At 66.7% G+C, this 110,956-nt stretch carries 115 protein-coding genes and 1 riboswitch (1 of these 116 cut by a window edge); of the genes, 38 read left to right on the top strand and 77 right to left on the bottom strand.

Annotated features, from left to right (window positions below; translation table 11 throughout):
* The first annotated feature begins 20 nt into the window (after positions 1-20).
* Positions 21-149, top strand: coding sequence for an entericidin A/B family lipoprotein (locus tag EGM87_RS10850; protein WP_025546951.1), 129 nt, complete (start codon positions 21-23; stop codon positions 147-149).
* A gap of 36 nt (positions 150-185) precedes the next feature.
* Here the strand turns inward: EGM87_RS10850 and tatC are convergent, their stop codons facing one another.
* From tatC to EGM87_RS10895, 9 genes are all read right to left on the bottom strand, one after another.
* Complete coding sequence (gene tatC / locus EGM87_RS10855; protein WP_025546953.1) at positions 186-971, bottom strand: twin-arginine translocase subunit TatC; 786 nt, start codon at positions 969-971, stop codon at positions 186-188.
* Entirely contained in the window at positions 968-1,405 is a 438-nt protein-coding gene (gene tatB, locus EGM87_RS10860; protein ID WP_044660142.1) for a Sec-independent protein translocase protein TatB, read from the bottom strand. The genes tatC and tatB overlap by 4 nt, the downstream gene beginning before the upstream one ends.
* A 30-nt stretch (positions 1,406-1,435) precedes the next feature.
* On the bottom strand, positions 1,436-1,666 hold the full coding sequence (locus EGM87_RS10865; protein WP_007685564.1) for a twin-arginine translocase TatA/TatE family subunit: 231 nt from the start codon (positions 1,664-1,666) through the stop codon (positions 1,436-1,438).
* 130 nt (positions 1,667-1,796) lie between these two features.
* Positions 1,797-2,390 (bottom strand): SMC-Scp complex subunit ScpB, encoded by a 594-nt coding sequence (scpB, locus tag EGM87_RS10870; protein WP_025546958.1) that lies wholly within the window; start codon positions 2,388-2,390, stop codon positions 1,797-1,799.
* Positions 2,387-3,169: a segregation and condensation protein A gene (locus tag EGM87_RS10875; RefSeq protein WP_044660143.1), complete on the bottom strand. Its 783-nt coding sequence runs from the start codon at positions 3,167-3,169 to the stop codon at positions 2,387-2,389. Before EGM87_RS10875 ends, scpB begins: the two co-directional genes overlap by 4 nt.
* Positions 3,170-3,206: 37 nt before the next feature.
* Complete coding sequence (nagZ, locus tag EGM87_RS10880) at positions 3,207-4,220, bottom strand: beta-N-acetylhexosaminidase (protein ID WP_044660144.1); 1,014 nt, start codon at positions 4,218-4,220, stop codon at positions 3,207-3,209.
* Positions 4,221-4,395: 175 nt separating this feature from the next.
* Positions 4,396-5,112, bottom strand: coding sequence for an SPOR domain-containing protein (locus tag EGM87_RS10885; RefSeq protein ID WP_044662763.1), 717 nt, complete (start codon positions 5,110-5,112; stop codon positions 4,396-4,398).
* A 19-nt stretch (positions 5,113-5,131) separates the two neighbouring features.
* Positions 5,132-6,859 (bottom strand): arginine--tRNA ligase, encoded by a 1,728-nt coding sequence (argS, locus tag EGM87_RS10890; protein ID WP_044660145.1) that lies wholly within the window; start codon positions 6,857-6,859, stop codon positions 5,132-5,134.
* Between the two features lie 119 nt (positions 6,860-6,978).
* Complete coding sequence (locus EGM87_RS10895) at positions 6,979-7,587, bottom strand: hypothetical protein (protein ID WP_037481428.1); 609 nt, start codon at positions 7,585-7,587, stop codon at positions 6,979-6,981.
* 154 nt (positions 7,588-7,741) lie between these two features.
* Between EGM87_RS10895 and ispH the strand changes: the two genes are divergently transcribed.
* The 3 genes from ispH to rnhA are packed head-to-tail and all read left to right on the top strand — an operon-like array spanning position 7,742 to position 10,114.
* Positions 7,742-8,689 carry a 4-hydroxy-3-methylbut-2-enyl diphosphate reductase gene (ispH, locus tag EGM87_RS10900; protein ID WP_044660146.1) on the top strand — a complete coding sequence of 316 codons (948 nt, stop codon included), beginning with the start codon at positions 7,742-7,744 and terminating at the stop codon, positions 8,687-8,689.
* Positions 8,690-8,693: 4 nt separating this feature from the next.
* On the top strand, positions 8,694-9,671 hold the full coding sequence (gene thrB, locus EGM87_RS10905) for a homoserine kinase (protein ID WP_044660147.1): 978 nt from the start codon (positions 8,694-8,696) through the stop codon (positions 9,669-9,671).
* Positions 9,668-10,114: a ribonuclease HI gene (gene rnhA, locus EGM87_RS10910; RefSeq protein ID WP_025546973.1), complete on the top strand. Its 447-nt coding sequence runs from the start codon at positions 9,668-9,670 to the stop codon at positions 10,112-10,114. The genes thrB and rnhA overlap by 4 nt, the downstream gene beginning before the upstream one ends.
* A gap of 58 nt (positions 10,115-10,172) precedes the next feature.
* On the opposite strand, the gene EGM87_RS10915 is transcribed toward rnhA, so the two are convergent.
* Entirely contained in the window at positions 10,173-10,808 is a 636-nt protein-coding gene (locus tag EGM87_RS10915; protein WP_025546975.1) for a CAP domain-containing protein, read from the bottom strand.
* Between EGM87_RS10915 and hemW the strand changes: the two genes are divergently transcribed.
* Complete coding sequence (gene hemW, locus EGM87_RS10920; protein ID WP_044660148.1) at positions 10,807-11,982, top strand: radical SAM family heme chaperone HemW; 1,176 nt, start codon at positions 10,807-10,809, stop codon at positions 11,980-11,982. The two genes, EGM87_RS10915 and hemW, sit on opposite strands and share 2 nt — an antisense overlap.
* A 162-nt stretch (positions 11,983-12,144) precedes the next feature.
* Here hemW and EGM87_RS10925 read toward each other — a convergent pair whose 3' ends face one another.
* The 9 genes from EGM87_RS10925 to EGM87_RS10965 form a co-directional block, all read right to left on the bottom strand.
* The gene (locus EGM87_RS10925; protein WP_044660149.1) at positions 12,145-13,656 is read right to left on the bottom strand and encodes a M56 family metallopeptidase; all 1,512 of its coding nucleotides are present in this window, start codon (positions 13,654-13,656) and stop codon (positions 12,145-12,147) included.
* Positions 13,653-14,021, bottom strand: a complete 369-nt coding sequence (locus tag EGM87_RS10930) for a BlaI/MecI/CopY family transcriptional regulator (protein ID WP_025546982.1) — start codon at positions 14,019-14,021, stop codon at positions 13,653-13,655. The genes EGM87_RS10925 and EGM87_RS10930 overlap by 4 nt, the downstream gene beginning before the upstream one ends.
* 479 nt (positions 14,022-14,500) lie before the next feature.
* Positions 14,501-14,833, bottom strand: a complete 333-nt coding sequence (gene grxD / locus EGM87_RS10935) for a Grx4 family monothiol glutaredoxin (RefSeq protein WP_025546984.1) — start codon at positions 14,831-14,833, stop codon at positions 14,501-14,503.
* 57 nt (positions 14,834-14,890) lie between these two features.
* Positions 14,891-15,124 carry a BolA/IbaG family iron-sulfur metabolism protein gene (locus EGM87_RS10940; protein ID WP_025546986.1) on the bottom strand — a complete coding sequence of 78 codons (234 nt, stop codon included), beginning with the start codon at positions 15,122-15,124 and terminating at the stop codon, positions 14,891-14,893.
* Between the two features lie 19 nt (positions 15,125-15,143).
* The gene (locus tag EGM87_RS10945) at positions 15,144-15,467 is read right to left on the bottom strand and encodes a DUF1476 domain-containing protein (protein ID WP_025546988.1); all 324 of its coding nucleotides are present in this window, start codon (positions 15,465-15,467) and stop codon (positions 15,144-15,146) included.
* Between the two features lie 60 nt (positions 15,468-15,527).
* Positions 15,528-16,121, bottom strand: coding sequence for a 3-isopropylmalate dehydratase small subunit (leuD, locus tag EGM87_RS10950; protein WP_044660150.1), 594 nt, complete (start codon positions 16,119-16,121; stop codon positions 15,528-15,530).
* 109 nt (positions 16,122-16,230) lie between these two features.
* Positions 16,231-17,685, bottom strand: coding sequence for a 3-isopropylmalate dehydratase large subunit (gene leuC / locus EGM87_RS10955; RefSeq protein ID WP_044660151.1), 1,455 nt, complete (start codon positions 17,683-17,685; stop codon positions 16,231-16,233).
* 139 nt (positions 17,686-17,824) lie between these two features.
* Positions 17,825-18,511, bottom strand: coding sequence for a glutathione S-transferase family protein (locus tag EGM87_RS10960; RefSeq protein ID WP_025546990.1), 687 nt, complete (start codon positions 18,509-18,511; stop codon positions 17,825-17,827).
* A gap of 222 nt (positions 18,512-18,733) precedes the next feature.
* Positions 18,734-20,326, bottom strand: a complete 1,593-nt coding sequence (locus EGM87_RS10965; protein WP_025546991.1) for an isocitrate lyase — start codon at positions 20,324-20,326, stop codon at positions 18,734-18,736.
* A gap of 149 nt (positions 20,327-20,475) precedes the next feature.
* Here EGM87_RS10965 and EGM87_RS10970 point away from each other — a divergent pair, with 149 nt between their 5' ends.
* On the top strand, positions 20,476-21,873 hold the full coding sequence (locus EGM87_RS10970; protein ID WP_044660152.1) for a helix-turn-helix domain-containing protein: 1,398 nt from the start codon (positions 20,476-20,478) through the stop codon (positions 21,871-21,873).
* 67 nt (positions 21,874-21,940) lie between these two features.
* Here EGM87_RS10970 and EGM87_RS10975 read toward each other — a convergent pair whose 3' ends face one another.
* From EGM87_RS10975 to EGM87_RS10990, 4 genes are all read right to left on the bottom strand, one after another.
* Positions 21,941-22,549 carry a hypothetical protein gene (locus EGM87_RS10975; RefSeq protein ID WP_044662765.1) on the bottom strand — a complete coding sequence of 203 codons (609 nt, stop codon included), beginning with the start codon at positions 22,547-22,549 and terminating at the stop codon, positions 21,941-21,943.
* Between the two features lie 121 nt (positions 22,550-22,670).
* The gene (locus tag EGM87_RS10980; protein ID WP_025546994.1) at positions 22,671-22,874 is read right to left on the bottom strand and encodes a hypothetical protein; all 204 of its coding nucleotides are present in this window, start codon (positions 22,872-22,874) and stop codon (positions 22,671-22,673) included.
* Positions 22,875-22,954: 80 nt separating this feature from the next.
* Positions 22,955-23,371, bottom strand: coding sequence for a DUF5990 family protein (locus EGM87_RS10985; protein ID WP_044660153.1), 417 nt, complete (start codon positions 23,369-23,371; stop codon positions 22,955-22,957).
* Positions 23,372-23,448: 77 nt separating this feature from the next.
* Positions 23,449-24,387, bottom strand: coding sequence for a polysaccharide lyase domain-containing protein (locus EGM87_RS10990; RefSeq protein WP_044660154.1), 939 nt, complete (start codon positions 24,385-24,387; stop codon positions 23,449-23,451).
* A 201-nt stretch (positions 24,388-24,588) separates the two neighbouring features.
* Between EGM87_RS10990 and EGM87_RS10995 the strand changes: the two genes are divergently transcribed.
* Both EGM87_RS10995 and EGM87_RS11000 read left to right on the top strand, forming a co-directional pair.
* Positions 24,589-26,103, top strand: coding sequence for an ABC transporter substrate-binding protein (locus EGM87_RS10995; protein ID WP_044660155.1), 1,515 nt, complete (start codon positions 24,589-24,591; stop codon positions 26,101-26,103).
* 32 nt (positions 26,104-26,135) lie between these two features.
* Positions 26,136-26,558 (top strand): DUF4112 domain-containing protein, encoded by a 423-nt coding sequence (locus tag EGM87_RS11000; protein WP_025547000.1) that lies wholly within the window; start codon positions 26,136-26,138, stop codon positions 26,556-26,558.
* Positions 26,559-26,633: 75 nt separating this feature from the next.
* Here EGM87_RS11000 and nadC read toward each other — a convergent pair whose 3' ends face one another.
* Genes nadC through EGM87_RS11025 form a run of 5 tightly spaced genes read right to left on the bottom strand, consistent with a single transcriptional unit; the run spans position 26,634 to position 30,274 of the window.
* Positions 26,634-27,482: a carboxylating nicotinate-nucleotide diphosphorylase gene (gene nadC / locus EGM87_RS11005; RefSeq protein WP_025547002.1), complete on the bottom strand. Its 849-nt coding sequence runs from the start codon at positions 27,480-27,482 to the stop codon at positions 26,634-26,636.
* On the bottom strand, positions 27,479-27,664 hold the full coding sequence (locus EGM87_RS11010) for a hypothetical protein (protein WP_044660156.1): 186 nt from the start codon (positions 27,662-27,664) through the stop codon (positions 27,479-27,481). Before EGM87_RS11010 ends, nadC begins: the two co-directional genes overlap by 4 nt.
* On the bottom strand, positions 27,664-28,650 hold the full coding sequence (nadA, locus tag EGM87_RS11015) for a quinolinate synthase NadA (RefSeq protein ID WP_044660157.1): 987 nt from the start codon (positions 28,648-28,650) through the stop codon (positions 27,664-27,666). The genes EGM87_RS11010 and nadA overlap by 1 nt, the downstream gene beginning before the upstream one ends.
* A 41-nt stretch (positions 28,651-28,691) precedes the next feature.
* Complete coding sequence (locus EGM87_RS11020; protein WP_044660158.1) at positions 28,692-29,411, bottom strand: DUF4230 domain-containing protein; 720 nt, start codon at positions 29,409-29,411, stop codon at positions 28,692-28,694.
* Positions 29,396-30,274, bottom strand: a complete 879-nt coding sequence (locus EGM87_RS11025; protein ID WP_044660159.1) for an MBL fold metallo-hydrolase — start codon at positions 30,272-30,274, stop codon at positions 29,396-29,398. The genes EGM87_RS11020 and EGM87_RS11025 overlap by 16 nt, the downstream gene beginning before the upstream one ends.
* 65 nt (positions 30,275-30,339) lie before the next feature.
* On the opposite strand from EGM87_RS11025, the gene EGM87_RS11030 reads away from it, so the two are divergent.
* A complete protein-coding gene (locus EGM87_RS11030) occupies positions 30,340-31,236 on the top strand; it encodes a tyrosine recombinase XerC (protein WP_044662766.1) in 897 nt (298 codons plus the stop codon).
* 57 nt (positions 31,237-31,293) lie between these two features.
* Here the strand turns inward: EGM87_RS11030 and EGM87_RS11035 are convergent, their stop codons facing one another.
* The 4 genes from EGM87_RS11035 to rsmI form a co-directional block, all read right to left on the bottom strand.
* The gene (locus EGM87_RS11035; protein WP_044662767.1) at positions 31,294-31,893 is read right to left on the bottom strand and encodes a DedA family protein; all 600 of its coding nucleotides are present in this window, start codon (positions 31,891-31,893) and stop codon (positions 31,294-31,296) included.
* Positions 31,894-31,969: 76 nt separating this feature from the next.
* On the bottom strand, positions 31,970-32,947 hold the full coding sequence (gene gshB / locus EGM87_RS11040) for a glutathione synthase (protein WP_044662768.1): 978 nt from the start codon (positions 32,945-32,947) through the stop codon (positions 31,970-31,972).
* A 135-nt stretch (positions 32,948-33,082) separates the two neighbouring features.
* Complete coding sequence (locus EGM87_RS11045; RefSeq protein WP_025547016.1) at positions 33,083-33,436, bottom strand: YraN family protein; 354 nt, start codon at positions 33,434-33,436, stop codon at positions 33,083-33,085.
* A gap of 14 nt (positions 33,437-33,450) precedes the next feature.
* The gene (gene rsmI / locus EGM87_RS11050) at positions 33,451-34,293 is read right to left on the bottom strand and encodes a 16S rRNA (cytidine(1402)-2'-O)-methyltransferase (RefSeq protein WP_025547019.1); all 843 of its coding nucleotides are present in this window, start codon (positions 34,291-34,293) and stop codon (positions 33,451-33,453) included.
* A gap of 11 nt (positions 34,294-34,304) precedes the next feature.
* On the opposite strand from rsmI, the gene EGM87_RS11055 reads away from it, so the two are divergent.
* Positions 34,305-35,507, top strand: a complete 1,203-nt coding sequence (locus EGM87_RS11055; protein WP_044660160.1) for a penicillin-binding protein activator — start codon at positions 34,305-34,307, stop codon at positions 35,505-35,507.
* 46 nt (positions 35,508-35,553) lie between these two features.
* Here the strand turns inward: EGM87_RS11055 and EGM87_RS11060 are convergent, their stop codons facing one another.
* Entirely contained in the window at positions 35,554-36,333 is a 780-nt protein-coding gene (locus tag EGM87_RS11060; protein WP_044660161.1) for an ABC transporter ATP-binding protein, read from the bottom strand.
* Entirely contained in the window at positions 36,327-37,322 is a 996-nt protein-coding gene (locus EGM87_RS11065; protein ID WP_044660162.1) for a FecCD family ABC transporter permease, read from the bottom strand. Before EGM87_RS11065 ends, EGM87_RS11060 begins: the two co-directional genes overlap by 7 nt.
* A 107-nt stretch (positions 37,323-37,429) precedes the next feature.
* Between EGM87_RS11065 and EGM87_RS11070 the strand changes: the two genes are divergently transcribed.
* Entirely contained in the window at positions 37,430-38,260 is an 831-nt protein-coding gene (locus EGM87_RS11070) for an ABC transporter substrate-binding protein (protein ID WP_371873057.1), read from the top strand.
* 7 nt (positions 38,261-38,267) lie between these two features.
* Here EGM87_RS11070 and EGM87_RS11075 read toward each other — a convergent pair whose 3' ends face one another.
* The gene (locus tag EGM87_RS11075) at positions 38,268-40,082 is read right to left on the bottom strand and encodes a TonB-dependent receptor plug domain-containing protein (protein ID WP_044660164.1); all 1,815 of its coding nucleotides are present in this window, start codon (positions 40,080-40,082) and stop codon (positions 38,268-38,270) included.
* Between the two features lie 170 nt (positions 40,083-40,252).
* A riboswitch (cobalamin riboswitch) is annotated at positions 40,253-40,467 on the bottom strand.
* An 85-nt stretch (positions 40,468-40,552) separates the two neighbouring features.
* On the opposite strand from EGM87_RS11075, the gene EGM87_RS11080 reads away from it, so the two are divergent.
* Together EGM87_RS11080 and mobA are read left to right on the top strand one after the other, a co-directional pair.
* Positions 40,553-41,536: a threonine ammonia-lyase gene (locus EGM87_RS11080; RefSeq protein WP_044660165.1), complete on the top strand. Its 984-nt coding sequence runs from the start codon at positions 40,553-40,555 to the stop codon at positions 41,534-41,536.
* Entirely contained in the window at positions 41,536-42,087 is a 552-nt protein-coding gene (gene mobA / locus EGM87_RS11085; RefSeq protein WP_082718793.1) for a molybdenum cofactor guanylyltransferase, read from the top strand. The genes EGM87_RS11080 and mobA overlap by 1 nt, the downstream gene beginning before the upstream one ends.
* Here mobA and cobA read toward each other — a convergent pair.
* The 7 genes from cobA to EGM87_RS11120 form a co-directional block, all read right to left on the bottom strand.
* Complete coding sequence (cobA, locus tag EGM87_RS11090; protein ID WP_044660167.1) at positions 42,078-42,860, bottom strand: uroporphyrinogen-III C-methyltransferase; 783 nt, start codon at positions 42,858-42,860, stop codon at positions 42,078-42,080. The two genes, mobA and cobA, sit on opposite strands and share 10 nt — an antisense overlap.
* Complete coding sequence (locus tag EGM87_RS11095) at positions 42,847-45,468, bottom strand: nitrate reductase (protein WP_044660168.1); 2,622 nt, start codon at positions 45,466-45,468, stop codon at positions 42,847-42,849. Before EGM87_RS11095 ends, cobA begins: the two co-directional genes overlap by 14 nt.
* A gap of 80 nt (positions 45,469-45,548) precedes the next feature.
* Positions 45,549-45,884: a nitrite reductase small subunit NirD gene (nirD, locus tag EGM87_RS11100; RefSeq protein WP_044662769.1), complete on the bottom strand. Its 336-nt coding sequence runs from the start codon at positions 45,882-45,884 to the stop codon at positions 45,549-45,551.
* A gap of 5 nt (positions 45,885-45,889) precedes the next feature.
* Positions 45,890-48,421 (bottom strand): nitrite reductase large subunit NirB, encoded by a 2,532-nt coding sequence (gene nirB, locus EGM87_RS11105; protein ID WP_044662770.1) that lies wholly within the window; start codon positions 48,419-48,421, stop codon positions 45,890-45,892.
* 297 nt (positions 48,422-48,718) lie between these two features.
* A complete protein-coding gene (locus EGM87_RS11110) occupies positions 48,719-49,975 on the bottom strand; it encodes a nitrate/nitrite transporter (protein ID WP_025547037.1) in 1,257 nt (418 codons plus the stop codon).
* A 226-nt stretch (positions 49,976-50,201) separates the two neighbouring features.
* A complete protein-coding gene (locus EGM87_RS11115) occupies positions 50,202-51,404 on the bottom strand; it encodes an ABC transporter substrate-binding protein (protein ID WP_044660169.1) in 1,203 nt (400 codons plus the stop codon).
* On the bottom strand, positions 51,404-51,982 hold the full coding sequence (locus EGM87_RS11120) for an ANTAR domain-containing response regulator (RefSeq protein WP_025547041.1): 579 nt from the start codon (positions 51,980-51,982) through the stop codon (positions 51,404-51,406). Before EGM87_RS11120 ends, EGM87_RS11115 begins: the two co-directional genes overlap by 1 nt.
* Before the next feature lie 187 nt (positions 51,983-52,169).
* Between EGM87_RS11120 and EGM87_RS11125 the strand changes: the two genes are divergently transcribed.
* Positions 52,170-53,747 carry an ABC-F family ATP-binding cassette domain-containing protein gene (locus tag EGM87_RS11125; RefSeq protein WP_044660170.1) on the top strand — a complete coding sequence of 526 codons (1,578 nt, stop codon included), beginning with the start codon at positions 52,170-52,172 and terminating at the stop codon, positions 53,745-53,747.
* Between the two features lie 9 nt (positions 53,748-53,756).
* Here the strand turns inward: EGM87_RS11125 and EGM87_RS11130 are convergent, their stop codons facing one another.
* The 3 genes from EGM87_RS11130 to EGM87_RS11140 are packed head-to-tail and all read right to left on the bottom strand — an operon-like array spanning position 53,757 to position 57,998.
* On the bottom strand, positions 53,757-55,286 hold the full coding sequence (locus EGM87_RS11130; protein ID WP_025547043.1) for a DHA2 family efflux MFS transporter permease subunit: 1,530 nt from the start codon (positions 55,284-55,286) through the stop codon (positions 53,757-53,759).
* 11 nt (positions 55,287-55,297) lie between these two features.
* A complete protein-coding gene (locus EGM87_RS11135; protein ID WP_044660171.1) occupies positions 55,298-56,461 on the bottom strand; it encodes an EmrA/EmrK family multidrug efflux transporter periplasmic adaptor subunit in 1,164 nt (387 codons plus the stop codon).
* On the bottom strand, positions 56,454-57,998 hold the full coding sequence (locus tag EGM87_RS11140; protein ID WP_044660172.1) for an efflux transporter outer membrane subunit: 1,545 nt from the start codon (positions 57,996-57,998) through the stop codon (positions 56,454-56,456). The genes EGM87_RS11135 and EGM87_RS11140 overlap by 8 nt, the downstream gene beginning before the upstream one ends.
* A gap of 87 nt (positions 57,999-58,085) precedes the next feature.
* Here EGM87_RS11140 and EGM87_RS11145 point away from each other — a divergent pair, with 87 nt between their 5' ends.
* Positions 58,086-58,727 carry a TetR/AcrR family transcriptional regulator gene (locus EGM87_RS11145; RefSeq protein WP_025547049.1) on the top strand — a complete coding sequence of 214 codons (642 nt, stop codon included), beginning with the start codon at positions 58,086-58,088 and terminating at the stop codon, positions 58,725-58,727.
* 53 nt (positions 58,728-58,780) lie between these two features.
* The gene (locus tag EGM87_RS11150) at positions 58,781-59,404 is read left to right on the top strand and encodes a response regulator transcription factor (RefSeq protein WP_044660173.1); all 624 of its coding nucleotides are present in this window, start codon (positions 58,781-58,783) and stop codon (positions 59,402-59,404) included.
* Positions 59,405-59,450: 46 nt separating this feature from the next.
* On the opposite strand, the gene EGM87_RS11155 is transcribed toward EGM87_RS11150, so the two are convergent.
* The 5 genes from EGM87_RS11155 to argH are packed head-to-tail and all read right to left on the bottom strand — an operon-like array spanning position 59,451 to position 64,121.
* Positions 59,451-60,404, bottom strand: coding sequence for a zinc transporter ZntB (locus EGM87_RS11155; protein WP_044662771.1), 954 nt, complete (start codon positions 60,402-60,404; stop codon positions 59,451-59,453).
* Positions 60,401-61,165: a precorrin-2 dehydrogenase/sirohydrochlorin ferrochelatase family protein gene (locus EGM87_RS11160; RefSeq protein WP_044660174.1), complete on the bottom strand. Its 765-nt coding sequence runs from the start codon at positions 61,163-61,165 to the stop codon at positions 60,401-60,403. The genes EGM87_RS11155 and EGM87_RS11160 overlap by 4 nt, the downstream gene beginning before the upstream one ends.
* Positions 61,165-62,445 carry a diaminopimelate decarboxylase gene (gene lysA, locus EGM87_RS11165; RefSeq protein ID WP_044660175.1) on the bottom strand — a complete coding sequence of 427 codons (1,281 nt, stop codon included), beginning with the start codon at positions 62,443-62,445 and terminating at the stop codon, positions 61,165-61,167. Before lysA ends, EGM87_RS11160 begins: the two co-directional genes overlap by 1 nt.
* Before the next feature lie 33 nt (positions 62,446-62,478).
* Positions 62,479-62,742 (bottom strand): hypothetical protein, encoded by a 264-nt coding sequence (locus EGM87_RS11170; protein WP_025547053.1) that lies wholly within the window; start codon positions 62,740-62,742, stop codon positions 62,479-62,481.
* Positions 62,742-64,121 carry an argininosuccinate lyase gene (argH, locus tag EGM87_RS11175; RefSeq protein WP_044660176.1) on the bottom strand — a complete coding sequence of 460 codons (1,380 nt, stop codon included), beginning with the start codon at positions 64,119-64,121 and terminating at the stop codon, positions 62,742-62,744. The genes EGM87_RS11170 and argH overlap by 1 nt, the downstream gene beginning before the upstream one ends.
* Before the next feature lie 43 nt (positions 64,122-64,164).
* On the opposite strand from argH, the gene EGM87_RS11180 reads away from it, so the two are divergent.
* The 3 genes from EGM87_RS11180 to EGM87_RS11190 all read left to right on the top strand — a co-directional run bounded on the left by EGM87_RS11180 (position 64,165) and on the right by EGM87_RS11190 (position 68,135).
* Positions 64,165-64,740 (top strand): TlpA family protein disulfide reductase, encoded by a 576-nt coding sequence (locus EGM87_RS11180; RefSeq protein ID WP_044660177.1) that lies wholly within the window; start codon positions 64,165-64,167, stop codon positions 64,738-64,740.
* Between the two features lie 304 nt (positions 64,741-65,044).
* The gene (locus EGM87_RS11185) at positions 65,045-67,669 is read left to right on the top strand and encodes a TonB-dependent receptor plug domain-containing protein (RefSeq protein ID WP_044660178.1); all 2,625 of its coding nucleotides are present in this window, start codon (positions 65,045-65,047) and stop codon (positions 67,667-67,669) included.
* 64 nt (positions 67,670-67,733) lie between these two features.
* Positions 67,734-68,135, top strand: a complete 402-nt coding sequence (locus tag EGM87_RS11190) for a RidA family protein (protein ID WP_025547061.1) — start codon at positions 67,734-67,736, stop codon at positions 68,133-68,135.
* Positions 68,136-68,410: 275 nt separating this feature from the next.
* On the opposite strand, the gene EGM87_RS11195 is transcribed toward EGM87_RS11190, so the two are convergent.
* From EGM87_RS11195 to EGM87_RS11240, 10 genes are all read right to left on the bottom strand, one after another.
* Entirely contained in the window at positions 68,411-68,806 is a 396-nt protein-coding gene (locus EGM87_RS11195; protein WP_044662772.1) for a hypothetical protein, read from the bottom strand.
* A 93-nt stretch (positions 68,807-68,899) separates the two neighbouring features.
* Complete coding sequence (locus EGM87_RS11200; RefSeq protein WP_044660179.1) at positions 68,900-69,484, bottom strand: hypothetical protein; 585 nt, start codon at positions 69,482-69,484, stop codon at positions 68,900-68,902.
* Positions 69,485-69,508: 24 nt separating this feature from the next.
* Positions 69,509-70,075 carry a demethoxyubiquinone hydroxylase family protein gene (locus EGM87_RS11205; protein WP_044660180.1) on the bottom strand — a complete coding sequence of 189 codons (567 nt, stop codon included), beginning with the start codon at positions 70,073-70,075 and terminating at the stop codon, positions 69,509-69,511.
* On the bottom strand, positions 70,072-70,557 hold the full coding sequence (locus EGM87_RS11210) for a disulfide bond formation protein B (protein WP_044660181.1): 486 nt from the start codon (positions 70,555-70,557) through the stop codon (positions 70,072-70,074). Before EGM87_RS11210 ends, EGM87_RS11205 begins: the two co-directional genes overlap by 4 nt.
* Positions 70,558-70,796: 239 nt before the next feature.
* The gene (locus EGM87_RS11215) at positions 70,797-72,146 is read right to left on the bottom strand and encodes a S41 family peptidase (RefSeq protein WP_025548614.1); all 1,350 of its coding nucleotides are present in this window, start codon (positions 72,144-72,146) and stop codon (positions 70,797-70,799) included.
* A gap of 80 nt (positions 72,147-72,226) precedes the next feature.
* Positions 72,227-73,228, bottom strand: a complete 1,002-nt coding sequence (locus EGM87_RS11220) for a nucleotidyltransferase domain-containing protein (protein ID WP_044660182.1) — start codon at positions 73,226-73,228, stop codon at positions 72,227-72,229.
* The gene (locus EGM87_RS11225; protein ID WP_044660183.1) at positions 73,225-74,088 is read right to left on the bottom strand and encodes an HprK-related kinase A; all 864 of its coding nucleotides are present in this window, start codon (positions 74,086-74,088) and stop codon (positions 73,225-73,227) included. The genes EGM87_RS11220 and EGM87_RS11225 overlap by 4 nt, the downstream gene beginning before the upstream one ends.
* Positions 74,085-74,366, bottom strand: a complete 282-nt coding sequence (locus EGM87_RS11230) for an HPr-rel-A system PqqD family peptide chaperone (protein ID WP_044660184.1) — start codon at positions 74,364-74,366, stop codon at positions 74,085-74,087. The genes EGM87_RS11225 and EGM87_RS11230 overlap by 4 nt, the downstream gene beginning before the upstream one ends.
* A gap of 67 nt (positions 74,367-74,433) precedes the next feature.
* Positions 74,434-75,618: a glycosyltransferase gene (locus EGM87_RS11235; RefSeq protein WP_044660185.1), complete on the bottom strand. Its 1,185-nt coding sequence runs from the start codon at positions 75,616-75,618 to the stop codon at positions 74,434-74,436.
* Positions 75,619-75,714: 96 nt separating this feature from the next.
* Entirely contained in the window at positions 75,715-76,131 is a 417-nt protein-coding gene (locus tag EGM87_RS11240) for a hypothetical protein (RefSeq protein WP_025548622.1), read from the bottom strand.
* Between the two features lie 98 nt (positions 76,132-76,229).
* On the opposite strand from EGM87_RS11240, the gene EGM87_RS11245 reads away from it, so the two are divergent.
* The 7 genes from EGM87_RS11245 (at position 76,230) to phoB (ending at position 83,595) form a co-directional block, all read left to right on the top strand.
* A complete protein-coding gene (locus EGM87_RS11245) occupies positions 76,230-77,486 on the top strand; it encodes an ATP-binding protein (protein WP_044660186.1) in 1,257 nt (418 codons plus the stop codon).
* A 154-nt stretch (positions 77,487-77,640) separates the two neighbouring features.
* On the top strand, positions 77,641-78,696 hold the full coding sequence (locus EGM87_RS11250) for a substrate-binding domain-containing protein (protein WP_025548626.1): 1,056 nt from the start codon (positions 77,641-77,643) through the stop codon (positions 78,694-78,696).
* 10 nt (positions 78,697-78,706) lie between these two features.
* A complete protein-coding gene (pstC, locus tag EGM87_RS11255; protein WP_044660187.1) occupies positions 78,707-80,101 on the top strand; it encodes a phosphate ABC transporter permease subunit PstC in 1,395 nt (464 codons plus the stop codon).
* Complete coding sequence (gene pstA, locus EGM87_RS11260; protein ID WP_044660188.1) at positions 80,101-81,345, top strand: phosphate ABC transporter permease PstA; 1,245 nt, start codon at positions 80,101-80,103, stop codon at positions 81,343-81,345. The genes pstC and pstA overlap by 1 nt, the downstream gene beginning before the upstream one ends.
* A 74-nt stretch (positions 81,346-81,419) precedes the next feature.
* On the top strand, positions 81,420-82,181 hold the full coding sequence (gene pstB, locus EGM87_RS11265) for a phosphate ABC transporter ATP-binding protein PstB (RefSeq protein WP_044662773.1): 762 nt from the start codon (positions 81,420-81,422) through the stop codon (positions 82,179-82,181).
* 17 nt (positions 82,182-82,198) lie between these two features.
* A complete protein-coding gene (gene phoU / locus EGM87_RS11270; protein WP_025548630.1) occupies positions 82,199-82,891 on the top strand; it encodes a phosphate signaling complex protein PhoU in 693 nt (230 codons plus the stop codon).
* A gap of 2 nt (positions 82,892-82,893) precedes the next feature.
* Positions 82,894-83,595 (top strand): phosphate regulon transcriptional regulator PhoB, encoded by a 702-nt coding sequence (gene phoB / locus EGM87_RS11275; RefSeq protein ID WP_044660189.1) that lies wholly within the window; start codon positions 82,894-82,896, stop codon positions 83,593-83,595.
* A gap of 37 nt (positions 83,596-83,632) precedes the next feature.
* On the opposite strand, the gene EGM87_RS11280 is transcribed toward phoB, so the two are convergent.
* The 7 genes from EGM87_RS11280 to EGM87_RS11310 form a co-directional block, all read right to left on the bottom strand.
* A complete protein-coding gene (locus EGM87_RS11280; RefSeq protein ID WP_044660190.1) occupies positions 83,633-83,812 on the bottom strand; it encodes a Trm112 family protein in 180 nt (59 codons plus the stop codon).
* Positions 83,809-84,417 carry an LON peptidase substrate-binding domain-containing protein gene (locus EGM87_RS11285; protein WP_025548636.1) on the bottom strand — a complete coding sequence of 203 codons (609 nt, stop codon included), beginning with the start codon at positions 84,415-84,417 and terminating at the stop codon, positions 83,809-83,811. The genes EGM87_RS11280 and EGM87_RS11285 overlap by 4 nt, the downstream gene beginning before the upstream one ends.
* Positions 84,418-84,431: 14 nt before the next feature.
* On the bottom strand, positions 84,432-85,343 hold the full coding sequence (locus tag EGM87_RS11290) for a tetratricopeptide repeat protein (protein ID WP_044660191.1): 912 nt from the start codon (positions 85,341-85,343) through the stop codon (positions 84,432-84,434).
* A 110-nt stretch (positions 85,344-85,453) separates the two neighbouring features.
* On the bottom strand, positions 85,454-86,299 hold the full coding sequence (locus EGM87_RS11295; RefSeq protein ID WP_044660192.1) for a MipA/OmpV family protein: 846 nt from the start codon (positions 86,297-86,299) through the stop codon (positions 85,454-85,456).
* A gap of 71 nt (positions 86,300-86,370) precedes the next feature.
* Positions 86,371-86,784 carry a DUF2141 domain-containing protein gene (locus EGM87_RS11300; protein ID WP_371873074.1) on the bottom strand — a complete coding sequence of 138 codons (414 nt, stop codon included), beginning with the start codon at positions 86,782-86,784 and terminating at the stop codon, positions 86,371-86,373.
* 33 nt (positions 86,785-86,817) lie between these two features.
* Entirely contained in the window at positions 86,818-87,531 is a 714-nt protein-coding gene (locus tag EGM87_RS11305) for a sterol desaturase family protein (protein ID WP_037482224.1), read from the bottom strand.
* Positions 87,532-87,577: 46 nt separating this feature from the next.
* Positions 87,578-88,468 (bottom strand): prephenate dehydratase, encoded by an 891-nt coding sequence (locus EGM87_RS11310; protein WP_025548642.1) that lies wholly within the window; start codon positions 88,466-88,468, stop codon positions 87,578-87,580.
* A 186-nt stretch (positions 88,469-88,654) separates the two neighbouring features.
* Between EGM87_RS11310 and EGM87_RS11315 the strand changes: the two genes are divergently transcribed.
* Together EGM87_RS11315 and EGM87_RS11320 are read left to right on the top strand one after the other, a co-directional pair.
* On the top strand, positions 88,655-89,284 hold the full coding sequence (locus tag EGM87_RS11315; RefSeq protein WP_044660194.1) for a c-type cytochrome: 630 nt from the start codon (positions 88,655-88,657) through the stop codon (positions 89,282-89,284).
* A gap of 33 nt (positions 89,285-89,317) precedes the next feature.
* Entirely contained in the window at positions 89,318-89,902 is a 585-nt protein-coding gene (locus EGM87_RS11320) for a GNAT family N-acetyltransferase (protein WP_083198987.1), read from the top strand.
* Positions 89,903-90,050: 148 nt separating this feature from the next.
* Here EGM87_RS11320 and EGM87_RS11325 read toward each other — a convergent pair whose 3' ends face one another.
* Together EGM87_RS11325 and EGM87_RS11330 are read right to left on the bottom strand one after the other, a co-directional pair.
* Positions 90,051-90,854 carry a kinase gene (locus EGM87_RS11325; RefSeq protein ID WP_044660196.1) on the bottom strand — a complete coding sequence of 268 codons (804 nt, stop codon included), beginning with the start codon at positions 90,852-90,854 and terminating at the stop codon, positions 90,051-90,053.
* A gap of 1 nt (position 90,855) precedes the next feature.
* Complete coding sequence (locus tag EGM87_RS11330) at positions 90,856-92,172, bottom strand: hemolysin family protein (RefSeq protein WP_025548648.1); 1,317 nt, start codon at positions 92,170-92,172, stop codon at positions 90,856-90,858.
* A 151-nt stretch (positions 92,173-92,323) separates the two neighbouring features.
* Here EGM87_RS11330 and EGM87_RS11335 point away from each other — a divergent pair, with 151 nt between their 5' ends.
* Positions 92,324-93,004 (top strand): YiaD family glycine zipper/OmpA-like lipoprotein, encoded by a 681-nt coding sequence (locus EGM87_RS11335; RefSeq protein ID WP_044660197.1) that lies wholly within the window; start codon positions 92,324-92,326, stop codon positions 93,002-93,004.
* 55 nt (positions 93,005-93,059) lie between these two features.
* Here the strand turns inward: EGM87_RS11335 and EGM87_RS11340 are convergent, their stop codons facing one another.
* Positions 93,060-94,052 carry an esterase-like activity of phytase family protein gene (locus tag EGM87_RS11340; RefSeq protein WP_025548651.1) on the bottom strand — a complete coding sequence of 331 codons (993 nt, stop codon included), beginning with the start codon at positions 94,050-94,052 and terminating at the stop codon, positions 93,060-93,062.
* A 227-nt stretch (positions 94,053-94,279) separates the two neighbouring features.
* Between EGM87_RS11340 and EGM87_RS11345 the strand changes: the two genes are divergently transcribed.
* Positions 94,280-94,699, top strand: a complete 420-nt coding sequence (locus EGM87_RS11345; protein ID WP_025548652.1) for a glycine zipper 2TM domain-containing protein — start codon at positions 94,280-94,282, stop codon at positions 94,697-94,699.
* 186 nt (positions 94,700-94,885) lie between these two features.
* Here the strand turns inward: EGM87_RS11345 and EGM87_RS11350 are convergent, their stop codons facing one another.
* Positions 94,886-95,113 (bottom strand): hypothetical protein, encoded by a 228-nt coding sequence (locus EGM87_RS11350; RefSeq protein ID WP_025548654.1) that lies wholly within the window; start codon positions 95,111-95,113, stop codon positions 94,886-94,888.
* Positions 95,114-95,327: 214 nt separating this feature from the next.
* Between EGM87_RS11350 and EGM87_RS11355 the strand changes: the two genes are divergently transcribed.
* The 4 genes from EGM87_RS11355 (at position 95,328) to metH (ending at position 100,990) form a co-directional block, all read left to right on the top strand.
* On the top strand, positions 95,328-96,299 hold the full coding sequence (locus EGM87_RS11355; protein ID WP_044660198.1) for an ArsR/SmtB family transcription factor: 972 nt from the start codon (positions 95,328-95,330) through the stop codon (positions 96,297-96,299).
* Positions 96,296-97,231 (top strand): methylenetetrahydrofolate reductase, encoded by a 936-nt coding sequence (metF, locus tag EGM87_RS11360; protein ID WP_044660199.1) that lies wholly within the window; start codon positions 96,296-96,298, stop codon positions 97,229-97,231. The genes EGM87_RS11355 and metF overlap by 4 nt, the downstream gene beginning before the upstream one ends.
* Positions 97,228-98,274 carry a homocysteine S-methyltransferase family protein gene (locus tag EGM87_RS11365; protein ID WP_044660200.1) on the top strand — a complete coding sequence of 349 codons (1,047 nt, stop codon included), beginning with the start codon at positions 97,228-97,230 and terminating at the stop codon, positions 98,272-98,274. The genes metF and EGM87_RS11365 overlap by 4 nt, the downstream gene beginning before the upstream one ends.
* 118 nt (positions 98,275-98,392) lie before the next feature.
* Positions 98,393-100,990, top strand: coding sequence for a methionine synthase (gene metH / locus EGM87_RS11370; protein ID WP_044660201.1), 2,598 nt, complete (start codon positions 98,393-98,395; stop codon positions 100,988-100,990).
* Between the two features lie 46 nt (positions 100,991-101,036).
* Here the strand turns inward: metH and EGM87_RS11375 are convergent, their stop codons facing one another.
* On the bottom strand, positions 101,037-102,194 hold the full coding sequence (locus EGM87_RS11375; RefSeq protein WP_137710328.1) for a serine hydrolase: 1,158 nt from the start codon (positions 102,192-102,194) through the stop codon (positions 101,037-101,039).
* A gap of 447 nt (positions 102,195-102,641) precedes the next feature.
* Between EGM87_RS11375 and EGM87_RS11380 the strand changes: the two genes are divergently transcribed.
* Complete coding sequence (locus tag EGM87_RS11380; protein WP_137710478.1) at positions 102,642-103,478, top strand: alpha/beta fold hydrolase; 837 nt, start codon at positions 102,642-102,644, stop codon at positions 103,476-103,478.
* 120 nt (positions 103,479-103,598) lie between these two features.
* Here the strand turns inward: EGM87_RS11380 and nadB are convergent, their stop codons facing one another.
* The 5 genes from nadB to purM form a co-directional block, all read right to left on the bottom strand.
* Positions 103,599-105,203 (bottom strand): L-aspartate oxidase, encoded by a 1,605-nt coding sequence (gene nadB, locus EGM87_RS11385; protein ID WP_025548663.1) that lies wholly within the window; start codon positions 105,201-105,203, stop codon positions 103,599-103,601.
* 9 nt (positions 105,204-105,212) lie between these two features.
* Entirely contained in the window at positions 105,213-105,656 is a 444-nt protein-coding gene (locus EGM87_RS11390; RefSeq protein ID WP_253719062.1) for an endonuclease domain-containing protein, read from the bottom strand.
* Positions 105,653-106,582, bottom strand: coding sequence for an ABC transporter ATP-binding protein (locus EGM87_RS11395; protein WP_048577206.1), 930 nt, complete (start codon positions 106,580-106,582; stop codon positions 105,653-105,655). The genes EGM87_RS11390 and EGM87_RS11395 overlap by 4 nt, the downstream gene beginning before the upstream one ends.
* A 45-nt stretch (positions 106,583-106,627) precedes the next feature.
* On the bottom strand, positions 106,628-107,575 hold the full coding sequence (gene purN, locus EGM87_RS11400; protein ID WP_137710327.1) for a phosphoribosylglycinamide formyltransferase: 948 nt from the start codon (positions 107,573-107,575) through the stop codon (positions 106,628-106,630).
* An 87-nt stretch (positions 107,576-107,662) separates the two neighbouring features.
* Positions 107,663-108,757 (bottom strand): phosphoribosylformylglycinamidine cyclo-ligase, encoded by a 1,095-nt coding sequence (gene purM, locus EGM87_RS11405; protein ID WP_137710326.1) that lies wholly within the window; start codon positions 108,755-108,757, stop codon positions 107,663-107,665.
* 152 nt (positions 108,758-108,909) lie between these two features.
* On the opposite strand from purM, the gene EGM87_RS11410 reads away from it, so the two are divergent.
* The 3 genes in view from EGM87_RS11410 to EGM87_RS11420 are tightly spaced (at most 28 nt apart) and all read left to right on the top strand, a layout consistent with a single transcriptional unit that may run on beyond the window.
* Positions 108,910-110,193, top strand: coding sequence for a heavy-metal-associated domain-containing protein (locus EGM87_RS11410; RefSeq protein ID WP_137710325.1), 1,284 nt, complete (start codon positions 108,910-108,912; stop codon positions 110,191-110,193).
* 8 nt (positions 110,194-110,201) lie between these two features.
* Positions 110,202-110,816 (top strand): P-loop NTPase family protein, encoded by a 615-nt coding sequence (locus EGM87_RS11415; protein ID WP_137710324.1) that lies wholly within the window; start codon positions 110,202-110,204, stop codon positions 110,814-110,816.
* A 28-nt stretch (positions 110,817-110,844) separates the two neighbouring features.
* Positions 110,845-110,956, top strand: the start of a protein-coding gene (locus EGM87_RS11420) for an RNA degradosome polyphosphate kinase (protein WP_025548671.1). Its footprint extends 2,027 nt past the window's final position; 112 of the gene's 2,139 nt are visible here — the first part of the coding sequence; the start codon lies at positions 110,845-110,847; its stop codon lies off the right edge, out of view.

A 110,956-nucleotide genomic window follows, 5' to 3' on the forward strand; every position in this document is an offset into this window, starting at 1 on the left:
GCTCTGAAAAGGAGACGATGATGACCAGGAAGATATTGGCCGCCCTTCTATTGACCGGTTCGTTGATGGTCGCGGCCTGCAATACGGTCGAAGGCGCCGGCAAGGACGTGCAAAGCGCCGGCCAGGCGGTCGAAAACGCCGCCAACTGATCCGATGGAAAGGCTCGCTTCACAGCGAGCCTTTTTTCAACCCGCAGCGTCCGCCGCTTCGCTGGTGGCCAGATCCTTGGCCTGCTTCCGGTCGGTGAACCAGATAGCGACGATGGTGATTTCATAAAGCGCCAGCAGCGGAATCGCCAGCATGAGCTGCGAGACCACGTCCGGCGGCGTCAGCACCGCCGCCAGCACGAAGGCGGCCACGATCATGTAGCGGCGCAGGCCAATCAACTGCGCCCGGCTCACAAAACCGGCGCGGTTGAGCAGCATCAGCAGCACCGGCATCAGGAAGCTGATGCCGAAGGCGAGGATGAACTGCATCACCAGCCCCAGATAACTGTCCGCGCTCGGCAACGCCTCCACCTGAAGGCCGCTGCTGTTGCCCTGAAATTCCAGGAAGAAGTGGAAGGCCGTGGGCATCACCACGAAATAGGCCAGCGATGCGCCCATGGCGAAGAGGAAGGGCGTGGCGATGAGGAACGGCAGCAGCGCCTTCTTTTCCTTCGCATAGAGCCCCGGCGCGACAAAGGCCCAGAGCTGGTTCGCGATGATCGGAAAGGACAGGCAGAAAGCGCCGAAGACCGCGATCTTCACCTGAACGAAAAAGGCTTCATACAGCTTGGTGTAGACCAGCCGCCCGCCATCGTCGCCAAAGGCTTCCTTCAGCGGATGGACCAGAATCGCGAACAACTGCTCGGAGAAATAGAAACAGATCGCGCCCGTTATGAACAGCGCATAGACGCATTTGAGCAGCCGTCCGCGCAGTTCGATCAGATGGTCTAGCAAAGGCGCCTTGCTGTCGTCGATGTCCTTCATGCCGCCGCGTCGTCCTTCCGCACCGGTTCCTGCGCCACATAGGGCGGTCCGTCCGTCGCTGGCGGGGCGACATAGGGGCGCGCTTCGCTCGCCGGGGCCGATTCAGCGACGAAGGGCGGGACCTCCCCGGCTGCCGCTGCGGCGGCGGGTGCTGGCAAGGCTCCGGTTTCACCGGCGGTTTCAGGCGCAAGCGTCTCCGGCGGATGCTCTTCCATGATCCGCTTGTTCTGCGCGGCCCATTTCTTCTCCAGCTCCTCCAGTTCCACCTCGCGAACCATCGCATCGATGCCGGTGCGGAAATGGCGCGCCATGGACTGCGCCTTGCCCACGATCTGCCCCACCTTGTAGAGCGCGCGCGGCAGGTCCTTCGGGCCGATGACGATCACCGCGATGATGACGATCACCAGAAGTTCAGACGAATCGATACCAAACATGCGTGCCTACCGCCCCGGCCGAAGGAAAAATCAGGCCTTGGTCTTTTCTTCCGTCGCGGTGGGCGCGTCCTGTTCGGGCACGCGATGGCCCTCGATGCGCGTGGCGGGCTTGGTGGGCACGTCGTCGTCCTCCATGCCCTTCTTGAAGCTCTTGATGCCCTTGGCGACGTCGCCCATCAACCCGGAGATGCGGCCGCCGCCGAACAGCAGCATGACCACCAGGAGAACGATGACCCAGTGCATCAGCGAAAAGGAACCCATTTGAACACACTCCTGAAACTGCGTCTTATCTAGAGTGATTTCGCGTGAAATGGAAATATTTCACGGCCCGGAAATCACGGCGAACAAACCCGCAGATCATGTTTCGGCCCGACAGAGGCCCAAGCATGATCTAGGCGTCTTCCTCATCATTTTCCACAACGGATTGGGCGCCCAGACCCTCAAGCGCCAAATCGACGGGATCGAGCAGGCCGGCGGCCCGCAAGTCGTCGATACCCGGCAGGTCCCTGCGGCTGCTAAGGCCGAAATGTGACAGAAATTCTACCGTGGTGGCGTAGATCAGCGGCCTTCCCGGCACCTCCCGGCGCCCGGCGGGCCTGACCCAGCCCGCCTCCATCAGCACGTCCAGCGTGCCTTTCGCCACCTGAACGCCGCGAATGGCCTCTATCTCGGCGCGGCTGACGGGTTCATGATAGGCGATGATCGCCAGCGTCTCCATGGCGGCGCGCGACAGCTTGCGTGTCTCGTCCTTCTCCCGGCGAAGGATATGGGAAAGGTCCGCAGCCGTCTGGAAATGCCAGCGCCCGCCCCGCTCGACCAGATTGACGCCGCGCCCCGCATAATGACCGCTGATCGTCGCCAGCGCGGCGGCAAGATCGCCCGCCTCCCCCACATGCAGCTTGATTTCGCCAAGGGTCAGCGGCTGTTCCGATACGAACAGCACGGCCTCCACCGCACGAAGGAAATCGTCCTGTTCCTCGATCACAATAGGCGCCCCGCATTCGGTTCCGGCACGGCGGCCCGCAGGAAAATGGGTTCGAAAATCCCGTCCTGCTGGATTTCCAGCCGCCCCTGCCGCGCCAGTTCCAGCGCGGCGACGAAACTGCTGGCCAATGCCGATCGTGCCATCGGCCCATCCTGCCCGCTCGGCAGGAAGGCTTCAAGCGCGGTCCAGTCGATCGCCGCCCCCACCAGCGTGCCTACGCGCTGTATCGCCTCGTCCAGGGTCATGACCGGCCGCACCGCGACCATATGCACCACCGGCTGCGTCCGCGCACGGACCTGGCCGTAGGACTGGATCAGGTCGAACAGGCTGGCCGCCCATTTCGCCTTGCGGACGAGGCGCAGGCCTTCGGGCCTTTCGCGGACGAACACGTCGCGGCCGATGCGGTCGCGCGCCATCAGCCGGGCGCCCGCCTCCCGCATCGCCTGAAGCCGCTGGAGCCGCAATTGCAGACGCAGCGCCAGTTCCTCGGGGCTGGGTTCGGGCTGCGCCTCCCTCGGCAGCAGCAGCGAGGATTTGAGATAGGCCAGCCACGCCGCCATCACCAGATAGTCGGCCGCCAGTTCCAGCTTCAGCTTCCGCGCGCCCTCTATATAGGCGAGATATTGTTCGACCAGCGCGAGGATGGAGATTTCGCGCAGGTCGACCTTCTGCGTCCGCGCCAGCGCCAGCAGCAGGTCGAGCGGCCCCTCCCAGCTTTCGAAACTGACGGTCAGCATGTCGGGCCGGGCCGCGGCGGCAGGGGCGAAGAGGTCGTCCATCGCTAGCAGGGCGCTTTCCGGCAATCGGCGCCCCGCCTCACGCCGGCACCATCGCCAGCAAGGCGTCGCGGGTGGCGAGCAGTTCCTCCAGCGGCGGCCCCTCGGGCGACGCGCCGCTCGACGCCATCGCCCGGTCCAGCCTTGCCTTCGCCTCGGTCCCGATGTCCGGCAGCAGGTCGGCAATGCCGACCATATCGTCCATCCGCCCCCAGCAATTGAGCGCCAGATCGCAGCCCGCCGCCACCGTTGCCGCCGCCAGTTCCGGGATGCTGCCCTTCAACGCCTTCATGTCCAGATCGTCGGACATCAGCAGCCCGGCAAAGCCGATCCGCCCACGGATGATCGTGTCGATCACGGAACGGGAGAGGCTGGCCGGCAGGTCGGGGTCCCAGGCCGTATAGACGACATGCGCCGTCATCCCCATGGGCGCATCCTTCAACGCCTGGAACGGTGCCAGATCGATCGCCAGGGCATCCTCGTCGGCGGTGACGATGGGCAGTTCATGATGGCTGTCGACCATCGCCCGGCCATGCCCGGGCATATGCTTGACGATGCCGACCACGCCGCCATCGGCCAGCCCCTCGATCACCGCCCGCCCCAGGGCGGCGACCCGCATCGGCTCCGCGCCAAGGGTGCGGTCGCCCATGATGTCGCTTGCCCCTTCCTGCCGCACGTCGAGCAACGGCAGCGCATCGACGGTAATGCCGACTTCCGCCAATGTGGTGGCAATGGCCCGCGCATTGGCATGGGCCGCCGCGATGGCGCTGGACGGAGCGATTTCGTAGAGCTTGTCGAACACCGCGCCAGGAGGAAAGCTGGGCCAGACCGGCGCCTGCATCCGCGCGACCCGGCCGCCTTCCTGATCGATCATGATGAGCAGATCGTCCCGGCCATGCAACGCGCGCAGATCGTCGGTCAATGCGCGAAGTTGCCCCCGATCCACGATATTGCGGCGGAAGAGGATGTAACCCGCCGGATCGGCCTCCGCGAAGAAGGCGCGTTCATCGGAAGTCAGTGTCTCGCCGGAAAGGCCGAAGATAACGGGTTTCATGCGGAGCGATGGTAGCGGCTGAAAGCGGCTCTGTCGAAGGGGTTGTTCCGGCCTTGCCGCAGGATCGGTGGGATTTGGCCGAGGGACATAAATGGGCGGGTCCAAGACATTCCCCCTCCCGCCTGCGGGAGGAGGAATGCCTCAGGACGGCCATTCCCGGCCAAGTCCCATTCCCCTAATTCACCACCATGCAGCTTTCGCCCGCGACCTTGAGCTTGCCGCAGAGCGTACTCGCCTGCCCGCCCGCCGCCGCGCGCAGGCGGTAGACGGTGCTGCCGCCCACCTCGGCCTGCTCGATCGACATGGGCAACGGCTCCAGATAGGTGAAGCGCTTGGACAGCCGCTTCCATGCATCCTTGGCGAAAGCCTGGTTGCCATAGGCGCCAAGCTGGATCATGCCGCCGCCCGCCGGCCGGGCCGCCGCCGTCGCCGGCCGGGCGCTGGTCTCGTCCGCCACGCGCGCCGTGACGCTCTGCGACGGCTTGCCTTGCACAGCGGGGCGCGCATTATCCGCTGTCCCGGTCGGCGTGATCGGCGCCTCCGGCACGCGGGTCGGATCGATTCGCCCGTCACGCGCCACGCCCTCGCTCGCGGCATAGCTGGCATCGCCCTCACCATCGAACTTCTTGGCGTCGGCTTCCTTGGCCGGAATCTTATAGTTGCCGGCAGGCGCGGCGATCAGCTTACCCTCGCCCCCGGCGCCGCCCGTCCGGTTCTGGATCAGCCAGACCCCCGCGACGACCGCGCCGATCAGCACCAGGCCAAAGAGAATGAAGCCCAGCAGCCGCAGCGGCGACAGCCCCGGCTCCTCCTCATCCTCGATGGCGGGTTCCAGCCAGGGCAGACGCTCCTCATCGTCCAGGTCCAGCCTTCCCCGCGCATAATCGCCCATCTCGATCAAACTCCGCCGGTCATTGCATCTCGTTCAGGGCCGCAACGCCCATCAGCGCCAACCCGTTGCGGATGATCTGCCCGATTCCCCGGCTCAAGAAAAGCCGCGCGGAAGTGGTGGCCGGGTCGTCCGTCAGGATGACCCGCGCCCGCGGATTGTCGTTGCCCAGATTCCACCAGCTATGGAAGGCCGAAGCCAAGTCATTGAGATAGAAGGCAATGCGATGCGGTTCACGGGCCGAAGCCGCCCCCTCCACCACACGCGGAAACTGCGCGGCGAGCTTCACCAGCCCCAACTCCTCCGTCCCAAGGCGGGACAGGTCGGGCGCGGGCAGGTCGATCCCCGCCTCCTCCGCCCGCCGTCCGAGCGAGGAAATGCGGGCATGGGCATATTGCACATAGAAGACCGGATTGTCCTTCGACGCCTCCACCACCTTGGCGAAGTCGAAGTCCATCTGCGCGTCGGCCTTGCGCGTCAGCATGGTGAAGCGGACCACATCCTTGCCTACTTCGCGAACCACATCGGCCAGCGTCACGAAATTGCCGGCGCGCTTGGACATCTTCACCGGCTCGCCGTCGCGCAGCAGGCGGACCATCTGGATCAGCTTGACGTCGAAGCGCGCCTTGCCCTCCGTCAGCGCGGCGACGGCGGCCTGGATGCGCTTCACCGTGCCGCCATGGTCCGCGCCCCAGATGTCGATCAACTGGTCGGCCGTCTGCGCCTTCTGGAAATGATAGGCCATGTCGGCGCCGAAATAGGTCCAGCTTCCGTTCGACTTCCTGATCGGCCGGTCCTGATCGTCTCCGAATTTCGTCGAGCGGAACAGCGGCAGTTCGACCGGCTCCCAATCCTCCGGCGTCTCGCCCTTGGGCGCTTCCAGCACGCCGTCATAGACGAGGTCGTGCGCGCGCAGCCATTTTTCGGCCGCTTCGGGCTTGCCTGCCGCCTGCAACTCGGCCTCGGAAGAGAATATGTCATGATGGATGCCCAGCAGCGCCAGATCGCTGCGGATCATCTCCATCATCGCCGCGACCGCTCTGGTGCGGAACGGCACCAGCCATTCGCTCTCCGGCGCACCGACATATTTGTCGCCATATTCGGCGGCCAGCGCCTGCCCCACCGGCACCAGATAATCACCGGGATAAAGACCCTCGGGAATCTCTCCTACCGCCTCGCCCAATGCCTCGCGATAGCGCACATGCGCCGACCGGGCGAGCACGTCCACCTGCCCGCCGGCATCGTTGATATAATATTCGCGGATCACCTTGTGCCCGACATGCTCCAGCAGCGTGGCGAGCGCGTCGCCCACCACCGCGCCCCGGCAATGGCCCATATGCATGGGGCCGGTCGGATTGGCGGAGACATATTCGACGTTGACCGTCACGCCCTCGCCCGTCGAGGAGCGGCCATATTCCTCCGCCTCCGCATGGATCGCGGCGAGTTCCGCCCGCCAGGTGGCGTCGGTCAGCTTCAGGTTGATGAAGCCTGGGCCGGCAATCGATGCGCTCTCTACCTCGTCCAGCCTTTCCAGGCCCGCGACGATCTTCTCCGCCAGCGCGCGCGGATTGCTGCCGGCGGGCTTGGCCAGCACCATGGCGGCGTTGGTGGCAAGATCGCCATGGCCTGGATCGCGCGGCGGTTCGACCGTCACCGGCTTGCGGTTGAGGCCGGCGGGCAGCGTGCCGTCAGCCTCCAGCGCGTCGAGCACGGCATCGAGATGGGCGGTGAAGCGGTTGTAAAGAGACACTGGGCGAACTTTCTACCAGGACCCGTTCACCCTGAGCCTGTCGAAGGGTCGCCCTTTTTCTTCAAGAAACAAGGGCTTCGACAAGCTCGGCCCGAACGGGGAAATGAACTGAGCTAAGCTTAGCGGGTCGCGTTGTAACGGAGCTGATCCTGGGTCAGGTTGAAACCCACGAGCAGCTCGAAGCTGGTTCGCTGCAAGGCCGCCTTGACGTCCGGCTGCGCGAAGGGGTCGATCGCCGCGTCGGCATCCCCCGCCTTGCGCTTCTCCGTGATCTTGCGCTGGATGTCGGCCGGCAGCGTCGCGGCAGCCCTGTTCACATAGGAGCCGGCCTTGGCGGTCGTGGTGGCGCGATATTGCCCGGCCGGAAAGTCGAGCACCACCTGGCCCACACGCTTGGCGACGACGGCGTTGCCGCCCCGCACCACGGCGGAATAATAAGGCAGCGTCACCTGCCGCGCCGCGCCCGCATCGCTGCGGCGGGCGTTCACGGTGAAGGTCGCCTCCGTGTAAAGCTGGTCCCCTTCCGAGCAGGTGGAGCGCAGGTTGGTGATCTCCGCCACCACGTCGATCGCACGGGCATCCGTGCTGCCCGCCGGATTGAACAGGGTGACGTCGCCGGTCTGCGCCGGGATCGCCGCGACGGGACAGGCCGATCGCACGGCCACGATGCCGCCGGTGGGATCGATTTCGCCCCGCTGGGAACAGCCCGCAAGGGCCATGGCGATCATTCCGGTCAGCGCAAATCGAGAAAAGGTCACAGGCAATCCCTTGGGAACAGGCGTTGGGCTTCTTATCCATAGCCCGTCCCCCACGCAACTCAAACTGCACAGGGCGGCAAGGAAGCGGCTTTCCTCCAAAGCCACATTGGCCTAAGCGGCAGGCATGACCGATCTTCCGCCCATGAAGCTGCTGATCGCCGCCCCGCGCGGCTTTTGCGCCGGTGTCGACCGCGCCATCGTCATCGTCGAAAGGGCGATCGAGAAATATGGCACGCCTGTCTATGTCCGGCACGAGATCGTCCACAACAAATATGTGGTCGACGGGCTGAAGGCGAAGGGCGCGATCTTCGTCGAGGAACTGGACCAGGTTCCCGACGGCTTGCCCGTGGTCTTTTCCGCCCACGGCGTTCCCAAGACGGTCCCGGCCAAGGCGGAGGAGCGCGGGCTCGACTATCTGGACGCCACCTGCCCGCTGGTCAGCAAGGTCCACCGCCAGGCCGAACGGCAGGTCGAAGCGGGGCGCCATATCCTCTTCATCGGCCATAAGGGCCATCCGGAGGTGATCGGCACCTTCGGTCAGGTCGAGGCGGGGCATATGACCCTTGTCGAAACGGTGGAGGATGCAGAGGCCTTTACCCCTGCCGATCCCGACAATCTCGCCTTCCTGACGCAGACGACGCTGTCCGTCGACGACACTGCCGCGATCGTCGCCACGCTCCAGCGCCGCTTCCCCACCATTCATGCGCCCAAGGGGGAGGATATCTGCTACGCCACCTCCAACCGGCAGGCGGCGGTGAAGGCCATCGCCGCCCGGTGCGACGCCGTCTATGTGATCGGCGCGCCCAACAGCTCCAACTCGCTGCGGCTGGTCGAGGTGGCGGAGCGCGAAGGCACGCCCGCTCGCCTGATCCAGCGCGCGGACGAGATCGACTTCACCTGGCTGGAGGGTGTGAACACGCTGGGCCTTACCGCCGGCGCATCCGCCCCCGAAGTGCTGGTGCGGGAAGTGGTGGACCGGATCGGCGAAAGATTTTCCGTGGCCGAGGAACAGGTCGAAACCGCGCGGGAAAGCATTGCGTTCAAACTCCCCCGCGGACTGGAGGCCGCATAACTCCATGGCCGTCTATACCCAGGTCCCCGCCGAAGAGATCGACGCTTTCCTCACCCGCTACGACGCCGGACGCCTCGTTTCCGCCAAGGGCATTGCGGAGGGGGTGGAGAACAGCAATTATCTGCTGGAGACCACCGGCCCGGACGGCAATGGTCATCGCTATATCCTCACCCTCTACGAAAGGCGGGTGAATGAGGCGGACCTGCCCTTTTTCATGGACCTGCTCGACCATCTGGGCGCACGCGGTTGCCTCGTCCCCCGTTTCATCGCGGACCGGGAAGGCAGGCGGCTTCAACAGCTTGCCGGTCGCCCCGCCTGCCTGATCGAATTCCTGACCGGCATCTCCGTGACCGAACCGACCGCGGGCCAGGCCCGGGCCGCGGGCGCGGCGCTGGGCGCGATGCACCGGGCGGCGGAGGGCTTTGCCGGCACGCGCCGCAATGCCCTCGATCTCCCCGGCTGGCATGATCTGGCCGCCAGATGCGGCGCGGACTTCGACCGGATCGCGCCGGGCCTCAAGGCCCGCGTGGCGGAGGAACTTACTTTCCTCGACACCCATTGGCCCGCCGAGCTGCCTCGCTCCGTGATCCATGCCGACCTCTTCCCGGACAATGTGCTGATGCTGGGCGATCGGGTGACGGGCCTCATCGACTTCTATTTCAGTTGCACCGACATCCGCGCCTATGATCTGGCCGTCACCCACAGCGCCTGGGTGTTCAGCAATGACGGCGCGACATGGCACGGCGATCGGGCGGCGGCGCTGGGTGCCGGCTATCGGGAAACGCACGGCCTGACCGAAGCCGAACGGGCCGCCTTTCCCGTCCTCTGCCGGGGTGCGGCGCTCCGCTTCCTGCTGACGCGCGCCTATGACTGGATCAATACGCCCGCCGATGCGCTGGTGACGCGCAAGGACCCGCTGGCCTATCTGCGCCGCCTGGAATTCTACGCCGCTGCCGATCCGGCCATGCTGCTCGGCGCATGAGCACCCTTCCCCAGGTCGAGATCTTCACCGACGGCGCGTGCAAGGGCAATCCCGGCCCCGGCGGCTGGGGCGCCGTGCTGCGCTTTGGCGAGACGGAGAAGGAGATCTCCGGCGGTGAAGCGCAGACGACCAACAATCGCATGGAGATGATGGCCGCCATGCAGGCGTTGGAGACGTTGAAACGTCCATGCCAGGTGACGCTCTATACCGACAGCAAATATGTGATGGACGGCATCACCAAATGGGTGTTCGGCTGGCAGAAGAATGGATGGAAGACGGCCGACAGGAAGCCGGTGAAGAATGCGGAACTCTGGCAGGAGCTGGTCAGGGCCGCGGCCCGCCACAAGGTGACATGGCAATGGGTGAAAGGCCATGCCGGCCACCCCGAAAATGAGCGGGCCGATCAACTCGCCTGCGCGGCGGCGGAGCAATTCCGCAAGTAGATGGGTTGACCCAGCCGGTGATCGGCGGCGCTGGGGCCCCTCGACTGGCTCCATCCCGTCAGGATTGGACGCCATCCTCCCCATCCAGGGGGTTGCGGCCGAATATATTGCCCGCCGGATAATAGCGGCAGACGAGATAGTCGTAGCTCTGCCCCTCCGCCAGGGCGCAGCCGACCTTGCGGGTGCCGCGCCAGATGATCTGGGTATAATGGCCGACATCTTCCCATCGGCCGGTGACGCTGAGGTCGGGCAGCTTGCCGCTCCGCCGGAACAGCCGCTTCTCATCGATGAAGGAGCCCACCATCAGCTGATAATCATAGAGGCCGCGCGATCCCATCCAGAGATTCTCGCCGCTGGGAACGGCGCGGCTGGCGCGGGCGGAATGGCGGAAGATGTTGGTCTGCGCCATCTGCCGGGCATAGCGGGCCGCATCGGCGGCCAGGGCGCTATCCCAGGCCAAGGGCGAAAGCCCCAGCGATTCCCGTTCCTCATTGTGCATGCCCAGCACGACGTCGCGCATCAGACCCTCGTCCCGATCCGCTTCCTCAAGACCATAATAGGAAGCGGGCCTGGCCGGAGGCAATTGCCGCGCCCCGGGCGACGGCTCCGCGCCGCCCTGCCCCGGCGCTGCCGCCAACAGGCCGAGCAGCGCTAGCCGCGCAGGCCAAAGCCGTTTAAGAAGGCCCCCATTCATGCCGCCCGACCCCTTTATCCCCGCTGCCGCGCCCGATGAGCCCCTGGCCTTATATGTGCATTGGCCATTTTGCGTTTCCAAATGTCCTTATTGCGATTTTAACAGTCATGTTCGGGCCGAGATCGACAGCGATGCCTGGCGCGCGGCGCTGCTGAGCGACCTTGCCCATGAAGCGTCGCTGAGCGGCGGCCGGCCGCTCTCCTCGATCTTCTTCGGCGGCGGCACGCCGTCGCTGATGCCGCCCGACATCGTGGAGGCGCTGATCGACGCGGCCACGCGCCATTGGCGGCCGACGAGCGACATCGAGATCACGCTGGAGGCCAATCCCAGTTCGGTCGAGGCCGCCCGCTTCGCGGACCTGGCGGCCGCCGGGGTGAACCGTGTGTCTCTGGGCCTTCAGGCGCTGGAGGATGAGGCGCTGCATTTCCTCGGCCGCGCCCATGACGTGCGGGAAGGGCTGGCCGCGCTAGACGTGGCGCAATCGGTGTTCGGCCGGGTGAATTTCGACCTGATCTATGCCCGTCCCGGCCAGAGTCTGGCGGATTGGGAAAGCGAACTGGCGCGCGGACTGTCCTTCGGCACCGATCATCTCTCGCTCTATCAGCTCACCATCGAACCGGGCACCCGCTTTGCGACGCTGGTGGCGCGGGGCGAGTTGAATCCCGCCGATCCGGACCATGCCGCCGACCTTTACGAACGGACGCAGGCGATGACGGCGGCCGCCGGCATTCCCGCCTATGAGATCAGCAACCACGCCCGGCCGGGGCAGGAAAGCCGGCATAACCTTACCTATTGGCGCTATGGCGACTATGTCGGCATAGGCCCCGGCGCCCATGGCCGGCGCGATGGGCTGGCGACGCTGCGGCACAGGAAACCGGAAAACTGGATGAACGCCGTCGCGCGCAATGGCCATGGCCTGCAAAGCGAAGACCCGCTCGACGGGCACGACAGGGCCAGGGAAGCGCTGCTGATGGGGCTGCGGCTGGGCGAAGGCGTAGAGCTGGAGAGGATTGCGCGGATGTCGAGGATGGCGATCGAGGCTCTGGTGGATGCCGAGGCGGTGGCGCGGCTGGCCGGCCATGGGCTCGTGCGGCGAGAGGGTCAGCGGCTCCGCATCGAGCCTGCCGGGATGCTGCTGCTCGACGCCATCCTGCCGGAGATCGTGGCGGTCTGAACGACGGCGCGGCATCCGCTACAAAGGCGTCATGCTGAACCCGTTTTCAGCATCCATCCTGCCTTCAGGCAGCTTATGCCTGCGGAGAGAAATGGATGCCGGAACAATCCGAGGAGGCCGGCGCATGGGATAGTGGCGGCGGCGCCCTCCGGATCTCGCCCGTCAATCCTCGCCATCCATATGCGCGATCTCCTTGTCCAGATCGCGCAACACCTCGGCCCGGACCTTGTCCGACATCCGGGCTGCCGCAGCGATCTGGGCGCGGGCGGCCATCAGTCCGGCGCGGGCGGCGCGATGGGCCTGCGCCTCGATCTGGTCCTGGCAGATGCGGACGCGGATACGGCGGCGGCCATCGGCATCCACCGTCTCCCGCTGGCTTACGCTCTTGCCGTTCTCGCAGCCATTCGCAACGTCGACATGCGGCACCATGCGGCGGATTTCAGCCTCGCTCGGCATGGCGTGGCTCAAGGCGCGGTCGCCCTCGTCGCGCAGGCCGACGGGCGGCGCGGGGGGAACCGGCGGCGCCGGCAGCGCCATGTCGGCAACAGGCGCCGGAGGAGCAGGCGGAGCGGGAGGCGCCGGCGGCAGGACCGCCATCTCCTCAGCGTCTCTCGCATCGGACGAGGACGGGGACGGGGGCGTGGCCGCGGCTTTCGGCGCTTCGGTCAGGGCGATCTCGCTGGCGGAGGCAGGCTGGGCGACCAGATCGGCCAGCCTGCCGAAGTTCATCGAATCCACCTTGTCGGTGATCGCGGCGACCTGCTGCGCCGCCCGGCTGCCGGACGCGGTCAGCGCCAGGCCGGACGCGGTCACCAGGGCGACCGCCGCCATGCCCCAGCTGATGCGGCGCAGCGACACTTCATGGGCAGAGAGCATTTTCAGCCTCCCTTTGAGTGCGGTTATGCGATTGAGATGACAGGCGCCGGCAAACTGGCGGCCGCCCGCAGCCTTCAAGATGGCGCGGCCATAGGCATGCGCCTGATCCCGGCCGTAGAGCGACAGGACCCGGGCATCGCAGGCCTGTTCCTGATCCGCCCGATAGGCGCGATACGCGATCCACGCGACGGGATTGCACCAGTGCAGGCCCAGCAGCAACAGCGCGACCATATTGGCGACCAGGTCGCCGCCCTGATGATGGGCGCGCTCATGGGCGATGGCCATGGCCTGTTCCTGGGGATCGAAACGCAACGCGAAATCAACGGGCAGCACGATGACGGGACGGAACACCCCGAAGGCGAGCGGTCCGCCTGCCTGTGGGCTGCTGACGATGCGGATGCGGCCTTCTTCCCCGATCGGCGCCGCGTCCTTCAGGATGAAACGCCGGAAGCGGACATAGCCGACCGCCTGGACGACCAGAAAAAGGACCACGCCCAGCAGCCAGATCGACACCGCGATCTCCAGCCAGGGAATGCTCCAGTCCGACCTGACCGGGAGCGCCACCGGCGCCGCATCCAGCAAGGTCGGCAAGCCCGCCTGGTCAACCGCCCGTTGCAGGGGCGAAGGGCTGGCGACCTCTCGCGGCAGGGCCGGCAAGGCCATGCGAGCGAAGGGCAGCAGCCATAGCCAATAGGCCGCACCTGCACCCAGCCAGCGCGCCACAGGCTGCCGCAGCAGCATGACCAGCGCCATCAGCAGGGTCATGGCGATCAGCGTTTCCGCGATCCAGACGCTCATGATTTCAACCCCTTCAGGATTTCCTCAAGCTGGGCAATATCTTCCGCCGTCAACTGGTCCTGGCTGGCGAGCTGGGCCACCAGCGGCGACACCCGCCCGCCGAACAGCCGGTTCACCAACCGCCCCGACTCGCTGGCAACATACTCCTCCCGCGCGACGAGCGGGCGATATAAAAAGCGGCGGCCATCCTGATCGGCGGCGATGACGTCCTTGGCCATCAGCCGGGACAGCAGCGTCTTGACGGTCTGGACGCTCCAGTCGCGCCCGGCGGCGACGCGGTCCGCGACATCAGCGGCGGTCTGCGGCGCACGTTCCCACAGCGCCTCCATCACCACCAGTTCCGCTTCGCTGATCTTCTCGCTCAAGGGACTCGTCCGCATCAGAATCGACTACAGACGTAATCGCATTGATTACATCTGTAGTCAAGTGTATGTCATGAACTGTCGGTGCGGTTTACAGCGCCGGGATCGGCCGGACCGGCATTAACCTTTTTAAGGCGCGGGAACGGGTTATTCCCGATGGTTGGCACAGGCTTTGCGTCGTTTCAGACATACCCGATCGTTCGACTACCCGGGAGGATGCGGCACCAGTCTCCGCCGCATCCTCCCACCCGGGTCCCCGTGCAGCGCCGGGCCTTAAACCAGACCTGTCGACTGGCTTGCCTCGATGGCGGCCGAACTCGCCGAAGAAGGACCGGTCTCGACGGCCATTTTCCATGCGGGCTTCGACAAGCTCCGTCCCCACTCAGCATCCCGTCATCCGAAGGGCCGCATCAGGACCCGACAGGCATGAAAAAGGCGGCCCGGATGACCGAACCGCCCGCTCCATTCGCTTTAGCCAGCGCTCAATTGGCCGCGGCGACGCCCTGATCGGCCATCAACTGCTGCAACTCGCCGGCCTCGTACATTTCCATCATGATGTCGCTGCCGCCGACGAATTCGCCCTTCACATAGAGCTGGGGAATGGTCGGCCAGTCGGAAAATGCCTTGATCCCCTGGCGAACCGCCTGATCCTGCAAGACGTCGACGCTTTCATAGGCGACGCCCAGATGTTCCAGGATCGCAATGGCGCGGCTGGAAAAGCCGCATTGCGGGAATAGTGGCGTGCCCTTCATGAAAAGCACGACATCATTGCCGTTGACGATCTCCGCAATCCGCTGCTGCACGGCGTCGGTCATTATCTGGGTCCATTCCTGTCAGGCGCCGCTATCAAGGCGCATTTCGTCCAATGGCCGTTAATTGGGAACGGCGGTGGTCAGTTGCAAGGCGTGGAGCACGCCGCCCATGCGGCCGCCCAGCGCGGCATAGACCGCCCGCTGCTGCGCAATGCGGCTCATGCCCCGGAAACTCTCCGCCACGACACGCGCCGCATAATGATCGCCATCACCGGCAAGGTCGGTGATCTCGACCTCCGCATCGGGGATCGCGGCGCGGATCATGTCCGCTATTTCCTCGGCTGCCATCGGCATGGCGAAAGGGTCCTGATGCTTATTGGGCTTCGATGAACATGCGGCGGGCGATGACCTGCTGCTCGTCCAACGCGGCGCGAACGCCTGCCTCGTCGATGTCGATGCCCGCCTGCGTCATGTCGCCCAGCAGCTTGCGGATCACATCCTCGTCGCCCGCTTCCTCGAAATCGGCCTGCACGACCGCCTTGGCATAGGCGTCCGTTTCCTCGGGGGTCAGGCCCATCTTCGCCGCCGCCCATTCACCGAGAAGGCGGTTGCGCCGCGCCTGGATGCGGAACTGCATCTCCTGATCGTGCGCGAACATATTTTCAAAGGCCTTTTCGCGGTCGTCGAAGGTTGTCATGCCTGTGCCCTGTAAAAGGTGAAATGGATCGTCCGATCCGAAATAGGAAGATCGGGACGCTTACGCAACGGCGGGGACGAGCCAGGGACGCGTTCCGGCGTCCTTCGCCTCGAACGCGCCGATCGCGTCCGCCTGCCCCAATGTCAGCCCGATCTCGTCCAGACCGCCGAGCAGGCAACGCTTGCGGAAGGGATCGATCTCGAACTGAAAGCGGTCCTGAAACTGTGTCGTGACGGTCTGATGCTCCAGATCGACATGGATGGGGTCCGTCCTGGCCACCTCCATCAGCCGGTCTATCGCCTCCTGCGGCAGGACGACCGTCAATATGCCGTTCTTGAAGGCATTGCCGGAGAAAATGTCCGAGAAGCTGGGCGCGATCACCACCTTGATGCCAAGGTCGGCCAGCGCCCAGGCGGCATGCTCGCGGCTGGACCCGCACCCGAAATTGTCGCCCGCGATCAGGATCGGGCTGCCCGCATAATCGGGATCGTCGAAGACATTGCCCGGTTCCTTGCGCAGCACTTCGAAGGCGCCCTTGCCCAAGCCCGCACGGGAAATGGTCTTGAGCCAATGCGCCGGGATGACGATGTCGGTGTCGACATTCTTCATCCCGAACGGATAGGCCCGGCCGTCGACGATATTCAGCTTTTCCATCAATGCGCCTGCTTGCTCGCCGGGCGCGGCGTGTCTTCCGCGCGCCCCAGGGTCGCCGCCATGGCGGCACTTGCCAGCGCGCCCAGCGCCAGCAGCCAGAATACCTTCTTCATGCGACCGCCTCTCCCCTTTTTTCACCCATCAGTTCGCGTACGTCCGTGAGATGTCCGGTGATCGCGGCAGCGGCAGCCATGACGGGCGAGACGAGATGCGTCCGCGACCCCGGCCCCTGCCGGCCCATGAAATTGCGGTTGCTGGTGGATGCGCAGCGCTCGCCGGCGGGCACCTTGTCCGGGTTCATGCCCAGGCAGGCGGAGCAGCCCGGCTCCCGCCATTCGAAACCGGCTTCGGTGAAAATGCGGTCCAGGCCTTCGGCTTCCGCCTGGCGCTTGACCAGCCCGGAACCGGGCACGACCATGGCATGCTTGATGCCGCTGGCGATCCGGCGGCCCTTCAGCAGGCCAGCGGCGGCGCGCAGATCCTCGATCCGGCTGTTGGTGCAACTGCCGATGAAGACATGTTCGATCGCCACATCCTCCATCCGCTGTCCGGCGGAGAGGCCCATATAGTCGAGCGACTTCTGCGCGGCCGCGCGCTTGGAGGCGTCGGCAAAGCTTTCCGGATCGGGCACCACGCCAGTGACCGGCACGACATCTTCGGGGCTGGTGCCCCAGGTGACGCTCGGCACGATGTCAGCGGCGTCGATGACCACGCTCTTGTCGAACACCGCGCCTTCGTCCGTCGCCAGCGTCTTCCAATAGGCGACGGCGGCATCCCACTCCGCGCCCCTGGGGGCCATCGGGCGGCCTTCCAGATAAGCGAAAGTCTTTTCGTCAGGCGCGAACAGGCCGGAGCGCGCGCCGGCCTCGATCGACATGTTGGCGACGGTCAGCCGTCCCTCGATCGACATGTCGCGGAACACCGACCCGCGATATTCCATGACATAGCCGGTGCCGCCCGCCGTGCCGATCCGCCCGCAGATCGCCAGCGCGACATCCTTGGGCGTGACGCCATAGCCCAATTCGCCCTCGACCACGACTTCCATGGTCTTGGACTGCTTCAGGAGCAGCGTCTGGGTGGCGAGCACATGCTCGACCTCCGACGTGCCGATGCCGAAGGCCAACGCCCCCAGCGCGCCGTGCGAGCTGGTATGGCTGTCGCCGCAGACCAAAGTCGTCCCCGGCAGGGTGAAGCCCTGCTCCGGCCCGACGACATGCACGATGCCCTGTTCGGGGTCCGCATCCCCGATCAGGCGGACGCCGAATTCCGGCGCGTTCCGCTCCAGCGCCGCAAGCTGCTGCGCGCTTTCCGGATCGGCAATGGGAATGCGGCGGCCCGCGGCGTCGCGCCGCGCCGTGGTCGGCAGGTTATGATCCGGCACCGCCAGCGTCAGTTCGGGACGGCGCACCTTGCGCCCGGCGATCCGCAGCCCCTCGAACGCCTGGGGACTCGTCACCTCATGCACGAGATGGCGATCGATGTAGATCAGGCAGGTTCCATCGGGACGGCGCTCGACGACATGCGCGTCCCAGATCTTCTCATAGAGTGTGCGGGGCTTGACCATAGTGATTTCCCCCTAGACCCAGACAGGACAGGGGAAAAGGGGAAAAGCGGCCATTTTTTGCTGACGCTGGAGATAGCCCGACCGCAGGACGCCGCGCCGACGGGTTAGCCGGACGCGGCGTGCACGCTGGACATCGGGCTCAAATCGCCCGGTCGTCCCGCACGATGCGCCCCGCGGCGCCGAGTTCCGCTTCATGGCTTTCCTCGCGCCAGGTTTCGGCCAGCGCCGCGCTTTCCCATTCGCGCATCGCGGGCAGCGCCAGCATATGATCGACCCAGCCAAGCGCCACCGGACCGACATCGAGGCCATAGGTGCGCACCCGGAAAACGACCGGTGCATAGAAGGCGTCGGCGGCAGTGAAGGCGGGCCCGGCCAGGAACGGCCCCCCGAAGCGGGACAACCCCTCCCCCCATAATTCGGTGAGCCGGGCGATGTTGCGGTTCAGGGAGGGAGAAGGCAGGTGCGGTTCCACCCGCACGCCGACATTCATGGGACAATCATTGCGCAGGGCGGCGAAACCGCTGTGCATTTCCGCCACGGCCGATTGCGCCCACGCCCGCGCGGCTTCTTCCTTCGGCCAGACTTCCGCATGCCTGTCCGCCAGATAGAGCGTGATGCCCAGCGAATCCCAGACGGTCCGGTCCCCGTCGATCAGGGCAGGCACCTGGCCCGTTGGCGAAAATTCGCGGAAGGCAGCGTAGTTTTCAGCGGCGGCGAATGGCGCCATCCGGTCTTCGAAGGCTATGCCCAGCGCCTTCATCAGCACCCAGGGGCGCAGCGACCAGCTCGAATAATTCCGGTTGGCGGTGACGAGGGTGTAGGACATCGGCTTCTCCCGGTAGAACGGAGCGTCCGGAATAGACCTGCCTGCCGCCCTGCGAAAGCCGGAACGGGACAAGGGTTTCACAGCTGGCCTTATGCAAAAAAACGGCCCGGAGCGCGAGGCTCCGGGCCGCCAAGTCCTTCCACCCTGATCACGGGAACTGCACTCCCGCGATCCGGACCGTTCGGCAGCCTTCGGGCTGCAAACTGGTTCCCGCCGCAGCCCTTAGGCTGCGAACTGATTCATCGTGTTGTGTGCGCCGCCGGCCTTCAGCGCCGCTTCACCCGCGAAATATTCCTTATGGTCGTCGCCAATGTCCGAACCGGCCATGTTCTGATGCTTGACGCAGGCGATACCCTGGCGGATTTCCTTGCGCTGAACACCCTCGACATAGCCGAGCATGCCTGCCTCACCGAAATATTCCCTGGCAAGATTGTCGGTCGACAGAGCGGCAGTGTGATAGGTCGGCAGGGTGATGAGGTGATGGAAGATGCCGGCCCGCGCCGCCGCATCCTTCTGGAAGGTGCGGATCTTCTCATCGGCCTCACGGCCGAGGTCCGTCGCGTCGTAATCGGCGCTCATCAGCTTCGCCCGGTCATAGGCGCTGACATCCTTGCCCTCGGCGGTCCAGGCGTCGAAGACCTGCTGGCGGAAGTTCAGCGTCCAGTTGAACGAGGGCGAGTTGTTGTAGACCAGCTTCGCATTGGGCACGACTTCGCGGATGCGGTCGACCATGCCGGCGATCTGCTCGACATGCGGCTTTTCGGTTTCGATCCACAGCAGGTCCGCGCCGTTCTGGAGCGAGGTGATGCAGTCGAGCACGACGCGGTCCTCGCCGGTTCCGGTGCGGAACTGGAAGAGGTTCGACGGCAGGCGCTTGGGACGGAACAGCTTGCCGCCGCGGGCCAGCACGACATCGCCCCGCAGGCTGCCCAAGTCGGTGACCTCCTCGACGTCGAGGAAGCTGTTATACTGGTCGCCCAGGTCGCCATCTTCCTTGCTGTAGGCGATCTGCTTGGTGAGGCCGGCGCCCAGCGAGTCGGTGCGGGCGACGATGATGCCGTCGTCGACGCCCAGCTCCAGGAAGGCGTAGCGGACCGCGCGGATCTTCGCGAGGAAGTCCTCATGCGGCACGGTGACCTTGCCGTCCTGGTGGCCGCACTGCTTTTCGTCCGAAACCTGATTCTCGATCTGGATGCAGCAGGCGCCCGCCTCGATGAACTTCCTGGCCAGCAGGTAGGTCGCCTCGGCATTGCCGAAGCCCGCGTCGATGTCCGCGATGATCGGGACGACATGGGTTTCGTAATTGTCGATGTCATGGCTGATCTTCTGCGCCTTGACTTCGTCGCCGGCTTCACGGGCGGCGTCGAGGTCGCGGAACATCATGCCCAGTTCGCGGGCGTCGGCCTGGCGGAGGAAGGTGTAGAGTTCCTCGATCAGCGCGGGGACGCTGGTCTTCTCATGCATCGACTGGTCGGGCAGCGGGCCGAATTCGCTGCGCAGCGCGGCGACCATCCAGCCGGAGAGGTAGAGGTAGCGGCCCTTGGTCGTGCCGAAATGCTTCTTGATGCTGATCATCTTCTGCTGGCCGATGAAGCCGTGCCAGCAGCCCAGCGACTGGGTGTAGTTGGCCGGATCGGCGTCATAGGCGGCCATGTCGCGGCGCATGATGCCGGCGGTGTAGCGCGCGATGTCGAGGCCGGTGTGGAAACGGTTCTGGAGACGCATGCGGGCGACCGATTCGGCCGCGATGCCGTCCCAATGGCCCTGACCCCCGATGGTGGCGCCAGCCTTCGTGATTTCCTGTTGGTAGGTCATGACAGCTCGATCCCATGAACGATGTGGTGAATGAATGGCGTTTTTCTAATCGGGCTTTCGCGGGTGCGGCAGGGGGCGTGAAGTTCAGTTGTAGAACTTTACAAGAATTGCGTGTAAAGTTGTAAAGGCTGCACAGGAGCGCTTGACGAATGGCCAAGGATCGACCGGTTTACATGGGGCCGCGGCTGCGCAGGCTGCGGCGCGAACTGGGTCTGACGCAGGCGGACATGGCGGCGGATCTGGAGATTTCCGCCAGCTATGTGGCGTTGCTGGAGCGCAACCAGCGGCCGCTGACCGCCGACATGCTGTTGCGCCTTGCCCGCACCTACAAGATGGACATGAGCGAGCTGGCGGGCGACGGCGGCGCCGAGCAGACCGCGCGATTGCAGGCGGTGCTGAGGGACCCGATGTTCGCGGACATCGACCTGCCGGTGCTGGCGACCGGGGATGTCGCGGTCAATTATCCGGGGATCACAGAGGCTTTGCTGCGGCTGCACACCGCCTATCGCGAGGAGCAACTGGCGCTGGCGGACCGGGGCGTGGAGCGGGAAGATGCCGCCGAGGCGCCCGATCCGGTGGCCGAATCGCGGCGATTCCTGGGCGCGCGGCGCAACAGCTTTCCGCTGCTGGACGATGCGGGGGAAAAGCTGGCGCAGGAGGTGGAGGCGGCGGGGAGCCTGTCGGCATGGCTGAAGGCGAAGCATAATCTGCGGGTACGGCGCCTGCCGCCCGACGTCATGGCGGGATCGATGCGGCGGCTGGACCGGCACCGCGACGCGGTGCTGCTGGACGACGCGCTGGACGGGGCGAGCACCCAGTTCCAACTGGCGTTGCAGATCGCCTATCTGGAGATGCGCCGCGATTTCGACGCGGTGCTGAAGGACGGCCAGTTCGCGAGCGAGAGCGGGCGGCGGCTGACCCGCAGGGCGCTGGCCAGCTATGGCGCGGCGGCGATCCTGATGCCCTATACGGCGTTCGCCAAGGCGGTGGAGGCGCGGCGTTACGATGTGGAGGCGCTGGCCCGGCAGTTCGGCGCGAGCTTCGAGCAGACGGCCCACCGCCTCACCACGCTGCAAAAGCCGGGGCAGGAGCGCGTTCCCTTCTTCTTCCTGCGCGTCGACCATGCGGGCAATGTCAGCAAGCGGCTGGACAGCGCGGGCTTTCCCTTTGCGCGCCATGGCGGCTCCTGCCCGCTCTGGTCGGTGCATCATGCGTTCGAGCGGCCCAGGGAATTGCTGACGCAATGGCTGGAACTGCCCGACGGGCAGCGATTCTTTTCCATCGCGCGGACGGTGACGGCGGGCGGCGGCGGCTGGGGCGCGCCGAAGATCGAGCGGGCGATCGCGCTATGCTGCGCGGCGGAGCACGCCCATCGGCTGATCTACACGACTGGCGAGGCCACGCCCGAACCCACGCCGATCGGCGTCACCTGCCGCCTGTGCCATCGCAGCCAGTGCATGGCGCGATCCGCCCCGCCCATCGGGCGCGACATGCTGCCGGAGGATTTCCGGCGAACCCACGCGCCCTTCGGTTTCGCCGACGGGTGAGCGCGGCGGCGGCGGATCGTGGCGGGTCCGGCTGACCTGCGCCGGACCCGTCCGCCCCTTTTTGGCTTCAGCGCGGATCAGGCCCGCGCACATCGTCCTGCCTCAGCCGCGAGACCGAAGGCGCCATGCGGTGATCGACCGGCTCATGCACCAGATCGTCGAACAGCGCGCGATAATGGATCATGGCGCGGCGCAGGTCTTCGGTATCCGCGTCGCCCCGCGCATGGCGCAGGGCGATGTCATGGGCCGCGTGATAATTCTGGACGACTTCGGGATGGTCCACCGACAGGTCGGCCGAGCGCTGCTCGAAGTCCACGACGGGATAGCCGCGCACCTCCATCACCTCGGCCAGCAGCACGTCGGCCCGCGAGACCGCGCCCTGCGGATCGTCGACGAACTGCGCCTGCACCCGCACCCAGGCGTCGGTGAAGGCATCGGCCTGTTGCGGCGAAAGCGGACGGATGGGGAAGGCGGCGACGCGCTTCTCACGCTGTTGCAGTTCCGCCTCCGCCTTGCGCGCGCTGCCGGTCATTTCCACGGTTCGGCCATATTCCGGGCCGAACCGGGCGCGCAGATCGGCGCGGCGGCGATGGGCGATGGCCATGACGGCGACCGCAACGACAAGAACAAGCGCCAGAAGCGCCAGGCCGACTTCCAGCGGGGTCAGAGTGACCATGACATCTCTCTCCTCCACGGCCTTCGCAAAGCCGCTGTCGACGCCCGCCGCCTGCACGGGATCAACCTGTTTTGCCGGGCTTTGTTCCGGGGTCGAGAGAGGCGCCGATGGCCCCGGAAAGCTAACCCTCCATAAGATCGAGATAAGCCACCACGTCATTGTCCGTGGCGAGGAAAAGGCCGTCCTGCACATCCTGCGGCTGCTGCTCCGCGATGCGCAGGGCTTCGCTCAACGGGCCGTAAAAGAGCGTCGTCGCCGCGCCGCCGCCGTCAGCGTCGCTAAGATGATAGAGGCGGACGGTGGCCGAGTTGTAGGTGGTGCGCATGGGCAGGGATTATCGGCGCGGCGGTCAGGCCATGCAAGTCGGATCGGATGCATTTCGGGGTGAGAAGCAACCTTTGCTCCTCAGTTCGCAACCCGCCAGCCGTCGAGCGGCTGAATGGTGGCGCAGGACGGGCCGTCATCCCTGGCGCGGCCGGGCAAGTGACATTCCAGCGCCGCAGGCGGCGCCGCCTGTTCCAGAAGATCATGAGAAATATCGTGAACGTCGATCTTGGCACGGCGGCTCCACGGGGACGCAGGATCGCCGGCCTGACCGCCGATGGCGATATAGACGAAGCGGCGTTCTGGACCTTCCCGGCGGACGAACTCGCCGCTGAGCTTCGGCCCCGGCGCGAGCTGGACCGGCACATCGAAGCGAAGGGCTTCGTTGCGCGCGACCACCGGGCCTACCGGCGCACCCTTTCTGTCTTGCAGGCTATAGGTGACATCCGGAACCGGATTGTCGATCACCAGACGGAGAATGATCGTCCGCTTCGCCATGATCGCTTGCCCTCCAATCGCTTCGGAAAGGGTCAAGCTTATAGGAGAATGCGAGCCGATGGCGGAATTTGGCGCCGTCAGCGGCGATCGGTGATCCTGATGCCGGCTGCCAGACGGTTCGGGCCGATCTTCACCGCGTCGTCGGTGAAATTGGCGACGAAGCTGCTGTTGCGCTGCAACCCCGGCACGAAGGAGGCGCGGTTGTTCGCGATGGAGAGGTTCGTGCTGTCCTGCTCCCGCCCCTCCGGCGCCACGGTGATGAAGGCGCTGTAATTGTCCTTGTCGCGGCCCTGCACCATTTCATTGCCGCTGATCGTCCCGCTCGCGCCGTTGGAAAGGTCGATCATATAGTTGGTGAGCCGCCCGCCGCTGTCGTCGAAGCTGTTGTCGGTGATGGCGACGCGGGGCGTGCGGGTTTTCAGATAATGACCGCCATCGCCCTGGTCGAAGCGGGAGCGGGTGACGGTCAGGCTGCCGTAACGGCCCGCATAGATGCCGTGGGCGCAGGCGAGGTCGCGGTCGCAGCGCCCCAGATGGCGGAAGGTCGACCTGTCGATGCTGATCGCGTTGCCCGGCGCGTCGCCCGTCAGAATGCCTTCCTCGCTGTTGCGGAACAGGCTGTTGGCGACGGTCAGGTTGCCGCTTTCCAGCCGGATGCCCGCGCCATTGCCATCGGGCACGCGCAGATTCTGGAAGATGAGGCCGTCTATGGTGCTCGACCGGCCGCGCAGCACCAGCGCCGCCTTCTGCTCGCAGGCCACGCCGTCGAGGATGGCGGTGCCCGGCTTCTGCGCGCGGATGGTGACGTCGCCGCCCTGCTGCACCGCGCATTGCGCATAGCTGCCCGGCGCCACCAGCACCGTGCCGCGGCCATTGCCGATCGCCCGGATCGCGTCCCCCAGCGTCGCATAGCTTCGCCCGCTTTCCGCCACGGTGAAGGGCGACGTCACCCCCTGCGCCAGCGCGGTTGCCGTCACGGCGGCGGATACAAGCAGGAGAGTCGAAAAAAGGCGCATATCCAAGGATATAGAGGAGCGCCTTTCTGCGGCCAATGCGGAGTCATGGTTAATGAAATATTGTTCCGCTATGGGACAGCGGGAAAACGCCCCCTTGCGCCCGGCATGGTTCCCGCGATTCTGCGGCTTTGGCCGGTCCCCGCACATGCCGCATCATGACGGTTGGCGCGGGCGCGGTTGCGGGTTAAGCCTTGTCCGGACATGGTTTCCGCCCCTTCCCGTCCCTTTCCTGCCTGGCTGACCCTTTGCGGAGCCGCCCTGATGGCGGCGATGACGGGCGGCTGCTCTGACGAGGGGAGCGGACCGGTGACGGTCAGCGTGATCGGCAGCCCCGCCGATTTCGCCACGCCGCTGGAGAATCTGCCGGACCCCGGATCGAAGCTGTTCCTGGAAACCACCGCGCAGGGGCTGGTGGCGTTCGATGCCGGCGGCGAGATCCTGCCCGCCCTCGCCCAGCGCTGGATCGTGGAGGACGATGGCCGCAGCTATATCTTCCGCCTGCGCCGCGCCTTCTGGCCCGATGGCAGCAAGGTGCTGGCGAAGGATGTCGGGCGGCTGTTGACCGCGCGGATAGAGGCGCTGCGCCGGCTGGACCCCGCCGGGCCGCTGGACGCGGTGCAGGACGTGGTGGCGATGACGGGCGAGGTGATCGAGATCAGGCTGGCGGCGCCGCGCCCCTATGTGTTGCAGATGCTGGCCCAGCCGCAGATGGCGATCCTGTCGCGGGAGGGGGGAACCGGCCCCTACCGGCGGGAGAAGCGGGGCGGCGTTCCGGGGAAGGCGCTGGTGCTGACGCCGGTGGAGCGGGCCACGAACGAATCCGGCGACGAACTGCCGGTGCCCGCCTGGCAGACCCGGATCGTCCGGGCGGAGCGGGCGGCGCTCGCCATCACCCGTTTCCAGCAGGGCAAGGCCGCGCTCGTGCTGGGCGGGCGTTTTTCCGACCTGCCGCTGCTGGTGCCGGCGGGGGTCGACCGCGACGATGTGCGGATCGATCCGGTGCAGGGGCTGCTGGGGCTGGCGGTGACGGGCCGGAGCGGGGCGAGCGGCAAGCTGCTGGAGGATGACGGCGTGCGGCGGGCGATCAACATGGCGATCGACCGCAGCCGCCTGCCGGTGATGTTCCCCGTCGGCGGCTGGGCCACGACAGAGCAGATCGTGCCGGGCCAGCTCGACCTGCCCGCGCCGCCCGCCGTGCCGGATTGGTCCCGCCTGTCGCAGGATGAACGCTGGGCGCAGGGACAGGCGGTCATGAAACGCTGGCGCAGCGAACATGGCGATCCGCCGGCGTTGCGCGTGGCGCTGCCCAGGGGGCCGGGCTCCACCCTGCTGTTCGGGCTGGTGCGGCATGACCTGGGCATGATCGGCCTGGCTGTCGAGCGGGTCGACATGGCGGCCGATGCCGATCTGCGGCTGGTCGACGAGGTTGCGGCCTATGACAGCGCGCTCTGGTATCTGGGGCGGATCGGCTGCGCCCGGAAGGTGCATTGCTCGGCGGAGGCGGAGGCGCAATTGCAGGCGGCGAGCCTTTCCGCCAGCCTGGACGAGCGCATGGCCCGCGTGGCGCAGGCGGAGGCGCTGATGCAGGCGCATAACGGCTTCATCGCGCTGGGCGCGCCGGTGCGCTGGTCGCTGGTGGCGCGGCGGCTGACCGGCTTCATGGCGTCGCCCCGGGCGCGGCACCCATTGAACCATCTGTTCAGGAGCACCAACTAGAGCATCGAAAGCCGATGCTTGGAGGACGGATGATGGCGATTTCGCAGGACCAGTTCGACCGGATCGTGCGCGACATGCCCGGATTCGGCCGCGATCCGGCTTCGGTGCGCAGGCGGATCGAGATGATGGAGGCGATGCTGGAGGGGCTGTTCGTCCTTCCCGGCACCAACCGGCGGGTCGGGCTGGACAGTCTGGTCGGGCTGATCCCCGTGGTGGGCGATTTCGCCACGGCCGCCATGGGAGCGTGGATCGTGTGGGAAGCGCGGAACCTGGGCATGTCGAAATGGCAGCTCACGCGCATGGCGGCCAATGTCGGCTTCGATACGTTGATCGGCGCCATTCCCTTTGCCGGGGATGTTTTCGATTTCTTCTACAAGTCGAATACGAAGAATCTGCGCATCATCCGCAACCATCTGGACCGGCATCATCCATCGACCGTGATCGTCGAGGGTTAGGCTGTATCGACATGCAGCCCTGGCGGCCTGCAAATGCGCCCAGCGGCGGGCAAGCGCCGGGGCGCACGCGCGGCCTCAGGCAAAGGCGAAGTCAAGGCCGATGTCGGCGGCGGGGGCCGATTGGGTGAGGCGGCCGACGCTGATATAGGTGACGCCGGTTTCCGCCCTGGCGCGGATGGTGTCGAGCGTAACGCCGCCCGATGCTTCGGTGGGGACGCGGCCGCCGACCAGCGTGACCGCCCCGCGCAGGGTGGGCGCGTCCATATTGTCGAGCAGGAGGTGCGTGGCCCCGGCGGCGAGCGCGGGTTCGATCTGGTCGACGCGGTCCACCTCCACGATGATGCTGGCGATTCCGGCGGCGGCGGCGCGGCGGACGGCCTCCTCCACCGATCCGGCGACGGCGACGTGATTGTCCTTGATCATCGCCGCGTCCCACAGGCCCATGCGGTGATTGGTCGCGCCGCCCATGCGCGTCGCATATTTTTCCAGCACGCGAAGGCCCGGAATGGTCTTGCGCGTGTCTAGCAGCGTCGCGCCGGTACCGAGGATCGCGTCGACATAGGCGCGGGTCATGGTCGCGATGCCGGTCAGGTGCTGGACGGTGTTGAGGGCGGACCGCTCGGCCGTCAGCATGGCGCGGGCCTTGCCGCGGATGCGCATGATGTCGGTGCCCGCAGGCACGCGATCGCCGTCCTCCTTCAGCAGTTCGATCTCCACAGCCGGATCGAGCGCGCGGAAGAAGGCGGCAGCGATCGGCAGGCCCGCCAGCGTCACGGCGTCGCGGCTGTCCATCACCCCGTCGAAGACCGCGTCGGCGGGGATCACCGCCTCGCTGGTGACGTCGCGGCCATCGGGGCCAAGGTCTTCCGCCAGGGTCGAGGCGATGAAGGCGTCGAGATCGAAGCCGGGGAGAGCGAAGGTCATGCTGCCGCCAGCCTTTTTGCGATCATTTCCATCATGGCTTCCTGCTCGCTGCCGGCCGGGAAGGTCCAGAAGTCATGCTTGCGCCGCGGCCATGGCCAGTCGCGGCGCAGAATGCCGCGCAACCGCTTGTCCGATATATGGTGGCGGCGCGCGACTTCCACGGCCGTGACCATCCGTTCCATCAGCGCGTGCCCAGATCGCCCTGCCCGACCGTGCCGCTCGCCATTTCGAGCATGCGGTCGAGGCTCTTCTTGGCGGCGAGGCGCAGCCCCTCCTCCATCTCGATGCGCGGCTGGAGGTCGCGCAGCGCCAGATAGAGCTTCTCCATCGTGTTGAGCGCCATATAGGGGCAGATATTGCAGTTGCAGTTGCCGTCCGCGCCGGGCGCGCCGATGAAATTCTTTTCCGGCACCGCCTTCTGCATCTGGTGGATGATATGCGGTTCGGTGGCGACGATCAGCGTGTCGCCGGGCATGGTCTTGGAAAATTCCAATATGCCGCTGGTCGAGCCGATATAATCGGCATGGTCGACGATATGGGGCGGGCATTCCGGGTGCGCGGCGACAGGAGCGCCGGGATGCTGGGCCTTGAGCTTCAGCAGTTCCGTCTCGCTGAACGCCTCATGCACGATGCAGACGCCCGGCCAGAGCAGCATGTCGCGGCCCAGCTTGCGCTTCAGATAGCCGCCCAGATGCTTGTCGGGGCCGAAGATGATCTTCTGATCCTTCGGAATCTGCGCCAGGATCTTTTCCGCCGAGGAGGAGGTGACGATGATGTCGGAAAGCGCCTTCACCTCCGCCGAGCAGTTGATGTAGCTGAGCGCGATATGGTCGGGATGCGCCTCCCGGAAGGCCTTGAACTGGGCGGGCGGGCAACTGTCCTCCAGACTGCATCCCGCATCCATGTCCGGCAGCACCACGATCTTTTCCGGCGAGAGGATCTTCGCCGTTTCCGCCATGAAGCGCACGCCGCAGAAGGCGATGACATCGGCGTCCGTCTCCGCCGCCTTGCGCGAGAGTTCCAGCGAATCGCCCACGAAATCGGACAGGTCCTGGATCTCCGGCTTCTGGTAATAATGGCCGAGGATGACGGCGTTGCGTTCCTTGCGCAGCCGGTCGATCTCCGCGCGCAGGTCGATCCCCTGCGGGATTCCGGTGATGGCGTTCATGTCCCTACCCTGCTCCTTGAAGGGCCTTCATCCAGCGCCCCCTAACGGGCGTTGCGGCTGTTGGCCAGTACATCGTTGATGGGCGTCGTCACGTCCCATCGATCCCAGTCGCGGTCGGCGCGTTCCGGCGGGAAGGTGACGATCACCCGCGCGTCGCCATAGCCCAGCGCCCCCAGCGGCGCGCCGAGCAGCCTGCCGAGCGCGGCGCGGCCATAATCGCGCGCCTGCGCCATGCGTTCGGGCGAGCGCGCTTCCCTGTCCGCGCGTCCCTGCGCGTGGAGCGAGGTGCGGCGGCTGAGTTCCTCCCCCGCCTGCCGGGTCACGAACAGGCCGTTGGTCTGCACCAGCGTCCGGCGGCTTTCGTCGATATTGGGCCGCCCCGGCTTCACGTCCGGCGCGTTGACGATGAGCGTCCGGGTCTTTTCATTCCATTCCAGATCGCCGGCGCCGATGCCGCCGACGTCGATGAAATAGGCGACCGAAAAGGGCATCTTCACCAGCTGGTCCGACTTCAGCAGCCCGAAGCCGCGCACATCCTGCGCCGTGCTCTGTATCGTGCCGGACAGTTCCGACACCTTGAGGCTGGAGGCGCCCGCGAAACGTTCCGCAATGACCCTGGTGACGGCCGAGCCGTCCTCCTCCACCGTCACCGCATAGTCGCGTTCATAGCGGTGCCAGCCGACCAGCATGGCCGCCCCTGCGGCGAGCAGGGCCAGGACGGCCAGGACGGGGCCGGCGAAGCGCTTCAGCGCAACTGCCATCGTCCGTCCCCCGTCGCGGCGGCGATGCCGCGCCCGTCGAGGTCGATGAGATGCGCCAGCACCGAACGCCCCGCGGCGCTGTGCAGCCGGGGATCGACGCCCCTGTACATTTCCGTGACCATGGCGGGGATTTCCGATGCGCCGTTGCGTTCCAGAAAGCGCAATATCTGGCCTTCGCGCTGCTTTCGGTGGCCCATCATGCCGCGCACCAGCCGCTGCGGATTGTCGACCGCATCGCCATGGGCCGGATAATAGACCGCGTCGGTCCGGTCGAGCAGCCGCTGCATCGAGGCCATATAGGCGGTCATGTCTCCGTCCGGCGGCGAAACCACGCTGGTGGACCAGCCCATCACATGATCGCCGGTGAATAGGGCATTTTCCTCCGCGAGCGCGAAGCAGAGATGGTTGGAGGTATGGCCCGGCGTCGCAACGGCCGTCAGCGTCCAGTCCCGGCCGCCAAGCTGTTCGCCATCCGCCAGCACCCGGTCCGGACGATAGGCGGCGTCGAAGGCGGCATCGGCGCGGGGTCCGTCGTCGTCCAGCGTCAGCGGCGCGCAGCCGACGACCGGAGCGCCGGTCCGGGCGCTGAGCGGCGCGGCGGCCGGGCTATGGTCGCGATGGGTGTGGGTGCAGAGGATCGCGCTGACCGGACGCCCGCCGATCGCGTCGAGCAGCGCGGCCAGATGCGCCGCGTCGTCGGGGCCGGGATCGATGACCGCCACATCCTGCGCGCCCACCAGATAGGTCTGCGTGCCCGTATAGGTGAAGGGCGAGGGATTGGGCGCGAGCACGCGACCCACCAGCGGAGAAAGCCGCATCAGCGCGCCGGTGGGCAGGTCGGCCGGATCGAAGGGTGTTGCCATGTCCGATCCCATGTGCCCATTTCCGGGCGGTTTTCAAGGGCGATCCCCTGCCCTATCATGGCGCCATGGCGGCTTCGGACGATCTTTGCGAACAATGGCGGCGGCATCTGGCGCTGGACCGGCGGCGGTCGGTGCATACGGTGCGCGCCTATGTGGCGACCGCCGAACGGTTGCTGGCCTTCCTGGAGGAGCATCGCGGCGAAGCGGTGACGGCGGCGATGCTGGCGGGCATCGAACAGGCCGATCTGCGCGCTTTCCTGACGGTGCGGCGGATGGACGGCATCGGCAACGTCTCGGCGGCGCGGGAATTGTCGGCGGTGCGCGGTTTCCTGCGGTTCGTGGGCGGCGAGGATGCCCGCGTCCCGATGCTGAAGGGGCCGCGGGTGAAGCGCGGCCTGCCCCGCCCCGTATCGCCCGACGAAGCCGTGGCGCTGGCCGGGGACATAGCCGAAACCGCGCGGGAGCCGTGGATCGGCGCGCGGGACTGGGCGGTGCTGCTGCTGCTTTACGGGGCGGGACTGCGCATCGGGGAGGCGATGGGATTGACCGGCGCGGTGCTGCCCCTGGGGGAAACCCTGCGCGTCACGGGCAAGCGGGGCAAGACCCGGATCGTGCCGTTATTGCCGCAGGTGCGGGAGGCGATGGAAGCCTATATGTCGCTCTGTCCCTTTGGGCAGGAGAAGGACGGGCCGCTGTTCCGGGGCGCGCGGGGCGGGCCGCTTTCGCCGGCGCTGATCCGCCGCGCCGTGCAGGGCGCGAGGGGACGGCTGGGCCTGTCGGACCGGACGACGCCCCATGCGCTGCGCCACAGTTTCGCGACGCATCTGCTGGGGCGCGGGGCGGACCTGCGGTCGTTGCAGGAATTGCTGGGCCATGCCAGCCTGTCCTCGACGCAGATCTATACGCAGGTCGATGCGGCGCATCTGCTGGATATTTATCGCAACGCCCATCCCCGGGCGTGAAGCCGTTTCCTCGTCCGAACCGGGTTCCTGCCCGCGCGGGAGCATGACGATCCGGGATCACCCCCTCGGCTTCCAGGTGGCCAGCCGCCAGAGGTAGAAGAGGACCGCCCCGACCACGCAGGCGGTCGCCACGGGTCCGACATATTTGTCGATGTCGCGGAAATTCTGGCCCAATATATAGCCCGCATAGGCAAGGACGATGTTCCACACCAGCGCCCCGCCGCTGGTCCAGAGCAGGAAGCGGAAATGCCCCATGCGGAACAGGCCGGCGGGCAGCGAGATCATCGTGCGGAAGGCGGGCATGAAGCGGAAGACGAACACCACGATCTGCCCATATTTGCCGAAGATATGATCGAGCGCCTCGACATCCTTCCACTCCAGCGTCGCCCAGCGGCCATAGCGGTCGACGATCGGCTTCAACCGGCCGAAGCCCAGCCGGTGGCCGATCATATACCAGAAATAATTGCCGATGGTGGTCCCGACGGTGCCCGCGAACAGCAGCCATCCCATCTCCATCCGGCCTTGCCCGACGCGGATGCCGCCAATGCCCATGATGAGTTCGGACGGGATCGGCGGGAAGACATTTTCCAGCACCATCAGGACGAATATGCCCCAATAGCCGCCCGCATCGATCAGGCGGAGGACCCAGTCGGTCATCCGATCGCCCATCCCTTCGCGCGGTCGGCCCTGCCGCATGGCGTCCCCGCCCCGGCCGGGATGACGCCATATCGATTCAAGCGGCTGCCCGCGCCGCCAGCCGGGCGTCGATCGCGTCCCAGATCATCCCGCCGGTGTCCGTGCCGTTGAAGGCGTCGATGGAGACGATGCCGGTCGGGGACGTCACGTTGATTTCCGTCAGCCATTCGCCGCCGATCACGTCGATGCCGACGAACAGCAGGCCGCGCCGCCTGAGTTCCGGACCCAGCGCTTCGCAGATTTCCAGTTCGCGTTCGGTCAGCACCGTCTTCGCGGCCGAACCGCCCACGGCGAGGTTGGAGCGGATCTCGCCCGCGCCGGGAATGCGGTTGACCGCGCCCGCGACTTCGCCGTCGACCAGCACGATCCGCTTGTCGCCTTCCGCGACGCCAGGGATGAAGGCCTGCACCATGAAGGGTTCGACCCAGGAGGATTTGAACAGTTCCACCAGCGCGGAGAGATTCGCGCCGGACCGCCCGACATGGAAGACGGCATTGCCCGCGTTGCCGTAGAGCGGCTTCACCACGACTTCGCCATGCTGGGCGAGGAAGGACTTCACCTCCTCCAGGTCGCGGGTGATCATCGTCGGCGGCATGAAGCGCGCATAGTCGAGCACGAACAGCTTTTCCGGCGCATTGCGGACGGAGGCGGGATCGTTCACCACCAGCGTTTCTTCCTGCACGCGCTCCAGCAGGTGCGTGGCGGTGATGTAGCTGAGGTCGAAGGGCGGGTCCTGCCGCATGAGGACCACGTCGACGTCCCGGCCAAGGTCCAGCACCTCCGCCTCCCCGAAGGCGAAATGGTCGCCCTCCACCTTCTGCACCCTGACCGGGCGCGCCCGCGCCAGCACGCAGCCGTCGCGATAGGTGAGGTCCGGGGCGAGATAATGATAGAGCCGGTGTCCCCGCGCCTGCGCCGCCAGCATGATGTGGAAGGTCGAATCGCCGCCGATCCTGATGCCCTCCATCGGGTCCATCTGCACGGCGACGGTGAGCGGGTTGAGTTCGGTCGTCATCGACTTGCTTTTCCTACCGTTCGGGATGGGCCTGTCGAAGCCCATCCCTTTCCTGAAGAGAAGTTTCGCCGTTGAGCAAGCTCGGCCCTCGGGTCGACAGGCTCAGGGCGAACGGAACGGGAGGATCGGTTCAACCTACCCCCCGTGCCAGACATTGGCCAGATGGCGCGGCGGGCGGCCCGGCGCAAGGAGCATCACGTCGATTCGCATGTCGTCGCCCGGTTTTGCAAGGTCGTGGAACAGGATTTCCGCCGCCGCCGCGACGCGGGAGAGGCGGCGTTCGTCTATGGCGAGGTGAAGATCGGCATCCGTCGCCCTTGCCTTGACCTCGACGAAGGCCAGCATCCTGCCGCGCCGGGCGACGAGGTCGACCTCCCCCGCGGGCGTGCGCAGGCGGCGGCCGACGATCTGCCAGCCCTTGAGCCGCAGCCACCAGCCGGCGATGCGCTCCGCCTGTTTTCCGCGCTTTTCGGCTGCCCGGCGCTTCACCCCCCGAGTTCCCGTCACCCCCTGAGTTCCAGCGCGCGATCATAGAGGGCGCGGCGGTCGAGACCGAGCTTCTTCGCGACCTCCCCAGCCGCCTTGGACAGGGGGAGGCGTTCCATCGCCTCCAGCAGCGCCGCGTCGGCATCCTCGGCGCTGGCGGGCGGCGCCTCGCCGGGGGGGCCGACGGTGACGACGATCTCCCCCCTGGGCGGGGCGTCGGCATAGCGGGCGGAGAGTTCGCTCAGCGTGCCCGTTGCGGTTTCCTCGAAGGCCTTGCTGATCTCCCGCGAGACGGCGGCTTCGCGGTCGCCCAGATGCTCCGCCATGGCGGCAAGGCTTTCCGACAGGCGCGGGCCGCTTTCGTAGAAGACGAGCGTGGCGCGCAGGGCAGCGACTTCGGCGAGGACATCGCCCCGCGCCTTCTGCTTCGACGGCAGGAAGCCCATGAAGAGGAAGCGGTCGGTGGGCAGGCCCGACAGGGTGAGCGCGGCGATGGCGGCGCTGGGGCCGGGCAGCGTCGTGATCCTGCGTCCGGCGGCGCGGGCGTCGCGCACCAGCTTGTAGCCCGGATCGGAGATCAGCGGGGTGCCCGCGTCCGAGAGAAGCGCCACCGATTCGCGCGCCATCCGCTCGATCAGGCGGGCCCGCACCCCCTCCGCACTATGGTCGTGATAGGGGACCATCGGCCGGTCGGACCCGGCATGGCGCAGCAGCCGTGCGCTGACCCGTGTATCTTCCACGGCGATCACATCGGCCAGACGCAGGACTTCGGCCGCGCGGGGGGTTAGGTCTGCAAGGTTGCCGATCGGCCCCGCAACGATGTAAAGCCCCGGTTCAAGCCTAGACGGTTCAGTTTCCATAAGGATGCCAGATGACAGAGACGGATGCCCCCCGGCAAGCGGACTTGTTCGCTTCGATGCGACGCGCCGGGCGGATTTTGTTCGCCGCGACGGCTTTGCTGGTCGCCGCCTGTCAGTCGATCGTGCCCAAGGGCCCCGGTCCGGCGCAGCCCAGCGGGCCGGTGCAGACGGGCCCCGACGTCACCGAAGGCCTGCCCACCGACACGCTGCGCCATCGCGTCGCGCTGCTGGTGCCGATGAGCGGTCCCAATGCCGGGGTCGGCCAGTCGATCGCCAATGCGACCACGCTGGCGCTGCTCGACACCAAGGCCGACAAGGTGCGCATCACCACCTACGACACCGGGGTCGGCGCGGCGGCGGCGGCGAACAAGGCGCTGGCGGACGGCAACAAGCTGATCCTGGGGCCGTTGCTGGCGGAGGATGCGCGGATCGTCGGCCCCATCGCGGCGCGGGCCAATGTGCCGGTCATCAGCTTCTCCAACGACACCAGCGTCGCCGGGAACGGCGTCTACGTCATGGGCTACAACCCCAACCAGTCGATCGAACGGGTGGTGGAATTCGCCAGGGGCAAGGGCCTGTCCAAATTCGCCGCGCTGGTGCCCAAGGGAACCTATGGCGAGCGGTCGGGCACCGCCCTGTTGCGCGCGGTCGAGGGTGCGGGCGGAACCGTGGTGTCGATGCAGACCTTCGACCGCAGCCCCGCCTCCATCACGGCGGCGGTCAGGAAATTGCAGGCGTCCTCCAGCTATGACGCGCTGCTGATCGCGGACAGCGGCCGGGTGGCGGTGCAGGTCGCGCCGATCGTGCGGAAGAATGGCGGCGCGACGGCGCGGCTGCTGGGCACCGAATTGTGGAATACGGACAGCGGCCTGGCATCCAGCCCGGTGCTGCGCGGCGCCTGGTTCGCCAGCGTGTCGGATGGCCTCTACCGCCAGCTCGCGACCAAATATCGGGCGCGCTACGGCAATGCGCCGTTCCGGTTGTCGGCGCTCGGCTATGACGCGGTGCTGCTGACCGTGCGGATCGCGCGCGACTGGAAGCCGGGGACGACCTTCCCGGCGGCGCGGCTGCGCGATGCGGGGGGCTTTGCCGGGATCGACGGCGCGTTCCGCTTCGGCCGGGACGGCATTGCGGAACGGGCGCTGGAAGTGTCGGAGATCGGCGCGGGCACCTTCACGGTCGTCGCGCCCGCGCCACGCGCCTTTGCCGAATAGCGTGCCGCGTGCTCCTGCAACGGCGGGAGCACGCCGCAGATGACGGTCAGGACGCGGTCCGCCCGGTCGGCAGGATCAATGGCCAGTCGCCGTCCGTTTCTATGCGCGCCGAAATGCCGTACACTTTGGCGAGATTCCCCGCCGTCAGCACGTCCAGCGGCGCGCCGTCGGCCACCGGCGAGCCGCGATCCATCAGCACCAGCCGGTCGCAATAGCGCGCCGCCATGCCCAGGTCGTGCAGCACGGTGACGACCAGCGATCCCGCCCGCGCCTCTGCCCTGAGCAGGTCCATGACGTCGATCTGATGCCCCGGATCGAGCGCGGCCAAGGGCTCGTCCGCGATCAGCGCGGGCGCGCCGACCGCCAGCGCCCGGGCCAGCAGCACGCGGGCGCGCTCGCCCCCCGACAATTCGGTCGCCACCCTGCCCTTCAGATGCAGCGCGTCGGCGCGCATCAGGGCGGCGTCGATCAGCGCCTCATCCTCCACGGAAAGGCGGGACAGCGGCCCCAGATGCGGCAGGCGGCCCAGCGCCACCAGCCGCTCCACCGCCAGCGGCCAGTGCAGCGTCTGTCCCTGCGGCAGATAGGCGATGCGCCGGGCGATCTGCTGCCGGCCGAGCCGCGCGCTATCGGCGCCGTCGATGAGGACGGAGCCGTTTTCCCGTTTCACAAGGCCCAGCATGGCGCGGATCAGCGTCGACTTCCCTGCGCCATTGGGACCGATGATGCCGACCAGCTCGCCCGGCCCGAGCTCAAGATCGACGCCGCTTACCGCCGGATGGCGGCCCAGCCTGACGGAAAGCCCCTGGGCGCGGATCGTCACCATAGCCGCCTCTCCCGCATCAGATGCATCAGGAACACCGGGACACCCAGCAGCGCCGTCAGCACCCCCAACTTGAGTTCGCTGCCGGTCGGTATCAGCCGCACGCCGATGTCCGCCAGCGTCAGCAGCGCCGCGCCGCCCAGCATGGAGGGCAGCAATATGGCGGAGGGGGAGCGGTCGGTCAGCGGCCGCACCAGATGCGGCACGATCAGGCCGACGAAGCCGATCGCCCCGGACACCGCCACCGCGCCGCCGACGCCGATGGCGACGCCCAGCATCAGGCGGATGCGCGCCCGGCGAAGGTCGATGCCGAGCGCCTGCGCCCCATCCTCCCCCAGCGTCAGCGCGTCCAGCGTCCGTCGGTCCGCGATCAGCAGCGCCGCCCCCACCACGACGCAGGGCAGCGCGATCCAGACATGGCCGTAGGCGCGGTTTTCCAGGCTGCCCATCAGCCAGCTCATGATCTCCATGGCGGCGAAGGGATTGGGCGACAGGTTCAGCGACAGGCTGATCCCCGCCCCCGCCAGCGTCGCGATGGCGATGCCGGCGAGGATCAGCGTGAGCGGGCTTTCCGCGGGCCCCGCGAGCAGGAACAGCGCGGCGATGCCGATCAGGCCGGTCATGATGGCGAGCGCGGGAAGCGCCAGCGGATGCGCCTGCGCCAGCCCGAAATAGAGCGCGCCGACCGCGCCCAGCGCGGCGCAGTTGGAGGCCCCCAGGACCGAAGGTTCGGCCAGCGGGTTGCGCAGATAGCCCTGAAGCGCCGCGCCCGCCAGCCCGAGCATCGCGCCGACGATCAGGCCAAGCAGCATGCGGGGCAGGCGCAGGTCGAGAAGGATGGCGCGGGCGACGTCATCGCCGCCGCCGCCGAGGACGGCGAAGATGCGCGCCGGGGAGAGCGGAACCGCGCCCAGAGTGAGGGAAGCAAGGGCGGCCAGCAGCGCCAGCGCCGTCAGCGTGGGGATCAGCAGCGGATGGCGCCGGGCGCTCATGGCTTGCGCGTCCTTCCCTGCTTGCTACAGCGTGCCGTGCTCCTGCGAAGGCGGGAGCACGTTGGTTTGTTGAGGCACGATCCGGGAGCAGCAGCGTGCGGTGCAGAATGATCTTTACAACGTTCTGCGCCCTGGCCCTGACCGGCGCGGCGCCCGCCAAACCCCGGCGCATCGTGTCGCTCAACACCTGCGCCGACCAATATGTGCTCGCTCTGGCGGACCCGGCGCAGATCGCCGCGCTCAGCCCCTATGGGCACGACCCGGAACTGTCGGCGGCGGTCGGCAGGGCCCGCGCCTTCCGCACCCTCAAGCGCCCGGCGGAGGAAGTGCTGGCGATCCGCCCCGACCTGCTGATCGGCTTTCCTTCCGGCGGCAGCGTCGTCGGCGCGCCGCCGGGCGAGTGGCGGACCCTGGGGCTGGCGAGCGCGGACAGCTATGCCATGATCCTGACGCAGATCCGGCAGGTGGCGGCGGCGGTCGGCCATCCCGAACGGGGCGAAGCGATGATCGCCCGGATGAACCGCGACCTCGCCGCCCAGCCCCCGCCGAAGCGTCGCGGCGTCGCGGCCTATTATCAGCGGCGCGGCTATATGACCGGCACCGGCACGCTGGTCGACGACCTGATGCAGCGGGTGGGCCTGATCAATCTGGCCCGCAGGCTGGGCAAGCCGGCGCTGTCGCAACTGTCGCTTGAGGAGATGATCGCCGCCCGTCCGGACTGGCTGATCGTGGAGAGCGGCAGCGAGAAGGTGGTCGATCAGGGGACGGAAATGCTGCACCACCCCATACTGCGCGCCATCCCGCGCATCCGCGTGCCGCAGGCGTGGACGGTGTGCGGCGGCCCCGCCTATGTCGAGGCGGCGCGGGGCATCGCAGCGCAGCTTGACGGCGCTGCGCACAAGGGCACGGCGCGGGTGAACGCCGCGCCGCGCCATTAGGCTATTTTCAGAAGCGCACACGCACGCCGCCGAAGGCCGACCGGCCATAGGTGCCATAGCCATGGACCGTGGCATATTTCTCATCGGTCAGATTGTCGATGCGGCCGTAGATCTCCAGATTTTCCCGGATCGGGAAGGATGCCCGCACGTCCGTCACGGCATAGCCGTCCAGCCGGATCGCGTTGGTCGCATCGTTGAAGCTGTCGCCCACCATCGTCACGGTCGCGCCGGTCGACAGGCCGAAGGGCCAGACATAGTCCGCCGAAACGCTGACCGCATCGGCGGCGCGGCGCGGCAGCCGGGCGTCGGTATTGCGGTCGCGCGCATCGACATAGCTGTAGGCGGCGGTGACGGTCAGCGCCTCGACAGGCTTCAGGGCCAGCATCGCCTCCACCCCCTTGGCGCGGGTGCGGTCGAGATTATTGTAACCGCCGTAAAGACCGATCGAATAATCATAGTTGATCTGGTCTTTGGTGTCGCGGCGGAAAGCCGTGACGGAGAGGATCGCCCGGTCGCCGTCCAGCCTTTGGTCGAAGCCGATGTCGTAGCTTTTCGACCGCTCCGGGCGCAGGCCCGCATTGCCGACGTCGGCGCCGTAAAGCTGGTAGAGCGAGGGGGCCTTGAACCCCTCCCCATAGCTCATGCGGATGTTGGTCGCGCCGGCGTTGGGCGTGTAGTTCGCATTGGCGCCGAAGGTGGTCGCGCCGCCGAACTGGCTGTGATCGTCATGCCGCGCGCCGGCGGTCAGCGACAGGCCGGCGACCGGCTTCACGATGGCCAGCGCATAGACGCTGTCCATATCGGCCCGGTGGCTTTCGGTCGAGCCGAAGCCGGAGAAGTCGTAGTCGGGCCGTTCATGTTCATAGCCGAAGACCAGCTTGGCCTGATCGACCGGCTGATAAACACCCTCATATTCGAAGCGCAGATTGGTGCCCGAATAGCCATAAGGGCCGAATGCGGATGTATAGTCGCGGTCCATGCGGAACCAGGTCACGGCCGCCCGGTTGGTGAGCCTGCCGTCGAACAGCGACAGGTTCAGACCGGCATAGCCGACATATTGATCGGATTTCGAGCTGTCGGCGGTGCTGTCCACCACGCCGTTGTCGGTATCCAGATCGGCATGGATATAATAGCCGCGCAGGTCGAGGCTGAGCGTATCGGTGAAGGCCAGCTTGAGCTTGGCATTGGCGGCGATATTCTCATACCCGTCCTTTTCCGTGCCGCTGGCGGCGGAGGAAATGCCGTCGGTGTTGAAATAGGCGATGCCGACGCCGCCCGAAGCGATGCCGCTGCCGCCCGAAACATCCGCCTTGGCGTTCAGCGTATTGCTGTAACCGTAATCGACCGAGGCATTGCCCGCGAAACCGGCGGCAGGCGTGCCGGTCATGATGTTGACGACGCCGCCTATGGCCTGGCTGCCATAGGCGATGGAGTTGGACCCCCTCAAAATTTCGATTCGCCGGATATTGCCGGTCAGCAGATTGCCGAAGTCGTACATGTCGCCGATGCCGCTGGTGTCGTTGACCTTGACCCCGTCGATCAGCACCAGCGTCTGCGTCGTTTCCGCCCCGCGCAACGAAACCCCGGTCACGCCGCCAAGGCTGCCGCTGCGGTTGAAGCGCACCCCCGGCGTGGTGGCCAGCAGGTCGACGACGCTGACGCTCTGGCGGGTGCGGATGGTGTCGGCGTCGATGACCGTGACCGCCTGGCCGACCTCGTCGCGCGGCTGTTCGATGCCCAGCGCGGTGACGATGATCTCATCCTCCGCCAGGGCGGGAGCGGCCGCGAGCAAGGCGGCGATGGAAATGGAAATCCTCAACATGTCTATATTCCCCCTGAGCGCCGGTGCAACATGGCTCAGGGCGTCCGCTCGCGCGGCCGGACGGGGGAAATGGCCGGCGCCCGTGCCCTCCCCCCGCACCGATGCGGCCCTGCGCCGCTTCGTCGCTCAGACGGAGAACACCGTGCCATGGCCATACCCTGGACCAAGGCAAGAGCGACCATGCGCCGGCAGGTCTCCTGGCTCGCGGGTCAATGCGGCGATGCACGCCTTCCCGGACTTGCGTCCAGTGGCCGGCCCCTGGGCCGAAGTGCATCGCGCTCACCGCTTACAGTTGCAGGGACAGCCGCGGAATAGGACGGTTTCCCGTCCGCACCGCATTCCCGTTTTCAGCCCCCTTCGGGGCACCGGCGCGATCTTCTTTTTGCGCGCGAAGGCATTGCCCCGCCCGCGTCCCGCGCCATAAGGGAAAGCGGCGGCCATGCCAAGAGGCAGCCATGGAAGGAGATTGCATGCCGTTCGCCATCAGCCCCGCCGATGTCGAGGATGCGGCGCGGGTCATCGCCCCTGCCGCCATCCGCACGCCGCTGCTGGAAAATGCGGCGCTCAACGCCCGCTGCGGCCGGCGCGTGCTGGTGAAGTTCGAAGGCGCGCAGCACAGCGGATCGTTCAAGTTCCGCGGCGCCTACAACCGGCTGGCCCGCCTGGACGCGGCGGAGCGGAAGGCGGGGGTCGTCGCCTGGTCTTCGGGCAATCATGCGCAGGGCGTTGCCCTTGCGGCGCGGTTGCTGGGCATGGCGGCGACGATCGTGATGCCGGCCGACGCGCCCGCGATCAAGACGGCGAATACGCGGGCGCTGGGCGCCGATGTCGTGCCCTATGACCGCTTCACCCAAAGCCGGGAGGAAATCGCCACGAGGCTGGCGAACGAACGGGGCGCGGTGCTGGTGCCGTCCTTCGACGATCCCTTCATCATGGCCGGCCAGGGGACGATCGGGCTGGAGATCATGGAACAGGCCGCCGAAGCAGGGGCGGAGATCGGCCAGATCCTCGTCAATTGCGGCGGCGGCGGCATGGTGTCTGGAATTGCGACCGCCGTGAAGGCGCGCCAGCCCGGCGTCGCGATCCTGGCGGTGGAGCCGGAAGCGTTCGACGATACGGCGCGCTCGCTGGCGAGCGGCGTGCGGGAAAGCGTGTCGGCCGATGCGCGGTCGATCTGCGACGCCCTGCTGTCTCCCGCGCCGGGGGCGCTGACCTTTCCCATCAACCGGGCCTATCTGGCGGGCGGCCTTGCGGTGAGCGACGATCAGGTGCGCGACGCGATGCGCTTTGCCTTTTCGGCGCTCAAGCTGGTGGTGGAGCCGGGCGGGGCCGCGTCGCTGGCGGCGATGCTGGCCGGGCTGGCTCCGGATGCCGAGGGGGCGAGCGTCGTGGTGATCTCCGGCAGCAATGTCGATCCCGACAGCTATGCCCGGATCATCGCGGGCGGCGCATGATGCGGCTGATGGGGGCGGTTCTGGCCGGCGGGCGGTCCAGCCGGTTCGGCAGCGACAAGGCGCGGGCGATGCTGGATGGGCGCAGCCTGCTGGAGCATGCGGTGGCGGCGCTGGGGCGGCAGGTCGAAACCGTGGCGGTCTGCGGCCGGCAGGTGGAGGGGATGATCGGGCTGGCGGATCGGCCGGCTGCGGACATGGGGCCGCTGGGGGGCCTGAACGCGGCGCTGCATCATGCGCGGGCGCAGGGTTATGACGCGGTGCTGACGACCGGATGCGACGTGCCCGCCTATCCGGACGGGCTGGCGGAGGCGTTGATCGGACAGGGAGCCGCCATCCTCAAGGGGCAGCAGCTGATCGGCTTCTGGCCTGCTTCGCTGGCTGGCGAGCTGGACGCGCATCTGGCGGAGGAGAATAACCGGTCGATCCGTGGCTGGCTGGAGCGGGTGGGCGCGCGGATCGTGGAGCGGCCGGAGTTCGTGCTGCCCAACATCAACCGGCCGGAGGATCTGGAGAGACTCACCCGGCCGGGTCGAGACGGTCGTCAGGCGTGAAGGCCAACATGCGCGGCGAGGTCGGCAGGCGCATGCGTCCCGGCCACCGCCTCCCCGATCAGCAGCAGCGTCGGGTCGTCGTCGCTGATCGTCTGCACCAGAAAGGCGAGCGCCGACAGCTTGCCGCGGATCAGGCGTTCATTGGGCAGGGAGACGTTGACCGCCACCATCACCGGCGTTTCGGGATCGCGTCCGGCGGCGATCAGGCAGCGGCCGATCTCGCCCGCCGCCGCGCGGCCCATATAGATGCCGAGCGTGCCGCCCGGACGGGCCAGCGCTTCCCAGTCGAGCCGCAGCGGCTCGCCCGCCTTGAGATGCGCCGTCACCAGCGTCAATCCCCGCGCCACCCCGCGCAGCGTGAGCGAGGCATGCCCGCTCGCCGCCGCCGCGCTGGCCGTGGTGACGCCGGGGCAGATGCGCACGGCAACGCCCGCCTCCGCCAGATGGGCGATCTCCTCCGCCGAGCGGCCGAAGACCGAGGGGTCGCCGCCCTTGAGGCGGACGACGCGGCGGTCCGCCCTGGCGGCCGCGAGCAGCAGGTCGTTGATGCTGCCCTGCGCCTTCGAATGGCGGCCCGAACGCTTGCCGACGCTGACCCGCTCGACGTCTGGGGGGATGAGGTCGATCACGCCTGGCCCGACCAGCGCGTCGTGGAAGACGACATCCGCCGCCGCGATCAGCCTTTCGGCCTTGCGGGTGAGCAGGTCCGGATCGCCCGGCCCCGCGCCGACCAGCCAGACCTGTCCGGGGGCGATAAGATCATTCGGCTGCATGAAGCGTCTCCTGCATGTTTTGGGCAAGGATATTGGCGAGCGCGGGCCGGCACGATCCGCAATTGGTGCCCGCGCCCAGCGCCCTGCCGATGGCGGGCACATCGACCAGTTGCCGGTCGCGGATCGCGGCGACGATCTGGTTGAGGCCGATGTCGAAGCAGACGCAGACGGTCGCGCCCTTGTCTCCAGCGGCGCCCGGTTCCCGCGCCGCGAGGACGGAGCCGCCCACCCCCTCTGCCTGCAACTGGCCGATCAGCCAGTCGCGCGAGGGCAGCAGGCCGCTGCGCGTCACGAACAGCACGCCGTTCAGCCTGCCTTCGCCGATGGTCGCGATGCGGCGGGTGCCGCGCGATGCGTCCATCGCCTCGACGCGGTCGCCCTTCGGAAGAAAGGCGTCGAGGCGGGCGGGGTCGCCATTGCCGGCGATTTCGTAGAGCGCGCCGCCCGGCACGGCGATGCGGGTGGACCAGAGGCAGGGCAGCTTCACCGGCTGCCCGATCCCTTCCCGATCGCGCAGGATGAGGAAACCGCTCCACTCGGTCGCGACCTTCCCGATGCTGGCCGGGGTGGATTTGAAGCCGGGCTGGCCCGAATGGGGATCGACCAGCGGACGCGGGAGCAGGCCGGTGCGCCCGCCGCTGGACGTCTGGTCCGTCCAGTGGATCGGGGTGAAGATTTCGCCGCGCCGCTGGCCTTCGTTCAGGCTGACGCGGAAGATGCTGTTGCCCTGCGCCGTCTCGACGCGAGCAAGGTCGCGGTCGGCAATCCCCAGCGCCGCCGCGTCCCGCGGGTGGATTTCCACCAGCGGCTCTTCGCGATGGCGGGCGAGTTTCGGGGACAGGCCGGTGCGGCTCATCGTGTGCCACTGGTCGCGATAACGGCCGGTGTTGAGCGTCATCGGCCACTGTTTCAGCGGCTCCTGCATGTCCATCTGCTTCGTCAGGACCAGCCGCGCCCGGCCGTCCGGCGTCGGGAAGCGGCCGTCGGCAAAGGGCGTGCCGCCCCAGCGGAACGGCTCCATGGCGTCATAGGCATCATTGCCGATGGCGGCCCAGGCGCGCAGGTTCAGCACCCGCTGCCCGTCATTGCCATAAGCGGTGAGCCGCGCATGTTCGCGCCAGATGTCGGCGGGCCGATCATAGGCGAAGGCATTGCGCCACCCCATGCGGCGGGCGACCTCCTTGACGATCCACCAGTCCGGCTTCGCCTCTCCGGGCAGCGGCAGGAAGGGGCGCTGGCGGCTGATCGTGCGGTCCGAATTGGTGACGGTGCCGTCCTTTTCCCCCCAGCCGGCGGCGGGCAGGCGGACATGGGCATGCGCGCCCGTATCGGTGTCGGCCATGATGTCCGACATGACGACGAAGGGACAGGCGGCCAGCGCGTCCCTGACCCGGTTCGCGTCGGGCATGGAGACGGCCGGGTTGGTCGCCATGACCCAGAGCGCCTTGATCCGGCCCTCATCGACGGCGCGGAACAGGTCGACGGCCTTCAGGCCCGCTTTGGTGGCCATTTTCGGCGCGGCCCAGAAGCGGCCCACCCGCGCCACATTGTCCGGCGCGAAGTCCATATGCGCGGCGAGCGTCGAGGCGAGGCCGCCGACTTCCCGCCCGCCCATGGCGTTGGGCTGGCCGGTGATCGAGAAGGGCGCCGCGCCCGGCTTGCCGATGCGGCCGGTGGCGAGGTGGACGTTGATGATCGCGTTCACCTGATCGGTGCCGCGGATCGACTGGTTGATGCCCTGGCTGAACAGCGTCACCGTGCGCGGCGTGGCGGCGAACAGCGTGTAGAACTGCTCCAGCAGCGCGGGCGCGACGTCGCAGGTCTTCGCGGTCGTCCAGAGATCGTGCCCGGTGCGGATATGTTCCCAGAAACCCTCGGGCGCGCTGACATGATCGGCGAGGAAGGCCGGATCGGTGAGCCCCTGCTGCGCTATCCAGGCCAGCAGGCCGTTCATCAGGGCAACGTCGGTGCCGGGCTTCACCGGCAGATGCAGATCGGCCCCTTCGCAGGTTTCGGTGCGGCGCGGGTCGATGACGACCAGTTTCGTGCCGCGCGCGGCGCGGGCCGCCTGGATGCGCTGATAGACGATGGGGTGGCACCAGGCGGTGTTGGAACCCACCAGCACGATCAGGTCCGCCTCCTCCAGATCGTCATAGCTGGCGGGCACGACATCCTCGCCAAAGGCGCGATTGTGCCCGGCGACCGCGCTCGACATGCAGAGGCGGCTGTTGGTGTCGATGTTGGAGGAGCCGATGAAGCCCTTCATCAGCTTGTTGGCGACATAATAGTCCTCCGTCATGAGCTGACCGGAGACGTAGAAGGCCACGCTGTCCGGGCCATGACGATCGATGGTTTCGCGAAAGCGCCGGGCGACAAGGTCCAGCGCCTTGTCCCAGCCTGCCCGCCTGTTGCCGATCATCGGGTGCAGCAGGCGGCCGGTCAGCCCTGTCGTCTCGCCCAGATGCGTGCCCTTGGAGCAGAGGCGGCCGGCATTGGCGGGGTGAGTCTCGTCGCCCCTGATCGTGACCGAGCGGGGGCCGGTCGGCGTCGCGGAGATGCCGCAGCCGACGCCGCAATAGGCGCAGGTGGTGCGGATGGCGCGCTCCATTCACCCCTCCCCTTCGGGTTCGCCTGTGGAGGCTGCCCCGGCCCCTCCCCTGAAGGGAAGGGAATTTTTGCTGTTCCGATTCACGCCGCCGCCCTCGCCTGCTCCGGCGGTGCGATCAGGATGCGGTCTCCTTCCATCCGCACCGCTATGGTCGGGGTGCAGCCCTTATCCCCGCCCTGCGCCTCGCCCGTTCTGAGCGCGATGGTCCAGTTGTGCAGCGGGCAGGCGACGCTGTGGCCATGGACGATGCCCTGACTGAGCGGGCCTTTTTTGTGCGGGCATTCATTGACCAGCGCGAAGACATGGTCGTCGCCGGTGCGGAACACCGCGATTTCCTTCTCCCCTGCGATCTGCAGGGTACGGGCGCCGCGCTGGGGAATGTCGGCCAGCGTTCCGATGTCGATCCAGTCGGTCATGTCGTTCACTCCGCAGCGATGGCGCCAAAGGGCATTGGGGGTTCGAGGGGCTGGTGCAGTTCGCTGTCCGCACCGGCTGCGCGCTGCGCCCAGGGATCATCCTGAGAGAAGCTCTGCGAATAGAGGAAGCGGCTGCGGAGCGCCTCGCGGCCTGCTTCGTCCTCGACGATCCGGCTCTTCACATAGTCGACGCCGACCCGCTCTATCCACGGCGCGGTGCGCTCCAGATAGCGGGCTTCCTCGCGGTAGAGCTGGATGAAGGCGGCGCAATGATCGAGCGCCTCCTGCTCGGTCGCGACCTTGCAGAGCAGGTCGGTGGCGCGGACATGGATGCCGCCATTGCCGCCGACATGCAGTTCATAGCCCGAGTCGACGCAGACCACGCCGAAATCCTTGATCGTTGCTTCGGCGCAGTTGCGGGGGCAGCCCGACGCCGCGATCTTGAACTTGTGGGGCATCCACGATCCCCAGGTCATCCGCTCGATCCTGACCCCCAAGCCCGTGGAATCCTGCGTGCCGAAGCGGCACCATTCGGACCCGACGCAGGTCTTCACCGTGCGCAGCGACTTGCCATAGGCATGGCCCGACACCATGCCGGCGGCGTTGAGATCGGCCCAGACGGCGGGCAGGTCTTCCTTCCTGATGCCGAAGATGTCGAGCCGCTGGCCGCCCGTCACCTTCACCATCGGGGCGTTGTACTTCTCGACCACGTCGGCGATGGCGCGCAGTTCCCTGGGGCTGGTGAGGCCGCCCCACATGCGCGGCACGACCGAATAGGTGCCGTCCTTCTGGATGTTGGCGTGCATCCGTTCGTTGACGAAGCGGCTCTGCTGGTCGTCCCGATATTCGCCGGGCAGCGCGCAGAGCAGATAATAGTTCAGCGCGGGGCGGCAGGAGGAGCAGCCGTCCGGCGTCGACCAGTGCAGCAGTTGCATGACTTCCGGGATGGAGCGCATATTCTGCGCCACGATTTCCCGCCGGACATCGTCATGGGTGAAGCTGGTGCATTTGCACAGGGTCTTCGGGCCGGACTGGACCTCATCGCCCAGCACGACGCTCAGCAGATTTTCGACAAGGCCCGTGCAGGAGCCGCAGCTTGCCGACGCCTTGCAGGTGGCGCGCACCGCGTCGAGGCTGCACGCGCCCTTTTCGATGCAGGCGACCACCTGGCCCTTGGCTACGCCGTTGCAGCCGCAGATCTCGGCATCGTCCGAGAGCGCCGCAACGGCCGCCTTAGGGTCCAGCGCGCCCCCTCCCGAGGCGCCAAGGGCGGCATAAGCCTGACCGAAGATCAGCAGGTCGCGAATGCCGCTGACATCCTCCTCGCGCTTCAGCAGGTCGAAATACCAGCCGCCATCGACCGTGTCGCCATAGAGCACCGCGCCGACGATCCTGTCGTTCCTGACGACGACGCGCTTGTAGATCCCGCGCGAGGCGTCGCGCAGGACGATGTCCTCGCACCCCTCTCCGCCCGAAAAGTCGCCGGCGGAGAAGACGTCCAGGCCCGCTACCTTGAGCTTGGTGGAGGTGACGGAACCCTTGTAGCCGCTATGCCGGTCGGTCAGGCCGTCAGCGAGGCTGCGGCACATCTCCCACAGCGGCGCGACGAGGCCGTAGACATTGCCGTCATGCTCGACGCATTCGCCGACAGCGAGAATATCGGGGTCGCTGGTGACCATATGGTCGTCGACCCTGATGCCGCGATCGACCTCCAGCCCGGCTTCGCGGGCAAGAGCGGTCGAGGGACGGATGCCCACAGCCATCACCACCAGACTGGCGGGGATTTCGCGGCCGTCCTTCAGCCGGACGCCCTCGACCTTGCCGTCGCCATAGATAGATTCGGTGTTGGCGCCGGTCAGGATGGTCTGGCCCCGGCCCTCCAGAGCCGACTTCAGCAGCCAGCCCGCCGCTTCGTCGAGCTGCCGCTCCATCAGCGTGTCCATGAGGTGGATGACGGTCACCTTCATGCCGCGCAGGGTCAGGCCATGTGCGGCTTCGAGGCCGAGCAGGCCGCCGCCGATCACCACCGCGTCGCCGCCCTTTCCGGCGGCCTCCAGCATGGCGTCGACATCCTTCATGTCGCGGAAGCTGATGACGCCGGGCAGGTCCTTCCCCGGAACCGGGATGATGAAGGGGTCCGACCCGGTGGCGATGAGCAGCTTGTCATAGCCGACGGTGCGACCCGATTGGCTCGTGACGGTCTTTCCGGCGCGGTCTATCGCCGTCACCGGATCGCCCGCGATCAGTTCGATATTGTTGTCGCTGTACCAGTCGCGGCTGTTGATGATGATGTCGTCGAAGCTCTTTTCCCCGGCCAGAACCGGCGAGAGCATGATGCGGTTGTAATTTACATGGGGTTCCGCGCCGAAGATGGTGACGCGGTAACGGTCCCTGTCCCGCGCCAGCAGTTCCTCGACCGCGCGGCAGCCGGCCATGCCGTTGCCCACCACCACCATATGTTCGCGAACATCGTCCGAAGGCATGAAGAGCGCCTCTTCACTGGCCGTTTCCGGTCCGGCGTTGTTCTGAAAATCCATCCTTCGACTCCAGAAAAGAAAAAGGCCGCCATCCGGACCCCCGGTCCTGAAACCGGAAGTCTGGATGGCGGCCTTGCCATCATAAGCGCCTTGATCGTCCGTCTGTGGACCACCGCGGCTATGGAAGAAGGACAACCCTGTCCCTTGCATTGCAGCATATGCTCTTGACGATTCGGGTCAAGCGATTCCTCGCAGCACGATGTATTTTTGTTGCGGCGCCCCTGCACTTTGCCGCAGGCGCGAAAAGGGCGGCGGCCTGTCGTGGGCCGCCGCCTCCCTCTCCTTGCCGTAAGCCGATCAGATGCGCGCCGCGCCGGTCCAGGTCGCGCGCCAGCGGGCGCGGACCAGCGTGATGCCGAGGAAGGCGGCCAGCGCAAGGCCCGCGAAGATCAGGAAGCCGGGCGCGAAGCTGCCGGTGAACTGCCTGGCGATGCCCAGCGACGAGGCGAGATAGAAGCCGCCAATGCCGCCCGCCATGCCGACCAGCCCGGTCATGACGCCGATTTCCGCCTGAAAGCGCTGCGGCACGAGCTGGAAGACCGCGCCGTTGCCGACGCCCAGCGCCAGCATCGCGGCGACGAAGAAGCCCAGGGCGGAGAGCAGCGTCGGCGCATAGGCGACGCCCGCCAGAGCCAGCGCGGCAGCGATATAGACCATCATCAGCGCCTTGACGCCGCCGATCCGGTCGGCCAGCGCGCCGCCCATCGGGCGCACCAGCGACCCGGCGAAGACGCAGCCGGCGGTGCAATAGCCCGCGACCACCGGGGTAAGGCCAAATTGATCGGTGAAGTAGATCGGCAGCGAGGCGGCCAGTCCCACGAAACCGCCGAAGGTCACCGAGTAGAAGCCCATCAGCCACCAGGCGTCGGCGCTTTTCAGCGGATGGAAATAATCGACCAGCCGCTTGGGCGCGGGCGCATCGGGCGCGTTGCGGGCCATGACCATATAGAGGATGAAGACGATGGTCAGCGGAATGCAGGCAAGGCCCAGCACCGCGTTCCAGCCGAACAGCCTGGCCAGCATCGGCGCGAACAGCGACGCCAGCACCGTGCCGGAATTGCCCATGCCGGCAAGGCCCATCGCCTTGCCCTGATGTTCGGCGGGATACCAGCGGCTGGCGAGCGGCAGCGCGATCGCGAAGCTGGCCCCGGCAAAGCCCAGGATCACGCCCAGCGCCAGCGTGCCGCCGAAGCTGTCGACGCCGAGAAGCCATGCCGTGAAGAGGCCGAGGATGACGATCGCCTGACTGATCGCCCCCGCCTGCTTGCAGCCGATCCGATCGACCAGCAGGCCGTTGACGACCCGCAGCACGGCGCCCGCCAAAGTCGGGACGGCGACCATCAGCCCCTTTTCGGCCGGCGTCAGGCCCAGGCTTTTGGAGATGGAGGGCGCCAGCGGCCCCAGCAGCACCCACACCATGAAGGCAAGGTCGAAATAGAGGAAAGCGGCGATGAGCGTGGGCGTGTGCCCGGCCTTCCAGAAACTGGTCTGGCCGGCTTCTCCTTCAACCCCCGGAGCCTGGTCCTCCGGACGCTCCCAATATGCAGTTGCCATGATGACGTCCCTCGAATCTTGTGAAATGGGCACGAAAAAAGCCGCTTCCGGACCTCGCTCCTGCGAAATCCGGCCAGCGGCTTTGCTGTATGATCGGAGGGAGAACGCGATCCCGACCTTGGGAAGGGCTCATCCCGGAAAACGCGCCTCGTCGCGCGACTCTCATCTTATCTCGCGATTCGATCCATGTTGCAAGGCACAAATTGGCGAGCGCGAGGGTGGGTTTTCAGAAGCTGGCGAGGAAATCCTCGATCCGCTCCGGATCGAATATCCGGCCGTCGAAGAAACGGTCCGGCCCCAGCGTCAGTTCGCCCCGTTTCGATCCCACCGCGAGCGGAGAGGCCACCGCCCCTTCCACCTTCATGCTGGCGCCCGGCATCGCGACGTCGCTGTCCGCCAGCGCCCGGCGGAAGATGTCCGGCCGGAACACCGACGCGGCCCGGGCGGCATTGTCCGCGCTATGGTCCACCATCTTCCAGCGGACGAGCTGCGAATAGATCCACAGCGCCTGGCTGCGCCACGGAAAGGGCGTCGCCTCCCGCGAGAAGAGCATGAAATCGGGCATGGAGAGCGGCGCCATGTCGATGCGGGGCACGATCCTGCCCGACAGCGCGCGCAGGATCACCTCCGCAGGCTGGTCCACATATTGGGGGCGCGAGAGAAGATGCGCCAGCGCCTCCTGATTTTCCGGGTCGTCGCACCAGCCCGCCGCCCGCACCAGCGCCCGCAGCAGCCGGTCGACGCTGTCGGGATTCTCCTCCAGCCAGGGCGTGCGGAAAGCCAGCACCTTCTCCACCCCGCGCCGCCAGATGCGCTCGCCAATGGCCACGGCTTCGGCCAGCCCGGCATCCACGGCCGCGCTGCCCCAGGGTTCGCCCGCGATGAAGCCGTCAATCTCCCCCGCCCCGATCGCCTCCACCGTCAGCGAGGGGGGAAGCACGCGCAGGATGACGTCGCGATCCGGATCAACCCCCGCGCTCGCCAGCCAGTAGCGCAGCATGACGGAATGGCTGGAAAAGCGATGGACGACGCCGATCACCGGCTTGCGCTTCCAGAGGCCGATGGCCGCCGCGAAATCATGCGCGGTGCCCAGCGGATCGTCCAGCCGCGCCGCTATGTCCGGGTCGAGCGCCTGCGCGAACGCGCTCGCCATCACCAGCATGTTGCCGTTGACGTTGAGCTTGTAGGGGGCGGCAAGCGGCGCGGCCTGCTGGCTCAACCCCAGGGTCACGGCGACGGCGAGCGGCGCCAGCATATGGGCGGCCTGCACCTGGCCGAACACCAGCCGGTCGCGCAACGTCGCCCAGCTTGTCGTGCGGACGAGGTCGAGATGCAGCCCCTCCTCCTCCGCGAAGCCCCTTTCCCGCGCCACCGCCAATACGGCGGCGTCGGTCAGCGGCAGGAAGGCGATGCGCAGTTCGGTCGTCATCACATCCCTCCCAACAGGTCGCTGGCGGTGATGAGGGCCTGGGCGACGTCCACGATCTTCTTTCCCTGATTCATCGCGCTCGACCGCAGCAGCGCATAGGCGTCCGGCTCCGAAAGGCCGCGCTGGCTCATCAGGATGGACTTGGCGCGATCGACGATCCTGCGGTCGGACAGCGCGGTGCGCGCCTCGTCCAGTTCGGACTGCAATTTCGCGAAGGCGTTGAAGCGACGCACCGCCAGTTCCAGCACCGGCTTCACCCTCTCCTTCCGCAGCCCGTCGACGACATAGGCGGATACGCCCGCGTCGATGGCCGCGCCGATCATCGCCTCGTCGGACTGGTCGACGAACATGGCGATGGGACGGGCGAGCGCCCGGCTGACCGTCAGCATCTCCTCCAGCGTATCGCGGCTGGGGCTGCCCAGGTCCATCAGCACGACGTCCGGGGCCATGCGTTCCAGCCGCGCGACGAATCCGCCGCGCGGGGGGACGATATGAATATCGTCATAGCCCGCCTCGCGCAGCCCTTCCTCCAGAACCGTCGCGCGCAGGCCGCTGTCGTCGATGATGACGATTCGCATGAGACCCCAAGCCTTTTTCGCCACTCAGTGGCCGCGATGTTGCGCCGCGTCAATCGGGCGCGACCGACGACAATTGCCAAGGATGGCGCGCCGCTGTATGCCCGGTCCCGTTTCCCGGAGGATGACGTCATGGACAACTATCTGATCGCAAAGCCCAATCGCTCTGCCCTCAGGAAAGTCGCCGTCCATGCCCTCCATCGTCATTTCCCAGCTCGGCTGGTCCGCGCCTGACGGCACGGCCGTCCTTTCCGGGCTCGATTTTCGTTTCACCGCCGAACGACTCGGCCTTGTCGGACGCAATGGCGTCGGCAAGTCGACCTTGCTCGCCCTGATCGCCGGGCAACGCGCGCCCGCCAGCGGCACGATCCGCATCGACGGCGGCATCGCGACGCTGCGCCAGACCGTTCAGGTCGACCCGGAGGAACGCATTGCCGACCTGTTCGGCGCGCGGGAGGCGCTGGCCCTGCTCGGCAAGGCGGAGCGGGGCGAGGTCGATATGGCGGAGCTGGAGGCCTGCGACTGGACGCTGCCCGGCCGGATCGAGGAAGCGCTGGCCTCCGTCGGGCTGGCGGCCGATCCCGACACGCCATTGCTGGCCTTGTCCGGCGGCCAGCGCAGCCGCGCCGCGCTGGCCGGAGCGGCCTTTGCCCGGCCCGACTTCCTGTTGCTGGACGAGCCGACCAACAATCTGGATGCCGAGGGGCGCGCTGCCCTGTCCGACCTGCTTTCGCGATGGAAGGCCGGCGCGATCGTCGTCAGCCACGACCGCGCGCTGCTGGAGCAGATGGAGGCGATTGCGGAACTGACGAGCCTTGGCATCCAGCGCTATGGCGGCAACTGGACCGCCTATCGCGAGCGCAAGGCGGTCGAACTCGCCGCGGCGGGCCAGCAACTGGAACAGGCCGAACGGCGCATGACGGACATCGCCCGCCGGACGCAGATCGCAGCCGAGCGCAAGCAGCGCCGGGACGCCGCCGGAGCGCGCAAGGGTGCGAAGGGCGACATGCCGCGCATCCTGATCGGCATGCGGAAGAACCGGGCGGAGGGGTCCGGCGGCGATGCCGCGCGATTGGCCGACCGCCTGCGCCGGGAGGCGGAGGAGGCGGCGCAGGCGGCGCGCAGCCGGATCGAGATCGTCGAAAGCCTGACCGTCGCCCTGCCCTCGACCGGATTGCAGGCGGACCGGCAGATCGTGCGGATCGACAGGGTGTCGGCGGGCTATCGCGCCGATGCGCCGGTGCTGCGCGACTTCAGCCTGCGGATCGACGGGCCGGAGCGGATTGCCGTCACCGGGCCCAATGGCGCGGGCAAATCGACGCTGCTGAAGCTGATCGCCGGTCTGATCCCGCCGCTGTCCGGCACGGTGCAGCTATCGGTCGATTGCGCGCTGCTGGACCAGAGCGTCGGCCTGCTCGACCCGCGGGCCAGCATTGCCGCCAATTTCGCCCGGCTGCACCCCCGCGCCACCGAAAATGCCGTGCGCGCGGCATTGGCGCGGTTCCGGTTCCGCGCCGATCTGGCGCTGCAGAGGGTGGGGACGCTCAGCGGCGGGCAGTTGTTGCGCGCCGGGCTCGCCTGCGTGCTTGGCGGCGACACATTGCCGCCGCTGCTGATGCTGGACGAGCCGACCAATCATCTCGATCTCGATTCCGTCGCGGCCATCGAGCAGGGGCTTGCCGCCTTCGACGGCGCGTTGATCGTGATCAGCCATGACGCCGCCTTTCTGGAAGCGGTCGGCATCGGCCGGGAGGTCAGCCTGGAATAGGCGCGCCGGTCAGTGCGCCGCCGAACGATCGACATTGCCGGTGGGGCGGGGAGCAAGCCACACCACGGCGGCGGCCAGGAACAGCACCAGCGCGGCGATGAAGAAGACATGGTTCATCGACACCACCTGCGACTGGGCGTCGACCAGATTGCCCACCGTCTGCCGCGCCTGTTCCTGCGTGAAGCCGCGGCTGGCCAGGTCGGCCATGGTCGCGTCGCCATGCAGCGTCCCGACCACCTCATTGCGCCACACCCGCTGCCCGTTCCCCCAGCCGGTCAGCACGATCGACGTGGAAATGGCGATGGCCAGCGTGCGCAGGAAATTCTGCATGCCCGCCGCAGAGGCGGTTTCCTCCGGCCGGACCGACCCCAGGGTCAGCGTCGTCAGCGGGATCATGAACAGGGGCATGCCGAAACCCTGGGCCAGTTGCGGAAGGGAGATCGTCCAGAAATCCGCATCGGTGGTCCAGTGCGCCCGCCAAAGCGTCATCAGCCCGATCCAGGCGACGCCGGTCGAAATCATCAGGCGCACGTCGACCTTGCTCACCAGCCGCCCGACAATGGGCGCCACGAGCATGGCGGTCATCGCCGTGAACGCCGTCGCCAGCCCCGCCCAGGCGGCGGTATAGCCCATCGAAATCTGCAGCCATTGCGGGATGACGACGATACCCGCGAAATAGGCGCCGAAGCAGAGCGCGAGCGTGAACACCCCGGAGGTGAAGCCGATATGGCGGAACACGCGCAGGTCGACGATGGGATGTTCCTCGGTCAGTTCCCAGATCAGGAAGACGCAGAAGCCGATGGCCGCCAGCACCGCCAGCGCGACGATCAGCGGATCGCCGAACCAGTCATGGTCGCGCCCGATGTCCAGCATGATCTGAAGGCAGCCGATCCAGAAGATGAGCAGCGCAAGGCCGATATAGTCGATGGGCAGCTTCATCCGATCCGTCTCCACCGGGGGCAGCAGCACCATGGCGGCAAAGACGCACAGGGCCGCGATGGGCAGGTTGATGAAGAAGATCCAGTGCCAGCTCCAGTTGTCGCTGATATAGCCGCCGACGATGGGACCGAGCGCGGGGCCAAGCAGCGTCGTCATCGCCCACAGCCCCATGACGCGCCCGCGCTGTTCCGGCGGGAAGATGCGCATCAGCAGGGTCTGCGACATCGGCATCAGCGGCCCGCCGCACAGGCCCTGGCCGATGCGGCAGACGACGATCATGCCCAGCGTCATGGACAGGCCGCACAGCAGGGAGAACAGGCCGAAGCCCAGCATGCCGAAGGTGAACAGCCGCACGGCGCCGAAGCGCTGCGCCAGCCAGCCGGTCAGCGGCACGCAGATCGCCTCCGCCACGGCGTAGCTGGTGATGATCCAGGTGCCCTGATCGGCGGAAATGCCCAGATTGCCCGCGATATGCGGCACCGAGACATTGGCGATGGTAAGGTCGAGCACGACCATGAAATTGCTGAGCGCCAGCGTCAGCCCCGCCAGCAGGCGATGACGGGGCGACAGGAGCGTGAAGGTTTCGGCCGGGCGGCTCACCACGGGCCTCCCTATTCGCCCGAAAGGTCGATTTCGGCTTCCATGGAAAGCCCGATGCGCAGGGGATGTTCGGCCAGTTCCCTGGGATCGAGCGCGATGCGCACGGGCAGGCGCTGCACCACCTTGATCCAGTTGCCGGTGGCGTTCTGCGCCGGGATCAGCGCCATCGACGCGCCGGTGCCGCCGGCGAAGCCGATCACCCTGCCATGATAGACGACGTCGCCGCCATAAAGGTCCGAAGTGACCGTGGCGGGCATGCCGACCTTCACCCGGCCGAGCTGGCGTTCCTTGAAATTGGCGTCGACATAGACCTGGGCGAGCGGCACGATGCTCATGATCGGGCTGCCCTGCGCGACGCGCTGGCCGACCTGCACCGACCGCCGGGTCACGACGCCGTCGATCGGGGCGCGGATGATGGAGCGGTCAAGGTCGAGCCGGGCATTGTCCAGCTTCGCCTTCGCGGCCAGCACGGCGGGATCGGTGTCGACGGTCGACCCGCGCACCAGCGCGTCATTGGCGGCAAGCTGGCCGCTGGCCGCGCCGCGTGTAGCCTCGGCCGTCGCCACCCCGGCCTTCGCCAGGTCGAGCGCCGCCTGCGCCGCGGCATAGGCCTTGCGCGCGCTGGTCAGTTCCTCGCCCGAGACGGCGCCGTTGGGGGCCAGCGCCTCCCGCCGACGGAGGTCGATGCGCGCCTTGTCGAAATCGGCCTGCGCCGTCGCGAGCTGGGCCCGCGCCTGGTTGATGTCGGCGCCGCGCGCCTCCACCTGCGCCGCCAGCGAGCCGCTGGTCGCGAGGGTCTGGCGGAAGCGGCGGCGGGCTTCGGCAAGGTCGGCCTCCGCCTGCGCCACGGCGATGCGGGCGTTGGTGGGGTCGAGCTTCACCAATATGTCGCCGCGCTTGACCGCCTGGGTATCCGTCACCAGCACTTCGACCGCCTGGGCGGAAATGAGCGGCGTCACCTGCGCCACTTCCGCATTCACATAGGCATTGTCGGTGCTGACATGGTTGCGGCCGACCAGCAGGTACCAGAGGGCATAGGCCGCGCCGACGACCAATATGACCAGCGCCAGCCGCACGAGCCATTTCCTGCGGGTTTCCATGCGCCGGGCGGCGGCATCGGCCGCATCGTCGGCCTTGCTCGCTTCGGACGTGAATTCGGGCTTGGCGTCAGCCATGGGGCGTATCCTTGGGCAACTGGAGCGGGTTCTGCGCATCGCTGGCGGCAAAGCCGCCGCCCAGCGCGCGGACGAGGGCGATGTCGAGCGTGAAGGCGCTGGCCTCCAGCTCCGCGACGGTCTGGCGGGCGGCCAGAAGCTGGTCCTCCACGTTCAGCACGTCGAGATAGGTGTTGAGCCCGCCTTCATAGCGCTGGCGGGCGATGTCATAGGCTTCCTCCGACGCGATCAGCGCCGCGCGGGCATCGGTCAGCCGCTGGTCCAGCGTCCGCCGTCCGGTCACGGCGTCGGCCACCTGCTGATAGGCGCCGAGGACGGTCCGGTCATAGCTGGCCACCGCCTCTTCATAGGCGGCGCGGACGCCGCGATACTGGCCGCTGAGCGCGCCGCCATGGAAGATCGGCAGGCTGACCGCCGGCCCCGCATTGCCGAACAGCGAATCCTTCTTGAACAGCGTGTCCGCGAAGGAGCTCGATCCGCCGGAGAAGGCGCCGTTCTGGAGCACGGTCTGATAGCCGAGCGATTGCACGCCGATCAGCGCGCTCAGGCGAATGGCCGGAAAGAAGTCGGCCCGCGCCACCTTGATCCGCTTGGCCGCCGCTTCGGTCCGGGCGAGCGCCGCGGCGACATCGGGGCGGCGGGCGACCAGATTGGTGGTGACGTCCGCCGGCAGGCCGAGCGGACCGGGGCTGCCGAGCCGGGGCCTTGCAATGGCGAGACCCCGGTCGGGTCCGGCGCCGATCAATGCGGCGATCTGATGCTGGCGGACCGCAATCGCCTGGTCGGCGGCGGCGAGCTGCGCCTTGGCGGAGAATAGGGTGGCGTCGGCCTGCCGCTCGCTGCCGCGCGTTTCCAGCCCGTTGGCGCGGCGGTCCGCCACCAGCTTCTGGCTGGCGGTGCGGATTTCCAGCGCGCGGGCCTGAATGTCACGCTCGTCATAGAGCCGGGCGAGATCGGCATAGGCATCGGCCACGCCGGCCGCCAGCGCCAGCCGGGCCTGCCGCGCATCGATCTCCGCCGCGCGGGCTTCCGAAGTCGCCGCCGCCAGCGCCGCCCGGTTCCTGCCCCACAGATCGAGGTCGAAGCCGAAATCCAGCGCCACCCGGCCGGTACCCAGCCAGCCCTTGGGAACGAATTCCTTGGGCATCCCCATATTATAGCTGGATTTGGTGACGCCGCTGCTGGCGTCCAGATCGACCGAAGGCAGCAACGGCGCGCCCGCCTGCTGCGCGGCGGCATTGGCCTGGGCGAAGCGGGCGGCGGCGGCGCTGACGTCCGGCGAACCCTTCAGCCCTTCCTCGATCAGCGCGTCCAGTTGCGGATCGCCATAGCCCTTCCACCAGCCTTCGGACGGCCATTGCGCGGAACCGTCGGCCTGAAGGCTGCGATCCGCCGCGATGCTGGCGGGCGCGCGCACGACCGGCTGGGGGCCAAGGTCGGGCACCGCCGCACAGGCGGACAGCAGGGCCACGCCCCCGGCAAGAAGCCCGGCGCGAGCGGAAGGGGGAAAGGGATTTGGAAGGCGACTCACGGGCATAAAACCGTACCAAATAGTATGAAATGAGCCTTTGCGCCTGATGCGAATCCTTGTCAACCAAAATAGCGTACTATATGGTACGATTTCATGACGGAGCCCATTCCCCCGATCAGCCGCCGCGAAGCGCGGCGCCGCGACCGGCGCAAGACCATATTGAAGGTCGCGTCGCGTTCCTTCATGGAAAAGGGCTATGCCGCGACGACCATGTCGGGGATCGCCGCGGCGCTGGGCGGATCGAAGGGCACCCTGTGGAGCTATTTCCCGTCCAAGGAAGAGCTGTTCGCCGCCGTTCTGGACGACGCGACCACCGCTTATCGATCGCGCCTCGCTGAAATCCTCGATCCCGACGGCGACCTTGCAGGCACGTTGCGGACCCTGGGCGTCAACCTGCTGACGAAGATCACATCGCCCGAAAGCGTCGCGCTATACAGGCTGGTGGCGTCGGAAGCGGGCCGCTTTCCCGAAATGGGGGCGATCTTCTACCAACATGCACCGGGCAATACCCGGCGATTGGTGGCCGAATTCCTGGAAAGGGCGATGGATCGCGGGCTTTTGCGCCGGGCAGACCCCGAACTGGCGGCGCGCACCTTCACGATGCTGATGCTTACGGGCTGTCACCAGTCGCTGGTCTGGGGACAGATCGAGCGGGCGACGGCAGAGCAGATCGAGGCCGATGTCGACAATGGGCTGGACTGTTTCCTGCGCGCCTATGCGCCGGAGCCGCGTTAACCATTTCTTTGCCCGCCGATCCTATGCTGCGCGGTGGCAAGAGGTGGGACGTCATGCAATTCTGGAAACGCGACAGCATCAGCAGGCCGCAACAGGCGCAGGGTCCGGACGGCGGACACGCGCCCCGGCGATTGCGCCTTCTGCTGGTCGATGAAGACGCCACGTCCCGCGCCGTCGTGGCCCGGCGGCTGTCGCATCTGGGCTATGACGTCGCGCTGGCGGAAAGCGGCTTCACCGCGATCAACATGCTGGTCACGCGGCCGGTGGACATCATCCTGATCGACATGGGACTGGCGCTGCTGCCCGGCCTGACGACGATGCGGAAGATCCGCGCGGCGGGACTGGCCGAAAATGCCTGTTTCGTCATGATCGGCGGGCGGAACGACAGGGTGTCCGCGGTCGACGCGCTGGATGCGGGGGCCGACGACCATGTGGTGAAGCCCTTCGATTTCGACCTGCTGGATGCGCGGCTTCGCCATTTGTGCGCAAGGGCGGAGCAGGTCGGTGCGCTGGCGCGGCATAATGCGGAACTGGACGCGCGGATCGCCCGCCGCGCGCTGGAACTGGGCGAAACGCGCGATGCGCTGGCGGAGATGCAGGCGGACCGGGCGCGGCTGGTGTCATCGATCCAGGCGCTGCATGACGAGATCGCCCGGCTCAACGCGGCGCGGAACTAGGGCCTGAGGCTGTCATCCCGGCGCAGGCCGGAATGACGGGCCGGAATCACTTCAGCCACTGCGTCGCCGCGAACCAGCCGGCAATGCCGGCCGCCATGGCCATGCACACACCGACCACGCCCCAAAAGGCCCAGGGTTCATGGGCATAGGGTATGCCGTCCACATTCATCCCCAGCAGCCCGGTCAGGAAGGTCAGCGGCAGGAACACCAGCGCCACGACCGAGATGATCAGCGCCTGCCGGTTCATCTGCTCCGCGCGCAGGTCGGTCAGTTCTTCATGGGCGAGCGCCGACCGTTCGCGCACCGCTTCCAGCTCCTCCGCCATGCGGGCGCAGCGGTCCGCCGCTTCCTGGAGGTGCAACCGGTCGTCGGGTTCCAGCCATGACGCATCGGCGGCGGACAGTCTTTCCAATGCCTGCCGCTGCGGCGCGATGAAGCGGCGATAGCCGATCGCCGTCGCGCGGATTTCCGACACGCGCCGCCGCGCCTCCGCCGGGCCATGTTCGGTCAGCGCGCTTTCGATCTCGTCCAGGCCGTCGCCCAGTTCGGCGACTTCCGGGTCGAGCGCTTCGGTGATCTGCTGCGCGAAGGCGGCGATCAGGTCGCCCGGATCGCGGATCAGACCCCGCAGCATCTGCTGCATGACGGGCTCCATCGCCGCGAGCGGCCGATAGCTGACGGAAATGACCCGCGCCTCTTCGGCCCAGAGGCGGATCGACACCAGCGGGTCGCCTCCATCGTCATCCGCCGCGCCAAGCCCGCGCAGGTTCACCAGCGCGCCATGGGCCATCAGCGTGCAGCGCGGCCGGGTCTCCTGCGCCAGCAGCGCGGACAGCGCCGCTTCGGGCATATGGTCGCAGCGGGACGCGACGTGGCGGGCATCCTCCTTCCAGCCATCGGCATGGACCCAACTGAACGGCGCGTCCTGCGTCCGCGCGCAGAAATCGTCGAGCGAGATTTCCTGCGCCCGAGCGCCGTCGAAGAGGAAGACCCGGCTTATGGCGTCATCTCCATCCAGAGCGACAGGCCTGCCCCCGGATCGTCGGGCGGCGCGTCTGCCAGGATGCGCACGGCATCGGCCCGCGCCCTGTCCAGTATCGCGGCAGGCACGTCCGGCGCGTGATAGACGCGATCCGCCTCGCCCAGCAGGCGGGCGGCGCGCAGGCTGAGATCGTCGGGATCGCCCGACAGCAGGCGGATGTTTTCCAGCCTGTCGGCCCCGGTCCAGAGCCCGCCCCCTTCGGAAAGCCAGTGCGGCACGGCGTCCACGGCTTTGTCGGACAGCGGATCGATCAGCCCGCGCACGGCAAGGCCGGCGTCGATCGCCCGCCGCCTTGCCGCGGCATCGGGCCAGCGCTGGCGGATCGCGGCGCGCGCATCGTGAAGCGCCGTCGCCAGCAGCCCCAGACGGGCCGGCAGCAAAGCTTCGATGCGTTGCCTGAGCGCCTTGGCGAGACCCGCCGAAGCGCCGCCCGTGCCGATGGCGATCAGCACCGGCTCCCGGTCGACAATGGCGGGCAGGGTGAAGTCGCAAAGTTCCGGCCTGTCGGTCGCGTTCACCAATATGCCCCGGGCCCGGAGCCGCTGCACGGTCGCCGCATCGCCATCCGAGACGATGGCGAGCGTGGCCTCAGCCGCCTCGCCCACGATCCGCGCGCCCGCCCGTTCGAGCAGGCGCCGCTTGGCGTCCGCCGCCTCCCCTTCGCCGGTCAGGATGACGGCCCGCCCTTGCAACCGCAGGAAAACGGGCAGGCTGTGCATCAGTCCTGCACATCCTTCGACGCTACCCAGGCCGGAATGCTGTCCCCCTCGATCAGCGCCTCGACCGGCGGACGGGCGCGGACAACGGCCCATTTGTCGCCCGACACCAGCACTTCGGGCGTCAGCGCGCGGCTGTTATAGGTGCTCGCCATGGTCGCCCCATAGGCCCCGGCGGTCATGAAGGCGACCAGATCGCCCGCCCCCACCACATCCATGTCGCGGTGCATGGCGAAGGTGTCGCCCGTCTCGCACACCGGGCCCACCACATTGGCGGCGGCGCGCTCGCCCTTCGGTTGCACGGCGCGGATGTCGTGCCAGGCGTCGTAGAGGCTGGGCCGCAGCAGGTCGTTCATCGCCGCGTCGACGATCACGAAGGGGGCCTGCGCGCCCTGCTTCACCCGCACCACCTGCGACAGCAGCACGCCCGCATTGCCGACGATCAGGCGGCCCGGCTCGAACATCAGGCGGACGTTCCAGCCCTGCGTCACCTTCGTCACCATCGCGCCATAGTCGGCGGGGCTGGGCGGCAGCGGCTGCGAGGGATCATAGGGCACGCCCAGCCCGCCGCCGAGATCGGCGGTGCGGATGTCATGGCCTTCGCCGCGCAGCCTTTCGATCAGCGCGCCGACCTTGGCGAAGGCGGCTTCCAGGGGCGCGAGATCGGTGAGCTGGCTGCCGATATGCACCGCCACGCCCTGCACGTCGAGGCCGGGGAGGCCGCGCGCCGCGGCATAGCTGGCCAGCGCCCGGTCATAGGGGATGCCGAACTTGTTTTCCGACTTGCCGGTCGAGATCTTGGCATGGGTTCCCGCGTCGACATCGGGGTTGATGCGATAGGCGACCGGCGCCCTCTTCCCCATCGACAGGGCCACTTCGGAGAGCATTTCCGCTTCGGGCTCACTTTCCAGATTGAACTGGTAGATGCCCTTTTCCAGCGCGATGCGCATTTCGTCGGCCGTCTTGCCGACGCCCGAAAAGACGATGCGGTCCGCCGGAATGCCCGCCGCCATGGCGCGCAGCAATTCGCCCACCGACACGACGTCGGCGCCGAGGCCCAGCTTCGCCAGCGTCGCCAGCACGGCGGCGTTGGGATTGGCCTTCACCGCGAAGGCGATCAGCGGATCATCAAGCTGCGACAGTCCTTCGCGGAACACGCCGACATGGCGGGTCAGGGTCGCGGTCGAATAGATGTAGACGGGCGTGCCGACCTGCGCGGCGATCTCCGCCATCGGCACCTGCTCCACCAGCATCGCGCCGTCGACATAGGTAAAATGGTCCAAGTCAGTCTATCCTAGAAATCTTATCGCCAAAAATCAGCGGGGGTCGCTTTCGGGCGGCAGGTCGAACGGGTCGTCGCCACGCACCTTCGATTGGGTCAGCAGTTCGACATTCCGTTCCGGCCGCGCCTGGATCGTGGGCGTGGTGAGCTGCGCTGCGGTGGGCGCCGTCGCCGCCCCCACCGGCACGGCGGGCAGGCGCTGCCCCTGCACCGGCTTCAGCGGCTGGCGACCGCCGCAGGACGCCAAGGCCAGCGCAAGCGCCGCCAGCGCAACCCCTTTGGCGATCCGTGCCGTCATCACTTCTTCTGCCCTTTCGCGTCGTTCCGGGCCTCAGCGATCCGCGCACGCACCTGATCGGGCGCGGTGCCGCCATGGCTCCTGCGGCTGGCGACCGAGGCGTCGACCGTCAGCACCGCATAGATACGCTCATCGATCCGCGCATCAATGGCCTTGAGCGTTTCCAGCGGCAGATCGGCAAGCTGCACGCCCGCCGCCTCCGCCGCCGCGACCGCGCGGCCCGTGATATGATGCGCCTCGCGGAAGGGAATGTCGCCCTCCCGCACCAGCCAGTCGGCGAGGTCGGTGGCGGTCGCGAAGCCGCTTTCCGCCAGGCCGCGCATCCGGTCGGTGCGGAACGTCACCGTCTCGATCATGCCGGTCATCGCCGCGATGGACAGGCCCAGCAGGTCATGCGCCTCGAACACCGGCGGCTTGTCGTCCTGCATGTCCTTCGAATAAGCGAGCGGCAGGCCCTTCATCGTGACGCAGAGCGCATTCATGCAGCCCATGATCCGCCCGGCATGGCCGCGCACCAGTTCGGCGGCGTCGGGATTGCGCTTCTGCGGCATGATCGAGCTGCCGGTCGAATAGGCGTCGGGCAATTTCACGAAGCCGAAGGGCTGGCTAGCCCAGATGATGAATTCCTCGGCCAGCCGCGAGAGGTGCAGGCTGCACTGGGTCGCCGCCATCAGATAGTCGAGCGCGAAGTCGCGGTCCGACACGCTGTCGAGGCTGTTGTCGGTCGGCTTGGCGAAACCGAGCGCCGCCGCCGTGGCGTGGCGGTCGATGGGGAAGCCGGTCCCGGCCAGCGCCGCCGCGCCCAGCGGGCACTCGTTGAGGCGGGCGCGGGCGTCGGCGAAGCGGCTGCGGTCGCGGCGGACCATCTCATGATAGGCCATCAGGTGATGACCGAGCGTCACCGGCTGCGCGGACTGGAGATGGGTGAAGCCGGGCATCACCGCATCGGCATGCTCCTCTGCGCGGGTGAGCAGCATGGCGGACAGGCCCTGCAGGCCCGCCTCCACCTCATCGATGGCGTCGCGCACCCAGAGGCGGAAATCGGTCGCCACCTGATCGTTGCGCGAGCGCGCCGTGTGCAGCCGTCCCGCCGCCGGACCGATCAATTCGGCCAGCCGCGACTCCGTGACCATGTGGATGTCTTCCAGGTCCAGATCGACCGGCACGCCGTCGGCTTCATATTCGGCGGCGATGCGGTTCAGCCCCTCGGTGATCGCCTGCGCGTCCTCTCCGTCGACGATGCCCTGTTTGGCGAGCATCGCGACATGGGCCTTGGACCCGGCGATGTCCTGCTTCCACAGGCGCTTGTCGAACGGGATCGACGCATTTATCTCCCGCATGACCGAAGCCGGACCGGCCGCGAAGCGTCCGCCCCACATGCTGTTGGAGCTTTTCCCCGTGCGATCATCCTTACGCTGCGTAATGACACTGCTCCTGCTGGCCGGCCTTGGCGCGTGCGATAAGCAATCCCCGGCCGCCGGGCAAGGCCCGAACGCCACCAGCGGCGAGGCGACGGGACCGGCGCAAAGCGGGAAAGGCGCGTTCAGCTACACGCTCGACAGGTCGAAGGCCGGAACCGCTGCCCCCGATTTCACCTTCCAGAATCCGGACGGCAGCGATGCCAGCCTCAAGGATTTCGCGGGCAAGCCGGTGCTGGTCAACCTCTGGGCGACCTGGTGCGCGCCCTGCGTGGCGGAAATGCCGACGCTGGATGCCGTGGCGGCGGATTATGGCAGGAAGGGGCTCGCCGTCCTCACCATCTCCCAGGACAGCCAGGGGGAGACGGTGATCAAGCCCTTCTTCGAGAAACATCCCCTGCCCCATCTGAAGGGCTGGATCGACCCGGAAAACCAGTTCGGCTTCCACTACAACACCGGCATGCTGCCGACGACCGTCATCTATGATGCGCAGGGCAAGGAAATGGTCCGGGTGGTCGGCGCGATGGATTGGGCCAGCAGGGAAGGCCGCGCGCTGATCGAAGCGGCGATGGCGAGCTGATCCCCTGCTCCCCCTCTCCACTCTTCATGTCGATAGGTTCGGCATGACGAACAGGGGCAAGGTTTTCCTGAAACGAACTTCCGTCAAAAATCCGCCATATGCGCTGCTTGCAAAATGCGGCGCGCCACATGCACCCTAATCAATTGCCATTCTGCCTCATGGCGTCGCAATCTGGTCTGATTTTCCTCCTAGAAATAAAGAAGAAATATTTAATTTTTCTATTTTTTGTGCGATGCGGTAGAGGTTTCATCCTAAAAGTTCGTTGATCCCCCTGTCATGGATAAATGCAAAACAGGGGGCATAGATGACAAGATTATCCGCTCTTCGCCTTTCATTGGTGCTGGCCTCGTCCTGGTCGGCCTGTGCGATGGCGCAGGAGGCGCAGACCGCGCAAGCCGATGATGGCGCCGCCATCATCGTTACCGGCACCCGCGCCGTCGGCATGCAGGCGGCCGAAAGCGCCGCGCCGATCCAGGTGCTGAGCCAGGAGGCGATCAGCCATGTCGGCCAGCCGAACCTCAACCAGGTCCTGACCCAGATCGTCCCGAGCTTCACCGCCCAGACGCAGGGCACCGACCTTTCCAGCTTCTCGCTCTCCGCCCGTCTGCGCGGCCTCAGCCCCAACCACACGCTGGTGCTGGTCAACGGCAAGCGCCGCCACGGCAACGGCATCCTCCAGGTGATTTCCGGCGCGTTCCAGGGTTCGGCGGCGCCCAGCATCGACCTGATCCCGCCGGACGCCATCGCCCGCGTCGAAGTGTTCCAGGAAGGCGCGGCCGCCGTCTATGGCACGGACGCCATCGCGGGCGTCATCAACTTCATCCTGAAGGACAATAACGAAGGCGGCAGCTTCAAGGTCACGGGCGGCCAATATTATGACAGCGAAGGCGAATTGTTCTCCGCCTCCGGCAATATGGGCTTCAAGCTGGGCGAGGACGGCTTCTTCAACCTGAGCCTGTTCCACCGCCGCCAGGATTACACCACGGTGGGCACCGGGCAGGTCCAGATCACCAGGCCGGACGGCACGCTTCAGCCCAACACGCCCGCCCAATGGTCGAACCTGGCGGGCGACGCGCTGTCGGGCATCAACGGCGGCCAGCCCAAGACCTATCTGACCGAAGCCTTCTACAATATGGGCTATGATTTCGGCGGCATCGAACTCTACAGCTTCGGCGATTATGCCCGCCGCATCGGCTATGCCAAGCAGGGCTACCGCCATCCCAAGCGCATCTGCTACGAAACCGGCAATCTGGGCGGCAGCATCACGCCCGCGGCATATAATCCCAATATCTGCTATGGCGACACCGGCACCTGGGGCATGGTGCCGCTCCAGCATGTGATCGAGGATGAATATAGCTTCACGGTCGGCGCCAAGGGCGATTTCGGCGGCGACTGGAATTACGACATCAGCACGACCTACGGCTATCAGAAGGACGACATCTGGACCGAAGCGTCGGCCCATCGCGAAGTCTGGCAGGAAAGCTATGCCGCCTCCCTGCAGGGCATCGGCAGGCCCAATACGGTGGACAAGGCCTATGACGGCGGCTTCCGCCTGAGCCAGACCACCGTCACCGCCGACATCCGCAAGGAATTCGACGCCGGCATGGCGGGGCCGCTGACCCTGGCGTTCGGCGGCGAATATCGCCGCGACACCTATGAGATCGTCGCGGGCGATTATTATTCGACCTACAAGACGGGCGTTCAGTCCTTCCCCGGATACAAGGCGACCGACGCGGGCAAGTTCCGCCGCAGTTCGCGCGCGGGCTACATCAACCTGATCGCGGAGCCGGTTGAAAACTGGTCCGTCGACCTTGCCGGCCGTTACGAGGATTATACCGACTTCGGCGACACCACCATCGGCAAGATCACCACGCGCTACGACTTCAGCCCCGCCTTCGCGATTCGCGGCACGGTCAGCACCGGCTTCCGCGCGCCGACGCTGGCGGAACAGAAATATTCGACCATCAACGTCGGTCCGACCAGCGCCGTCGCGCAGCTTCCCGCCGGCACGCCTGCCGCCGCGCTGCTGGGCTTCAACTCGCTGAAGCCTGAAAAGTCGAAGAACTTCTCGGCCGGCGTCGTGCTGCGGCCGGTGCCGAAGCTGGCCATCACGGTCGACGGCTATATCATCAAGATCAAGGACCGCATCACCGGCACGGCGGCCCGCAACGCCGTCCTGAACGGCGTGCCGCAGCCGGGCGGCGCCGACATCCTGAACGCGCTGAACGCCGCCGGCATCGTCCTGGACAGCGCCCTGTTCACCAACGGCACCATCGGCGTGTCGAGCTTCACCAACGGCATCGACACCCGCACCTGGGGCATCGATTTCTCGGCCGCCTACCCCGTCGCGCTGGACTTCGGCACGCTGAACCTGTCGCTGACGGCGAATTACAACAAGACGAAGATCACCGACAACAAGGTCGGCTACCCCATCTTCAACGCGGCGTCGGAAAGCAACATCGAGCGTTCCAACCCCGACTACAAGATCGTGGCCGGCGCATTGTTCAAGAGCGGGAAGTTCGCGCTCAACCTGCGTGAGACCTTTTACGGCAAGACCAGCGTGCTTGTCCGCCCGGCCTTCACGCCGTCCGCTGGCTTCATCCCGAATGGCGGCTTCCTGATCGCGGACGGCGCCATCGTGAACGGGGTGAACGCCAACCAGCTCTACTTCAACGGCGTGGTCAAGGCGACCGCGCTTACCGATCTGGAGGCAAGCTACGACTTCACCGATGCCGTCACCTTCTCTGTGGGTGCGAACAACCTGTTCAACAAGCGGCCGGAAGTGCCCGCGCTGATGCAAGGCGTCACGCCGGGCGCTGGCGTCTCGCCCTATATCAACGGCGCCGGGGCCTATAACAGCTATTATGGCCACGGACCCTACAGCACGTCGGGCGGCTATTATTACGCCCGGCTCGACTTCAAATTCTGACGCGTCACGAAGGAAGGGCCGGTCCGCCAAAGGACCGGCCTTTTTGCATCGGGGAAATAGGCATATGAAGAAATGGTTCGCCCTGGTCCTGGCTGTTGGCGCCACGCCGCTGGCCGCGCAGCAGCCTCCCTTCTCCCCTGCCGTGCGGGCAGGCGATACCCTGTATCTTTCCGGCCAGATCGGCCGGGTGCCGGATGGCATGGACCCCCATAAGGAGGGCTTCGATGCCGCGGTCCGCAATTCCATGGATTCCATCGGCAAGATCCTGAAGGACAATGGCCTCGACTTCGGCCATGTCGTCAAATGCACGGTGATGCTGGACGACATGGCGGATTGGCCACGATTCAACGGCACCTATGTCAGCTATTTCCAGGGCAAGCGGCTGCCCGCCCGAAGCGCGTTCGGCGCGGACGGGCTGGCGATGGGCGCGCCGCTGGAGATCGAATGCATCGCGAGCTTCAAATAGGCGAAGGCCGTCCGGCTTTTGGACCGCGTGGACAAATTGGGAATGTCGGGAAATGGCCAATCCAAGACATTCCCCTCCCGCAGGCGGGAGGGGTTAGGGGTGGGCGCGAGCGCAGCGAGCTTCTGACTTAGCCGTTGCAAAACAGCGCAGATGCCGCGCCAGCCCACCCCCTAACCCCCTCCCGCCTGCGGGAGGGGGAATGTCCGCAATCCACCCAAATCACTCAGTCCGGCGAGTCTCGAATTTATCCACGCCGCCTAGCGATGGCGCGCCGCTCAAGGCTCGCCCCTGGACTCCTGCATCCGCCGCTCCGCGAACCATTGCTCCAGCGCCTTGGCGGTGCAGCCGGTGAAGCCATTGCTGCCAATGGCGGAGCAACTGCCCGGCAGGGTCTGCCGCTGGACCTGCTCCATGGTCGCGACCTGGCTACCCCAGCCGGGGCCGCCCGCCGGTTCAGGCTTTTCGCGCAACTTCTTGGGAATGCGATAGCGTTCGGATTCGGGCTTGCGGGCGCAGACGATGATCTCGTCGCCCTCGCCCTTTGGGCAAGGATCGTCGCCATAGACGACCAGGTTGAAGATTTTCTGCGGCGGCTCGGCATGGGCCGCGCCGCCGAAAGTCAGGGGAGCCAGCGCGACGGCGGCGAAGGAAAGGGCAGTGAGGAGACGCATCGATCCATAATCCTTGTTCGTCCCCTGTCCCGCCGGCCGGATTGCCCGGTTTCCGGCAGCCTTCTTCCAGACGCCGCGCCGCGGCAAATGCCGTCACTGCTGCGGCGGCGTTCCCGGTTGCGGTCCCTGCGCCGGAGCCGGCTGCTGTTGCTGGGCGGCCCGGGCCTTTTCCTCCGCCACGGCCTGCGCCTCGATCGCCTTGCTTTCCGCGTCGATGGTGGAAAGGCGCCGGGTCCGTTCCGCCTCGACCAGATCCTTCCAGCTTGCATTGTCCGCGGCCTGGCGCTCCGCCTTGGCAAGGCGCGCCAGTTGCGCGAAGCAGCCGGTGGCCCCGCCGCCGCCCACCGGCGAGCAGCTTTCGGTGCCGCTGCGTCCGACATATTCCATCGACTTCACCCGTTCGCCCCATGCCTGATGGCTGGGCTGGTTCGGATCGCCGCGCAACGGCTCGGGAATGCGGTAGCGCTCCTCCTCGCCCTTGCGGGCGCAGACGACGATGTCGCTGCCCTGGCTCTGCGGGCAGGGATCGTCGCCATAGACGATGACCAGATTGACGCGTTCCGACCCCGCCTGCGCGGCGGTGGGCTGGTCCTGCGGAACGCTGGGCCCCTGTTGCGCCATGGCCGGGAAGGCAGCGCCCAGCGCAAGCATGGCGGCGATCAGGCGGGTCTTCATCATGCTTCTCCTCAGATACGCTTCGCCTTAGATATGCTTGGAAAGGGCGATGGCGGCACGACAGCCCAATCTGATGACGCCCGACAATAAGGGATAGACCGGAGCTTCCTCCGCGCCATGGGCGATGGCGGCGTCGCGATGCTCCACTTCCTCCGCCTGAAAATCCGCGATGACGGTGGAGAGTTCCGGATCGTCCTGACCCAATTGCTCGAGCTGCTCGGCATAGTGCCGGTCGATTTCGGTCTCGATCGCGGCGGTGCACGCCATGGCGGCGCGCGGCCCGATCGCCGCCGTCACCGCGCCCAGGGCGAAACCCGCCACGTTCCAGATCGGCTGCAGCGCCGTCGGACGCACGCCCCGGCGGGCGATCATCGCGTCGAAATGCTTGCGGTGCCGTTCCTCCTGCGCCGCCATGCCGGCGATGACGCGGGAATCAGGATGGCGGTCGCCCATGACGGCAAGCTGCCCGGCATAGATGCGGGTCGCACCGAACTCTCCCGCCTGGTCAACGCGCAGCATGGAGGCGCGCTGGGCGTCCGTCACCCGGCGGCCGGGCCGGGGGAAATCGGGACGCTGAGAATCTTTTGCGCTCATGCCTTGCTCCCTTTCCTGAGCAGCAGCACCAAGATGAGGAGCGCCGCCGCCGCCGACAAGAGGCCGTTATAGCCCGCCATCGAAATGCCGAACAGGCTCCACGGCGCGACGTCGCAGCGGGTGATCGGCGTCGCCATGATCTGGTTGAGGATGTCCGCCGGATTGCCGCCGGCCGGGCTGGTCGAGCAGGCGGTGAGCCCCTGCCACCAGCCATATTCGACGCCCGCATGGAACAGGCCGATGCCGCCACTGAGGCCAATGGCAAGGCCGGCGAGTCCGGTGAACAGCGCGCTCACGCAGGCCTTGCCGCGCAGCGCATAGGCGATCAGCGCCAGCGGAATGGCCGCCATATGCGCATAACGCTGCCACCAGCACATTTCGCACGGGTGCAGGCCACCGAGGAACTGGAAGGCATAGGCGCCGCCCAGCATGACCAGCGGGACGATCAGCGCCAGGGCGCGGGCGAGGGGCAAAGATTTCATGTCGCTCGCTTAAACCGTCACGTGGCTTTCGTCATGCTGAACTTGCGGGGTGAAGGGAGCCGGCCTGAGGGCCGCGCGATCCCCTCACCGAGCTGCGACCAGGCAGCGAGCTGCCAAGTCTGCGCAGCCCTCTTCCTCAAGGGAGAGGGATAAAGCGGGTGTCCGCTTCCCGTCCAACGCAATCCGGCAAGTCCCGAACCGGTCCCGCCGGCCGGGCGCGGCACGTCGATCCGCAACGATCAATGCGTCGCCGGCTTGCGGACGGGAGCGGCCTGAGCCACCGCCCCGCCCGGCTTTGCCGCCAGACGCGCTATGGTCTTCAGCGCATAGTCGAGCTGGAAATCCTCGATCCCCTTCTTCTTCAGCTCCTCTGCCGTGGCGGCGAAGCGGGGATCGTCCTTGCTGTCCTCTTCCAGCGCCGCATTGTCGGTCTTGATCTCGTTGATCAGGTGCCGGCGCAGGTCGCTTTCCCGGAATTTCGGACGATTCTTGTAATCGGGGTCGCTAAGCTGCGGCACCCTGACATCGGGTTCGATCCCGCCTTCCTGCACGGAGCGGCCCGACGGCGTGTAATAGCGCGCCGTCGTCAGCTTGAGCGCCGTGGTGTTGCTGAGCGGCAGCATGGTCTGGACGCTGCCCTTGCCGAAGCTGCGTTCCCCCATCACCAGCGCGCGATGCTGGTCCTGCAGCGCGCCCGCGACGATTTCCGATGCGGAGGCGGAGCCCGCGTCCACCAGCACGATCACCGGCAGGCCCCTCGCATCGTCGCCGGGCTTGGCATAATAGCGCTCGACATCGCCCTTGTTGCGGCCGCGCTGCGACACGATCTCGCCGCGCTCCAGGAAGGTGTCGCTGACCGACACGGCTTCGTCCAGCAGCCCGCCCGGGTTGGACCGCAGGTCGAGGATATAGCCGGTGGGCTTGCGGCCCAGCGACTTGTCGATGCTGCGGATCGCCTGGCGCACGTCGGCGCCGGTATTGGCCGAGAAGCTGACGATGTTGATGACGCCAATGCCGTTCTTCACCTCCCACTTCACCGGCTTCAACTGGATGATCTCACGCGTCAGGGTGAGGTCGATCGGCTTGTCGCGGCCGGGGCGGACGATGGTCAGCTTGATCTGCGTGCCCGGCGCGCCGCGCATCTTGTCGACCGCCTCGTCCAGCGTGCCGCCATAGATGAGCTGCCCGTCGAGATGGGTGATATAGTCGCCCGCCTTGATCCCCGCGCGCCAGGCCGGGGTATCCTGCGTCGGCGCGATCACCTTCACCGCGCCGTCCTCCTGCGTGACGGAAAGGCCGAGGCCGCCATAGCTGCCCTCCGTCTGGGTGCGGAGATTCTGGAAATCGCGGGCGTCGAGGAAGCTCGAATGCGGGTCCAGGCTGGCGAGCATGCCGTCGATGGCGCCCTTGATCAGCTTTTCGTCGTCGACCTTCTCGACATAGTCGCTGCGGACCTTCTGGAACACGTCCATGAACTCGTCGAGCGCCTTGTAGCTGCTTGCCTCCCCATCTGCGAGCGCCGCGGTGGTGGCAGGGATGAGCGCGAGCGCGCCAAGGGCGACGGCGCCCCGGAAGAAATTGGATTTCATGCGTGTCCTGAGTCCTGGCATCGAAGGGGCAATATAGGGCATTTCCGTGCAGACGCAAAAACCTTGGCTGGCGCCCCTTCCTAAACAGGCCGATGCCCCTTGCGCCATTTGGTGAACAGGTGCCGCGCCAGCATGGCGGGCGGCATTCTGAGCCAGTGGGAGCGCAGGTAGAAGGCGAAACGCAGCAGCCCGCGCCGTTCCCGTCCCCACCCGTCGCGCGCCAGCAGCCGGGCCTTGACGATCCGGTCCCGGAGCGTGAGCCGCGCCCCTTCGTCCCTCCCTTCGCCATAGAGCGCCATGGCGAGCCGCCTCGCCTGCCGCACATGGGACAGCAGGCCATGGTGCGCCGCCCGCGCCTCCAGCGCCGTCCCGTCGACGCCGTCGAGCAGGCAATATATGTCCCAGAGGTTGCGAAGCCCCCCGGCCAGATCGCCGTCGGCCAGCAGATGCGCCGCCGCGTGGCAGAGCCGGTCCTCGGGCGAGAGCATGGATAATTCGTTGGTGAGGGGAACCGCCTGCGCGATCATCGCCGCCGCGTCCGGCGTCTGCCGCGCCGTCAGCGGCAGGACGGTGTGATGCACGTCGATCATGCGGTCCCGCGCCGCGTGGATCATCGGCGGCAGCTCATGCATCCATCGGCGGTAATAGGCGTCGTCATAAGGGTCGTCCTTGACCCATTCCCATCCCGCGCCGATCAGCGCCCGTTCCACCCGATCCATCGCATCGCGCGGCACCAATATGTCGAGATCGCCGATGAAGCGCCCCTGCCCGGCGCGCAGCCCCGCCGCCGCATAGGCCGTGCCCTTGAGCAGCACGACCGGCACGTCCAGGCCGGCAAGCGCCTCTGCCGCGCGATCCGCCTCCCACAGGGCCTGCCGGGCTTCGCGCGCCGCATCCAGCCGGGCGTCCGCCAATATCGCGCCCACCGCCGGGGGCACGGGCCGCTCCCCGATTCGCAGGGCGAGCGTGCCGATCAGCCGCTCCGCCCTCGCCATGGCGATGAGGGCGTTCCACCCGTCCGCATCCAGCGCCGCCACCTCGTCAGGGTCGCGCAAGGCGCGCACCAGCAGCCGGGCGCTCATGCCAGTTCCTCCCAGAGCCGCTCGACAAGGGCGATGGCCTCGTCGCCCGATGGAAAGTCGATGGCGCGCGCCGGGACATTCCGGACGAAATCGCTCAACGCCGCGAAGCCCGCTTCGCCCAGGGCGACATAGTTGGTCGATGCCTGGGTCAGCCGCATGAAGACCTCCCCCTGGCCGACCGGGCGCACGTCCGCTTCATGGCCGAAACGCGGGAACAGCAGCAGCGCGGGCGGCGCGCCCTCCGCCATCCGCCCGATCGCCTCTCTGCGCGGGATCAGGTGGCGAATGTCCCCCTTGGCCGTCCCGGCGAGCAGCGGCCCCATGCGCTCCGCCGGGGCTTCCGCCGCGAGGACGCCGATGGCGCGGTTCTTGAGCGAGACGAGGCGCGGAAAGGGAAAGATCGCCCCCGTTTCCAGGTCGAGCAGCGCGAACTCGTCGCCCATCAGCCGCCAGCCCCGCTCCCCCAGTTGCGCGGCCAGCGTCGACTTGCCGGAACCGGACTCGCCGGTCATCACCAGCGCTCGCCCGTCCTTTTCGACGCTGGAGGCATGGAGCAGCAGGTGCCGCCGCCAGCCAAGCGCCATTTGCAGGTTCATCCCCATTTCCGCCGCCAGCAGCCCGTGGGCAAGGCTCATCGGCGCGGCGTCGGCCAGCCCATGATCGCCGGTGATGAAGATCGAGGGCCGGAACCAGCGCCGGAACGGCCCCGCAGGCTCCAGCCGCACGGTGAAATCGGCTATCGCGCCCGCCGGCATGGGATAATCGGCGTAGAGCCGCGCCAGCGCGTCCACCGGCTGGCGCCAGGCCGATCCGATGCGGAAGGTCGCCGGACCGATCTTCAGGGTCAGGGCATGGTTCACGCGATGCGGACCAGTCCAAGGGCGGCCAGTTCCGCCAGATGCGCCTCCACCAGCGGCAGGGCCTCCTCCGGCTCGCCCAGATCGTAAAGCTGGGCCAACTGCCCTAACAGCTCGCCCGCCGTAAGCGCCGCGCCGTCATCCAGCGTCGCCAGGATCTCCGGCACCGGGGCGATCGCCATATGGGTCTGTCCCGACGGCCGGTGGTAGAGCAGCACCATATCCTCCAGCACGCAGGATGCGATGGCGTCCGGGCTGTCCTGGCAATAGCGGGCTGGCATGATCGCGAAACCTGGCCTTCGGATGGGAATGTCGCGCCATCCTTAAGACAAAGGGGTAGCCAAGTGCCTAACGCGACAGGCTATTTTGCGCGACGCCCCGCCACCGCATGCCGCCGGATCGCGCCAGCCGGACAAAGGCCCGCAAATAGGCGTCGAGCGCGCTTTCGACGCCATGTTCCTTCACCGCGTCCGCCAGGCGCGCAGCCGGCGCGGGATGGTCGAGCGCCCAGAGGATCGCATCGGCAAAGGCATCGGCGTCGCCCACCGGCACCGGCGCATGCTGGCCCGCCGCGGCGAGCACCGGGCGGATATTCGGCGTCGAATCGGTTGCGACGACCCCCGTGCCGCATCCGAGCGCTTCGATGAGGGTCGCGACCAGCCCTTCCCAGCGCGAGGGTTGCAGCAGCAGATCGGCATCCGCCATCAGGGCCGCCAGTTCCGCCGGATCACCGACGAAGCCCGGAAATTCGACCCGCCCGGCGATGCCAAGCCGCGTGCAAAGCGCCTCCAGATCGCGGCGCAGCGGCCCCTGCCCGACGATCTTCAGGCGCCAGTCGAGATGCTTCAGCCGGGCGAGCGCCAGAAGCGCCGTCGCCTGGTCCTTCTGCGCGACCAGCCGCCCGACCATCAGGAAATGCCATGGGCCGCCGCCGGCTCTGGCGGCGCGCTGCCGCCGCAGCCGTTCCAGCAGCGGCGTGACCGTCGGGCGCGGCAGCAGCGTCACCTGCCGTCCCGCGAGCGGCCCGGCCTGCGTCAGCGTCATCCGGTCCGCCTCGCCCATCACGATGGTCATGGCGCTGGTCCGGGCGATGGCGCGGAAACGGCTACGCCTGATCCAGGCGGACAGGCCGCGCTGGCCGGGGCGGACGATCGGGTTGGAAATCCGACCGACCGCCCGCGTCGCCGTGCCCAGCGCCGCCAGCGCGCACAGCATGTTGCTCTGATTGCCCGCCGAATAGAGAATATCCGGGCGGAACCGCCGCACCATGACGGCCAGCGCCGGGAATTGGGCGATCATCGACAGCCGCCGCGAAAAGGGCGGCGCCGGTACGCGACGGACCGGCACGGCGGGATGGATGAGGCCCGCCACCGGGCCGTCCGTCCGCGTCATCCACAGTTCCACGTCCACGCCGCGCAGCCGCAGATGGTTGGCGAGCAGGATCGCCACCCGATCCAGCCCGCCATCGCCGGGTTCATAGAGGTAGATCGCGACCGAACAATCTTGTTTCACCCAATGGGGTGTATGGAACATGGGGTCGCCCTTGCTGCGCCTGACCGGATCGTCGAAGGCTCGACGCCGTCAACGCTGGCGAACCGTATAAGTTCGGGTGGAAATAAAGCCCTCGGCTCAGCGGGGCATTTGCAGCGATGCGTAGCAGGTGAAGCCGCTCGTCCCTGACTGAAGCCGCCGGATATAGTTGAGATAGGCCTGGTTCTGCTCATAGCTGGCGCCCGGCAGCCGGCCGCCGCGCAGCGCCTGCCGGACCTGTTCCCCGCTGAAGTTCTTGCCGGCGGGGAAGGCGCCCTGCGTTCCCGCCGGCACCACCTGCCCGTTGGGCGCGATATAATTGCCGGCCCGGCCCTGGTCGGGAACGGGTATCGTGCAGTTGAGCACCGACGCGGCCGTGTTCGCCAGCGCCGGCCGGATGGATATGATCGCGGAGGCCGCGACGGCGCCGCCCATCAGCAACTGGCGGCGCGACGGCGCGGCAAGGCCGTCGTCCTGCGACTCGGCTTCCTTCTGGGGGGGCAACGGCTCGCTCATGTCATCCTGATCCGCTATCGCGCTTGCCAAACTGTAAAAATTGCCGGCTACTGCGGCCCTCTTTGCAGCAAATGCGTCAAATTTCCAGCATGGTAACCATGAATCGCCTGACCGCCTCCCAGATCACCGCCTCGCTGGCCGTTCTGCTGCTCGGCACCGGGGGCGCGTTGATGATAGGCGCGGGGCCGCTCGACATCCTCCTGCCGGTGCTGGCGACGCTGCTGGTGCTCGTCATCTGCGCGGCCAGTCCGGACCGTCCGGAACCGGCCGTGTCGCCCCTGCCGGCGGAGGTTCCCGACATCATCGCCCATCCCGATGCGCGCGGTCTGCTGGAGGGCATAGCCGACCCGCTGATGCTGATCGAACGGGGCCGCATCATCGCCGCCAACCGCGCCGCGCAGCGGCTGCTGGGCGCGCATATCGAGGGGGAGGACGCCCGCATCGCCATCCGCCATCCCGCCGCTGCCGAACGGCTCGCCAGCCAGGCGCCGCTGGCCGAACCGGTCATGATCGAGCTGGTGGGCCTGGGCACCCGCGACCAGCGCTGGCAGATGCGGATCGCGCCGGTGGGGGAGGACGGCCATGTCCGGCGGCTGGTCCATCTGGCCGATCATAGCGGCGCCCACGCGGCGGAGAAGATGCGCGTCGATTTCGTCGCCAATGCAAGCCATGAACTGCGCACGCCGCTGGCCGGCATATTGGGCTTCATCGAGACGCTGGCCGACCCCGACCTGGGCAAGGACGACGAAACGCGGCAGCGCTTCCTGAAGATCATGGACGGCGAGGCGCGGCGGATGCAGCGGCTGATCGACGACCTCATCTCCCTTTCCCGCATAGAGGCGGAGAAATATCGCCTGCCCGACAGCGCGGTCGACCTGTCCGGCCTGGTGGCCGAGGTGGTGGGCGTGTTCCGCACCAGCCATGGCGATCGGGGGCGGGAGGTGGAGATGGAGATCGCGCCCGGCCTGACCGACGTGCAGGGCGACCGCGCCCAACTGTCGCAACTGCTCCATAATCTGATCGGAAATTCGGTGAAATATGGCCGCGCGGGCACGCCGATCCACGTGTCCCTTTCCGACGGGCCGAGCGGCCTGTTGCGGCTGACCGTCGCGGATGAGGGCGAAGGCATCGGCCCCGATCACCTGCCGCGCCTCACCGAACGCTTTTACCGCGTCGATTCGGGGCGCAGCCGGGCGGTGGGCGGCACGGGACTGGGGCTGGCCATCGTCAAGCATATCGTGGAGCGGCATCGCGGCCGGCTGGACATCGCCAGCGTGCTGGGCAAGGGCACCACCATCTCCATCCTGCTGCCCCGCTTCGCCGTCGAGGAAAAGGCCGTCGCGGCAAAGGCTTGATCAAAAAAAGACAGCGACAGGCCGGGCTTCCGCCGTCAATGTCATAAAAGTGCAATCCCATTGTCACAAAGGCGCGACGTACCGCGGCTACGGCGCGTGCCCAGAGGGGGGCGGCGAGAAGCGAATCGCGGCCTTTGACGAAGGAGATTACCCGGTGAAGCATTTCGCTCTGATGGCCGCGACCGCCGCGGCGGCACTCACTCTTTCAGGCTGCGGCCAGCAGTCCGGCGGCGGGGCCGGCGGCACCCGCGACCAGATCCGCGCGGTCGGCTCCTCCACCGTCTATCCGTTCGCCACCGCGATTGCCGAGATGTTCGTTCAGGGCAATCCCGGCATGAAGTCGCCCATCGTCGAATCGACCGGCACCGGCGGGGGCATGAAGCTGTTCTGCGCGGGCGTCGGCGCCCAGCATCCGGACATCGCCGACGCCTCCCGCCGCATGAAGAAGTCGGAATATGAGGACTGCCGGAAGAATGGCGTCAAGGACATCATCGAAATCCAGATCGGCGTCGACGGTCTGGCCTTCGCGGAATCGAAGAACGGTCCGGGCCTGAAGCTGACCCCGAAGATCGTCTATGAGGCGCTGGCCGCCAATCCCTATGGCAAGGGTCCGAACAAGGCCCAGAGCTGGAAGGATGTCGACCCCAGCCTGCCCGCCACGCCGATCAGCGTCTTCGGCCCCCCGTCCACCAGCGGCACCCGCGATTCGCTGGCCGAACTGATCCTGACCAAGGGTTGCGAGACCGACCCGGCGATGGAAGCGCTCAAGAAGAAGAATGAGGACGAGTTCAAGGCCACCTGCACCCGCATCCGCGAGGACGGCAAATATGTGGATTCGGGCGAAAACGACAATCTGATCGTCCAGAAGCTGGGCGCCAATCCCAATGCGCTCGGCGTGTTCGGCTACAGCTTCCTGGAGGAAAACAAGGACACGCTGAAGGACGTTTCCATCAACGGCGTCGAGGCGACCTATGAAACCGTCTCCACCGGCCAATATCCCGGCGCGCGTCCGCTCTTCATCTATGTGAAGAAGGCGCATATGCAGGCCATTCCGGGCCTTCAGGCCTATCTCAACACCTTCGCCGCGAACTGGGACCCGAACGGCGCGCTGACCAAGCGCGGCATGGTCGCGGCGCCGGAAGGCGTGCGCAAGGCGAGCGCCGAGACCGTCAAGTCGCTGGCCGTGCTCGACGGTTCGCAGCTCAAATAAGACAGGCGATATGACAGGTCCTGCAATCCTTCTGCTGCTCGCCGGTCTGGGCGCCATCGCCTGGGTCAGCGCCCGCGCCCGCGCGATGCGGCTGCAAAGCGCCGCGCGGGCTTCGGGCCGCCGCGACGCCGTGCACAGCCTGCCGGGCTATCACGGCTGGTATGTCGCGCTCTGGACGCTGGTGCCCGCCGGCCTCTTCCTGGCGGTCTGGGCCAATGTCGCGCCCGGTCTCGTCACGCAGGACGTGCTGGGCAGTCCGGCGGCGCAGAGCCTGCCCGCCGACGATTTCTCACGCTCCGCCATATTGGGCGAGGCGCGGGCGATCGCCACGGGGATGCAGGCGGGGGCGTTCAATCCGCTCTCGCAGGGCCTGGTCGAACCCTATAGGGACGCCATCGGCCAATATGGCTTTGCCGGCGCCGCGCTGGCGCTGGTGCTGGCCTTTGCCGGCGGCGCCTATGCCTTCACCCGCGTGCGCCCGGATTTCCGGGCGCGCACGCGGGTCGAGCGGCTGGTGATGGCGACCCTGCTGATCGCATCGCTGCTGGCGATCATCACGACGCTGGGGATCGTCGCGTCGCTGCTGTGGGAAAGCTTCCGCTTCTTTTCCATGGTCAGCCCCGTCGATTTCCTGTTCGGCGCGAAATGGAGCCCGCAATCGGCGGCGCTCGGCTATGGCAATGACGACGCCTTCGGCGCGGTGCCGCTGTTCTGGGGGACCATCTTCATCGGCGCGATCATCGCCATGGCCGTCGCCATCCCGCTGGGCCTGATGAGCGCCATCTACCTGACCCAATATGCCAGCCCCACCTTCCGCAAGTGGATGAAGCCGATATTGGAGGTGCTGGCGGGCGTGCCGACCGTCGTCTACGGCTATTTCGCGGCGCTCACCATCGCCCCGGCCCTGCGGGATTTCGCGGTCATGATCGGCATCCACGGCGCCTCTTCGGAAAGCGCGCTGGCGGCGGGACTTGTGATGGGCGTGATGATCATTCCCTTCGTCTCCTCCATGGCGGACGACAGCATCGCCGCCGTGCCGCAGTCGATGCGCGACGGCAGCCTGGCCATGGGCGCCACCACCAGCGAGACGATCCGCCGCGTGCTGATCCCCGCGGCGCTGCCCGGCGTGGTCGGCGGCGTGCTGCTGGCCGTCAGCCGCGCCATCGGCGAGACGATGATCGTGGTGATGGCGGCGGGTCTGGCGGCCAACCTCACCTTGAACCCCTTTGCCAGCGTGACGACGGTGACGACGCAGATCGTCCAGCTTCTGACCGGCGACCAGGAATTCGACAGCGCCAAGACGCTGGCGGCCTTTGCTTTGGGGCTGGTGCTGTTCATCGTGACGCTGCTGCTCAACATCGTGGCCCTGCGGGTCGTGAAGAAATATCGCGAGGCTTACGAATAATGAGTGCCGAACGCCTTCCCACCGACTGGAAGTCGGACGCGATGCGCCGGCGGATCGCCCGTCGCTATGCATCGGAACGCCGCTTCAAGGCGGCGGGTCTGCTCGCCGTCGCGCTCTCCGCCGCGTTCCTCGCCTTCCTGCTGTTCAGCATGCTGGGCAACGGCCTGCGCGGCTTCACCCGGACGGAAATCGCGGTGAAGGTCGACTTCTCCGCCTCCCCGCTGCTGCTCGACCCCAATGCCATCACGGATCAGGCGCTCGCCAATGCGAACCTGCCGATGGTGACGGGGGCGGTCGTGAAGAAGGCGCTGGGCGCGGATGCCGAGGAATGGGTGTCGCCCACCGCCTGGACCGTGCTGCGCGACGCTATCAAGGCCGATCCGAAGATCCTCGCCCGGACCGTGACGGTCAAGCTGCCCGCCGCCACCGCCATCGACCTTGCCGCCAAGAGCAACGGTTCGCCCGAGGCGGAAGCGGCGGTAGCGCGGCTCGACAAGGCGGGCCTGCTGACTACCGGCATCAACTGGGGATTCCTGACCGCGAGCGACGGCACCGATCCGACGCAGGTCGGCATCTGGGGCGCGTTCAAGGGATCGCTGCTGACCATGCTGGTGACGCTGGCGCTGAGCTTCCCGGTGGGGGTCGCGACGGCCGTCTATCTGGAGGAATATGCGCGCAAGAACTGGCTGACCGACATCATCGAAGTGTCGATCAACAATCTGGCCGCCGTCCCCTCCATCATCTTCGGCCTGCTGGGCCTGTCGATCTTCCTGAACTTCCTGCACCTGCCGCGTTCGGCGGCGCTGGTCGGCGGCATGACGCTGGCGCTGATGACCATGCCGGTCATCGTCATCGCGGGCCGCAACGCCATCAAGTCGGTGCCGCCCAGCATCCGAGACGCGGCGCTGGGCATCGGCGCCAGCCCGGTGCAGGTGGTGTTCCACCATGTCCTGCCGCTGGCCCTGCCCGGCATCCTGACCGGCACCATCATCGGCATGGCCCGCGCGCTGGGCGAGACCGCCCCGCTGCTGATGATCGGCATGCGCGCCTTCATCGCCACGCCGCCGGGGGGGATCACCGATCCGGCGACCGTGCTGCCGGTGCAGATTTTCCTCTGGTCCGACGAAGTCTCCAGGGGCTTCGTCGAAAAGACTTCCGCCGCCATCATCGTCCTGCTGGTCTTCCTGCTCGCGATGAACGGCATCGCCATCTACCTGCGCAACAAGTTCGAAAGGCGGTGGTGACCGCGATGACAGCCATGATGCATGAACAACAGACGCTGACCCCTGCGGGCGAAACCAGGATGCCGGAAACGAAGATGACAGAAACCAAGATGACGGCCCGCGACGTCAAGGTCTTCTATGGCGAGAAGCAGGCGATCAAGGGCGTGTCGATCGATGTCGACATGGACAATGTCACCGCCTTCATCGGCCCGTCGGGTTGCGGCAAGTCGACCTTCCTGCGGACGCTCAATCGCATGAACGATACGGTCGCCTCCGCGCGGGTGGAAGGCACGATCACGCTGGACGGCGAGGACATCTACGCCCCCAGCATGGACGTGGTGCAACTGCGCGCCCGCGTCGGCATGGTGTTCCAGAAACCCAATCCCTTCCCCAAGTCGATCTATGAAAATATCGCCTATGGCCCGCGCATCCATGGCCTGGCCCATGCGAAGGCGGACCTGGACGTGATCGTCGAGAAATCGCTGCGCCGCGCCGGCCTGTGGGACGAGGTGAAGGACCGGCTGCATGACAGCGGCACCGCGCTTTCGGGCGGGCAGCAGCAGCGCCTGTGCATCGGCCGCGCCATCGCCGTCGAACCGGAAGTGATCCTGATGGACGAGCCCTGCTCGGCGCTGGACCCCATCGCGACGGCGAAGATCGAGGAACTGATCCACGAACTGCGCGGCCGCTACGCCATCGTGATCGTGACCCACAACATGCAGCAGGCCGCCCGCGTGTCGCAGCGGACCGCCTTTTTCCATCTGGGCGAGCTGGTCGAATATGGCGTGACGTCGGACATATTCACCAATCCCCGGCAGGAACGGACAAAGGATTACATCACCGGACGCTACGGCTGATCCGGGGGAGGAAAGACATGGCAGAACATACGATCAAGGCGTTCGACCAGGAAATGGACAAGCTCCGCGGTCTGATCGCGGAAATGGGCGGTCGCGCGGAATCCGCCATTGAGAAGGCGATGCTCGCGCTGCAACGCCATGACAAGGTGCTGGCGGCGGAGGTCGTGGCGGAGGACAAGCGCATCGACGCGATCGAGGCGGAGGTCGAGAAGCTCGCCATCGAGATCATCGCCCTGCGCGCGCCGATGGCCAACGACCTGCGCGACGTGATCGCCGCGCTGAAGATCGTCGGCGTGGTCGAGCGGATCGGCGATTATGCCAAGAACATCGCCAAGCGCGTGCCGCTGATCGCCGCCAACCAGCGGACGCAGGAGCCGATCGCGCTTCTTCCCTCCATGGGCCAGGTCGCGGGCGAGATGGTGCAGGACGCGCTGAACGCCTTTGCCGCGCGGGATGCCGACCTGGCCGTCGCGGTGGTGGAGCGCGATACGGTGGTCGACGATTTCTACAACAGCGTCTTCCGCACGCTCGTCACCTTCATGGTCGAAAATCCCAAGACGATCAGCGAATGCGCGCATCTGCTGTTCATCGCCAAGAATATCGAACGGATCGGCGACCATGCCACCAATGTGGCGGAGATGGTCTATTATGCCGCCACCGGCCAGACCCTGCCCGACCGCGAACGCGGCGGCGCGGCGGCGGAGGGCTGAGCATGGCGCGGGCCAAGATGCTGTTGGTGGAGGATGACGCGGCGCTGGCCGAACTGCTCATCTGGCATTTCAAGCGCGAGGATTTCGAGGTCGCGCACACGGTCGACGGGGAGGAAGCGCTGCTTCTGGCGCAGGAGAATGTGCCCGACATCGTGCTGCTCGACTGGATGGTGGAAAGCCTGTCGGGCATAGAGGTCTGCCGCCGCCTGCGCCGCATGAACGGCACGGCCAACGTCCCGATCATCATGCTGACCGCGCGCGGCGAGGAGGAGGATCGCGTGCGCGGGCTGGAAACCGGCGCGGACGATTATGTGACCAAGCCCTTTTCGCCCCGCGAACTGGTGGCGCGCGTCGGCGCGGTGCTGCGGCGCGTGCGCCCGGCGCTGGCCGGCGAGACGCTGACCTTCGCGGATGTCGAGATGGACACGGTCGGCCACAAGGTCCGACGCGGCGGTCAGGTGATCCCGCTAGGCCCCACCGAATTCCGGCTGCTCAAGCATTTCCTGGAACATCCCGGCTGGGTCTTCTCCCGCGAGCGGCTGCTGGACAGCGTGTGGGGGCAGGACAGCGACATCGAACTGCGCACGGTGGACGTGCACATCCGGCGATTGCGCAAGGCGATCAACGCGGACGGCCGCTATCACGACATCATCCGCACGGTGCGTTCAGCGGGCTATGCGCTGGATACGGACGGGGTCGCGTAAAAGGCGGTCGCGGACAGATGGGGTCCGGTAGCGGTCGTCACCCCGCTATGGACCGCGCCTCCCGCACGACCAGCACCGGGACGCCATCGCGCACCGGAAAGGCGAGCCCCGCCGCCTCGGACAGCAATTCGCCCTGTTCCGCATCCCAGCGCAGGGGCGTGCGCGTCACCGGGCAGACCAGCTTCGCGAGCAGCGCCGGATCGATCCTGCCGCTCATTGCATCGTCGCCCCGCCGTCGCGTTCGATCCGCCCGACGATCTGCATCAGCTGGATGATCCGGTCGGCCCGTTCGCCCAGCGTATCCGCCTCCAGCAGGGTCTGCTTGGCCGCCGGATCGAAGGGCACGATCTGCGCGATCCCGTTCACCAGCGCCATGTCGTCGAGCCGCGACACCGCCGTCCAGTCGACCACATAGCCCAGCGCATCGGCAAAGCGCCGCGATTCCTGCTCCAGCGCCGCCCGCTCCACGGCGGAGAGGATTTCATCCTCTTGCGCAATGGGCTCCACATCCGCCTCGATCTGGCGAAAGGCGGTGGGGACGTCCAGTTCCCGCACCACACGAAAGCGCGCAAGCCCCTTCAGCAGGATGTTGTACCGGCCGCCCTCCAACGCCTCGATATGGGTGATGTGGCCCAGGCAGCCCACATCGAACAGCGCGGGCTTCGTCCCTTCCTCCCGCGGCTGGATCATGCCGATGCGCCGGTCCCGCGCCATGGCGTCATGGATCATCGCCTGATAGCGCGGCTCGAAGATATGGAGCGGCAGTTCCATGCCCGGCAGCAGCAGCGCGCCCGGCAGGGGAAAGATCGAGACGCGCGACATGACGCCTGCGCCGGTCAGGAAAACAGGATCTGGGAAAGCTTGCGCCGCTGCCCCGCGACCCAGGGATCTTCCAGCCCCGTCGCCTCGAAAAGCTTGAGGAGCTGCGCCCGCGCCGCGCCGTCATTCCACGCCCGGTCGCGCCGCACCAGTTCCAGCAACTGCTCCGCCGCTCCATCGCGGTCGCCATTGGCCATCAGGCCGTTCGCCAGTTCGAAGCGCGCCTCATGATCGTCCGGATCGGCGGCGACCTTCGCCTCCACACCCGACAGGTCAGCCACCGGCCGGGCATCGCGCGCCAGCGCAATGGCGGCGCGTGCGCGCTCCACCGCCTGGTCCTTGGCCACATCGGCGGGCAGAGCGGCCAACGCCGCTTCGGCTTCGTCGAACTGTCCCAGCGCCACCAGCGCCCGCGCCGCGCCCGAAGCCACATCGGCATTGTCGGGCAGCATCTGATCGATCTGCCGGAACACGGACAGCGCCCGCTCCGCTTCGCCCCCGGCCAGCAATTCCTCGCCCATGGCGATCAGGGGCGCAATCTCCTCCAGCTGCGCCTTCTCCTCCGATTCGATCGGCAACTGGCCCAGCAACTGGTCGAGATATTGCTTGAACTGCCCCTCGGTCCGCGCCTGGCTGAGGTCGGCCACCGGCTGGCCCTGGAACACGGCATAGACGGTGGGGATCGACTGGACGCGGAACTGGGCGGCGATGAATTTGTCCTCATCGACGTTGATCTTGACCAGCTTGACGCCCTTGGCCGCATAGTCGGCGCAGACCTTCTCGATCACGGGCGCGAGCTGCTTGCAGGGGCCGCACCATTCGGCCCAGAAATCGACGATCACCAACTGGGTGCGCGAAGGATCCACCACATCGCGGCGGAAAGCCTCCACCGATGCCTTGTCGGCCTCGCTCAGTCCAAGGGTCGCCACTTCTCTTATCTCCTGCTGCAAACGCGGTTGCCAAGCCGCCCTCATACAGCGCCTTATGTGGGGCGTCACCCCATAGGAACAAGGGAGATCGGCCGGGGATCAACCGGAGATCAAAAGGTGTAGCCGACGCCGATCGCGCCGATCCACTGATTCCGGGAGCCCGCGACGGACACGATGGGCGAGGCGGCATAGTCGCCCAGGATCCGCGAATAGCTGGCCGCGGCGAAGATCGCCCAGCCATGGCGCAGGTCGCCCGACAGCGACTTGCCGCCCGCCAGGCTGAAATTCACCTTCTTGAATCCCGAACCATCGCCTGCCCCGCCATAGGCCGGCAGCCCCGATGCGGCAGCGCCCGCCGGATCGACGTCATAATAATAGCGGCCATATTTCCTGCCGACATAGTCCGCCGACACGCCCAGCCCGACGAAGGCCGTCTGCGACAGCGGCGTCATATATTCCACCGCGGGCGTGATGACATAGCTGCCATGCGCGCCCGCCACATCCCTGGTCACGGCGACGCGCGCCGACAGATTGTCATAGGCGCTGGTGATCACCCCGGTCTTGCCGATGCCGACGAAGCCGCCGACCTCCACCGCGATGTCGCGCTTGCCCAGCAGGCGCACGGCATCGTCCTTGATGTTCCTGCGGCTCGACCGGTCGAAGCGGACGTTGACCACCGGGCCCAGTTCGAAGTCGACGCCGTCGGGATCGCTGTTGGGGATCGCGTCGACATACAGGCCCGGACCGCGCGTCCAGAAGGCGAAGTCCTTCACCTTGCCGCGAAGCTGCGGGATGGGCAGCACGCGATAGTCGTCGGACCCTTCATAGCTCGGCGCGGCGGCCACGCCCACGCCGATGGTCAGGCTGCTGCGATCCTCCTGCTGGGCGAAGGCCGATGGCGCAAGGCAAATGGCCGCGACGGCGAACGCCGCGGAAAGGCGACAGCGATGATGCATGATGAGCCTGTTCAAAGAGATTGTCGGGCAAGATAATGTTTTTACGGCATTACCGTTCCGCACCGCGACATTCAGAGGAAATATTTGACCCTGATGTCCTGCCGCACCGCCGCCCCGGCCATGGCGAACTGCGCCGAGCGGAAGCTGGGCGCGCCGAAGCGGATCGCCGGATTGCGCGAAAAGCCCACCCCCTCGCGCGGAATGCCGGCCAGCGTGTCCAGCTTGCCATTACCATTCTCGTCATGAATGATGGCGATCGCATAGGTTCCCGGCTCCATCCGGCCGAGGGGCACGATACCGGCGGTCGCGGGGACGGTGAAATGCCGCCCGTCCGGATCGCCCCGGCAATCGGGGAAATGGTCCGCCTGCCGCGTCACGCAGATCAGGAAATTGCCCCTGGAGGACCGCAGGCCCTGCACGTCCATGCTGAGCGGCTGCGCCTGGTCGGCCACCGCCGCGCCCATGACCAGCGGGACCGCCGCCATCATCGCTGCCCTGCCCTTCACGCCCGTCCTTCCCTAAAAATGGCCCAATCCCCTGTCGGTCCCGCACAGCCGGTCCCAGATGCGGAAATACAGGCCGTAATTGCACGCATATTGTTCATGATGCCGCTGGTGATGGCTGGCGGTGATCAGCCAGCGGCCGGCCCGGCCCTGCACCATCCAGCGCGGAAACATCTCCCATCCCATATGGTTGCTGACGCCCATCACCGTCATGATCGTCAGCACCACGCCCAGCGCACCGACATGGATCGGAATCAGGAAGACCAGCGCCGGGATCACCACCGCGCCGGTCACCGCCTCCCATGGATGGAAGCTCATCGCGGCCCAGGCCGTCGGCGGGCGGCTGGCATGATGCACGGCATGGGCGATCCGGAACAGCCGGGGCCGGTGCATCCAGCGGTGGGTCCAGTAGAACCAGGCGTCATGGGCCGCAAGGTAAAGCAGCACGGACAGCGGCAGATACCAGAGGGGGAAGGCATGGACGTCGGCATAGACCCGCGTCCAGCCATGCGCCTGCCACCCCCAGGCGACGATGCCCGCCGGCACGCCGTAGATCAGTGCGGAGGCCAGCGACCAGGCGATTTCCCGCCGGACCTGCCGGTCCAGCCCGGCATAGAGGCCCGGCCTGCGATAACGGGTCGCCAGCGCGAAGGCGCCGCTCGCCAGCAGATAGCGCACGCCCACGATCACGCTCATGGCAAGGGCCGACAGAAGGATCGCGGTGAACATCGGCCCGACCATAAGCGGTCTGGAGCCCGCCGTCACGCCCGGGCGCTCAGGTGCGCGGCCGCGCCTGCCGGTAGCTGCCGAGTATCCGCACCCATTTGGTGTGGAATTCCAGCTCCGCCAATGCCCGGTCGATGGCCGGATCGCCCGGCATCCCCTCTATGTCGCAGTAGAATTCCGTCGCGGCGAAGCTGGCGCCGCGCTGATAGCTTTCCAGCTTCGTCATGTTGACGCCATTGGTGGCGAAGCCGCCCATCGCCTTGTAGAGCGCGGCCGGAATGTTCTTCACCTCGAACAGGAAGGTGGTCATCACCGGGCCCACCCCCGCCGCCGGCATCTTCGGCTCACGCGAGAGCACCAGGAAGCGCGTCATATTGTCGGCGCTGTCCTCGATATTCTCCGCCACCAGCCGCAGGCCGTAGAGTTCCGCCGCCAGATAGGGGGCGATGGCCCCTTCCCCGGCCACGCGGGTTTCCGCGACCAGCGCCGCCGCGCCCGCCGTGTCGGCATAGCTGACCGGCTGGATGCCGCGTTCCCGCAGATAATGGCGGCACTGGCCCAGCGCCTGCGGGTGGCTGACCGCGCTTTTGACGGGGGTGCTGTCGACCGCCATCAGGCAGTGCCGGATGCGCAGGAAATATTCGTCGACGATATGCAGCCCGGATTCGGGCAGCAGGAAATGCATGTCGGCCACGCGGCCATGCAGGCTGTTCTCGATCGGAATGATCGCCCGCGCGGCGCGCCCTTCCCGGACCGCATCGATCGCATCCTCGAACGCGAAACAGGGCAAGGGAACGCAATCGGGCGCATAATCCAGCGCCGCCAGATGCGAATTGGCGCCCGGCGCGCCCTGGAAGGCGACGGCGCGAACGGGATCGACGGCGGCCTTCGCGGCGAGGTCCGCGACCAGATCGCGGGCGGGGGCGGGATAGTTTTCCATGGGCGCCTGCGCGCTTATTCACTTCATCGCGCCCGCGCAAGCATCCTCTCCGGCCGCAAAGCCATGAAAAGCGTGCGCGATCCCGTTCAAGGCCGCTTGCACGTTCGCGCTTGCGCCATTATGGCAGCGCGCTAGAGGGGACGCGAACCAAGCGGCCAGAACAGAAATCCAGGGGAATCCGAGCGAATGGGCGATCGTTTCAACACCGCTGCCGGTTGGGCTTTGTTCGCGGGTATCATCGCACTGGGCGGTGCCATCGTCAGTTCCAAATTCTTCCATGAGGAACGGCCCGAGAAAATGGGCTACGCCATCGAGGGCGTCGAAGCGGAAGGCGAAGGCGGCGCGGCCAGCGGCCCCGGCCTCAACACCCTGCTCGCCAGCGCGGACGTCGCTGCGGGCGAGAAGGTGTTCGCCAAGTGCGCGGCCTGCCACACCGTCAACCAGGGCGGCGCCAACGGCATCGGCCCGAATCTCTACGCCACGGTCGGGGAACCGATCGGCCAGGGCAAGGGCGGCTTCGCCTTCTCCGACGCGCTCAAGAGCAAGGGCGGCAACTGGACCTTCGAGAATCTCGATCACTGGCTGACTTCCCCGCGTGAATTCGCGCCGGGCACCAAGATGACCTTCGCCGGTCTCGGCAACCCGGCCGACCGCGCGAACCTGATCGCCTGGCTGAACACCCAGGGTTCGAACCTGCCGCTGCCCGCCGCCGATGCGGCTCCGGCAGCCGGCGGCGACAATGCCGCGGCCGAGGGTGGCAATGCCGCCGCCAATGCGGCAGAGGCGCCCGCCGCCAACGCCGCCGCCAGCGAGTAAGAACTGGACGGCGAACCCATTCGGGTCGATGATCTGACGGGCGCGGCCTTGCTGGCCGCGCTCGACGCTTTGGCGGACCTGCGCATCACGGTCTTCCGCGCCTTTCCCTACCTCTATGACGGATCGGGCGAAGCGGGCCGCGCCTATGAGCGCGATTATCTCACCGCCTATGCGAACAGCCCCGGCGCGCTGATCGCCGGGGCTTTCGCGGGCGACCGGCTGGTCGGCGCCGCCACCGCCGCCCCCATGGCCGACCATGCCGCGGAATTCGCCGCTCCTTTCCGGGCATGCGGCATGGACATCGGCCAAATCTATTATTTTGGCGAATCGGTGCTGCTGCCGGAATGGCGCGGGCGCGGCATCGGCCACGCCTTTTTCGACCGGCGGGAAGCCAAGGCGCGGGAACTGGGATTCGCCATGGCCAGCTTCTGCGCGGTGATTCGCCCGCCGGATCACCCTGCCCGCCCCGCCGGCTATGCCCCGCTCGATCCCTTCTGGCGCGCGCGCGGCTATGCCCCGGTCGAGGGGCTGATCGGCCATTTCGACTGGAAGGATCTGGGCGACGACGCGGAAAGCCGCCATCCCATGCAATTCTGGGTGAAGCGTCTCATAGCCTGACGGGCGCGCTCGTCTGCCGTTCCTCCGTTTGAGATGCCCTTTTGGTCACCCCGGACGCGATCCGGAATCCTGCCTTTTTCTTTGACGGTGACTGAGAAGCAAGGGGGCCGGATCAAGTCAGAGGCGGCGAGCGCAGCAATGCCGGGTGTCAGCCGTTGCAAATCCCGATCACCCGCCGCATCTCGTCCAGCCTGATCGTCAGGTCCGCCCGGCCCGGCATCTCCTCCAGAATATGCTGGGTCAGCCGCTCATAATGCTGGACGAAGCGCGCAATCCGGGCATCCGGCATGCCGCCGCCAGCCTCCTTGCGCAGGTCATGCTCCTGCTGCGTCCGCCAGCGCCGGACGATCCCGAAGTCCGGCGCGGCCAGCAGCACCAGCCGGTCGAGCCGCGCGAACAGCGCCTGATAGTCCTCCGCCAGCGCCCGGTTTACAAAGGCGCGCCAGACGCCGTCCGCATCCTCCTCCCGCTCCAGGGCATTGACCGGCTCCACCAGCGCCGCCGCGCCCTGCGGCAGCGCACCGACGCACCAGCCCTCCAGCAGCAGCAACCGCGTGCCAGTCGCCGCCTTTTCCCATCGCCCTTCCGGCAAAGGATCGTCCGACGCCTTGTCGAAACGCGGCAGCAAGGTCGCCTCTCCCCGCTCCAACGCATCGATCACCCGCAACCCCAGCGCCACATCATGCGTCCCCGGCACCCCGCGCGTGCGCAGCAGCGGATGGATCGAACGGGCCATAGCCTCCCGCTCCGCCCGCGTGCGATACAGATCGTCGATGGAAAGGATCGCGGCCGGAATCCCGTCGCTCTGCAACCTCTGCCGCAAGCCCGCCGCCAGCGTCGACTTGCCGCTGCCCTGCGCCCCGCACAAGCCGATCACCAGCAGGCGACCGCCAGCCTCCTCCAGCGCCCGCCGCGTCAATCCCTCGACCGCGTCCAGCGCATCGTTCCGCATCCTATCGCTCCGCGATCAGCAGCTTGTCGATCTTGCGCCCATCCATATCCACGATCTCGAACCGCCAGCCCTGATCGTCGATGAAATCGCCCACTTCCGGCAAGCGCTTGAGCAGCCACAGCGCATGGCCGGCGACCGTCGCATAGTCGCGATCCTCCGGCAAGTCGATGCCGATCCGGTCCGCGAGCAGGTCCACCGGCATCTGGCCCGACACCAGCAGGCTGCCGTCCTCCCGCTCGACCAGGTCCGGCTCATCCTCGCTGTCCAGGTCGGACACGAAATGGCCTGCAATGGCGGAGAGCAGGTCGGCAGGCGTCGCAATCCCCTCGAAATGCCCATATTCGTCATGCACCATGACCATCGGCACCTCGGCCCGCCGCAGCACCTCCAGCGCGTCCATGGCGTCGACCTGATCCGGCACGACCTCCACCTTGCGCATCAGCCTTTCCAGGCTCAGCCCCTCGCCCCGGAACAGCGCGGTCATGATGTCGCGCGCCTGCACCACGCCGATGATGTCCTCCACCGTCCCCCGGCCCACCGGCAGGCGGGTGTGCGGCGTATCGAGCAGCTTGGCGCGAATTGCCTCCTCATCGGCATGGATGTCGATCCAGTCGACATCCATGCGCTGGGTCATCACCTCGCGCACCGGGCGGTCGGCCAGCCGCACCACGCCGGAAATGATGGCCCGCTCGCTCTCCTCGATCACGCCGGACCTGCTCGCCTCCGCCACGATCAGGTGCAGTTCCTCGGCCGTCACCTGATTTTCCGATTCGCGGGTCAGCCCCAGCAGGCGGAAGATGAGGGCGCTCGATCCGTCCAGCACCCACACGATGGGGGCGGTGACCTTCGCCAGCCACAGCATCGGCCCGGCGACCAGCACGGCGATGGGCTCCGGCGCGCGCAGGGCGAACTGCTTGGGCACCAGTTCCCCGACGATCAGCGAGGCATAGGTGGTAAGGCCGATCACCAGGGCGAAACCGGCATTCTGCGCGGCATGGGGCGACAGGCCCAGCATCGCCAGCCGTTCCCCCGTCGGCCCGCCAAGGCTGGCGCCGGAATAGGCGCCCGCGACGATGCCGATCAGGGTGATGCCGATCTGCACGGTGGAAAGGAACTTGCCGGGATCGCTCGCCGCCGCCAGGGCGGAGCGCGCGCCGCGCCGCCCGGCCTTTTCCATCGCCTGAAGGCGCGGCTTGCGGGCGGACACGATCGCCAGTTCCGACATGGCGAACAGGCCGTTCAGCGCGACGAGCGCCAAGATGATGACGAGGTCGACCCAGGGAAAGGGCGTCGGAGCGTGCGGGGGGATATTGGCCATGGCGGTCGGCGGCCACCTATAACCCTGATTCTTACAATTTCACAACCGCCGCATCATCTGCAGTTCAGTTCGCTTGTGGAACAAAGGCCTCCTCTCATCCATTGGGGGTGCATCCGCTCCGTTCGGGCGCACGAGAAAGGGAAATATATCCATGCGGAATTTTCATCGCATCATCGGCGCGGCCGGCCTGGCCGCCATGCTGGCGACCACGGCCTGCACCACCGATCCCAACACCGGCAACCGCACCATTTCCAAGGCCGCGATCGGCGGCATCGGCGGCGCGCTGGGCGGTTATCTGCTAGGCGATCTGGTCGGCGGGCGGCATGACCGCACCGAAAAGATCCTGGGCGCGGGCATCGGCGCGGTCGCGGGCGCGGGCATCGGCGCCTATATGGACGCGCAGGAAAAGAAATTGCGCGAAGAAACCGCCGGCAGCGGCGTGGACGTGATCCGCGATGGCGACAATCTGGTGCTGCGCATGCCATCGGGCATCACCTTCGCCACCGACAGTTCCGCCGTGCAGCCCCAGTTCCAGCCGACGCTGAACGACGTCGCATCCGTACTGGCGCAATATCCCAAGACCTATATCGACGTGTACGGCCACACCGACAGCGACGGCACCGATGCCTATAACCAGGCCCTGTCGGAACGGCGCGCCCAGGCAGTGGGCGATTATCTGACGAGCCATGGCGTGCAGTCGGCCCGCATCGCCACGCGCGGTTTCGGGGAAACCCAGCCGATCGCATCCAACGCCACGGCGGAGGGTAAGGCGTCCAACCGCCGCGTCGAAATCAAGATCGCTCCGGTGACGGAGCAGGATGTGCGTAGCTGAGACGGGCTGGGGGGGCCGGGAGGCCGGTCCCCGCCCGCTGTTCCTTCATGCCGCCCTATCCCTGCCAATCCAGGGCGAATTTCAGCAGCAGGGTGCGTTGGAAAAATTCGTGATTGTCGTCCGACGCGATCCAGACGATCCGGCGACCGCCTTCCCGGCTCAGGGCCAATCCTTCGAAATTGTCGGCCAACAGGGGCGGCGCCAGCCGGGCCAAGACGCGCGCCTTCAGCCGGTCGCCGGAGCGCGGCTCTTCCGGCAGCTCGATGATCGCCAGGGTCGCCGTGAACAGTTCCTGCAAGGTCAGCCGCCGGTTGAGGACCAGCACATGCCTGTCGTCCAGCGCGACCGCGTCGGTCGGGCGATAACCGCGCGGCGGCACATAGCGCAGGTGCATGGGCGCCGCCGTAGCGGCTTCGGCCGGGTCGCCCGCGAACAGCAGCGTGTCGTGGCTGCCGTCGGCGGTCATCCCCATTTCCGCCAGGACGAGGAAGCGGCCGCCGGGCAGCCGCGCCAGGGATTCGACCGATCCCGTTTCCGGCCAGGCCTCGATCTCCGGCCAGGTGCGGCAGGCTTCGACGCGGGCGAAGCCGGGGGAATAGCGGCAGATCATCTGTTGCAGTTCGAAGCCCACCCAATAGCGCCCTGTCGCCGGATCATGAGCCATCGCCTCCGAATCCCAGGCCCACCAGGGGCGCTCCCGATCCTGCGGGCGGATGGGAAGCGGGGCGATGAAGGGACGCCGTTCCGCCCTGCCCGGGCCGATGTGGAAACCCATCAGCGTGCCGGAATCGCTGAGCGCCAGAATCTGGCCGTCGGGTTCCGCCAGCAGCGAGGATATGCCGCCAAAGCCATGATGGGTGCTGCTGAGTTGCCATCCGCCCAGATAGTGCAGCATTCCAAGGTCGCGCTGGGCGGGATCGGCCGCGTTCAGGGACAAGGCGCGCGCCCGCACCAGCAATGGGCCGGGGCCGAAGGGTTCGGGCTTGTTCTTGTGCGGCGCGGGAAGCAGCAGGATCGCGAGCAGCAGGACGATCAGGATTCGGCGCATCGCCCTTGCCATAGGGGATAATCGGCCCCTGTGCAGGGTTTTTCGCGGCGCTGGCATCGACCGCCGAAAAGCGCGATAAGCGTTCCTGCCGGTTGCTCCAATGCTGAACGGCGGCTGACATCGCCATTCAGGCTTGGCTCAATGCGAATCGGGCAAAAGGGTCTCAATCGATGGTGAGTCCTCCGTGGAAGACCTGCCGTGATCGATGGCAAATGAGGAGCAACGCCATGAAGACGAAGTTTCTGATCAATCTGGGGGCGGCGCTGGCAATGGGCGCTGCCTCTCTGGCCGTCACCGCAACGCCGGCCATGGCCCGCGACGGCTGGGGCCGCCATTATGACCGTGGCGACTATTATCGCGGCGACCGCGGGTATCGCGGCTATCGCGGCGATGGTTATTACCGGGGCGGCGGCTATTATCGCGGCGACGGCTATTACCGGGGCTATCGCGGCTATCGCGGTGGCTATCGCTGCCGGGACAATGGCACGGGCGGCACCATCATCGGCGCGATAGCCGGTGGCCTGCTCGGCAATGAAGTCGGCAAGGGCAGCGGCCGCTACGGTCGCCGCGGCGACGGCACCACGGGCGCCATCATCGGCGCGGGCGTGGGTGCGCTGGCCGGGCGGGCGATCGACCGGGATTGCTGATCCACCGTTGAAGGATGAACGAAAAGAGGGCCGCTCCATCGGGGCGGCCTTTTTTTTGCCTTCTGACGCATCCTGTCCCTGCAACGCCAGGGCAGGCTCAGCCTGATGGAACCGACCGGCGCGAGTCAAAGAAAAAGGCCGCCCCGTTTCCGGCGCGGCCCATTCCAGACAATTCCCTTCTGGGAATTACATCGCGTTCGCGGCAGCGTTGCCGGCCGTGTTCGCAGCGTTCGAAGCGGCGTTCGAAGCATTGTCGGCAGCGTTCAGCGCGGCGTTCATGGCGTTGTCGGCAGCGTTCGAAGCGTTCTCCGCGGCATTGGCCGAAGCGTTGGCGGCATTTTCCGCACCGCCCGAGCAGGCGGCCAGGCCGAGCGACGCGGCGAGAACGAGCGAAAGAGCAATCGACTTGGTCATGGGTTAACCCCTCTCTGAGAATAATAACGGTGCAGACCACTCTCGGAGAAAAGTTCACCCCCCATTGCGTCTGCGCCGCGATTCGTAATGAATCCGGCGACTCATGGCAATCCCAATCATGCGTCAAGCCCGTGATTCGGGGCTGTCAGGGGTTGAACGGCGCGGTTCCGAACGACCATTGACGCATATAAAGATTTCTTTATATGATCCATGCATGAGCGCAGCAATCGACATTTTCCGGGCATTGGGCGACCCGACGCGGCTGCGCATCATCTATCTTCTGCGCGCCATGGAACTGGCCGTGGGCGAAATCGCGCAGGTCGTGGGGCAAAGCCAGCCGCGCGTGTCCCGCCATGTCCGCATCCTGGCCGAAGCCGGTCTGGTGGAGCGGCGCAAGGAAGGCAATTGGGTTTTCCTGCGGCTGGGCAAAGAGGCGGAAATCGGACCCTTTCTGACGCTTTTCGACCAACTCGTGCCGTCGGAGGGCGAACTGTTGTGGCAGAAGGCCGACCTCGCCCGGCTGGCGGCGGTACGGGCGGATCGCGCCCAGGCGGCGGAAAGCTATTTTGCCGAACATGCCGAGGAATGGGACGCGATCCGGTCCCTGCATGTGCCGGAGGGCGATGTGGAGGCGGCGATGACCGCCCTGCTGGGGGCGGAACCGATCGGCCATCTGCTCGACATCGGCACCGGGACCGGGCGAATGATCGAATTGTTCGGTCCGTCGGCGGAACAGGTGACGGCGCTGGACCGCAGCTCGGACATGCTGCGGCTGGCCCGCGCCAAGCTGCCCGAGGATGCGGGCGACAAATATGCGCTGGTGCTGGGCGATTTCAGCGCCCTGCCGCTGGAGCCGGGCAGCGCCGATACGGTGGTGCTGCATCAGGTGCTGCACTATGCCCAGGCGCCCGAGGCGGTGATCGAGGAAGCGGCCCGGGTGACGGCGGCGGGCGGCCGCGTCCTGATCGCCGATTTCGCGGCGCATGAACGGGAAGAGCTACGGCTGCGCGACCAGCATGCGCGGCTGGGCTTTTCCGACGGGCAGATCGAAAGCTGGTTCGCGGATGCGGGCCTGGAACTGGAGCGGGTGGAGGTGCTGCCCGGCCAGGAACTGACGGTGCAATTATGGCTGGGCCGCCGCCGTGGCGCGCGCGTCCTGCCTATCGAAGGACGACTTTCCGCATGACCTTGAGCTTTCCCTCCGTCGAAGAGGCCACGCGGGCTTGGCAAGCGCCGCTCTATGCCGATCTGACGGGAGACATTAATGTGAGCTTCGAATTCTTCCCGCCCAAGACGGAGAAGATGGAGGAGCAGCTCTGGTCCGCGATCCAGACGCTGACGCCGCTGGCGCCGAAATTCGTGTCGGTGACTTACGGCGCAGGTGGGTCGACGCGGGAGCGGACGCATAACACGGTGGCGCGGATCGCGAAGGAGACGCCCCTGTCGGCGGCGGCGCACCTCACCTGCGTGGCGGCAAGCAAGGCGGAGATCGACGGGGTGGCCGACGCCTATTGGGAAGCGGGCGTGCGGCATATCGTGGCGCTGCGCGGCGATCCGCCGGAAGCGGGCGCGAAGTTCGAGGCGCATCCGGACGGGTACAAGGGCGCGGCGGAACTGGTCGAAGGGCTGGTGAAGCGCCATCCCTTCGAGATTTCGGTGGCCGCCTATCCGGAGACGCATCCCGACGCCTTGAGCGCGCGGGGCGACATCGACAATCTGAAGCGCAAGCTGGATGCGGGCGCGACGCGGGCGATCACGCAATTCTTCTTCGAGCCGGATACCTTCTTCCGCTTCCGGGATACTGTGGCGGCGGCGGGGATCGACGCCGACATCATTCCGGGCATCATGCCGGTCAGCAATTTCGCGGCGGTCCAGCGCATGTCGGCCATGTGCAACACCGATGTGCCGGGCTGGATGGGCAAGCTGTTCGAGGGGCTGGACGACCTGCCCGCCGCGCGGCAGCTCGTGTCCGCGACGCTGGCGGCGGAACTGTGCCGCAAGCTTTATGCAGGCGGGGTGCGCGACTTTCATTTCTATACGCTCAACCGGGCGGAACTGAGCTATGCGATCTGCCATCTGCTCGGGCTGCGGCCGGCGACATTGGAGAAGACGGCATGACCGCCGAGGAACGCTTCCGCGCCGTGGCCGCGGAGAAGATCATGATATTCGACGGCGGCTACGGCACGTCGATCCAGAAACATGGGCTGACGGAGGCGGATTATCGCGGGTCGCTCGATCTGACGAAGGACCAGAAGGGCAATAACGACCTGCTCTGCCTGACCCGGCCGGACATCGTGGAGGGCATCCACACCGCCTATCTCGACGCCGGTGCGGACATGATCGAAACCAACACCTTCTCCTCCACCAAGATCGCCATGGCCGATTATGGCTGCGAACATCTGGTGCGGGAGATCAACATCGCCGCCGCCCGGATCGCCCGCAAGGCGTGCGAGGCGGCGAGCGCGAAGGATGGGCGGCCGCGCTTTGTCGCGGGGTCGATCGGGCCGACGAACAAGACGCTGTCGATCTCTCCGGACGTCAACGATCCGGCCTATCGCGAGGTCGATTACGATACGCTGAAGGCCGATTATCGCGAGCAGTGCGACGCGCTGATCGAGGGCGGCGTGGACTTCCTGCTGGTCGAGACCTGCTTCGACACGCTGAACGCCAAGGCGGCGGGCATGGCGGCGCGGGAGGCCGAGGCGGCGGCGGGGCGGCCGGTGCCGCTGATGCTGAGCTTCACCATCACGGATATGTCGGGGCGCAACCTGTCCGGGCATACGATCAACGCCTTCTGGTATTCGCTGCGGCATTTGAAGCCGCTGACCATCGGGGTGAACTGCGCCTTCGGGGCGGATCTGCTGCGGCCTTATCTGAGTGAGCTGGCCAAGAATGCGGATACGCTGATCCTGGCCTATCCCAATGCGGGGCTGCCCAATGAACTGGGACAATATGATGAGCTGCCGGAGACTACGGCGAACCTGATCCGCCAGTGGGTGGATGAGGGGCTGGTCAATATGGTCGGCGGTTGCTGCGGCACGACGCCGGCGCATATCGGCGCCGTGGCGAAGGCGCTGGCGGGGCACAAGCCGCGTCAGGTGCCGGAGCTGCCGGTGGTGACGCGGCTTGCGGGCCTCGAACCGATGCATATTGCCGCGTAAGATATAAATCCGTCATTCCCGCGAAGGCGGGAATCCATCTCCTGCCTTCTCCCCTGGTGCTATGTTGGGAGATGGATCCCCGCCTTCGCGGGGATGACGAAGAGAAGAGAAGCAGGGAATGACCCAATCGACCGCCACTTTCGTCAATATCGGTGAGCGCACCAACGTCACCGGATCGGCCAAGTTCAAGAAGCTGATCATGGCGGGCGACTATGCCGCGGCCATCGACATCGCCCGCGATCAGGTGGAGAACGGCGCGCAGATCGTCGACGTCAACATGGACGAAGGCCTGCTCGACGCCGTGGAGGCGATGACGACCTTCCTGAAGCTGATGACGTCCGAACCGGACATTGCCCGCGTTCCGGTCATGATCGACAGTTCCAAATGGGAAGTGATCGAAGCCGGCCTGAAATGCGTGTCGGGCAAGCCCATCGTCAATTCGATCAGCATGAAGGAGGGTGAGGAAGCCTTCCTCCATCACGCCCGCCTCTGCATGGCCTATGGCGCGGCGGTGGTCGTCATGGCCTTCGACGAGACCGGCCAGGCCGACACGAAGGACCGCAAGGTCGAGATCTGCGAGCGCGCCTACAAGCTGCTGATGTCCATCGGCTTCCCGCCGGAAGACATCATCTTCGACCCCAACATCTTCGCCGTGGGGACCGGGATCGAGGAACATAATAATTACGGCGTCGACTTCATCGAGGCCTGCCGCGAGATCAAGGCGCGCTGCCCCCATGTCCATATTTCGGGCGGCCTGTCGAACTTCTCCTTCTCCTTCCGCGGCAATGAGCCGGTGCGGCGGGCGATGCATTCGGTCTTCCTCTACCACGCCATTCCGGCGGGGCTGGACATGGCGATCGTCAATGCGGGCCAGCTCGACGTTTACGACGCCATCGACCCCGCGCTGCGCAAGGCGTGCGAGGATGTGCTGCTGAACAGCGATCCGGAGGCGGGCGAACGCCTGGTCGCGCTGGCGGAGAGTTTCAAGGGCAAGGATGCCGCATCGGAAAAGGCGGCGCAGGAATGGCGCGGCTGGCCGGTCGCCAAGCGGCTGGAACATGCGCTGGTCAAGGGCATCGACATGTATGTGGTCGAGGATACGGAGGAAGCCCGCCTCGCTGCCGCAAAGCCCATCGAGGTGATCGAAGGCCCGCTGATGGACGGCATGAATGTCGTCGGCGACCTGTTCGGCGCGGGCAAGATGTTCCTGCCGCAGGTCGTGAAATCCGCCCGCGTCATGAAGAAGGCGGTCGCCCACCTCCTCCCCTTCATCGAGGCGGCGAAGGAGCCCGGCGCCAAGGGCAAGGGCAAGGTCGTGATGGCGACGGTCAAGGGCGACGTCCACGACATCGGCAAGAACATCGTCGGCGTCGTGCTCCAGTGCAACGGCTTCGAGGTGATCGATCTGGGCGTCATGGTGCCGTGGCAGGACATCATCAAGGCGGCGAACGAAAATGACGCCGACATGATCGGTCTCAGCGGCCTCATCACCCCCTCGCTGGACGAGATGGTGACGGTCGCGGCGGAAATGCAGCGCGCGGATATGACCATGCCGCTGCTGATCGGCGGCGCGACCACCTCCAAAGTGCATACCGCGCTGCGCATCGATCCGGCCTTCACCGGGCCGGTGGTGCATGTGCTGGACGCCAGCCGGGCGGTCGGCGTCGCGACGGCGCTCGTCTCCGAAACCCAGAAGACCGATTTCGTCCAGAAGACCAAGGATGATTATGCCCATGTCCGCGCCGCCCGAGAGGGCAAGGGGCAGAGCAAGCTGCTCAGCATCGAGGAAGCGCGGGCCAATGCCTTCGAGATCGACGAGAGCCTGAAGCCCGGCAAGCCGCGCCTGCCCGGCGTCCACCGCTTCCCGGACTGGGATCTGAAGGACCTGCGCAACTATATCGACTGGACGCCCTTCTTCCGCGCATGGGAACTGGCGGGCAATTATCCCGCGATCCTAGAGGACAGGGTGGTGGGCGAAAGCGCGACCAGCCTGTTCACCGATGCGCAGAAGATGCTCGACCGCATCGTGGACGAGAAATGGCTGACGGCGCGCGGCGTGGCCGGCCTGTGGCCCTGCCGCCGCGAAGGCGATGACATCATCGTCCATGTCGAGGATGAAAAGCATGTCCGCCTGCCGATGCTGCGCCAGCAGATCGCCAAGCGGGAGGGCCGGGCCAATATGTGCCTTGCCGACTTCATCAGCCATGATGGCGACTGGATGGGCGGTTTCGCCGTGTCGATCCACGGGATCGAGCCGCATCTGGCGCGGTTCAAGAACGCTATCGACGATTATTCGGACATATTGCTCAAGGCGCTGGCGGATCGTCTGGCGGAGGCCTTTGCCGAACGGCTGCACCATTATGTGCGCACCGCGCTCTGGGGCTATGCCGAGGGCGAGCAGCTTACCAACGAGGCGCTGATCAAGGAGCAATATCGCGGCATCCGGCCCGCGCCCGGCTATCCCGCCTGTCCGGAGCATAGTCTGAAGCCGCTGCTGTTCGACATGCTGGATGCGCATCACGCGACGGGCATTTCGCTGACGGAAAGCTTCGCGATGCTGCCGACGGCGGCGGTCAGCGGCTTTTACTTCGGGCATCCGCAGGCGGAATATTTCGGCGTGGCGCGGGTGGGGCGCGACCAGCTGGAGGATTATGCCGGGCGGCGCGGGGTGGATCTGGAGACGGCCGAGCGCTGGCTGCGGCCCAATCTGGATTGAATCCTACTCCGTCATTCCCGCCTTCACGGGAATGACGGAAAGAAGACTAACGCGCCTCGTGGTTGGCCGCCACCGCCTTCGCCACCGCCTGCATCAACTGCCAGCGCGTCGGGATCGGTTCCGTCGTGCTGCCGATCATCACCGCGACCGCATAGCTGGTGCCGTCGGGCGCGGTCATGATGCCGATATCGTTGAACCCGGTCGAACGCGCGCCCAGTTCCTGACCCGTGCCGGTCTTGTGCAGATAATGCCAGCCCGGCGGCACGCCGCCCTTGATCCGCTGCGGCCCCGTCTTCGCCTCGCCCATGATCGAAAGCAGCAGTTGCGACGATGCCGGGGAAAGCATGTCGTTCTGCTTGAGCTTCGCCAGCGCCTGCACGATGGAGGATGGCGCGGCGCCGTCCGGCGGGCTGGCCAGATAATTGTCCAGCGCCTTCTGCCGCACCGATAGGGGCAGCTTGGCGCGGGCGGCATAGAAGTTGCGGCCGATCGAATAATCCTGCCGCCATTCCAGGCCCGCCGTGGTGGATTGCAGCAGCCGTTCGCCGGGCCCGAAGCGGATGTCCCGGATATAGCGGCGCGCGAGATAGCTGCGCACCGCTTCCGGCCCGCCGACGGCGCGCAGCAGCGTGTCGTTGGCGGTATTGTCGCTCTGCGTCATGGCGCGGCGCATCAGGTCGGAATAGGTCGTCGTCCAGCCGCTATTGCCCACCAGCGCGGCGGTCGGCTGGTGGAAGAGGGTCAGGTCCTTCTTCGTGATGGTGGTGCTGTCGCTGAGGCGGATCTTGCCCCGGTCGACCGCGTCGAGGAAGGTCATGGACACCCAGAGCTTCGAAACGCTCTGCTGCGGGAAGAGCAGATTGCCGTTCCATGCAACGGTCCAGTCGCTGCCGATGCGGCGCACGGCGATGCCGACCTTGCCGTTGAAGCTTTGGCCCAGGTTGCGGATCACGCTGACCAGCGCGGGGGGCGGCGTTTCCCTTTGGTCGACCTTCAGCGCTTCGAAGGGCTTGGGCGGATTGGCGACCGGCTTGATCGGGAAGGTCGCGGTGGAAGGCTGCGGCCGCTGCTGGACCGCTGCATAGGGTTGCTGCGGCGCGCTGACGCAGGCAGAAAGCGCCGCCATCAACAGGACGAGCCGGGCCGAGCCGCTATTGCCGCCGCCATTTGGGCGCTTGCCGCGCCCTCCCTTGAAATTGGTCATCGAAATCCCCGCACTCTCCTTTCGCATTAGGGTTCAGACCCGCGCCGGGTGACAAGAATCATGCGATGAACGATTCCACAAATGCGATGTAAGGAGGCTGAACGAGGCGCGCCCTAGGCTCAGGACCCCTTACTGGCGGGTTCGAGGTTTGAGGCAAAATGGCTCAGGGCCAGAAGGCAAGGCGCAGGAATATGTCGATATTTCCAGCCTTGCCGACGCAGCACTGGGCCATTTTGGTCAAATCCCTGCGGGACGCCGAAATGGCTTCCATCTCGAACCGAAATGCGCTGGCAAAGGCAATGAGCCTTCGCGGCGCGCATTTCGGCCCGATATGTTCGCCATTTCGACGCCTCGAACCCGCCAGTAAGGGGTCCTGAGCCTAGCTCAGTTGAGGTTCAGGCGAAGGCCTGCAAGGAAGCGCCGATGAACCACATGCCGATGAACCACATGATGAACAGACGGACGATGATGCGGGGGGCGACTGCGCTGCTGGCGGGCGGCATGTTGCCGGCACGGGCGTGGGCGGCGCCCTTCGCTTCGCGCCGCATTGCCGTGACGACTCGCGGCGCCGGTCGAGATGTCGTGCTGATCGCGGGGCTGGCGAGCGGGCCGGGGCTGTGGAACGGGGTGGTCGGCGCGCTTTCCGGTTATCGCTGGCATCTGGTCCACGTGCGGGGTTTTGCCGGCCTCGCGGCGGACGCCAATGCCAGCGGGCCGCTGGTCCAGCCTTTGGCGGACGAGATCGCCCGCTATATCGCGGCGGCAGGGCTGGAGCGGCCCGCCATCGTCGGCCACAGCATGGGCGGCACGCTGGCGATGATGCTGGGTTTGAAGGGGCTGGCGGGGCGGCTAATGGTGGTCGACATGCTGCCCGAAGGGGCCGCGATGGTCGGCGGCACGGCGCAGGGCATGGGCTTCCTGGCCGATCAACTGGGGCAATATTTCACCGGAACCAAGGCGGGCCGCGCCTATCTGGCGCGGATGCTGGCGGAAATGCCGGGCGCCCGGGGCAGCGATCCGGATGTCATCGCCAATGCGCTGCGCGATCTCGCCAATGTCGACCTGGGGCCGCAACTGGCGCGGCTGACCGCGCCGATGGAGGTGGTCTATGCCGTCGGCAGCGATGCGGCGCAGGCGGGCGAGATCGGCCGAACCTTCCGCGCCGCCTATGCCGCCAAGCGCGGCGTGCGGCTGGTGCCCATCGGCCCCAGCGGCCATGTCGTCATGGCGGATCAGCCGGCCCGCTTCAACGCGGTCCTCGGCAATTTTCTGAAGACGGTTTGACGCCGATCAAAGGCGCGGCGGGACAGCAGGGGTAAAAGCAATCCGACGCCTTCCTCCGCGTCACTCCTCGACTCATGGCGCAGCGCGATGGACGCTGCGCCACCTTTTTTTCAGCTTCTTTCAGGGCGCCAGCACCGTATCGACCGCCTGCGGCAGCATCGCCGGATAATCGAGCGTATAGTGCAGCCCCCTGCTTTCCTTGCGATGCAGGGCGGAGCGGACGACCAGACGCGCGACCTCCAGCAGGTTGCGCAGTTCGATGAGGTCCGGCGTCACGCGGAAATGGCCGTAATATTCGTCGACTTCCTTCGCCAGCAGGTCGATGCGGTGCTTGGCGCGCTCCAGCCGCTTGGTGGTGCGGACGATGCCGACATAGTCCCACATGAAGCGGCGGATTTCCTTCCAATTATGCTGGACGATGACCTCTTCGTCCGAATTGGTGACGCGGCTTTCGTCCCAGGGGCGGATCGGCGGCGGCGCGGGCAGTTCATCCCAATGGGCGCGGATGTGCCGGGCGGCGGCTTCCCCGAAGACGAAGCATTCCAGCAGCGAATTGGACGCGAGGCGGTTGGCGCCGTGCAGGCCGCTTTCGGTGACTTCGCCCGCCGCATAGAGCCCCGGCAGGTCGGTGCGGCCATCAAGGTCGATGACCACGCCGCCGCAGGTATAATGCTGCGCCGGGACGACCGGGATCGGTTCCTTCGTGATGTCGATGTCAAGATCCAGCAGGCGCGCATAGATGGTCGGGAAATGGGTACGCACGAATTCCGGCGGCTTGTGGCTGATGTCGAGATGGACATAGTCGAGGCCGAGCCGCTTGATCTCATGGTCGATGGCGCGGGCCACCACGTCGCGGGGGGCGAGTTCGCCGCGCGGGTCGAACCGGGGCATGAAGCGTTCCCCGCCCCCGGGGACGCCCGGGGGCAGCTTCAAATGACCGCCCTCCCCCCGAACCGCCTCCGTGATGAGGAAATTCTTGACCTCCAGATTGTAGAGGCAGGTAGGGTGGAACTGGTTCATCTCCATGTTGGAGACGCGGCAGCCCGCGCGCCAGGCCATGGCGATGCCGTCCCCGGTCGCGCCCCGGGGAGCCGTGGAGAAGAGATAGGTGCGGCCCGCGCCGCCGGTGCAGAGGATCGTCGCCTTGCCCAGGATCGCGTCGACATGGTCCGTCAGCCTGTTGAACGCATAGACGCCCCATACATGCCCGTCGCCCGAATAGCGCTCGCCATGGCGGCTGGTGATGAGGTCGATGGCGACCCTGTCCTCCAGCAGCGTGATGTTGGGATTGGCGCGGGCGGCCTTCAGCAGCGCGACCTGCACGGCATGGCCGGTGGCGTCGTCGACATGGACGATGCGGCGGTGGCTGTGACCGCCTTCGCGGGTCAGGTGCCAGCGTTCGCCGAATTCCTCCCCTCCATTGAAGGGAACGCCAAGCTCCGCGAGCCGCTCTATCGCCGCAGGAGCCTCGGAGACGACGAATTCGACCGTGCTGCGGTCGTTCAGGCCCGCGCCTGCGACCATCGTGTCTTCGATATGCGCCTCGAAACTGTCACCTGCGTCCAGTACGGCGGCAATGCCGCCCTGCGCCCAATTGGTGGACCCGCCATCCAGCGCGCCCTTGGCCAGCACCACGACCTTGCGGTCCTGCGCCAGGTTGATGGCGGCGGTCAGCCCCGCCGCGCCGGAGCCGATGATGACGACGTCATAGGTGGTGGTGGGCATATAGTCTTCTTACTCCCCTCCCGCAGGCGGGAGGGGTTGGGGGTGGGCTTGCGCGAGGGCTGCCATGATATGCGACAGCACGCCTTCGATATTCCCTATCACGTCGGCATTCTGAAAGCGCAAGACGGTAAAGCCTAGTTCGCGACAGTAGGCGTCGCGGCGGGCGTCATATTCCGCACTGTCGTCGTGGGTGGAGCCATCCAGTTCGACGATGAGCTTCGCCTCGCGACAAAGGAAGTCCGCGAAATAAGGGCCGATAGGGATTTGGCGGCTGAACTTGCGGCCGTCGAGTTGGCGGTTGCGCAGGCGCTGCCAAAGGAACCGCTCAGGCGGAGATGCCTCATTTCTTAGCGACTTTGCGCGGGACGTATTCCTGCTTCTGAAAGGTCGCGCCAGCCCCCCCCCCGGCCCCCTCCCGCCTGCGGGAGGGGGAGAGGCATCCCTCTCCCTCACGCCGCCGCGGTCAGGTTCAGGAACACATCCTCCAGATCAGGGTCGCGCGTCACCACGTCGACGATGGAAAGCCCGCTGGCCTGCACGGCGCTCAGCACCTGGCCCGCATTGGCGCGGTTCTTCATATAGGTGATCGTCAGCGTGCGTTCGTCCGACAGTTCGATCTTCTCGAAGCTGGGGTCGGCGGGGGGCGTCACCACATCGCGATCGACCGTCACCTGCACCACCTTCTCCTGCGCCATGGCGATCAGTTCGCGGGTCGGCTTGTCGGTGATGACCTTGCCATGGTTGATGATGCCGATCCGGTCGCACAATTCCTCGGCCTCTTCCAGATAGTGCGTGGTGAGAACGATGGTCACGCCCTGGCGGTTCAACTCCCGCACATAGGCCCAGAGCTGCTGGCGAAGCTGCACGTCGACGCCGGCGGTCGGTTCGTCCAGCACCAGGATCGGCGGGCTGTGCACCATCGCCTTGGCCACCAGCAGGCGGCGTTTCATGCCGCCCGACAGGGTCCGGGCATAGGCGTCGGCCTTGTCCTCCAGATGCACGGCGCGCAGCAATTCCATCGAGCGGCGGCGGTCCCGGGGCACGCCATAATAGCCCGCCTGGTTCTCCAGCGTCTCGAACGGGGTGAAGAAGGGATCGAAGACGATCTCCTGCGGGACGATGCCGATGCTGTTCTTGGCGTTGCGGGGGTTCTGGTCGATGTCGAAGCCCCAGATTTTCGCCGTGCCGCTGGTCTTGTTCACCAGCCCGGCGAGGATGTTGATGGTGGTCGACTTGCCCGCGCCATTCGGCCCCAGCAGGCCGTAAATCTGCCCGCGCGGGATGGTGAGGTTGATATTGTCGAGCGCCTGCTTGCCGCCCTTGTAAACCTTGGTGAGGTTGGCGATCTCTATGGCGGGAGTGGGGGAGGTGTCGGTCATGGCTGCCTATAGTGGGGTTGGGCCATTGGAAAGGAAAGAGCGGGGTTAAAATTCGTCGGCGGCGTCCATCAGGGCGGTGAGTTTGCGGGGCGCGACCTCCCGCCAGCTCCGCTCCAGCCGTTCGTTGATCTGGTCCCAGTCCGTGTCCCCCAGATCGAGCCGGATGCCGACCCAGCCATCCCCGAAATAGGCGGGGCGGTAATAGCGGGCGGGGTCGCTTTCGATCAACATCGCCTGTTCTTCCGGCGCGGTCGTCTTGACGAGGATGGCGATAACGCCGTCGCCATGACGATCCTGCGTGAAATAGGCGAATTTCTTGCCCTTTTCGATGCCGAAGCAGGGCATGCCGTGGGACGTGACCTCATCCGCCTGCGGCAGGGCCAGAGCGCGCTCACGGACTTTGTTCAGCAGCCATTCGGGCTGGCGCTCGCGGGTGACGAAATCCGCCAGCGTGCGCGGATAGAGCTGATGTTCCGCCATCAATATGCGCGCGGCAAGGCTGTCGGCGGTGTCGCCGGGCAGGATCGCGACTTCGATCTGGCCAAGGACCGGCCCGTCGTCCAGTTCCGCCGTGACGATGTGGACCGAGCAGCCGGCATGGGTATCGCCTGCGCCCAAAGCCTTCCGATGGGTGTCGAGACCCTTATATTTGGGCAGCAGGCTGGGGTGGATGTTCAGCATCCGGCCTTCCCAGCCGGCGACGAATTCGGGCGAGAGGAGGCGCATATAGCCGGCCAGCGCGACATATTCCGCGCCCGCCCCGCGCAACGCCTTGTCGATAATGGCGTCGAATTCGGCGCGCTTCAGGCCCTTGTGGCTCTGCGCGAAGGTGGCGATGCCCTCGGCGGCGGCGAGGGTCAGGCCGGGTGCTTCGGGATCGTTGGCGGCGACCAGCACCAACTCATAGGGGCAGGACGGATGCCTGGCGGCATAGAGCAACGCCGCCATGTTCGAGCCACGTCCGGAAATCAGAACGCCGACCTTTGCCTTCACTTGCAGTCCCCGTCCGGTTCGCGCGAAGTCGAGAACCCTTGTGACTTCGTTTCTCGACTTCGCTCGAAACGAACGGGTTTCAGTGACTTACCCCAGATGCGTGGCGGTCCAGTCGGCCCTGGCGCTCCATGTTTCCTGTGAGCCCTTGACCGTGCAGCCCTTTTCGCCCGCCTCCACGAGGCCGACGCGGACCACGGTTTCGCCCGCTGCTTCCAGATCCGCCGTCACGGCGTCCACCGCATCCGCATCCACCGCCAGCACCATGCCGACACCGCAATTGAAGGTGCGGGCCATTTCCTCCGGCTCGATATTGCCCTGCGCCTGGAGGAAAGCCATCAGGCGCGGCTGTTGCCATCCATCGGCGTCGACGACCGCATGACAGCCTTCGGGCAGCACGCGCGGGATATTTTCCAGCAGGCCGCCGCCGGTGATGTGGGCCAGCGCATTGATCCGGCCTGCCCGGACCAGCGGCAGCAGCGACTTCACATAGATGCGCGTCGGCGCCATCAGCGCGTCGATCAACAGCACCTCATTATCGAAGATCGCCGGACGGTCGAGCTTCCAGCCCTTGTCGACGGCAAGGCGGCGCACCAGCGAGAAGCCGTTGCTGTGCACGCCCGAGGAAGTGAGACCCAGCAGCACGTCGCCCGCCTTGACCCGGTTGCCGGTCAGCGCCCTGGACCGCTCCACCGCGCCGACGCAGAAACCGGCAAGGTCATAGTCGCCCGGCCCGTACATGCCGGGCATTTCCGCCGTCTCTCCGCCGATAAGGGCGCAGCCGGCCTGTTTGCAGCCCTCCGCAATGCCCGCGATCACGCGCTCGGCGACGCCGCTCTCCAGCTTGCCGGTGGCATAATAGTCGAGGAAGAAGAGCGGTTCGGCGCCCTGCACGATCAGGTCGTTGGCGCACATGGCGACCAGGTCGATGCCGACGCCGTCATGGGCATTATGGTCGATGGCGAGCTTCAGCTTGGTGCCGACGCCGTCATTGGCCGCGACCAGCAGCGGATCGTCGTAACCGGCCGCCTTCAGGTCGAAGAAACCGCCGAAGCCGCCCAGTTCCGCGTCGGCGCCGGGGCGACGGGTGGCCTTGGCAAGCGGGGCGATGGCGCGAACCAGCGCATTGCCCGCGGCGATGTCGACGCCAGCCTTGGCGTAGCTGTAGGATTCGGTGTCGCTCATGGCTGTGGCCCCTAAGCATTTTCAAGTCAGATGGAAACATCTGACGGCTTAAGAAAATGCGGCAAGCCAAATAACGCACATTGTGCGCGAAAACGGAACGGGAAATGGGTTGCCGCTTGGCAGCGCAGGCAAATCTCGCCAAAAGGACGCGCGTGAACGTGCCTTCTGTCCTTCGTGGCCTGTCCCTCCGGCCTTTGAACCTGTTCCGCGCAGCGTCGCGCCCGATCCAGATACTGGGCGCGATCATGCTTGGCCTCGCCGCTGCGGCGCTGGTCGCGCAGATGGAGGGGGAGCGCGGCGTGCCCCCCATCGCCAGCGGCGGCGATTTCCAGGTGAGCCATGTGAAGGTCGACGTCTTTGCCAAGGATGCCGACAGCGCGCGCAAGGCCGGCTGGCGGCTGGCGCAGCGGCGGGCGTGGCAGATGCTGTGGACCCGGACCCATGGCGGCAGCGGCGCGCCGGCCCTGTCCGATTCGCAGCTTGAAGGCATGATTTCGGGCATCGAGATCGAATATGAGCAGGCGGGCCCCACCCGCTATGTCGCCACGCTGGGCGTCATGTTCGACCGGGCGCGGACGGGCCAGTTGCTGGGCGTGACCGGCAATGTCATGCGATCCCCGCCCCTGCTGGTGATCCCGGTGCTGTGGGACAGCGGGTCGGCCGTGTCCTATGAGCGGATCAACGAATGGCAGCGGGCCTGGGCGCGTTTCCGCACCGGCGACAGCGCGATCGACTATGTCCGCGTGGCCGGGTCGATCGCTGATCCGATCCTGCTGAATGCGGGGCAGACCGGGCGGCGCGGGCGGCTGTGGTGGCGCGTGCTGCTCGACCAATATGGCGCGGCGGACGTGGTGATCCCGATCGCTCGGCTCGACCGTCAATATCCGGGCGGTCCGGTGACCGGCACCTTCACGGCGCGCTACGGCCCCGACAATTTCCTGATCGGCAGCTTTTCCCTGCGCGCCTCCAACGACAGCGCGATCCCGCAGATGCTGGACCAGGCGACGCAGCGGATCGACCAGCTTTATACCCAGGCGCTGAACGACGGCCGCCTGCGTCCCGATCCGTCGCTGATCATCGAGGAGCCGGTCGATCCCAATGCGCTGGAGATCGAAAATGCCGCCGATCTGCCGGTGGAAACGCTCGACATGCCGACGCCCGCCGCCACGACGGGCAGCTACGCGATCCAGTTCGACACCCCGGACGTCGGATCGGTGGCGCAGGGCGAAGCCGCCGTGCGTTCCATCGCGGGCGTGCGTTCGGCGGCGACGAGCAGCCTGGCGCTGGGCGGCACGTCGGTCATGCAGGTGAGCTTCGACGGCACGGTCGACATGTTGCGTGCAGCGCTGGCGGCGAAGGGCTATAACGTCGCCGTGTCCGGCAATACGCTACGCATCCGCAGGGGTGGGACACCGGGAGCCGGCTCTGCGCAATGAAAGGCGCCATGAGACAGATCAGCCTGCCGTTCGACCGGCCTGATCGGGCAAGCGGCGAGGATTTCCTGGTCAGCGACGCCAACCGCATCGCCGTCCGCCATCTGGAGAACTGGCGGGGATGGCCGCTGGCGATCAGCGTGCTGAGCGGGCCGCCCCTGTCGGGCCGTTCGACGCTGGGCCGCCATTTCGTCGCGCAGAGCGGCGGGACGATGATCGACGATGCGCAGCGGCAGGACGAGCAGGCGCTGTTCAACGCCTGGAACGATGCGCAGACGGCGCAGCGCCCGCTGCTGCTGATCGCGGACGCGCCGCCCGCGCTATGGCAGGTGGCCCTTCCCGACCTGCGGTCCCGGCTGGCGGCGGCGGCGCATGTCGCGCTGGAGCAGCCGGACGAGGCGCTGGCCCGCGCCCTGATAGATCGGTCCCTGGCGTCGGCCGGAGCAAGCTATGCGGCGGATCTGCCCGAATGGCTGCTGCGCCGGATCGAGCGCAGCTATGCCGCCATCGCCGCCGTGACGCGCCTGCTGGACGAGGCGGCTTTGTCATCGGGACGTAAGATTTCTACCGCTATGGCGAAAGATGTCCTGCAAGACGCGGGATTTTTGCCTATAGTCCCGGACTGATCCTCCGGTTCCGAACGATGAGAGAGATGTGGCCGAAGCCGACCCCTCCGCCAGCCTGACCCTGCCCAGCGACCGCTATTTCAACCGGGAACTGTCCTGGCTGGCCTTCAACCAGCGCGTGCTGGAGGAGGCGATGAACC

The sequence above is a fragment of the Sphingobium sp. RSMS genome, from assembly GCF_005406185.4.
GTDB lineage: Bacteria > Pseudomonadota > Alphaproteobacteria > Sphingomonadales > Sphingomonadaceae > Sphingobium > Sphingobium fuliginis.

Bases quoted from the DNA above. Each gene is read 5' to 3' on its own strand.
- EGM87_RS10850 (WP_025546951.1), top strand. From the start codon at position 21: ATGACCAGGAAGATATTGGCCGCCCTTCTATTGACCGGTTCGTTGATG.
- tatC (WP_025546953.1), bottom strand. From the start codon at position 971: ATGAAGGACATCGACGACAGCAAGGCGCCTTTGCTAGACCATCTGATC.
- tatB (WP_044660142.1), bottom strand. From the start codon at position 1,405: ATGTTTGGTATCGATTCGTCTGAACTTCTGGTGATCGTCATCATCGCG.
- EGM87_RS10865 (WP_007685564.1), bottom strand. From the start codon at position 1,666: ATGGGTTCCTTTTCGCTGATGCACTGGGTCATCGTTCTCCTGGTGGTC.
- EGM87_RS10875 (WP_044660143.1), bottom strand. From the start codon at position 3,169: ATGGACGACCTCTTCGCCCCTGCCGCCGCGGCCCGGCCCGACATGCTG.
- nagZ (WP_044660144.1), bottom strand. From the start codon at position 4,220: ATGAAACCCGTTATCTTCGGCCTTTCCGGCGAGACACTGACTTCCGAT.
- EGM87_RS10885 (WP_044662763.1), bottom strand. From the start codon at position 5,112: ATGGGCGATTATGCGCGGGGAAGGCTGGACCTGGACGATGAGGAGCGT.
- EGM87_RS10895 (WP_037481428.1), bottom strand. From the start codon at position 7,587: ATGATCGCCATGGCCCTTGCGGGCTGTTCCCAGCGGGGCGAAATCGAT.
- ispH (WP_044660146.1), top strand. From the start codon at position 7,742: ATGACCGATCTTCCGCCCATGAAGCTGCTGATCGCCGCCCCGCGCGGC.
- thrB (WP_044660147.1), top strand. From the start codon at position 8,694: ATGGCCGTCTATACCCAGGTCCCCGCCGAAGAGATCGACGCTTTCCTC.
- rnhA (WP_025546973.1), top strand. From the start codon at position 9,668: ATGAGCACCCTTCCCCAGGTCGAGATCTTCACCGACGGCGCGTGCAAG.
- hemW (WP_044660148.1), top strand. From the start codon at position 10,807: ATGCCGCCCGACCCCTTTATCCCCGCTGCCGCGCCCGATGAGCCCCTG.
- EGM87_RS10915 (WP_025546975.1), bottom strand. From the start codon at position 10,808: ATGAATGGGGGCCTTCTTAAACGGCTTTGGCCTGCGCGGCTAGCGCTG.
- EGM87_RS10925 (WP_044660149.1), bottom strand. From the start codon at position 13,656: ATGAGCGTCTGGATCGCGGAAACGCTGATCGCCATGACCCTGCTGATG.
- grxD (WP_025546984.1), bottom strand. From the start codon at position 14,833: ATGACCGACGCCGTGCAGCAGCGGATTGCGGAGATCGTCAACGGCAAT.
- EGM87_RS10940 (WP_025546986.1), bottom strand. From the start codon at position 15,124: ATGCCGATGGCAGCCGAGGAAATAGCGGACATGATCCGCGCCGCGATC.
- EGM87_RS10945 (WP_025546988.1), bottom strand. From the start codon at position 15,467: ATGACAACCTTCGACGACCGCGAAAAGGCCTTTGAAAATATGTTCGCG.
- leuD (WP_044660150.1), bottom strand. From the start codon at position 16,121: ATGGAAAAGCTGAATATCGTCGACGGCCGGGCCTATCCGTTCGGGATG.
- leuC (WP_044660151.1), bottom strand. From the start codon at position 17,685: ATGGTCAAGCCCCGCACACTCTATGAGAAGATCTGGGACGCGCATGTC.
- EGM87_RS10960 (WP_025546990.1), bottom strand. From the start codon at position 18,511: ATGTCCTACACCCTCGTCACCGCCAACCGGAATTATTCGAGCTGGTCG.
- EGM87_RS10965 (WP_025546991.1), bottom strand. From the start codon at position 20,326: ATGACCTACCAACAGGAAATCACGAAGGCTGGCGCCACCATCGGGGGT.
- EGM87_RS10970 (WP_044660152.1), top strand. From the start codon at position 20,476: ATGGCCAAGGATCGACCGGTTTACATGGGGCCGCGGCTGCGCAGGCTG.
- EGM87_RS10975 (WP_044662765.1), bottom strand. From the start codon at position 22,549: ATGGTCACTCTGACCCCGCTGGAAGTCGGCCTGGCGCTTCTGGCGCTT.
- EGM87_RS10980 (WP_025546994.1), bottom strand. From the start codon at position 22,874: ATGCGCACCACCTACAACTCGGCCACCGTCCGCCTCTATCATCTTAGC.
- EGM87_RS10985 (WP_044660153.1), bottom strand. From the start codon at position 23,371: ATGGCGAAGCGGACGATCATTCTCCGTCTGGTGATCGACAATCCGGTT.
- EGM87_RS10990 (WP_044660154.1), bottom strand. From the start codon at position 24,387: ATGCGCCTTTTTTCGACTCTCCTGCTTGTATCCGCCGCCGTGACGGCA.
- EGM87_RS10995 (WP_044660155.1), top strand. From the start codon at position 24,589: ATGGTTTCCGCCCCTTCCCGTCCCTTTCCTGCCTGGCTGACCCTTTGC.
- EGM87_RS11000 (WP_025547000.1), top strand. From the start codon at position 26,136: ATGGCGATTTCGCAGGACCAGTTCGACCGGATCGTGCGCGACATGCCC.
- nadC (WP_025547002.1), bottom strand. From the start codon at position 27,482: ATGACCTTCGCTCTCCCCGGCTTCGATCTCGACGCCTTCATCGCCTCG.
- EGM87_RS11010 (WP_044660156.1), bottom strand. From the start codon at position 27,664: ATGGAACGGATGGTCACGGCCGTGGAAGTCGCGCGCCGCCACCATATA.
- nadA (WP_044660157.1), bottom strand. From the start codon at position 28,650: ATGAACGCCATCACCGGAATCCCGCAGGGGATCGACCTGCGCGCGGAG.
- EGM87_RS11020 (WP_044660158.1), bottom strand. From the start codon at position 29,411: ATGGCAGTTGCGCTGAAGCGCTTCGCCGGCCCCGTCCTGGCCGTCCTG.
- EGM87_RS11025 (WP_044660159.1), bottom strand. From the start codon at position 30,274: ATGGCAACACCCTTCGATCCGGCCGACCTGCCCACCGGCGCGCTGATG.
- EGM87_RS11030 (WP_044662766.1), top strand. From the start codon at position 30,340: ATGGCGGCTTCGGACGATCTTTGCGAACAATGGCGGCGGCATCTGGCG.
- EGM87_RS11035 (WP_044662767.1), bottom strand. From the start codon at position 31,893: ATGACCGACTGGGTCCTCCGCCTGATCGATGCGGGCGGCTATTGGGGC.
- gshB (WP_044662768.1), bottom strand. From the start codon at position 32,947: ATGACGACCGAACTCAACCCGCTCACCGTCGCCGTGCAGATGGACCCG.
- rsmI (WP_025547019.1), bottom strand. From the start codon at position 34,293: ATGGAAACTGAACCGTCTAGGCTTGAACCGGGGCTTTACATCGTTGCG.
- EGM87_RS11055 (WP_044660160.1), top strand. From the start codon at position 34,305: ATGACAGAGACGGATGCCCCCCGGCAAGCGGACTTGTTCGCTTCGATG.
- EGM87_RS11060 (WP_044660161.1), bottom strand. From the start codon at position 36,333: ATGGTGACGATCCGCGCCCAGGGGCTTTCCGTCAGGCTGGGCCGCCAT.
- EGM87_RS11065 (WP_044660162.1), bottom strand. From the start codon at position 37,322: ATGAGCGCCCGGCGCCATCCGCTGCTGATCCCCACGCTGACGGCGCTG.
- EGM87_RS11070 (WP_371873057.1), top strand. From the start codon at position 37,430: ATGATCTTTACAACGTTCTGCGCCCTGGCCCTGACCGGCGCGGCGCCC.
- EGM87_RS11075 (WP_044660164.1), bottom strand. From the start codon at position 40,082: ATGTTGAGGATTTCCATTTCCATCGCCGCCTTGCTCGCGGCCGCTCCC.
- EGM87_RS11080 (WP_044660165.1), top strand. From the start codon at position 40,553: ATGCCGTTCGCCATCAGCCCCGCCGATGTCGAGGATGCGGCGCGGGTC.
- mobA (WP_082718793.1), top strand. From the start codon at position 41,536: ATGCGGCTGATGGGGGCGGTTCTGGCCGGCGGGCGGTCCAGCCGGTTC.
- cobA (WP_044660167.1), bottom strand. From the start codon at position 42,860: ATGCAGCCGAATGATCTTATCGCCCCCGGACAGGTCTGGCTGGTCGGC.
- EGM87_RS11095 (WP_044660168.1), bottom strand. From the start codon at position 45,468: ATGGAGCGCGCCATCCGCACCACCTGCGCCTATTGCGGCGTCGGCTGC.
- nirD (WP_044662769.1), bottom strand. From the start codon at position 45,884: ATGACCGACTGGATCGACATCGGAACGCTGGCCGACATTCCCCAGCGC.
- nirB (WP_044662770.1), bottom strand. From the start codon at position 48,421: ATGGATTTTCAGAACAACGCCGGACCGGAAACGGCCAGTGAAGAGGCG.
- EGM87_RS11110 (WP_025547037.1), bottom strand. From the start codon at position 49,975: ATGGCAACTGCATATTGGGAGCGTCCGGAGGACCAGGCTCCGGGGGTT.
- EGM87_RS11115 (WP_044660169.1), bottom strand. From the start codon at position 51,404: ATGACGACCGAACTGCGCATCGCCTTCCTGCCGCTGACCGACGCCGCC.
- EGM87_RS11120 (WP_025547041.1), bottom strand. From the start codon at position 51,982: ATGCGAATCGTCATCATCGACGACAGCGGCCTGCGCGCGACGGTTCTG.
- EGM87_RS11125 (WP_044660170.1), top strand. From the start codon at position 52,170: ATGCCCTCCATCGTCATTTCCCAGCTCGGCTGGTCCGCGCCTGACGGC.
- EGM87_RS11135 (WP_044660171.1), bottom strand. From the start codon at position 56,461: ATGGCTGACGCCAAGCCCGAATTCACGTCCGAAGCGAGCAAGGCCGAC.
- EGM87_RS11140 (WP_044660172.1), bottom strand. From the start codon at position 57,998: ATGCCCGTGAGTCGCCTTCCAAATCCCTTTCCCCCTTCCGCTCGCGCC.
- EGM87_RS11145 (WP_025547049.1), top strand. From the start codon at position 58,086: ATGACGGAGCCCATTCCCCCGATCAGCCGCCGCGAAGCGCGGCGCCGC.
- EGM87_RS11150 (WP_044660173.1), top strand. From the start codon at position 58,781: ATGCAATTCTGGAAACGCGACAGCATCAGCAGGCCGCAACAGGCGCAG.
- EGM87_RS11160 (WP_044660174.1), bottom strand. From the start codon at position 61,165: ATGCACAGCCTGCCCGTTTTCCTGCGGTTGCAAGGGCGGGCCGTCATC.
- EGM87_RS11170 (WP_025547053.1), bottom strand. From the start codon at position 62,742: ATGACGGCACGGATCGCCAAAGGGGTTGCGCTGGCGGCGCTTGCGCTG.
- argH (WP_044660176.1), bottom strand. From the start codon at position 64,121: ATGTGGGGCGGACGCTTCGCGGCCGGTCCGGCTTCGGTCATGCGGGAG.
- EGM87_RS11180 (WP_044660177.1), top strand. From the start codon at position 64,165: ATGACACTGCTCCTGCTGGCCGGCCTTGGCGCGTGCGATAAGCAATCC.
- EGM87_RS11185 (WP_044660178.1), top strand. From the start codon at position 65,045: ATGACAAGATTATCCGCTCTTCGCCTTTCATTGGTGCTGGCCTCGTCC.
- EGM87_RS11190 (WP_025547061.1), top strand. From the start codon at position 67,734: ATGAAGAAATGGTTCGCCCTGGTCCTGGCTGTTGGCGCCACGCCGCTG.
- EGM87_RS11195 (WP_044662772.1), bottom strand. From the start codon at position 68,806: ATGCGTCTCCTCACTGCCCTTTCCTTCGCCGCCGTCGCGCTGGCTCCC.
- EGM87_RS11200 (WP_044660179.1), bottom strand. From the start codon at position 69,484: ATGATGAAGACCCGCCTGATCGCCGCCATGCTTGCGCTGGGCGCTGCC.
- EGM87_RS11205 (WP_044660180.1), bottom strand. From the start codon at position 70,075: ATGAGCGCAAAAGATTCTCAGCGTCCCGATTTCCCCCGGCCCGGCCGC.
- EGM87_RS11210 (WP_044660181.1), bottom strand. From the start codon at position 70,557: ATGAAATCTTTGCCCCTCGCCCGCGCCCTGGCGCTGATCGTCCCGCTG.
- EGM87_RS11215 (WP_025548614.1), bottom strand. From the start codon at position 72,146: ATGAAATCCAATTTCTTCCGGGGCGCCGTCGCCCTTGGCGCGCTCGCG.
- EGM87_RS11220 (WP_044660182.1), bottom strand. From the start codon at position 73,228: ATGAGCGCCCGGCTGCTGGTGCGCGCCTTGCGCGACCCTGACGAGGTG.
- EGM87_RS11230 (WP_044660184.1), bottom strand. From the start codon at position 74,366: ATGCCAGCCCGCTATTGCCAGGACAGCCCGGACGCCATCGCATCCTGC.
- EGM87_RS11235 (WP_044660185.1), bottom strand. From the start codon at position 75,618: ATGTTCCATACACCCCATTGGGTGAAACAAGATTGTTCGGTCGCGATC.
- EGM87_RS11240 (WP_025548622.1), bottom strand. From the start codon at position 76,131: ATGAGCGAGCCGTTGCCCCCCCAGAAGGAAGCCGAGTCGCAGGACGAC.
- EGM87_RS11245 (WP_044660186.1), top strand. From the start codon at position 76,230: ATGAATCGCCTGACCGCCTCCCAGATCACCGCCTCGCTGGCCGTTCTG.
- pstC (WP_044660187.1), top strand. From the start codon at position 78,707: ATGACAGGTCCTGCAATCCTTCTGCTGCTCGCCGGTCTGGGCGCCATC.
- pstA (WP_044660188.1), top strand. From the start codon at position 80,101: ATGAGTGCCGAACGCCTTCCCACCGACTGGAAGTCGGACGCGATGCGC.
- pstB (WP_044662773.1), top strand. From the start codon at position 81,420: ATGACAGAAACCAAGATGACGGCCCGCGACGTCAAGGTCTTCTATGGC.
- phoU (WP_025548630.1), top strand. From the start codon at position 82,199: ATGGCAGAACATACGATCAAGGCGTTCGACCAGGAAATGGACAAGCTC.
- phoB (WP_044660189.1), top strand. From the start codon at position 82,894: ATGGCGCGGGCCAAGATGCTGTTGGTGGAGGATGACGCGGCGCTGGCC.
- EGM87_RS11280 (WP_044660190.1), bottom strand. From the start codon at position 83,812: ATGAGCGGCAGGATCGATCCGGCGCTGCTCGCGAAGCTGGTCTGCCCG.
- EGM87_RS11285 (WP_025548636.1), bottom strand. From the start codon at position 84,417: ATGTCGCGCGTCTCGATCTTTCCCCTGCCGGGCGCGCTGCTGCTGCCG.
- EGM87_RS11295 (WP_044660192.1), bottom strand. From the start codon at position 86,299: ATGCATCATCGCTGTCGCCTTTCCGCGGCGTTCGCCGTCGCGGCCATT.
- EGM87_RS11300 (WP_371873074.1), bottom strand. From the start codon at position 86,784: ATGGCGGCGGTCCCGCTGGTCATGGGCGCGGCGGTGGCCGACCAGGCG.
- EGM87_RS11305 (WP_037482224.1), bottom strand. From the start codon at position 87,531: ATGTTCACCGCGATCCTTCTGTCGGCCCTTGCCATGAGCGTGATCGTG.
- EGM87_RS11310 (WP_025548642.1), bottom strand. From the start codon at position 88,468: ATGGAAAACTATCCCGCCCCCGCCCGCGATCTGGTCGCGGACCTCGCC.
- EGM87_RS11315 (WP_044660194.1), top strand. From the start codon at position 88,655: ATGGGCGATCGTTTCAACACCGCTGCCGGTTGGGCTTTGTTCGCGGGT.
- EGM87_RS11325 (WP_044660196.1), bottom strand. From the start codon at position 90,854: ATGCGGAACGATGCGCTGGACGCGGTCGAGGGATTGACGCGGCGGGCG.
- EGM87_RS11330 (WP_025548648.1), bottom strand. From the start codon at position 92,172: ATGGCCAATATCCCCCCGCACGCTCCGACGCCCTTTCCCTGGGTCGAC.
- EGM87_RS11335 (WP_044660197.1), top strand. From the start codon at position 92,324: ATGCGGAATTTTCATCGCATCATCGGCGCGGCCGGCCTGGCCGCCATG.
- EGM87_RS11340 (WP_025548651.1), bottom strand. From the start codon at position 94,052: ATGCGCCGAATCCTGATCGTCCTGCTGCTCGCGATCCTGCTGCTTCCC.
- EGM87_RS11345 (WP_025548652.1), top strand. From the start codon at position 94,280: ATGAAGACGAAGTTTCTGATCAATCTGGGGGCGGCGCTGGCAATGGGC.
- EGM87_RS11350 (WP_025548654.1), bottom strand. From the start codon at position 95,113: ATGACCAAGTCGATTGCTCTTTCGCTCGTTCTCGCCGCGTCGCTCGGC.
- EGM87_RS11355 (WP_044660198.1), top strand. From the start codon at position 95,328: ATGAGCGCAGCAATCGACATTTTCCGGGCATTGGGCGACCCGACGCGG.
- metF (WP_044660199.1), top strand. From the start codon at position 96,296: ATGACCTTGAGCTTTCCCTCCGTCGAAGAGGCCACGCGGGCTTGGCAA.
- EGM87_RS11365 (WP_044660200.1), top strand. From the start codon at position 97,228: ATGACCGCCGAGGAACGCTTCCGCGCCGTGGCCGCGGAGAAGATCATG.
- metH (WP_044660201.1), top strand. From the start codon at position 98,393: ATGACCCAATCGACCGCCACTTTCGTCAATATCGGTGAGCGCACCAAC.
- EGM87_RS11375 (WP_137710328.1), bottom strand. From the start codon at position 102,194: ATGACCAATTTCAAGGGAGGGCGCGGCAAGCGCCCAAATGGCGGCGGC.
- EGM87_RS11380 (WP_137710478.1), top strand. From the start codon at position 102,642: ATGATGAACAGACGGACGATGATGCGGGGGGCGACTGCGCTGCTGGCG.
- nadB (WP_025548663.1), bottom strand. From the start codon at position 105,203: ATGCCCACCACCACCTATGACGTCGTCATCATCGGCTCCGGCGCGGCG.
- EGM87_RS11395 (WP_048577206.1), bottom strand. From the start codon at position 106,582: ATGACCGACACCTCCCCCACTCCCGCCATAGAGATCGCCAACCTCACC.
- purM (WP_137710326.1), bottom strand. From the start codon at position 108,757: ATGAGCGACACCGAATCCTACAGCTACGCCAAGGCTGGCGTCGACATC.
- EGM87_RS11415 (WP_137710324.1), top strand. From the start codon at position 110,202: ATGAGACAGATCAGCCTGCCGTTCGACCGGCCTGATCGGGCAAGCGGC.